75 protein-coding genes, 2 tRNA genes, 1 other RNA gene and 1 pseudogene (1 of these 79 running past the window's edge) are annotated in these 97,047 nt (G+C 40.1%); 31 read left to right on the top strand and 48 right to left on the bottom strand.

Annotated features, from left to right (window positions below; translation table 11 throughout):
• Positions 1-257: 257 nt before the first annotated feature.
• The 13 genes from ED557_11955 to ED557_11895 all read right to left on the bottom strand — a co-directional run bounded on the left by ED557_11955 (position 258) and on the right by ED557_11895 (position 14,843).
• Positions 258-644 (bottom strand): hypothetical protein, encoded by a 387-nt coding sequence (locus tag ED557_11955; protein RNC83398.1) that lies wholly within the window; start codon positions 642-644, stop codon positions 258-260.
• A 3-nt stretch (positions 645-647) separates the two neighbouring features.
• Complete coding sequence (locus tag ED557_11950; GenBank protein RNC83397.1) at positions 648-1,217, bottom strand: hypothetical protein; 570 nt, start codon at positions 1,215-1,217, stop codon at positions 648-650.
• Positions 1,204-1,425: a hypothetical protein gene (locus ED557_11945; GenBank protein RNC83396.1), complete on the bottom strand. Its 222-nt coding sequence runs from the start codon at positions 1,423-1,425 to the stop codon at positions 1,204-1,206. The genes ED557_11950 and ED557_11945 overlap by 14 nt, the downstream gene beginning before the upstream one ends.
• 161 nt (positions 1,426-1,586) lie before the next feature.
• On the bottom strand, positions 1,587-2,126 hold the full coding sequence (locus ED557_11940) for a hypothetical protein (GenBank protein RNC83395.1): 540 nt from the start codon (positions 2,124-2,126) through the stop codon (positions 1,587-1,589).
• 1 nt (position 2,127) lies between these two features.
• Positions 2,128-2,646: a hypothetical protein gene (locus tag ED557_11935; GenBank protein RNC83394.1), complete on the bottom strand. Its 519-nt coding sequence runs from the start codon at positions 2,644-2,646 to the stop codon at positions 2,128-2,130.
• 229 nt (positions 2,647-2,875) lie between these two features.
• On the bottom strand, positions 2,876-3,418 hold the full coding sequence (locus tag ED557_11930; protein RNC83393.1) for a hypothetical protein: 543 nt from the start codon (positions 3,416-3,418) through the stop codon (positions 2,876-2,878).
• Positions 3,408-4,094, bottom strand: a complete 687-nt coding sequence (locus ED557_11925) for a hypothetical protein (protein ID RNC83392.1) — start codon at positions 4,092-4,094, stop codon at positions 3,408-3,410. Before ED557_11925 ends, ED557_11930 begins: the two co-directional genes overlap by 11 nt.
• On the bottom strand, positions 4,095-4,634 hold the full coding sequence (locus ED557_11920; protein ID RNC83391.1) for a hypothetical protein: 540 nt from the start codon (positions 4,632-4,634) through the stop codon (positions 4,095-4,097).
• 310 nt (positions 4,635-4,944) lie between these two features.
• The gene (locus ED557_11915; protein ID RNC83390.1) at positions 4,945-5,157 is read right to left on the bottom strand and encodes a hypothetical protein; all 213 of its coding nucleotides are present in this window, start codon (positions 5,155-5,157) and stop codon (positions 4,945-4,947) included.
• Positions 5,158-5,266: 109 nt separating this feature from the next.
• Positions 5,267-5,608, bottom strand: a complete 342-nt coding sequence (locus ED557_11910) for a hypothetical protein (protein RNC83389.1) — start codon at positions 5,606-5,608, stop codon at positions 5,267-5,269.
• 6 nt (positions 5,609-5,614) lie between these two features.
• Positions 5,615-6,964, bottom strand: coding sequence for a hypothetical protein (locus ED557_11905; GenBank protein RNC83388.1), 1,350 nt, complete (start codon positions 6,962-6,964; stop codon positions 5,615-5,617).
• Complete coding sequence (locus ED557_11900) at positions 6,961-8,664, bottom strand: hypothetical protein (GenBank protein ID RNC83387.1); 1,704 nt, start codon at positions 8,662-8,664, stop codon at positions 6,961-6,963. Before ED557_11900 ends, ED557_11905 begins: the two co-directional genes overlap by 4 nt.
• A gap of 14 nt (positions 8,665-8,678) precedes the next feature.
• A complete protein-coding gene (locus ED557_11895; GenBank protein ID RNC83386.1) occupies positions 8,679-14,843 on the bottom strand; it encodes a hypothetical protein in 6,165 nt (2,054 codons plus the stop codon).
• A gap of 766 nt (positions 14,844-15,609) precedes the next feature.
• Here ED557_11895 and ED557_11890 point away from each other — a divergent pair.
• The 7 genes from ED557_11890 to ED557_11860 all read left to right on the top strand — a co-directional run bounded on the left by ED557_11890 (position 15,610) and on the right by ED557_11860 (position 23,362).
• Positions 15,610-17,316, top strand: a complete 1,707-nt coding sequence (locus ED557_11890) for a tetratricopeptide repeat protein (GenBank protein ID RNC83385.1) — start codon at positions 15,610-15,612, stop codon at positions 17,314-17,316.
• A complete protein-coding gene (locus ED557_11885; GenBank protein RNC83384.1) occupies positions 17,313-18,071 on the top strand; it encodes a DUF4292 domain-containing protein in 759 nt (252 codons plus the stop codon). Before ED557_11890 ends, ED557_11885 begins: the two co-directional genes overlap by 4 nt.
• Positions 18,068-19,384 (top strand): hypothetical protein, encoded by a 1,317-nt coding sequence (locus ED557_11880; GenBank protein RNC83383.1) that lies wholly within the window; start codon positions 18,068-18,070, stop codon positions 19,382-19,384. Before ED557_11885 ends, ED557_11880 begins: the two co-directional genes overlap by 4 nt.
• A gap of 75 nt (positions 19,385-19,459) precedes the next feature.
• Positions 19,460-19,930 (top strand): hypothetical protein, encoded by a 471-nt coding sequence (locus ED557_11875; protein RNC83431.1) that lies wholly within the window; start codon positions 19,460-19,462, stop codon positions 19,928-19,930.
• A 4-nt stretch (positions 19,931-19,934) separates the two neighbouring features.
• The gene (locus tag ED557_11870; GenBank protein ID RNC83382.1) at positions 19,935-21,323 is read left to right on the top strand and encodes a M28 family peptidase; all 1,389 of its coding nucleotides are present in this window, start codon (positions 19,935-19,937) and stop codon (positions 21,321-21,323) included.
• 43 nt (positions 21,324-21,366) lie between these two features.
• Entirely contained in the window at positions 21,367-22,362 is a 996-nt protein-coding gene (locus ED557_11865; protein RNC83381.1) for a glycosyltransferase, read from the top strand.
• 52 nt (positions 22,363-22,414) lie between these two features.
• Entirely contained in the window at positions 22,415-23,362 is a 948-nt protein-coding gene (locus ED557_11860; GenBank protein RNC83380.1) for an SDR family NAD(P)-dependent oxidoreductase, read from the top strand.
• An 86-nt stretch (positions 23,363-23,448) separates the two neighbouring features.
• Here the strand turns inward: ED557_11860 and ED557_11855 are convergent, their stop codons facing one another.
• Positions 23,449-25,023, bottom strand: a complete 1,575-nt coding sequence (locus ED557_11855; GenBank protein ID RNC83379.1) for a Ppx/GppA family phosphatase — start codon at positions 25,021-25,023, stop codon at positions 23,449-23,451.
• Positions 25,024-25,064: 41 nt separating this feature from the next.
• Between ED557_11855 and ED557_11850 the strand changes: the two genes are divergently transcribed.
• The 4 genes from ED557_11850 to ypdA all read left to right on the top strand — a co-directional run bounded on the left by ED557_11850 (position 25,065) and on the right by ypdA (position 31,746).
• On the top strand, positions 25,065-27,965 hold the full coding sequence (locus tag ED557_11850; GenBank protein RNC83378.1) for a T9SS C-terminal target domain-containing protein: 2,901 nt from the start codon (positions 25,065-25,067) through the stop codon (positions 27,963-27,965).
• 4 nt (positions 27,966-27,969) lie between these two features.
• A complete protein-coding gene (locus tag ED557_11845; protein ID RNC83377.1) occupies positions 27,970-28,902 on the top strand; it encodes an alpha/beta fold hydrolase in 933 nt (310 codons plus the stop codon).
• Between the two features lie 196 nt (positions 28,903-29,098).
• Entirely contained in the window at positions 29,099-30,673 is a 1,575-nt protein-coding gene (gene glsA, locus ED557_11840) for a glutaminase A (protein RNC83376.1), read from the top strand.
• Between the two features lie 116 nt (positions 30,674-30,789).
• Positions 30,790-31,746, top strand: coding sequence for a YpdA family putative bacillithiol disulfide reductase (ypdA, locus tag ED557_11835; protein ID RNC83375.1), 957 nt, complete (start codon positions 30,790-30,792; stop codon positions 31,744-31,746).
• A gap of 194 nt (positions 31,747-31,940) precedes the next feature.
• Here ypdA and ffs read toward each other — a convergent pair.
• The 6 genes from ffs to ED557_11805 form a co-directional block, all read right to left on the bottom strand.
• An RNA gene (ffs, locus tag ED557_11830) (signal recognition particle sRNA small type) lies at positions 31,941-32,041 on the bottom strand.
• A 71-nt stretch (positions 32,042-32,112) separates the two neighbouring features.
• On the bottom strand, positions 32,113-34,278 hold the full coding sequence (locus ED557_11825) for an adenylate/guanylate cyclase domain-containing protein (protein RNC83374.1): 2,166 nt from the start codon (positions 34,276-34,278) through the stop codon (positions 32,113-32,115).
• A 3-nt stretch (positions 34,279-34,281) separates the two neighbouring features.
• The gene (locus ED557_11820; protein ID RNC83430.1) at positions 34,282-36,960 is read right to left on the bottom strand and encodes a hypothetical protein; all 2,679 of its coding nucleotides are present in this window, start codon (positions 36,958-36,960) and stop codon (positions 34,282-34,284) included.
• A gap of 109 nt (positions 36,961-37,069) precedes the next feature.
• Complete coding sequence (locus ED557_11815; protein ID RNC83429.1) at positions 37,070-37,813, bottom strand: hypothetical protein; 744 nt, start codon at positions 37,811-37,813, stop codon at positions 37,070-37,072.
• A 12-nt stretch (positions 37,814-37,825) separates the two neighbouring features.
• Entirely contained in the window at positions 37,826-39,049 is a 1,224-nt protein-coding gene (locus ED557_11810; GenBank protein RNC83373.1) for a hypothetical protein, read from the bottom strand.
• A 103-nt stretch (positions 39,050-39,152) separates the two neighbouring features.
• Positions 39,153-39,229: transfer RNA gene (locus ED557_11805), tRNA-Ala, on the bottom strand.
• A 203-nt stretch (positions 39,230-39,432) separates the two neighbouring features.
• Here ED557_11805 and ED557_11800 point away from each other — a divergent pair.
• The 4 genes from ED557_11800 to ED557_11785 all read left to right on the top strand — a co-directional run bounded on the left by ED557_11800 (position 39,433) and on the right by ED557_11785 (position 44,592).
• Positions 39,433-40,347, top strand: coding sequence for an OmpA family protein (locus ED557_11800; protein RNC83428.1), 915 nt, complete (start codon positions 39,433-39,435; stop codon positions 40,345-40,347).
• 469 nt (positions 40,348-40,816) lie between these two features.
• On the top strand, positions 40,817-41,005 hold the full coding sequence (locus ED557_11795) for a hypothetical protein (GenBank protein ID RNC83372.1): 189 nt from the start codon (positions 40,817-40,819) through the stop codon (positions 41,003-41,005).
• 201 nt (positions 41,006-41,206) lie between these two features.
• Positions 41,207-44,332: a T9SS C-terminal target domain-containing protein gene (locus ED557_11790; GenBank protein ID RNC83371.1), complete on the top strand. Its 3,126-nt coding sequence runs from the start codon at positions 41,207-41,209 to the stop codon at positions 44,330-44,332.
• Between the two features lie 74 nt (positions 44,333-44,406).
• The gene (locus tag ED557_11785) at positions 44,407-44,592 is read left to right on the top strand and encodes a hypothetical protein (GenBank protein ID RNC83370.1); all 186 of its coding nucleotides are present in this window, start codon (positions 44,407-44,409) and stop codon (positions 44,590-44,592) included.
• Between the two features lie 253 nt (positions 44,593-44,845).
• Here ED557_11785 and ED557_11780 read toward each other — a convergent pair whose 3' ends face one another.
• From ED557_11780 to ED557_11740, 9 genes are all read right to left on the bottom strand, one after another.
• Entirely contained in the window at positions 44,846-47,317 is a 2,472-nt protein-coding gene (locus tag ED557_11780) for a carboxypeptidase-like regulatory domain-containing protein (GenBank protein RNC83369.1), read from the bottom strand.
• Positions 47,318-47,419: 102 nt separating this feature from the next.
• Positions 47,420-48,706: a TRAP transporter large permease subunit gene (locus ED557_11775; GenBank protein ID RNC83368.1), complete on the bottom strand. Its 1,287-nt coding sequence runs from the start codon at positions 48,704-48,706 to the stop codon at positions 47,420-47,422.
• A complete protein-coding gene (locus tag ED557_11770; protein RNC83427.1) occupies positions 48,706-49,119 on the bottom strand; it encodes a TRAP transporter small permease in 414 nt (137 codons plus the stop codon). The genes ED557_11775 and ED557_11770 overlap by 1 nt, the downstream gene beginning before the upstream one ends.
• Positions 49,120-49,168: 49 nt before the next feature.
• Positions 49,169-50,122, bottom strand: coding sequence for a TRAP transporter substrate-binding protein (locus ED557_11765; GenBank protein RNC83367.1), 954 nt, complete (start codon positions 50,120-50,122; stop codon positions 49,169-49,171).
• 44 nt (positions 50,123-50,166) lie between these two features.
• Positions 50,167-50,820, bottom strand: a complete 654-nt coding sequence (locus ED557_11760; GenBank protein ID RNC83366.1) for a bifunctional 4-hydroxy-2-oxoglutarate aldolase/2-dehydro-3-deoxy-phosphogluconate aldolase — start codon at positions 50,818-50,820, stop codon at positions 50,167-50,169.
• The gene (locus ED557_11755) at positions 50,817-51,854 is read right to left on the bottom strand and encodes a sugar kinase (protein RNC83365.1); all 1,038 of its coding nucleotides are present in this window, start codon (positions 51,852-51,854) and stop codon (positions 50,817-50,819) included. The genes ED557_11760 and ED557_11755 overlap by 4 nt, the downstream gene beginning before the upstream one ends.
• Before the next feature lie 2 nt (positions 51,855-51,856).
• Positions 51,857-53,260: a glucuronate isomerase gene (locus tag ED557_11750; GenBank protein ID RNC83364.1), complete on the bottom strand. Its 1,404-nt coding sequence runs from the start codon at positions 53,258-53,260 to the stop codon at positions 51,857-51,859.
• Complete coding sequence (gene uxuA / locus ED557_11745) at positions 53,257-54,465, bottom strand: mannonate dehydratase (protein ID RNC83363.1); 1,209 nt, start codon at positions 54,463-54,465, stop codon at positions 53,257-53,259. The genes ED557_11750 and uxuA overlap by 4 nt, the downstream gene beginning before the upstream one ends.
• Positions 54,466-54,468: 3 nt before the next feature.
• On the bottom strand, positions 54,469-55,281 hold the full coding sequence (locus ED557_11740) for an SDR family oxidoreductase (GenBank protein ID RNC83362.1): 813 nt from the start codon (positions 55,279-55,281) through the stop codon (positions 54,469-54,471).
• A gap of 116 nt (positions 55,282-55,397) precedes the next feature.
• On the opposite strand from ED557_11740, the gene ED557_11735 reads away from it, so the two are divergent.
• The 3 genes and pseudogenes from ED557_11735 (at position 55,398) to ED557_11725 (ending at position 57,163) form a co-directional block, all read left to right on the top strand.
• Positions 55,398-55,470: transfer RNA gene (locus tag ED557_11735), tRNA-Arg, on the top strand.
• Between the two features lie 234 nt (positions 55,471-55,704).
• Positions 55,705-55,989: a hypothetical protein gene (locus ED557_11730; GenBank protein ID RNC83361.1), complete on the top strand. Its 285-nt coding sequence runs from the start codon at positions 55,705-55,707 to the stop codon at positions 55,987-55,989.
• 28 nt (positions 55,990-56,017) lie between these two features.
• Positions 56,018-57,163: pseudogene (locus ED557_11725) on the top strand (hypothetical protein).
• A gap of 101 nt (positions 57,164-57,264) precedes the next feature.
• Here the strand turns inward: ED557_11725 and ED557_11720 are convergent.
• Together ED557_11720 and ED557_11715 are read right to left on the bottom strand one after the other, a co-directional pair.
• Positions 57,265-58,896: a sodium/glucose cotransporter gene (locus ED557_11720; GenBank protein ID RNC83360.1), complete on the bottom strand. Its 1,632-nt coding sequence runs from the start codon at positions 58,894-58,896 to the stop codon at positions 57,265-57,267.
• A 93-nt stretch (positions 58,897-58,989) separates the two neighbouring features.
• The gene (locus ED557_11715; protein RNC83359.1) at positions 58,990-59,277 is read right to left on the bottom strand and encodes a hypothetical protein; all 288 of its coding nucleotides are present in this window, start codon (positions 59,275-59,277) and stop codon (positions 58,990-58,992) included.
• Positions 59,278-59,447: 170 nt separating this feature from the next.
• Here ED557_11715 and ED557_11710 point away from each other — a divergent pair, with 170 nt between their 5' ends.
• Positions 59,448-59,933, top strand: a complete 486-nt coding sequence (locus ED557_11710; protein ID RNC83358.1) for an SPOR domain-containing protein — start codon at positions 59,448-59,450, stop codon at positions 59,931-59,933.
• Positions 59,934-60,101: 168 nt separating this feature from the next.
• Here ED557_11710 and ED557_11705 read toward each other — a convergent pair whose 3' ends face one another.
• Positions 60,102-62,129, bottom strand: a complete 2,028-nt coding sequence (locus tag ED557_11705) for a hypothetical protein (GenBank protein ID RNC83357.1) — start codon at positions 62,127-62,129, stop codon at positions 60,102-60,104.
• Positions 62,130-62,542: 413 nt separating this feature from the next.
• Between ED557_11705 and ED557_11700 the strand changes: the two genes are divergently transcribed.
• Genes ED557_11700 through ED557_11690 form a run of 3 tightly spaced genes read left to right on the top strand, consistent with a single transcriptional unit; the run spans position 62,543 to position 65,045 of the window.
• Positions 62,543-62,884, top strand: a complete 342-nt coding sequence (locus ED557_11700) for an anti-sigma factor antagonist (protein ID RNC83356.1) — start codon at positions 62,543-62,545, stop codon at positions 62,882-62,884.
• Between the two features lie 10 nt (positions 62,885-62,894).
• On the top strand, positions 62,895-63,317 hold the full coding sequence (locus tag ED557_11695; GenBank protein ID RNC83355.1) for an ATP-binding protein: 423 nt from the start codon (positions 62,895-62,897) through the stop codon (positions 63,315-63,317).
• 6 nt (positions 63,318-63,323) lie between these two features.
• On the top strand, positions 63,324-65,045 hold the full coding sequence (locus ED557_11690) for a hypothetical protein (protein RNC83354.1): 1,722 nt from the start codon (positions 63,324-63,326) through the stop codon (positions 65,043-65,045).
• Here ED557_11690 and ED557_11685 read toward each other — a convergent pair.
• Complete coding sequence (locus ED557_11685) at positions 65,042-66,553, bottom strand: lytic transglycosylase F (protein ID RNC83353.1); 1,512 nt, start codon at positions 66,551-66,553, stop codon at positions 65,042-65,044. The two genes, ED557_11690 and ED557_11685, sit on opposite strands and share 4 nt — an antisense overlap.
• 176 nt (positions 66,554-66,729) lie before the next feature.
• Here ED557_11685 and ED557_11680 point away from each other — a divergent pair, with 176 nt between their 5' ends.
• Entirely contained in the window at positions 66,730-69,174 is a 2,445-nt protein-coding gene (locus tag ED557_11680) for a TonB-dependent receptor (protein ID RNC83352.1), read from the top strand.
• Here the strand turns inward: ED557_11680 and ED557_11675 are convergent.
• From ED557_11675 to ED557_11650, 6 genes are all read right to left on the bottom strand, one after another.
• Positions 69,162-70,076, bottom strand: a complete 915-nt coding sequence (locus ED557_11675) for a DMT family transporter (GenBank protein RNC83351.1) — start codon at positions 70,074-70,076, stop codon at positions 69,162-69,164. The genes ED557_11680 and ED557_11675 overlap by 13 nt on opposite strands.
• Complete coding sequence (locus ED557_11670; GenBank protein RNC83350.1) at positions 70,076-70,483, bottom strand: DUF4293 family protein; 408 nt, start codon at positions 70,481-70,483, stop codon at positions 70,076-70,078. Before ED557_11670 ends, ED557_11675 begins: the two co-directional genes overlap by 1 nt.
• Positions 70,484-70,611: 128 nt before the next feature.
• The gene (locus ED557_11665; GenBank protein ID RNC83349.1) at positions 70,612-74,106 is read right to left on the bottom strand and encodes an efflux RND transporter permease subunit; all 3,495 of its coding nucleotides are present in this window, start codon (positions 74,104-74,106) and stop codon (positions 70,612-70,614) included.
• Positions 74,107-74,124: 18 nt separating this feature from the next.
• Positions 74,125-75,264: an efflux RND transporter periplasmic adaptor subunit gene (locus tag ED557_11660; protein RNC83348.1), complete on the bottom strand. Its 1,140-nt coding sequence runs from the start codon at positions 75,262-75,264 to the stop codon at positions 74,125-74,127.
• The gene (locus ED557_11655; protein RNC83347.1) at positions 75,245-76,705 is read right to left on the bottom strand and encodes a TolC family protein; all 1,461 of its coding nucleotides are present in this window, start codon (positions 76,703-76,705) and stop codon (positions 75,245-75,247) included. Before ED557_11655 ends, ED557_11660 begins: the two co-directional genes overlap by 20 nt.
• 48 nt (positions 76,706-76,753) lie before the next feature.
• Positions 76,754-77,461, bottom strand: coding sequence for a TetR/AcrR family transcriptional regulator (locus ED557_11650; GenBank protein ID RNC83346.1), 708 nt, complete (start codon positions 77,459-77,461; stop codon positions 76,754-76,756).
• Positions 77,462-77,611: 150 nt separating this feature from the next.
• On the opposite strand from ED557_11650, the gene ED557_11645 reads away from it, so the two are divergent.
• The 5 genes from ED557_11645 (at position 77,612) to ED557_11625 (ending at position 82,917) form a co-directional block, all read left to right on the top strand.
• Entirely contained in the window at positions 77,612-78,487 is an 876-nt protein-coding gene (locus tag ED557_11645; GenBank protein RNC83345.1) for a DMT family transporter, read from the top strand.
• Between the two features lie 48 nt (positions 78,488-78,535).
• Complete coding sequence (locus ED557_11640; GenBank protein ID RNC83344.1) at positions 78,536-80,245, top strand: hypothetical protein; 1,710 nt, start codon at positions 78,536-78,538, stop codon at positions 80,243-80,245.
• A 69-nt stretch (positions 80,246-80,314) separates the two neighbouring features.
• On the top strand, positions 80,315-81,565 hold the full coding sequence (locus tag ED557_11635; protein RNC83343.1) for a hypothetical protein: 1,251 nt from the start codon (positions 80,315-80,317) through the stop codon (positions 81,563-81,565).
• Between the two features lie 3 nt (positions 81,566-81,568).
• Positions 81,569-81,757, top strand: a complete 189-nt coding sequence (locus ED557_11630) for a hypothetical protein (protein ID RNC83342.1) — start codon at positions 81,569-81,571, stop codon at positions 81,755-81,757.
• A complete protein-coding gene (locus ED557_11625) occupies positions 81,754-82,917 on the top strand; it encodes a glycosyltransferase family 4 protein (protein ID RNC83341.1) in 1,164 nt (387 codons plus the stop codon). Before ED557_11630 ends, ED557_11625 begins: the two co-directional genes overlap by 4 nt.
• Here the strand turns inward: ED557_11625 and ED557_11620 are convergent.
• The 9 genes from ED557_11620 to ED557_11580 form a co-directional block, all read right to left on the bottom strand.
• Complete coding sequence (locus ED557_11620; GenBank protein ID RNC83340.1) at positions 82,907-84,175, bottom strand: hypothetical protein; 1,269 nt, start codon at positions 84,173-84,175, stop codon at positions 82,907-82,909. The genes ED557_11625 and ED557_11620 overlap by 11 nt on opposite strands.
• Entirely contained in the window at positions 84,175-85,368 is a 1,194-nt protein-coding gene (locus tag ED557_11615) for a hypothetical protein (GenBank protein ID RNC83339.1), read from the bottom strand. Before ED557_11615 ends, ED557_11620 begins: the two co-directional genes overlap by 1 nt.
• Before the next feature lie 217 nt (positions 85,369-85,585).
• The gene (locus tag ED557_11610; GenBank protein RNC83338.1) at positions 85,586-88,201 is read right to left on the bottom strand and encodes a T9SS C-terminal target domain-containing protein; all 2,616 of its coding nucleotides are present in this window, start codon (positions 88,199-88,201) and stop codon (positions 85,586-85,588) included.
• A gap of 145 nt (positions 88,202-88,346) precedes the next feature.
• The gene (locus tag ED557_11605; protein RNC83337.1) at positions 88,347-89,456 is read right to left on the bottom strand and encodes a glycosyltransferase; all 1,110 of its coding nucleotides are present in this window, start codon (positions 89,454-89,456) and stop codon (positions 88,347-88,349) included.
• Positions 89,456-90,520, bottom strand: a complete 1,065-nt coding sequence (locus ED557_11600) for a UDP-N-acetylglucosamine 2-epimerase (non-hydrolyzing) (protein ID RNC83336.1) — start codon at positions 90,518-90,520, stop codon at positions 89,456-89,458. The genes ED557_11605 and ED557_11600 overlap by 1 nt, the downstream gene beginning before the upstream one ends.
• A 24-nt stretch (positions 90,521-90,544) precedes the next feature.
• On the bottom strand, positions 90,545-91,612 hold the full coding sequence (locus tag ED557_11595; protein RNC83335.1) for a glycosyltransferase family 2 protein: 1,068 nt from the start codon (positions 91,610-91,612) through the stop codon (positions 90,545-90,547).
• Between the two features lie 62 nt (positions 91,613-91,674).
• Entirely contained in the window at positions 91,675-92,625 is a 951-nt protein-coding gene (locus tag ED557_11590) for an aspartate carbamoyltransferase catalytic subunit (GenBank protein ID RNC83334.1), read from the bottom strand.
• Positions 92,618-93,148: a bifunctional pyr operon transcriptional regulator/uracil phosphoribosyltransferase PyrR gene (pyrR, locus tag ED557_11585; GenBank protein RNC83333.1), complete on the bottom strand. Its 531-nt coding sequence runs from the start codon at positions 93,146-93,148 to the stop codon at positions 92,618-92,620. The genes ED557_11590 and pyrR overlap by 8 nt, the downstream gene beginning before the upstream one ends.
• Positions 93,149-93,226: 78 nt before the next feature.
• The gene (locus ED557_11580; GenBank protein RNC83332.1) at positions 93,227-94,357 is read right to left on the bottom strand and encodes a UDP-N-acetylglucosamine 2-epimerase (non-hydrolyzing); all 1,131 of its coding nucleotides are present in this window, start codon (positions 94,355-94,357) and stop codon (positions 93,227-93,229) included.
• A gap of 87 nt (positions 94,358-94,444) precedes the next feature.
• On the opposite strand from ED557_11580, the gene ED557_11575 reads away from it, so the two are divergent.
• The 3 genes from ED557_11575 to ED557_11565 all read left to right on the top strand — a co-directional run.
• The gene (locus ED557_11575; GenBank protein ID RNC83331.1) at positions 94,445-95,254 is read left to right on the top strand and encodes a hypothetical protein; all 810 of its coding nucleotides are present in this window, start codon (positions 94,445-94,447) and stop codon (positions 95,252-95,254) included.
• 99 nt (positions 95,255-95,353) lie between these two features.
• The gene (locus ED557_11570) at positions 95,354-96,559 is read left to right on the top strand and encodes an ADP-forming succinate--CoA ligase subunit beta (GenBank protein RNC83330.1); all 1,206 of its coding nucleotides are present in this window, start codon (positions 95,354-95,356) and stop codon (positions 96,557-96,559) included.
• A gap of 99 nt (positions 96,560-96,658) precedes the next feature.
• Positions 96,659-97,047, top strand: the 5' portion of a protein-coding gene (locus ED557_11565; GenBank protein RNC83329.1) for a hypothetical protein. The gene runs 373 nt beyond the window's last position; 389 of the gene's 762 nt are visible here — the first part of the coding sequence; the start codon lies at positions 96,659-96,661; its stop codon lies off the right edge, out of view.

Raw genomic sequence — 97,047 nt, 5'->3', positions numbered from 1 at the left:
TTCACTGATTCAAAAGGCGTACAGAGGACTCATGCGCAAGATAAGCCAGAATGCTTAGCTAGAGGGCTAGTTCACCTCTGTCCGCTTTGAATCTATAGAGTATTTTTATCTCTTTTAAACTAAAGGCCAGAATGCTTAGCTAGAGGGCTAGTTCACCTCTGTCCGCTTTGAATCTATAGAGTATTTTTATCTCTTTTAAACTAAAGGCTAGTTAGTGAGCTCCGTAACTAAGTTAAACTCAGAATAGTCAGCTTACGCTAGATAGTGCGTGATGCTTTTTTAATATCATATACACTCATCAAAAAGAATACTATTGGAAATATGATCACTGTAAAAACGGACATATAGTATGAGTCGAAAAACACAACATCTCTCACATAATGATTTATAATCACCATCAAAGAACAAAAAAGTATTGTAGCTATTAGCATAACTACAATACTTTTTTTATGTGTGAGAGCTTTTTTTTCACTAAATACTCTAACAGAATTGATGAAGAGAAATGAAAATAAAACATGTAAACATCTATATGAAGCCCATAGGAAATCATCTATTGTAACCTCAAACAATCTAAATTCAGCGACAGCTAATGTGCTTATAAATATAATCAAGGCTCCAAGGCTAATATTTTTGAGAAATCTCATACACTATTTATTTCTATGATATTTTACGATTGCATCATGTCTTTCAATTCTTTTCTGAAGTTCAATGTAGCTATCGACTTCTGCTCCAACGAATCCAGTTAACACAGCTACAGGAGTAATTTTTAAATTTTTAATATTTAACAATTTATCTAGAAAACCTCCAGTACCTCCAATTGTAGCACCTGCAAGGCCTGCATTTTGAACTAGCTTAAGTGTATATTTATTTATCACTCGTGTCTCGCGGCTAAGTGGAACACCACCTTTTGGATTATTATAATTTTCAATGTATTGCTTCTGATCCCATCGAGTTGGTAATTCTAACCAATTTCCATCATACATAACGTAATCACTTCCATTATAATTAATTACTTCACCATTCAAATAATTATTTACTGATGGCATTGAATTAGTTCCAGGGTTTATATGGCCATTAGTAGTTTCATTATTATTCAAAGGAAAAATCCCATCTTCGGTTCCTCCACAATCAGGACAAAATCCACTTGCAAGATAACCATTAGTACCACGTGGAAATAAATCGGTATCCTTCCAATAATCCCATTCATGTTCGAGCAAGTGCAGCTGGAGTCATATATACACGACCTTTATTGCCAGCTATTATAGTACCTGATGCCATAATTGCATTGAATCCAGCTTGATCTGTATAATGATAAAAGTAAAAACCTCCATCCCCAGAATTATGAAGTGAATTAGCCCCTACTCCTGAAGTAAATTTTACTGCTACAGGCAAGGAAACAATCATTGCAAGTGGAGCAACTAACATTCCAAAACCAGTACTAATTCCCGTACCAGCTCCAGTAAGACCCGCTCCAGCATTGACCCAGAATTTTGATTCCCACCCCCTTCTTCTCGATTTTGAGGTGTATCATTCTTAATCCCTTGCTGTGTAAGTAGCAAGTCCTGGGTTACCATTCAAAGTCTCAGCTAAATCTTATTTCTTTGTAACTTTTTTATGTATGAAAAAGCTATTAGAATAATATTTGATATGAATATTATAGATATTAAAGTTCTAATCGTTATCAAGTTACGTACTCTTCCTTCATTCCCATAAACTTCATACCAAAACAGTTTTTTTCCTTGAACCCATTCTTCATCAGTTTTTATTGCAACTTCCAACCCTGTTTTTGAATTCAAGTTTTCACTGAATTGGATGAAATAGATATTTCTGTCATAACCTTCTAATTGTGCATAAACTGTATCTTTATGTATAGCGTATTTTTGAAATTTAGCCACTTTAAAATCAGATTGGCGGTATCTTATTCCTGTTCCTATAATTGACATCCCCATGCTATCCCTAATTACAAATCCTCCTTCAAAAGAAGGCCTTGATTCTGGAATAAAGTTCAGAGGTAATGAATAAAAATCAAATTTGTTTTCACCATAAAAAAATAGATTCCTATCTATCAACAAAAAAAGAACGGATAATATCACAGTAAGTATGATTGATATTTGCAGAATTTTCATTTTAATATCCTGGATTGTTAAATGTAAAAATAATGAATTGGGTCTTATAGTAATACGGTGTTCCACCTGGCGCTTCCAATCTTGGACCTATTCCATCTGGTTGATATCTCTTAAGCCCACGTTTTTCACCTAATTTTCTTTCAGCTATAAAATTTGGATCCCAAAAACCATCATTAACAAATAACTCATAAAAAACGAAACAGTTTCCAGAAACACATCTTATAAAATAATTCACATTGGTACGTCCAACATGAAATATGTCATCAGTTAAATCAACTGAAAAATCACCATCTAAAAGTTCTGTCTCTCCAGATACTATTTTTGAGTGAACTTCATCAAACTTTTCACTATTGACTAATGCATCTACAGTTTCGGGACCTAAGTCTACTGACTCACCATTTCCGTTATAGTAATGGGCGACTGCTTCTGTAGTACTATCAACTTCTTTGCTTTTTTTGTTACAATCAGGACATTGCGAATTTCCACCTTCCTGATTAGCAGGAGTTTCATTTTGAATCAAATTTTCTTGATTGTTTTTGCCTACGTTTTTGTTTTTTTCTACTATTTCGTTAAGAAAATCAATTAACGCTTGATTATCTGCCTGTGTTTTGGCTTCGGGAGTAGCATAAATCTCGAATGGCCCCTTTTTTACTTTTACATTTCCCTCTTCATCAGACGCTTTATCTTCTGCATTCGCATAAATCTCCCCATCCTGTCCTCAATAAGTAACATATGAACCACACGAAAAATTAATTTGTATACCGTATCAAATACAATGGGGGATACTCTTGGAGAACTTCATGACCCTCAAAATTCATATTGCTTAAATCATTTTCCTCTCCCAAAATGATACTTCTTATTCTCCCTCTTAGATTGCTTTGATCAGGAGTATAATCAAAAGAAACAATATTTGTACCTCTAACTATATATGCACTATATATATTCTGGTTTCTAAGAAAGAGAATTGCTTTAACATACTTTTCTAAAGCTACATCATCATTTAATATTGAGTCCTGATAAACAGTATACACGAACTCATTTCCTTCAATATAACCTACCTGATTAGAGTTTATAAATAGCTTTTTTTCAGGTTTCCAGTAGAAATTAGTTACTTCAGTGGCGAAAGTACTTAGCATATATTCTTGAGTAACTTTCAATGAATCAACCATTTCAGACAATGGAACATCAAACCTGAATTTATTGTGCCTATTTATTCGATCTTTTAGCTGTATATATACAATGAAGGCTGCGATAACTATAAATAGCGTTATCAAAGTTTTTTTAAAATACATGATTATAACCTCTAATGATCATATGAGTGTCTCTTCTATTGTCAAAAAATCCCCTAGGATTTTTCCAATCTGGTGTTCCTCGGCCTGGCTTTAATTGATTGATACCTGCTCCCATCATCGCGTCGTGAAGAGTAATCCCAAAAGCAAGTGCCGCAACGCCATAATTATAATTTCCAAAATCGTCAAATCTAAATTTTTCTCCTTGATACAATGCATAATTTCCACCTAATTCAATTGGGCTGAATGCTCCTTCCTTTATGTCAAATGTTGCTCCATTATTGACATATTTTCTAAATAAAAGCAGTTTGACAGCATACTTTTTCCAATCAGGAATATCAAGTTCATCTACATAACTAGCCAATTCCTTGAAAAACTGTCTTGTTTCTTCTAATTGGGCGTCAAATTTTTCAGTTACATCGAGGAGGGCGTTATCTTCTAACACCCTGTTTCCAGCAGTTTCCTCCTTGTTCTGTGGAGTATCATTTTTAATCCCCTGCTGACGCTGGTTTGTGAAATACTTGGAAGTATACCCTGTTTCCTCTGCATGCTTCTCATCCGCTTTCTCTAATTCCTCAGCATTCATAGAGAATATAAAAACAGCTAATGATGGGTAGTATGGATAGGGAGTTCCTCCTTCTTTCTCAAGACTAGGTCCTGGGCCATCAGGTTGACTCAATTATTCAAGGTTACTAGTTGAGTCTTGAGGAAATATCTGGAATGCGACATCTACTACATGCATAGTCGAATCAAAGGTAATATCACACACAGCAGAAATGCCCTCAGGGACTTCATATAAAAAAACTATCCTAACTGTGGGAGATTCTATCTCTAATATCCTATATGGTCTTCCCATTATTTTTTCAACTTCCTGTTGATTCATTCCTAATTCAACTTCTTTTATGGTTTCTAGATTATTATTAACCAAAACGTCTTTAGATTTTGAATTAGAGAAATCTTCTCTTCTTAATGCATTAGTTATATCTACCACCTGTAAGGTCGAATCAACCGCAAGTTCAAAAAAACCAGAAAACCCTTCAGGTTTTCTATACTCATAGATGTATGAGGCTAATGGCGCATCTATTTCAATAATTCTTTGAGGTGTACCGATCAACTCATCAAGATCTTCCACACTCATCCCCGCTTCCACTTTTTCTAATTGCTCATAATATTCAATTTCAGCAGTATCTAAATCAATGTTGTACCAGATAATTAGCAATATGGAAACTGAAAAAAGTATTGATAATATTATTTTTACCGTTTTCTTCATTTTGATTAAAATTTACTGTGATTTAGAATTTACTGAATTACCTTTTAGTAATTGATAAAGCAGTCAAATAGTGTGCAAGATTTATCGTTTCTATTTTTCCATAGATTATCCAACTCCTGTCTATCATGGCATGCTGTGCATCTCCGGTACTAATTATGTCACCAAAGGCTAAAACTCAAACCAGTAAAAGAAGTATTATAAGCACACCTTCCAGTTGAAATATTGCCCCTATATAGTTGTACAGAATCATATCCTACACCTATTCCTCCAGCAAAAGTTCCGGCCGCGGAAAACCTCGACCGAGTCCAGTATAAGGGCGGGTATTTGCAGTCATTTTCATATCTTTAAATAAACTAAAGTTTCTTCCTGTAAGCTTATAGTTTCCATCTAATCCTCTTCGATAACCTTGCTTATACTTAATGGTACTAAGCTCATCATCTAAATATAAAAGAAATACTCCGGCAACCGTCAAAGCATTAGCAGTTAAACCTACACCATTAGATTTACTACTTTCATCTGGACAGAGTGGCTCAGAACCATCTGGGCAAATTGCTTCTTTTTAATAAGATCATGCTTATTAATTAGAATCTTTCTTCATTCATATCCTTTAGTGCTTCTCCTGCTAATTCTCTTACTTTTGACCAAGTTTCATGATTAATAAAAGATTCTAAATCAGATACGCTATCGTTCCTAGCTGCTAACTCCATCCAGTTAAAACATCTAATTATGGATGCAATAGCCTTCTTCGATAAAAAATCTTGTTCAATTAATTGCGGTAAGAGTAAGAAGGCATCACCGAAGGATGCAATTATTTCATCCTTTACCTCGGTAAAGTCAGGTAAAGAGTTTTTTTGGTTCTCATAAGAACTCGCCAAGAGGTTTAGGCTTTCGACTAATAGTTTATATTGAAGTTTTGAATCCATAATGATTTAATTAACGGGTATTCTGAAAGTACCGGAACCTGAAGAAACCTTCCAGTATGGTGCTCCGTTGAAGTGTCTAGATGTTCCTGGATGGTATTGAATCAATCTTCCTGTAAAATCAGTTCCTGCTTTATTCATCTCTCTTAAGACCCATCCACCTTCTGGGTTTGTAGTACTCTTCCTCATTACATCATTAACCCAACCGCTGGAGTTCCCCAATTTCTTTTTAACAGCCTCTAGGGATTGACCTTTAAGTAGTTGAGGGTTTGCAAATACGTCATCTACACTTTTTAGTGCTACTCCTTTAGACGAGCCAAATAGTCTTTTTAGCCAGCTCCAGCCTTTCAGTATACTCTTTGGATTTCTTATAAAACCACCAGGCAGCGGGGGAGTTCCTGTATGTACTTCATTAAGATCTATCTTTGTTTTACCTTCATTTTCCTCTTCGCATTCTTCGGGATTTTCTTCACAATTACCTCTATACATACCTAACTGTGATTGACTTGTTGAGCTAGATTTGCCCGTAGACTGTAAGTATTGATTTGTGAAATACTTGGAAACATACCCTGTTTCCTCTGCATGTTTCTCATCCGCTTTTTCTAATTCCTCAGCATTCATATATATTTCTCCATCTTGCCCACAATAAGCAACATATGCACCACACGAACTCATTCCGGTCGGATCGGTATAATTGAGTGGGTTATTCCCCACATAGGTGTATGGCGAGGAGAACTCCATGAGTGGATCCATTTGGTTGAATCGGCCTATAAGTGGGTCATAGCCCCGGGCATTCATGTGTACCATGGTCAGGCTGGCTTCATCGTCCTGCTCATGCCCGGTAAATTTATAATCATCGTTGGGGTTGGAGGAGTTATTAGATCGCCCATCCATTTGCAATCCAAAGGGGTAATAATCATCGTAGCCTAGTACATTTCCATCCACATCTACGCTCGTGCGCACATTGCCTATGTGGTCTTTCAGGTAATACACCCGCTGCGGGCGTGTGATGGTTACCGTAATGCTTGTGGTATTGTACAGGTTTATGTTGTTCTTTACCCGCAACTGTACCGTATAGCTTTGTTCGTGTACATTAGCGGGTAAGTGAAAGGTATGGGTTTCGGTAGAGCCATAAGTATATACCCCTTCTATGTACCAACGGTATTCGGTAATGCTTCCGCTACAATTATTCGGGGTACTGGTTGTCCCGGAAAACACAATCTGCGTGCCGTCTCTAAAGCTGAGCCCGGTAGGGGTATTGGTAATAGTTGCTGTAGGGGCAAAGTTGCATTCTTCGGTAGCAAATACCAGAGAAACTGCAAACAGTGTGAATAAGGAGGTGCTTAGTAATCGTTTCATTGATTGCCTCCTGTTGAGTCTGCAGACGTTGACCGACTATTCCGGTTTCTGTCTCCTCGCCTTCGTTTCTGCTCCCATTCGGCATCCAACTCTCTCAGTTTTATTCTTGCCCGGTCGGCATTGGCCCCGGTTTTTCCACCTCCTTCTACTTCTAACAAGGTTTCCATGGCCTGTTGCCGCAGACCCTGTTTAATTTGCCAGTCGGCTTTTAGTAACCGCACCCTGTCTCTTCGTTCGGGATCATTTACCGTCCATTCCAGCCATTCTAAATCGTCGGTAAAGGTGCTGTCCATGAGTTCTTCATCTTCCAGGCGCATTTCCACCCATCGGATACGGGTTCGTTGTTTCTGGCTGGAGGTACCCGTGTCTTTTAATCCATTCATGGCCCGGCGTAACACGTTTTTACTTCGCCCTTTTTCCCCGGCTTGTACCAGGTATTCCCAACCTACCCGACGCATTTGTTCATTAGGGTGCTCTTCAATCAATTGATTCAGGGCTTCCCTAGCTTTCAGTACTTCGCTGGGGTCTTCTTCTTTCAGGTAGCTGTAGCCTATGGATTGTAAAGCATGTCCGCGAATGGCTTCCTGGTCGTATTCCGGAGCCAGGGTGAGCACTTCCTGCATGGCCTGCCGGGATTCTGCCCGCCTTCCGCTATTCATTAACACACTTCCTTTCAGGTAGCGGTAGTGGGCTTTTCGGTAAGGATCGGGGGCTTTGTTGTACCAGTCTTCAACTATGCTTAATGCCAGCTCCGTTTGGCCGTTACTATTTAGCACACGGGAAAGGTATCCATGAAAATCATCGTTGAAGGTTTCCCGATAGTGACTTCGATACCGGGCATACATAGCTTGTGCGCCGAAGTAATCACCCTGGTCAATGAGTTCCATAGCCCGGTAATATTCGTAGTTACGGGTTCCGCCATAGGTCTCGGCGGCAGCGGTATAGTTGTTTACCTGCAGCCCGGTTCCCTGTACTACTTCTACCCTTCCGGTAGACGGGTTGTAGCTGAACTCAGCAGTATAGGTGCTCGCTTCCGGATCCAGTACCAATAAATGATCCACAAAACCGGGCAGGTATTCCCAACGCCACACCCCTTCGTATTCCCACACAAATTTGATGGGAAAATCAGCGGTGGTTCCTGCCGGGAAATTAACGGCAGCCTCCCATATCCCGTTACCCTGATCTTGCAGGTGGGTTACCCCATCGGGAACATTCCAGCTTAGGTCTCCATAGGAGCCCATGACCCCAACGGCATCGGGTGCCTCTCCGTTTAAGGAGAGTTGGTTTACATTCAACCGGATGGTGATGATGGTGTTTTTGGTTAGGAGCGGCCCTCCCATGAAGTGAAGTACATCGTTAAAGCGTTCTCTTTTTTGCTTTGGGTAATATTTGCGATTGGCCCAGCCTTCGGGTTCTTCCACACCTGTTGAGGAAATGATATAGTATTTGTACTCAAACGGGCGGTTGCCGGGGGTAAAACTTCCGGTCCAGCTTCCGTCTTGCTGGCGCTCAAGGGTAGCGGCTATGGTCGTAAATGAAGCTCCGTCATTACTTGTTCGTAATTCAATACGATCGTCAGAAGTCGCAACACCCTCAGGCACGGTAAGCGTGATTGGTACCTGGCCTTGCGCAGAAGCATTGTTAGCCAGCAGTACAAAAAGGAGTAGGGTAAGTAGGTAAGTTTGTCTTAGTGTTTTCATGATTCTGCCCCCTCTTAATTATTAATGATTCCGATTCCACCGGGCAATACCCAGTAGATGAGTTGGCTGCCATCATGAGCAGCTATGGTTTGCCCTGCTGCATCGCGTATGTAATAGACTTTGGTGCCATCTACTACTTCTTTTACCACCCGCATGCCTTCTCCGTCGTAGTTGTACAAGAGGGCTGATCCATTGGCTACGGCCCAGGTTGCCAGGTTCCGCCAGTCATAACTGATGTTTTCAATGCCCTGTAGTTCATTTTCTGTGATGTTCCCTCTTTTATCATAAGAGACGGTATACCCCGGGCCATTTCTGACAATGGTTTGTAACCGGTTACTGCTGCTTGCCAGTACCGGGTTTATATGATCTAAGGTACCGGTGTTGGAATACCTGTATATGTCGTCAATATTTCCGTTTTTGTCATATACATAGTCAACATCATAACTAGAGTTATCACAGTCTGCGTCTCCATAGCAGGCCTCCTCCAACCGGCTTGCTTCATCGTATTTGTAATTATAGGTAGAGGCTGTAGTCGAGATGGCCGATTGCCTCCAGGTTTGTGTTTTTACATTACCATCTTCGTGATGATCAAGCACCATGGAAAAGCGATCGTTATTATTGCCCGAAGCGGTACTTACTGTTCCATTATTGATCGTTTCCAGCCAGCCTTGAATGGTGTAGGCATAATCTACCGTTTGTGCCGGGGTACCTTCGGGCCCCAGTTTTAATTGCTTTACCTGGCCATCTGCCCAGTAGGTATATGCTGCTTCTTGTACCGCTGTACTTTCGCTGCTGTTTTCATTGGACCGGAGATATTGCAGCCTTCCCAGTTCGTCATAGTCGAACCAGAAATAGAAATCCTCTCCTGAGTTTGGAGAATCGTAATGAACCCGTTTTAACTGCCCAAGTTCGTCATAGGTATACCGGATAAAGTGGGTGCCACTTAGGCCAATAACTCTTTGAGCTACCCATTCAACCAGGCCAAGTTCATTGTAACTGTAAAAGGTTTTGCCTGGGGTGGCATCCAGGTCGTTTGGATCGTAATACCAAATTTCTGTAACCCGGCCTTCGGTGTTGTTGGCATTGGTATAGGTAATTCCCTCGTCGTATTTGTATTCAACCAGTGTTAGATTATCGCTTGTAGGAAAGGTTTGAGAGTTTGGATTGGCACTGCTAAATGCGGTACTTCCATAGTATTCTCCTATTTCGGTAGGGCGGTCGAGTTCATCGTATTTGGTGTATGAATACTTGAGTGGAGTAAAGGTAGCATTATGACTTGCAGATGATTGCTGGCTTCCGCTTTCAATAAGCTCTTCCTTGACCTGGAAACTCCCTTCTTGCACGAGCATTCTTCCGGAAGCAGTGGTCTCCCATGCATCCAGAGTTGCAGTAAACAACGGGGTACTCTCGGCAGAGAGTTCATAGGAATATACGGGCCCCTCATTTTGGATAGTTGCATTTACAGAGAAATCGAGGATACCAATTTTTGAAATAGAAAAGTTTACGGTTCCTGAACTGCCATTAGCGGGAGTACTGGAAGATCCTGACTGCTTATGGGACGGAGACTCTGTAAAGCGAAGCCTTCCTTTGTCGTCATAGGCATAGTTAACGTTTCCATCTAAGTCCGGGAGGCTTTTTTCGAGTAACTGCCCTGTTTCATCATAGGTGTACGTTGATTCATTACCATTTGGATCCTCCTGCCAGATCAGATCACCTCTCAAATTGTATTCATACATGGTTATGATATCACCGGATCCGGGTACCAGTTCATCGTCGGAAGCGGGATTCATATTAATCCCGCTTACAATAGTTTGTCCCCAGCCATCGGTATAGGTGATTACTTCATTTTCAGAAGGATCTTCAGTCACCGTTTTTATTAAGCTATCCGATCCCCACGTTTTATTATTTACTGTAAATGACTGACTGTTTAGCCCATACCTGGTTTTAACCGCCTGGCTGGAGGTGGTCTGGTAATCCTCTCCAGGCAAGGTACTTGTAACTACCCTTGACAATGGGCTTGATTCGTAGGTAGTGTAGGAGTAGGCGTATAGCTCATCATTACTGCTTGTGTAATAATCCTCGTAATAATCAGCTACCGGGCTGTCTTCATCAATATCCAATCCCGGAGTAAACGTAATTCCATCGGATAATAAGCCTTGAGCATAGAAACCGGGAAATGCTGTTGCGGTTGTATCGATAGGGCGGGAAGTAACATAGGGCAAGCCCCTGGAGTTGTACAAAGTTTCAGTAGCTATTACCCGGCTATTCCCTCTTACCTGGGTTTGAATTTCCCTTCCCATTCCATCGGCGTAAGTTACTGCACTTTGCCATCTTTCGGCAATGTGCAAATTGGCCGCATAGTAGTAATCATCGTTCCCGGTTAGGGTAAAGTTAGGAGTCCAAGATGAAGTAAAACCGCCCAAGGTATAACTATTATCCGGATCTCGTCCCTGCCCTTTTGGGTACACCCATGCTGTTAAATCCGAACCAACCTTCTGAAGTTCAATGGTGTACCAGGTATCTATTGGGGCATCTAACGGAAAAGTAAATGGATATGTCCAAGAGCCATAGCTTTTACGATATTGTATTCTGAAGCTGTCAGAAGAGTGTAGGTAATGTACTCCAAACCTATTCCCACTTGCGTCTAGCATGATATGAGGAGTACCTGCAGTAGTATTATCAGGATAAAAATCGATCCGGGTAATAAAATCTTCCCCAAGCGAAGTAACATTCATCCCTTCATAAGATCCTCCTGAACCCATTCGAACAGTAGTTTCGCCAGCCATTTGAACATTAAACACATTATGGGTTGTATTTACGCTGCTCCATCCTGATGAATTAGAGAAATCAGAATCAAATAAATGATCTATATAGGTGATAGAAGCTACCTGGTTTGGATCAGTTGCGACATAGCTACCGCTATTTCGGTCTGCAGAGAATACATACTCATTGGAGGTAATGAGTTTTCCATTGGGGTTGAAAGTTTGGTATAACCGTCCAAAGTCGTCATAGTTAAAACGACTGGTACTTCCTGCGGCGTCCTTCATGGCTAACGGGGTTATAAAAGTAGGATCTACCTCTTGTGTAGTAGCTTTGGCATCCTCCGGATAGAGGCGCACATTATCAATAAACCATTCGGAGGTAAGGTTGTTATGCCCATAACTACCAAAGGTGATTTTTTGTATCCCACTGGTCGAAAACCAGGTATCGACATTTGAAGCTTTCAATTCACCATTTATGTAATAATCTACTTTACTGGTTGACGTATGAATCACGATTTTGAAGGCATAAGTCTCTCCTATTTCTAAATCTTCAATATCCGTCCAACCTTCGCTATTGCGGTATCTCCAGGTCTCATTATTGATTGCCGTCCAAACCGACCGTTCAGTAGTAGCACCATTGGTACCTGTCCAAGAGCTCCCTCCAGCTGTCATTTTTAAGTCGTAGTTATCACTATCGGCTATTTTTACATCAAACTCCCAAACTACGGAGCCGGTTATTTCAGAGCCATGATCATAGGTTATCCGATCAAATTCACTATTAGAAGCAATGGCACCATAGTGCGTCATTTTCAGCTTTCCATCTTCTGCGGTAGCCTCAAAATCTCCATCACTGTTGATATCGACTACCACCCAATTAGTCAATCCATCCGAAGCGAAACTATGTGCATATACATTCCCTGGGGTTGCATTTTGAAAAATGCCCAATGGTACCATTTCTTCTTCATTCCATACATAAGCTGTACTCGTACCAATAGCATCTTTTACTTCCAGCATATTTCCATTAGCATCATAGCTTACCGGATCAACGACCGTTACATAACTACCATCTCGCAACACCTCAGACGTGTTGAGTAAATAATTCCCGGAGAAGGAAGTCCAGGTATTTTTTATTTCACTAAGGGTTGTGGTGCCTTCTTTCAGGGTAGTCACATATGGGTAACTAACATTTGAATAGGTGTAGGTGGTGGTTCGAGTAGGATAGCCTTCTACCGTCTCCTTTAAACTGGATAGCTGTAGATTGGAGTCGTAATCATATTCCTTGGTAATTTCGACATAACCAGTCGATGATCCATTGTAGATTTTTTCTGTAGTGATATCTAAATAATCATAGTGGACCCATCTTCCACCGGAGTTAGAGACCCAGGTCGTATCATGATCGGCCTCAATGCAACCGGATGAATGAGGACAACCATTAGGATAAACATTGATAGACCTTAGAGGAGTAGCATATTGAGCCCAGGTACTTTCTGTAGTATATACATAGTCATTTTCTTTGACGGATAAGGTGTCTCCGTTATTATCTAATATTTCTGTTTCATAGAGTTTTCCCTGGTCAAGATTGGGGTTCTTTTCAAAGTTATAAATCGTTTCGCCAAACCGGTCATCCGATGATTGCCACTCAGAGACTGTTTTATACCCAAATTGATCCCAGTTATAATCGGCAATCTGGTAGGCGGCAGTCATAGAGGATTTTATATAAGGGCAGGTATTATTATTGCTTCCATCATAGAACATTCCTGATCCTGATTCCATGAAGATTGGTTCTGCATACAAATTACCACTCGATCTTCCTGAGATATCAGGTCTCTCATAAACATATTTTTTTGTCCTAATGGTTGACCCGGAACCATCGGCATAAGAGATCTGGCTTACTCGTACCCCTCCTGCAACGCTATTTGATCCCTGGTCTACATCATTTACATAACTATATGTGTTTCCTTCATATTGAAAACTCGCAGAGCCCCCGGTGGGATAATCGATTTTGGTAAGTATTCCATGTTTTGCATAAGCACTGTTCGGCGTCTGATTTGCTCCTGTAAAAATTGTAGAGTTGTTATAGACCACTGTTGGGATGTAGTTGTAATTACCGGTCTGGCCATTATAATATCCCCAGTAATCCACCTCTTTAGAGCCATATTCCGGAATACTTCCGGTGTTATAAGTAAAACTGTAAGGAGGAAAAGTATTACTGCTCCCATCCTCTTCCGTAACCTCATCCAATCTTAAACGCTTATGGGTGCCATTGGTGTAATAGCCATGTGTGAGTGAAAATTTCTTTACCAGGTTGGAGTGATGGTAAACCTTGAGTTCACTTAATCTTTTTTCTGAAGTTAAATCATCCCGGGATGACCAAACGAATTCCACATAAGTATCGGTATCATTCTGGAGCTTTACCTTACTAGGTAATGGTACATCTACCTCGGTATATACCCTGCTATCAATATATTGATTAGAGACGGTATTACAGTAAGTAGCACCCCCTATTGCTGTTCCGTATATTATTATCGACTGGTTGTATATATCCTGATCGCTTGAACCTACTCCTGAATATTCAAGGATGATATCGTTGCTTGTTTGAGGATGTTCAATTTTAGTGAGATACCAGGCGGATGTATAGTCTACTTCTGTTACAGGCGGGTCATTTTCCCCATCAGGTATGGTTTCATTTGATACGGTAGTAGTAGTTACTGAAGTGGTCTCTTCCTGTTCAAAAGTATATTTAATACCACTTGCATCAGTAATCACCCAATAGTCAATTACATCTGAGTTAGTTTTGTAGTACTCCTGAATAGTGACTTTCTGCTTCGACCTGAATACAGGTTCTCCGTCCACGAAGAAAAATTCTCCTCCAACGGTTGGGGTAGAAAGAATGAATCGATCCGGTTGACTATCATACAACTCATCAACTATATCATTTAATAAATCTTTTTCGGCTTGGTTTAAGCTATTCCCCGGAGAGGTATCTGGAATATTGCCTTTTAGTAATGAGCCTGTATTAATAAATCCGTTACCAGTATCGCTATCATCCGGCATACCTCTCATTTCTCTTGTTATTACCCCTCCGATAGAAATATTCCAGCCCAAACCCACTCTACTGGCGCGTTCCTGTACACGAAGTCCTGTACTTGTATAGGAAAGATTAAATGGAAGCCCCATTTTGCCATTGTTTAGAGTATATAATGGAATGGTTACCGTGCTTGTACCATTATAGAGGTCAACAGGGATTTCTTCCATCTTTGCAAAAGAAGCGGCTGTTGGAGAAGGGAAAGCGGTAAATACATTATCCTGGTGAGTAAGCTCGCTTGAGCCAAGCCACTGGGCATGTAAAACTTGAGTAGTTAAAGAAAGTAAAATGATACATATACCTAGGCGTGTAGAATTGAATAGAGTTCTCATAAGCGATAGTCAACTTGACGTTAATGGTTCTTCTTAACCGACTTAGCGGATAGCCTAATCTATCCGTGAATACATACACAAAAGCCCAGCTAATTTTTACTTTTGCATATATCCTTTAGTTAGAACTGCGAATATAGATAGTGACTCCTTGTACACTATGTTCCCTAACTCTTGTCGTTTCATTAAGATGTTTAATACCGTGAGTAATTACAACCAAATGCATGTTACCAAATTGTTAACTGATTTTAGTGCTATGTGACTAAGTGGTTTGCAAGTCTTCTTTCTTCTTGGGATGCACATTTCCAGGTCATCCCGGGTCTAGGCCCGGGATGAGGAAAGAGAGAATGCGGGATGACGAGGAGATGTACCAACCTGGTGCAGAGACAGTCAGCATTAAACAAAGCGTTAGTAACCCCATAAGATCCTTCTCCCGAAAGCGTTTGGGATCAGGATGACGTTGGTAAGAAGAAACAAAAAAGGGATTTACATATCGATTTTAACTCGTTCCCAAGCTCCAGCTTGGGAATACATTCCAGAAGCTGGAACTTCAACTACCGCATTCCGAAGGTAGACCTTCGGAACGAGAGAAAGTTCAGCACAAGTTGCGGGATCTGTAAAGCGCGGCTCGTTGATCTGGGTAGTTCCAAAACAACGTATGTTCCCTTACAGATCCCGGGTCTTCGCCCGGGATGACTGGAAATAAAAAAAGGAACAAAACTTTTTTCAAAAGTTTTAACTAGGCATCTGCGGCACTTTATGGGTATCATTGGCGTTAGGTATTGTGATGAAAAAAGGGATTTATATATCGATTCTTACCATTTTTGCTGCACTCCCAGTACAAGGGATTGCCCAGGTTCAATCTGTTGAAGAACGGGAAGCAAAAACTGCATATATCCAGGGCCTGGAGGCATTTGAAAACGAGGAGTATGATATGGCAACCACCCTTTTGCTTCAGGCTTATGAACACCTCCGGAGACAATCAGGTGTTTCGTTCGCTTTAGCCGATGTGTATTTCCAACAGGATGACCTGGCCAATGCTGCTTTATATGGTAAAGAGGCTGTTGGTATGGAACCAGCAAACAAATGGTATCGGCTTAAGCTTGCTGAGATCTATAGAAGCGCCGGGCAAAACCAGGCTACACTTGATGAATTAAATACGCTGTTAGAATATCACCCAAATGATTACACCGCCCTGTTTATGTTGGCTGATACCCAAAAGGAATACGGACAATTTATTCAGTCCAATAGAACCCTGGATAAAGTATCAAATCTTACAGGCCCTAATCCTGTGGTCCTGCTTCGTAAATTTCAAAACTATGAAGCCCTAGGCAATACAGAATTAGCACTGGAACAACTTGAATTATTAAATGAAGCGGAACCGGAGAACCTGAATACACTGAATTTATTAGGCGAATATCTAATCAGGTCAGGAAGAGGTAGTGAAGCAAAGAAGTACCTTAATGATGCCCTGTACCGTAATAGCCGTGATCCGCAGACATTGATTAACCTGGCAGGTATTTACATTGATGAGCAACGATGGGACAGTGCGGGCACTATGCTTGGTAATTTTATTTCCGACCCCATTATAGAGGCTGAACAGAAATTGATGATCGCCCAGTTTATGTATGCCAGGCAGCAGAACAATCCTTCCAATATCCAGCTTAGCATTGAAACAGCCAGGATTCTGGATTTATATACTGAAAGCGCTCCTGAATACGGTCCCGCTTTTACCCTTGCCGGTCAGTTTTACTCTATAACCGGGGATAGTGATAAAGCACTCGAAAATCTTGCCCGCGCAAACGAACTATTACCAGAGGATGATATTGCCTGGAGGCAGCGCCTTCAATTATTACTGGGTGAAGGCAGATATGACGAAGCTATTTTAGTAGGCATTGAAGCCGATAAAAATGCACCCGAAGATGCTTTTATTCAGTTCTTCCTCGGAAGTGCCTATTTGTTAGATGGAAATTACCCCGAAGCAGTTACCTGGTTAGAGCGTGCTTCAAGGGCTCCTGCCCGTAGACCATTCAAGTCAGTTATTTTTTCGGCACTGGGAGATGCCCAATCATCCCTGGAAAATTATGAAGAGTCTGACCGGGTCTATGAACTTGCCATCCGTTATGATTCCAACAATCATAATGCCATGAATAATTATGCCTACAGCCTATCGGTACGGGAAGTTAATCTTGAGCGTGCAAAGGAGCTTGCTTTGAAAGCTATTGAAATGGATGCTGAGAACCCTGCTTATCTTGATACCGTTGGATGGGTCTATTTCAAACTAGGAGATTATGACCGCGCTCGTCGATTTATAAAAGCCTCCATCGATACAGGAGCTAACGATGCCGAAGTAATGGAGCACCTCGGGGATGTATATGAAAAACTGGATAATCTACAGGAAGCCAAAAAATGGTGGAAACAAGCCCTCGAAAACGATGATACAAGAGTTCATCTGCAGGAAAAAATTAACTCATGATCTTCCGCAATCCCAAGCTTATTTTTGTTTTCATACTAACCCTGTTTCTAATTTCTTGCAGGTCGTCACGCCCTGTGATTGATGCAAATTATAGCTCCTCAACAGTACCTGCCGATTCTATTGTTTCCCTGCTACCTAATTATCAGGATGACATTTTCTCTGCTAAAGGAAAGGGCAGAACCATTGTTAGCGAACCAGGAAACAGCGATCGCCTTACTATTGATTTTGAAGCAGATACCTCACTAAGCCTTTTTACTATCAAGAACCGGATTGGTATAGAAGGGGCAAGAATGCTGGTCGATAGAGACTCAATCACCTTTTATAACAAGATTGATAAAATCGCTCAAAAACTTTCTGTGAATGACGGAAAACTTACCAGTCTGAATGAACTGGCTTCAGTAAACCTGCTGAACGTATTGAATTTCAAGCTTACTCCTAATCAGGTTAAAGAAGTGTTTGCTTCTGAAACCCATTACCTGCTTGTACTCAGTAATGGGGGTACTGCCCAAATTGATATAAATGAACGAGTGATAACCAAAGTTACTCAGGATGCCAAAAGTCGATCCCCATACTCTTCTATTGAATATGAGAGCTATGGAAAGATTGATAGCTACACTTTGCCTAGAAAAATTACCATATTAAGCGCTGATGGTACTTCGAAAGTAGTTTTTCAGGTACGATCATTGGATATCAACCCACGGTCGGTTAATCTGGATATTGATATCCCTGACGGAATTATCATCGAACGGCTATGAAGAAATTATTTCCAACATCCCTCTTTGTTATAATAGGATTATCACTTGGATATTCTACCTTTGTCCAGGCTCAAACCTATGAAGAGAAACGACAAAAGATCCTTGATGAGCAGGTAAATACCCGAGCCAAAATTAATGTACTGGACGCCCGAATAAAGAGCTATGAACAACGCATTGGTCAATCGCAGAGTAAGTATGAAGAACTCTACAAAGAGTTCCAGAATATTAATCGGTTGATTTCTCTGCAGGATAATAAGCTTGAGAGCCTGGAAACAGAACAAGGACAAATTCAGGAAGAAATTAATATTACCGAGGACGAAATTGATTTAAGGCAGCGTGAACTGGATCAGCTCATCCAGAATTATAAAGACATTCTTCTATATACATACAAAAACGGACGAACCAGCAACCTTGAATTAATACTGAGTTCTGCTTCTATTAACCAGGTGTTACTAAGATCATTTTACCTTCAAAAGCTGGAAGAACAGAAGGTAAAACAAGCTGAGCAAATAACTATCCGCCGGGCAGACCTTGAGGGTATTAAGGAGCAGCTACAACAAAGTCATTTTAAAAATGAACTGATTCTGGATGAGATTATTTCAGAAAAATCAAAGCTTAGTGATCAGCAAGTAACACAACGTCAGAACGTGGAGAAAATCAAATCAGAAAGTGATGATTTGCTTGCAGAACTAAGAAAAACAAGAAAAGAAAGAGAGGATTTTGGTAATAGTTTATCCTCACTCATTGAAGAAGAAGACCGGATCAGACAAGCTGAAAACGACCGATTAGCCCGACTGGCTGAAGCCCGAAGAATTACCGATGCAGCGCGAAGAGCTGATGAAGTAGCTAAATATTCAACGCCCGTCACTTCTTCTTTTGTTTCTGACGAAACCTTACTCGCTTACGAACAGAATTTTGCAGCCTCAAAAGGCCAACTAAACTGGCCGGTTAACAGCAATACCGTATCCAGAAAATTTGGGATAACCAGAAATCCCCTATATGGAACCCGTACCGAACATCCTGGAATAAACATTGTCGCTGACGCAAGGTCGGAAGTACAAGCCGTAGCCGATGGTTATGTATTTGCTATCCAACCTCTTCCGGGATACGGAACTGTAATATTTGTCAAACATGGCTCTTATTACACAGTATATGGGAACCTTAGCGAGGTAACCGTTCAAAACAATACAAACCTGCGTATAGGTACAGTGATTGGCCGATCAGGTACTGATGCTTCTGAGATGGGAGAAACGCTTTTCTTTATGGTACGCAAAAATAATACGGACTTAAATCCTGAAGACTGGCTCAACTAGAGGTGATCCCTTTTGTCATTGGAATTTCTCCTCTAAAGCAGGAACTTCACCATCCAACTTTAACCCGTACTAATGCTGGATAACCTACCCCGTTTCTCATTCTATCTGTCAGGCGTATTTCTGCTTTCGGCTGCTTTCACAATTTTTACTTCTGAATTATTATTCCTTGTTACCGATCCATCCTTGAAAGGAACAGCTTTTCTTATCGGCTTTGGCTTGGTGTACATGAATATTGTATTTGTAACTTCCCGGCGATTCATGCGCCGGCTTGACGGACCTACCCCTGCACCTTATATCATTGCAGTAATGGTAGCCATCCTTCCGGTTATCTGGATATTTATTTACGATTCCCCACTTGATGTACAGCAGCGCGTTGTTTTTGCAGTGGTGATGGTATTAGCCTGTGGGTCGGGTGCATATTTTGGTCATAATGCAGGCTTAAAAGCACAGGTAGTATTCCAACAAAAACTCGAAGAATATTTACGAAATACAGGGCGACTTCCAGACGATTTGCAACGCCCCCACGATAATTTGAATAAAAACTAACCCGATGAAATCTATTCGCATTTCCCTTCTTTTTATACTTCCATTGGTTATTTCAGAAATATCTAATGCACAAATCACTTCTGAAGAACTACATACTATTGCCATCGCTGCCTCTGCTGAGCGGCTAGAAACAGATATTCAGGCTTTGGCTGATTTTGGAACCCGTCACACCCTTTCTGATACCGTTTCAAATACTCGAGGAATAGGAGCCGCTCGAAGATGGATAAAAGCTGAATTTGAGAAAATCTCGGAAGAGTGTGGTGGATGCCTCGAGGTATTTTATGTATCGGGTATTATAGAAGGTCAGCGTAGAATTCCGGAGCCTACTAATGTAGTAAACGTGGTTGCCATTCAGCGGGGAACCGTTGATCCTAATCGGTTTGTGATGATGAGTGGGGATATTGATTCCCGGGTTTCTGATGTATCAAACAGCACATCAGATTCTCCAGGTGCTAATGACAATGCCTCAGGTATGGCCGGAGCCATTGAAGCAGCCAGGATGCTTACTAAGTATGAATTCCCAAGCTCTATCATGTATGTTGGACTTTCTGGGGAAGAACAAGGATTATTTGGAGGTCAAATCGTCGCCCAATACGCCATTGAAAAGGGGTGGGAATTGAAAGCTGTGTTGAATAATGATATGATCGGGAATATCAAAGGGATTAACGGAGTAATTGATAACACAACCGCTCGCGTATTTTCGGAAGGAACCCGGTTTGTAGAAACAGAGCGCGAAGCCAGAATTCGCAGGTTTACTGGTGGTGAGGTTGACTCTCCCTCAAGGAACCTTGCCCGATATGTAGATAAAATGGCTGACATGTATGTTCCCAATCTGGATGTAATGATGATTTACCGCCTCGATCGTTTTGGGCGTGGTGGGCACCATCGTCCGTTTAATGAAGCCGGGTTTCCAGGAGTTCGGATCATGGAAACAAACGAGAATTATGTGATGCAGCACCAGGACTTGCGTACCGAAAATGGAATCAAATACGGAGATACCATGGAAGGTGTAGACTTTGACTATGCTGCAAAATTAACCGGATTAAATGCAGTAGTAATGGCAGGTATGGCATGGGCACCAGCACCTCCTTCAAATGTTCAAATATCTGGTGCCGTACAGCCTAGCACTACACTGAAATGGGATGCATTAGATGCATCAAAAAATCCACAGCTTGCTGGCTACAAAATATACTGGAGGCTTACCGACTCAAATCAATGGGAGAAAAGTGTATTTGTTCCGGCTGATGTTACTGAACATACTCTCGAAAATGTGGTTATCGATAACTACTACTTTGGAGTAGCCGCTGTATCAAAAGAAGGATTCGAAAGCCCTGTGGTATTCCCTGGTCCTGCCGGTAGTTTTGATGGGCCATCCCCTCAGGAGGGTGAATAAACTTATGTTTCTTCTTAGTTCTACTTGTTGGTAAATTACTGGCATGGAAAACTTAAGTGAATCTGGCTCGGCCTGGGCAGAAGCTGTTGAAGAGACCCTGCTCAAACCCTTTCTTTCGCTCGTTGTATGCGTGTATAACGAGGAAGGGAATATCAAGCCTCTTATCGATAAGGTGTACAAGGCTCTTAATGACATCGAGTTCGAGCTGATTTACGTGGACGATGGATCTTCCGATGGTACCGTTTCAGCAATAAAAGAACATGCAAAGCCAGGAATGAAGCTCATCGAATTAAGAAAAAATTACGGGCAAAGTAGCGCACTAGCCGCCGGGATAGAACATAGTCAGGGAAAATACATAGCCTTACTCGATGGAGATTTACAAAACGATCCAATTGACATTCCTGCAATGATTGACATGCTTACGACTGAAGAAGCAGATGTTGTAGCAGGTTATCGTATGAACCGAAAAGATGGAATGTTCTTGAGGAAAATTCCTAGTAAGCTGGCTAATTTTATTATCCGTAGATCAACAGGAATTCATATAAAAGATGCTGGTTGTACACTTAAGGTTTTCAGAGCTGAGATTGCAAAGAACTTGGGCTTATACGGGGAATTGCATCGGTTTATACCTGTTCTAGCTCACCTTGAGGGAGCCAGAATTGTTCAAATGGGTGTTAGCCATCACGAACGGAGCTGGGGCGATTCAAAATATGGGATAGGCCGTACATTTAAGGTTGTGAGTGATCTACTCCTTATGCTATTCTTTCAGAATTACCTCTCTAAACCTATGCACTTATTTGGTATGCCAGGGCTAATTACTTTTGTAGCCGGTGTAATCATCAACCTTTATTTATTGGGTTTAAAAATAATGGGTGGTGATATCTGGGGGAAGCCACTTCTTATCCTGGGTATGATCTTAGTACTTGGTGGCATACAGTTAATTACAACAGGCATTGTTATCGAGATTTTGATACGGATATATTATGATGGTCGAGATAGGACACCTTATCGGTTGCGCAATGTCCATGTATTTAACTAAGAGACTACATGATTAATAGCTTTTGCTCCTTAATTTTTACCTGTAAGTCAAAATGAACTATTTAGTAACCGGAGCAGCAGGTTTTATAGGCTCCCACTTAACTGAAGCACTTCTTAGTCGAGGCCATACTGTTACTGGTTTCGACAATTTTGATTCTTACTATCAAAAGTCGGTCAAAGAGAGAAACCTAGCTATTGCAATGAAATCTCCGAATTTCAAATTAGTGGAGGGAGATTTAAGAACAGAAAGCGATATTCATGCATTATTCGAGGCCAATAACTATGACTCCGTTATCCACCTGGCGGCAAAGGCCGGCGTTCGCCCATCTATAGAGTCTCCAAAAGATTACTTCGAAGTAAATGTAAATGGTACACTGAACCTGCTTGAAGCGATGCGGCTTACCGGACATAAAAAAATGATTTTTGCTTCCAGTAGTTCAGTTTATGGGAACAATAAAAAAACTCCCTTTTCTGAGCATGATCCTGTAGACGATCCAATAAGCCCATATGCAGCCACAAAAAAAGCGGGTGAGCTGCTGTGTAAGACTTACCATAATCTCTACGGCTTTGATATCTATGCTTTGCGCTTCTTTAGCGTGTATGGCCCACGTCAAAGACCAGATATGGGAATCCACAAATTTCTTAGTTCTTTTATGGAGGGAAAAGCAATTACGATGTTTGGCGATGGTTCCAGCAAAAGAGATTACACCTACATCGACGATATCATTAATGGCACCTTAAAGGCTGTTGAACGTTGTTCGGGCTTTGAAATCGTAAACTTAGGGGAGTCGAAAACGGTATCGTTAAAATCTTTGATAGATGAAGTGCGAACGGTTACCCAACGAGATGCAGAAATTAAATATCTACCTATGCAACCCGGAGATGTATTTGAAACCAATGCTGATATTGAAAAGGCAAAGCACTTACTGGATTATTCACCAAAAACAGATATCAAGAAAGGCTTAAAAGCTCACTTTGACTACCTGAATACTTTTCAATGATTCAATTATCAATTTTTCAATTTTTCAATTAAGAATTAGGGTGCAGATACCATCTTTCTAATTCTTAATTGGTTATTGAAAAATTGTTAATTGCCCCTTCGAATCACCACTTCTTTTCCTAGTACTTCTCCTAACAAATAAGCCTTCCTCGAAGCACCCCAAATTTCAAGGTGAGGCTCATCAAGAGTTTTAATGGTAAGCATTAACTCCTTCTCCTTTTTTTGAACCTTGAGATCAATCACATTTTGAAAGTGACTTCGATCCAGGCCATCCGCTACTCTCAAAATGCCCGACAGTTTTTTTATTCTCATTCTAACTTCCGGCTTTAATCCCCAATACTCAATATGCCTTTTCTTTGGAGTAGACCGTCTGTGATATCGAGCTACATGAGCCATAATTTCTATCTCATTTTGACGAAAACCCATAAGATCTGAGTTCCTGATAATATATAGAGCATGTTTATGATGGGCTTTATGAGAAATATGATAGCCAATATCATGCAGATACGCTGCGTATTCCAACAACTCCCGGTCTTCTTGTGTGAGGCTTAAGTCTTGATAGAGTTCGTCAAAGATAACGAGTGCGAGTTCTGCTACTTTACGAGAGTGTTTTTCGTGCCAGTTGCATTTTCTCAATAACTCAAAAACACTTCGTCTTCTTGGATCAGCAATTTCTTCAGCTACAGAAACCTCTTCCATATCCTTTTTTAAATGCCGAATGATGATACCCTCTCTAAGTGCTTGTGTTGAGACTTTTACTTTATCAATATGGAATTTTTTGAGCAACAGATTAACCAATACTACACCAGTATTGATAAAATCAATTCGCTTCGAATCCAACCCGGGAATTTTTCGCCGCTCATCTCTATCTAGTGTGATGAACCAGTCATAAAAATTAAAAAAATCCTCAGCTGTAAATTCTAATTCGTTAATTGTAATACTGGTAGGCTGGTTCTTTTGGTCTGCGATCACCATCCCGATATTTTGCATAGTGCCTGACGAACCAATAATTGTCCTGATAGGGTTTTTCTTTAGAGCTTCCCATACCTCCATAAGCTCCTCTTCATAATGAGCTTCTAACTCTGAAATATTATCGTTGGTTATAGGATCTGACGGTTTAAATATGTCCGTCATTCTGGAAACACCAATTTTCTTGCTCGAAAGAAAAAAGAATTCTTTAGCATTGCCTAAGATGAATTCAACACTTCCCCCTCCAATATCTACCATTAGAACAGGTTCGTCTGCTAACCGAACGCCATGCTGGACGGCATATCCAATGAGTTCTGCTTCCATGGTTCCGGGAATAGCTCGTATTTTTATTCCGAGTTCATCAATGCTTTTTTGGATGAATTCCCCACCATTTTCCGATTCCCTGATCGCACTTGTTGCATAAGCCAGAATTCGTTCTACTCCATAGCTATCACATAGCACTTTTATTTTCCGGAGAGCGTTAATTCCCCGTTGAAAGGCGGGCCTGGATAAGCTTTTTCCTAACCCTCCTTTTGCAAGCTGAACCATTTCTTTAAGGTCATCAACTTTGCGAAAACTGCCATCTGAGAAAATATCAACGATTACTGCATGGAAAGAATTGGTACCTAAATCAATGGCAGCAATACGCTTGATAGGTCTTGTTGTATTAATTTGAGTCGTTAATTGTACCAATGAATTAATACTAATACTTTTGCCCTAATATACTATTCAACTTGCTTATGAAAATGCATCGTATTGGAATTTTATTTGCTCTCGTATTAATAACATTTCCTTCACTCGCTCAGCAACCTGGCATTGATTATGCTGAGAATACTATCATCATCAAATTTGAAAGTGATCTAGCCGCTGAAGCCTACATTTCTAAATCAAAAGCGGAGGCGTCTTTTTTAACCACTTATAATGCCTCCCCCCTAAAGCAGATATGGAGAGATGAATATTCTCAACAGCTAAATTCCACACTAAGGGCGAAAGGTAAACTGGCTTCTATGCCAGACGTGAGTGACCTTTCCAGGATTTATGAATTCCAGTATAATGATGAAATTGACCCTCTGGTACTATCCCAGAAAATCTCTTCTTTACCTGATGTTGAATACGCTGAGCCTCGATTTATATACTATACCGATGATGTAGTTAATACGAATGATCCAATCCAAAATAGCTTTGTAAACTTTCATAGCTTTGATGACGCCTGGGAAATAAGCCAAAGCTCTACAGAGGTAATTATATCTGTTGTGGATAGTGGGGTAAACTACCTGCATGAAGATCTTGAAGAAAAGCACTGGGTAAATGAAGATGAGATCCCCGGTAATGGTATCGATGACGATAACAATGGATATGTTGATGATTATTTAGGGTGGGATTTTTGGGATTCCGGCTCCACAGCTAATGCTGTTCAGGATAGCGATCCTTTCGCTATTAATAATCCTCACGGGACTCATGTAGCAGGAATTTCAACCGCTGTTCCTGATAATAACCTTGGACTGGCAGGTGCAGGCTTTAATGCAAAATATATGGCGGTAAAAGCAGGGGGGATCGCTGACGACCCATCCACCGGAAATGATGAGTCACGATCTATTGGCTTCGGCTATGAAGCAATCATGTATTCAGTAATAAATGGAGCAGATATTGTAAACTGTAGCTGGGGAGGTTTTGGCTTTTCTTCATTTGGAGAAGATATTGTGAATATGGCCACTGAAGCAGGAGTACTGGTAATTGCTTCTGCTGGAAACTCATCGACTAACGAACTGCACTATCCTTCCAGTTTAGAAAATGTACTATCGGTTGGAGCATTGGGAACTACTGGAAATATCATAGCCAGCTATTCGAACTACGGTTCAACTGTAGATGTATTTGCACAGGGAACAATAAGTAGTAGCGTAGGGGTGGGGCCTTCTGATTACGCAACATTCCAGGGAACTTCTATGTCTTCGCCTGTTGTGTCAGGGTTAGCAGCACTCATCAAAACCGAATACCCAACATGGACCCCAGAACAAATCAAACAACAAATTCGCACCTCATCTTCTTCAATCGATCAGTTTAATTCTGGTGAATTTGCTCTTCAACTCGGTACAGGGAGTATTGACGCTTTTGTAGCTATTTCCTCACCTCAGCCAGGAATAGTGATTGAGCGGTCCGAATCTTTTAATGAATCGGGGGGGAAACTAGGAATAAATGAGAATGGGACATTTAAAGTATTTTTAAGGAACGTTGGTAATGCTACTACATCGCTAACTATTAATGTAGAAGCCCTAACCCCTGGGTTAAGTTTTTCAAGTAATACATTTCCGGTTGGCGCTATAAGCAACGATGGTATTGCAGAAGTAGAAATACCAATCACCCTTACTGAAGATATTTTAGAAACGCTCTCCGCTGATATGATGATCGAATTTATAGACAACAGCGTTGGGTATCGTGATTTCAGAGTAATCGTTTTTGATAATCTTCAATTTGACGTTTCTGATGCAAATAACCTGGCTCTTTCTTTTTCTCCGTCAGGAAATATTGGATTCTTTGATGCTCAGAATGGAATTGGAGGTGTCGGTTTTGTTCCCGATCATCAAACCGCCAACTTCTTAACCGATAATTTACTTTACGAAGGCGGTATTATTTTTGAAGCCAATGAGAGAGTAGCCAATAATGTCCGTTCTACTTCTGGGAATGTTGATCGGCAGTTCACTCCTGTAGAATTTTATGAAGTTACTGATCCCGGTATCGTTTCATTAGCCGATGGCTTCACGATGTTCCGACCTACTGAAAATACCGGTTTGGATAAAGTTGAAATTTCACTGAACACCTACGCTTTCGCTACTCCGGATTTGGAAAATAGTGTGATCCTTAACTATGTAATCCGAAATACTTCTTCTATCCTGGCCTTGTCAGAAGTTTATCTTGGCATTTTTAATGATTGGGATATCGGAGATTTCACCAATAACAATGTGAGTTATAATCAAGAAGATGACATTCTGTTTGCTCAAGGTGAACAAGACTCTGGTTTTCCTATGGTTGCAGTAGCAACCCTGGCTAATACTTCTAGTGTATTGGCAATCAACAATAATTTTGGGGGCTCAAATTCTGACTTTCAATTCGGTTTATCCGATGGGTACAACATTATCGAAAAACGAAATTCTTTGAGAGCCGGAACAGAAAATACCCTTGCCTTCAGAACTGATATCTCCTCTGTTGTAGCTACGGGGCCTTATTTTATACCACCAGGAGAATCGGTCTCTTTAGGTTTTGTTTATGCATTTGGGGATTCAGAAACTGAGCTAGCAAACCAGGTATTAGCCGGACGTAATCAAACTATTTTCCAAGTCAGTGATTTGAACTCTACAAGAGATAATGAATTCCCTAATTCTGTCGAGTTCTTTCAGAATTACCCGAATCCTTTTAACCCGAACACAACGTTCAGCTTTACACTTTCCGAGCGACAATCAGTCCGTTTGGACGTCTACAATATGTTAGGTCAAAAAGTAAAATCGGTAATCAACGAAAGTCTTGAGGGCGGAATTTATTCCTATGAGGTTTCTTTCGATGAACTAAGTAGCGGTGTGTATTTCGCCATTTTAGAAACGGAAGGAACAAAGGAAACCATCAAGCTCTCCCTCATTAAATAATCATTTGAGTGCCTATAATAATAGCTTTACCTCAAGTTGGTGGGCTCTGAATGGGCACATTCATACTATCGCTTTTTCGTTTAGTAAAGTCAGAGAAGTAGCAGTTACCCGCGAGGAAATTCCTACTCCGGATGATGACTTCCTTGAAATTGATCTTATTGATCTTAATAATCAGCGGCCAGTTGTGGCATTATTTCATGGTCTTGAGGGGTCTTCTAAACGCGTTTACATCCGAAATCTGATGCATGACTTACGGGATATTGGCATTTCATCAGTTGCACTAAATTTCAGGGGATGTGGTAGCAGGTTAAATCTCAAAAAAAGATTTTACCATTCAGGAGAAACCTCCGATTATGCTACTTTTTTTGAATGGATCAATTCGAGATTTATAAATAACCCTGTTTTTGCTGTAGGGTTTTCGCTGGGTGGAAACGCATTAATCAAATACCTTGCAGAAAATGCTAAATCAACAATCGTTAGTAAAGCAGTTGCAGTTTCACCCCCTTATGAACTCAAAGCTGGTTCCTTAAATCTGGATCATGGTTTTAATCGAATTTACTCCTATCGTTTCATCCGTACGTTGAAGGAGAAACTAACACTTAAACGGATAACTTATCCCGACCTTCCGGAGTTTTCAGGTTCGAGCTTATATCAATTTGACGACCAGGTTACTGCTCCGGTACACGGCTTTAGGGACGCAGAAGACTATTATGAGTCATGTTCTTCAGCTCGTTTCTTAAACCAGGTATCTACTCCTATTTTGCTCATACATAGCCATGAAGATCCTCTCTGTCCTTTGGATTATGCCCCCTTCGATATTATAGAAAAGAACAGGTATATCAGCAGCACATTTACCCGCAAGGGAGGGCATGTAGGATTTATCGGCAAACCTGAAAACTGGATGAACAAAACTATCATCAATTGGCTGATGCTCTAAAGAAATAACGGTGAATTCTGATTTCATCTATTTTCGCTCTTTTTTGTTGTTAAGTAGACCTTAAGACTACCCTTAAAAGCTCTCATTTTAATTTTAAATAAATAAAAGAGTGCTACCTTTTTCCTTGCCTAATCAAGCCTGCAAAACCAACACACAGGCACTTTTTAACCGAACAAAAATATCCAACTAAAATCATATGTTAACCACTGAAAATATAGAGAACAAAGAGGTAGCCTCACTTTTCAGGCTACTTGGAAAAAATAAGGACAAGCAAGTAAATGCTGAAAAGTTGTTGGACTTACTAGCTAAAAATGGAGTACTGAGTGATGACCCAAGACTTCAAGGTCTCATCGATAAACTTCAAACAAAAGTCGATGACCAAATCGGGAAAGTTATAATTGATGACCAGCAGTTCCATGATATCATAAAGAATCACGCACTCATTAAGAAATCACTAAAAAAGGAATTAGTTATTCCTGACTTTCAGCTCTTATGCAAGGAGATCAAGAATATTTTTGACGAAACGATTAAAAATAAAGACGGCAATATTGCTGATTATATCCCGCAACTGGCCCGGATAAACCCTGAGCATTATGCTGTTTCGATTTGCACTATTGATGGACAACGCTATTCGCTGGGAGATTTCGATAAAAATTTCTGCCTACAATCTTCCTGTAAACCCATCAACTATTGTATTGCACTTGAAGAGCTTGGGGAAGAAAAGGTCCATCAACATATTGGGAGAGAACCAAGTGGGCAGTCATTCAACGAACTTACTTTAAATAGTAAAGGACTTCCTCATAATCCTATGATTAATGCGGGAGCAATCATGAGCTGTGCTTTGATAGGACAAGACCTGGATATCGCTGATCGCTTCGACCGGGTAAATAAAACCTGGAGCCAACTGAATGGGAATAAACCTGTGTATTTCAATAATGCAGTATATTTATCGGAGCGCCAGACTGCTGATCGGAATTTTGCTTTAGCATATTTTATGCGAGAGAACAATGCTTTCCCTGAAACAACAAACCTAAATGATATCCTGGAATTTTATTTCCAATGTTGTTCTATAGAGTCATGCACAAAGGACTTATCGGTAGCGGCAGCAACTTTGGCTAATGCAGGTACTAATCCCCTTACTGGAGAAGCTATATTCAACCCATTAACCGTACAAAATTGTCTTTCATTAATGCTTAGTTGCGGTATGTATGATTCCTCCGGAGAATTTGCTTTTAAAATTGGTATCCCCGCTAAAAGTGGTGTTTCAGGTGCATTAATGGTTGTAATACCGAATGTAATGGGCATAAGTATCTGGTCTCCAAGACTTGATGCCAATGGTAACACGGTTCGTGGGGTAGAATTCTGCAATAAATTAGTAGAGAAGTTTAGCTTCCATCATTACGATTCCCTTACGGGACATTCGCACAAATTGAATCCTCGCAATAACCATAAAGGAAACCAAGTAGCAAAAATGGTTAGCTTAATCTGGGCAGCCAGTAGTGGAGATATGGATGAACTTTTACGGCTAGAAGCAGAAGGGGTAAATCTTAATATCGCGGATTACGATGGTAGAACCCCTCTTCATCTGGCCGTTTCCGAAAATCAGTTCGAGGTGGTAAAATACCTCATCGAAAATGGTGTAGATCTTTCGCCCGTTGACCGATGGGGAGGCATTCCACTTACCGACGCCAAGAAATCCGGAAATAAGAAGATTCAAAACCTGCTTGAAGTGGCGCTTAAGAAACTGGACAAGAAGGAAAACCAAAATTAGTGTTCATAAATAGCCCTGCCTTTTTGTGATAAGGCATGAAAAAGAAAATTTAGGCTGAGTAGGAACATGAAGATTGTTTGTATCTTTGGTTTCTGAAAGTCATTTAATCTCTTACCATGGTTATTATAATTGGGGCAGGGCCCATTGGTTTAGCAACAGGAATACAACTACAGCGCAAAAATATTCCTTTCTTAATTATTGAAAGAGGGTGTTTAGTTAGCTCTCTTTTCAATTATCCGACAAACATGACCTTTTTCTCCACCTCAGACAGGCTGGAGATCGGAGATATTCCTTTTATTTCTCATGGTTCTAAACCTACACGAAGTGAAGCGCTAGAGTATTATCGCCGAGCAGCCGAGCATTTCAAACTCCCCATTCATCTTTATGAAACAGTTTTTTCAGTGGAAGGCGAAGACGGAGCGTTTATAGTAAAAACGGATAAAGACAGTTATAAGGCAGCAAAAGTAGTAGTAGCAACTGGTTTTTATGGCTCTGCGAACTTAATGAACGTACCAGGCGAAGATTTACCAAAAGTAAAGCATTACTACGATGAGCCTCACCCTTATGCATGGCAGAATGTGTTAGTTGTAGGTGCTGGAAATTCCGCCGTTGATGCAGCACTGGAATGCTACCGGGCTAATGCCAAAGTAACAATGTCGGTTAAGTATGGAGAAATTAAACCCTCTGTTAAATACTGGGTTAAACCAGATATCGAAAATCGAATTAAGTTTGGAGAAGTACAGGCCTACTTTAATACAGAGGTAAAGGAAATCAGAGAAGGAGAAGTAGTTCTTGATACTCCTGATGGAGAAAAAACGATCCCAAATGATTTTGTATTAGCAATGACCGGATATCATCCTAACTACCCGCTTATGGATGCTCTTGGCATTGAGCTAACAGATGATGAAAAGTGTATGCCAGTGCATGAGGAAAAGTCTCTTGAAACGAATAGAAAGGGAATGTATGTGGCTGGAGTGGTTTGTGGAGGAATGGATACAAGTCGGTTGTTTATCGAGAACTCAAGAGTACATGCCGACCAAATTGCTGAGCATATTGCCAGTTCTTTGAACTAATATGGTAGAATCCACTGCTCGTTGTCTTTTGAGTCATCCTGAGGATACTTCCGAAGGATCTAATCAGGTATTCGGTCAGATTCTTCGGCGGTAGCCTCAGAATGACCTTTATATAAATAGTTAATACAACTAGAGTATCCTCAGGATGACTACTTTTTGTTGAAACAATAAATCCACCAACTCCCAGAAATAAAAATGGGCAAGCGACCTATATCACGTCGCTACGACCAATTTACCGCTGCTGCATTCCTGCCCTGACGGAGTTCAAAGGGAGCTGACTGTATAGGACTTGCCCGAGAACCTAAAAGATACGACCTATTGTTAACTAGTATCAAGTTTTTTCGGCTACTAGTTTGAGCTTTTTTATTACTTACTCGTCATTACAAAAACTCCATCCCAATCTAATGAAGGCGGATTTTGTTTCATAAACTCACATCGCTCAAGAAATATCTGAGAGGGGTTTTTGGGATGAGCTTCGAGAGGCAGAGATTGGCTGAAGTACTTTATGGCCTCATCCCATTCTTGTTTAAAATAGTTCTCCATCCCTAATTCGTACAATCCAACACTTTCAAGTAATTGCTGAGAAGCATCTGCTCTCAGTCCGGCTATTTCATATACCTTCACGGGCCGGCTTCGTCCCTTTACAACGATGTTATCCAGCATCCTGAATACACAATCATTTCCATACTTCTCAGCTTCTTGTTTGGTAGTTTCTGTAAGCATAGTGTACACATTGTATTGCTTGGCTCCACTTTCGCACCTGGCAGCTAGGTTTACATTATCTCCCATTATGGTATAGTTAAATCTTCGCTCTGAACCCATGTTTCCAGTAACCATCTCACCGGTATTCATGCCCATACGATGTTGCATGTTCCAAACAATATCAATCCAGTTATCTTTTTTCCACTTTTCTCTGAGCTCATTCAACCTTCTTTCCATAAGCTGAGAAGAGATACATGCTTTTAATGCGTGGTCGGGGATTTGTACAGGCGCTCCAAAGAAGGCCACGATGGCATCCCCAATAAATTTATCTAAGGTACCTCCCTGAGTGTTTATAATGTCGGTCATTGCTGTCAGGTATTCATTAATAAGAGATACTAACTGTTTCGGCTCCAGCTTTTCCGAGAATGTTGAGAAGGAAACAATATCACTAAAAAAGGCTGTGATATACGCTTCTTCCCCTCCCAATTTTGGCTCCTCACCTGAGTCGATCATTTGATCTACCAATTGGGGAGATACATAAGAAGAGAACATCCCTTTGATCCTTCGCTTTTCCTTTTGCTCATTAAAGTATTCATATCCTATGGTACCGCCCTGACCAATAAGCACGCTTAACCAAACTCCGGTTACACTTATCATCAAGCTGTATTGCAAAAACAGGAAAATGGAAGCTCCATAGATACCCCCAATTAAAAGTAGCATTAATCCTAAGGACCACCCCAGCCCTAAGCTCCGGTTGGCAAAAACAATCAAAAAAGAACACACCAGAATAATGAGAATTCTTGCTCCATTTTTTTGACGGCTTATGTAGGTACCATCAAGAATAGTTTGAATAGCATGTGCATGAATCTCGAAACCGGGTCTGGGTAGTTCAGCAGAAGCAAACGGAGTAGCATGAAAGTCCTGAAGTGTTGGCATGGTAGCGCCAACAATGACAATCTTATCTTTGAAGGTCCCTAACTGTAAATGACCATCTCCGAAATCAGGATTATCAAAAGAGTTGATATCTGGAATTTCTTGTTCCATTATTGTGGTGTACGAAGAATCGTCAATTACTTCTTCGTAGGAAACCGTCTGGAACATACCTTCAGAACCATAGAAATTCACAATAAAACTATTGAGGTTATCCCGTTGTATCTGGTATGGTCCGAGCTTAAAAAACTCATTCTTTGAATTCTGATCGAACTCATCTATTTCTTCATCCGGAATGTCATTGAAAAGCCGTAAGCCTTGTAAACCTAGCATCAAGTAATCAGTACCCTGGTACCGTCTACCAATGTTATATGTTCGTACATATCCATCCAGATAAGGAAAGGTACTTACAAAGCCCAGTTGATTTGGGTTGTCTTCTCTTAAAACAGGCAGGGGAAAAATGGATGAGGTAGGTCGATTTATTTCTATAATATCTTCTACGTCCCCTGCTAGAATTACATTACCATATTCAGCGATAGCTTCTGCAAACAAAGTATCATTTCGTGGATCGAATGAATCTTGCTGGGTAAACAGCACATCAAAAAGAATTGCCTTAGCGCCTGCCCGGTTTAAGTTATGAACTAACTTAGCATGAATACTTGTTGGCCAGGGCCATTTTTCAGGAATTTCAGAATCTGCGTTCTCACTAATGGCTACCATAACTATAGGCGAGTCCTCAACCGATAAGGGGCCACGAATTTCAAAAAGATAATCCCTGAGAGATAATTCGATTTTCTGAACTTGTTCAGTACTTGCTATCAATAACGACAAAAAGAATGCCGCTGAAGCAATGACGATGTAAAATGCTACTCCTTTTTTGCGTTTGGGAGAGGACTTCATGTATTAGAATCGATAGATGTAGCGAAGTTGTACAACACGATCGTTTATAGAACCTGCGCCGGATACGTTTGTGAAGTTTGAATCAAACAAAAAAGAATGGTTATTATCAAGGCGATATTCAGCACCAGCTATAAAAACATAGGTTCCAAAACGAGAAGACGTCCTGTCATCACTCAATACATAGTAATCGTTAAAAAAGTCGCTGTCATCAGAATTAGCCAGGCTAAGGAATCGTGTCTTGGACCTATTACTTGTAAATGCGAGCCTGCTGTTGAGTGTAAGCTTTCCTTCCAGCATGAAATAAGTCCCGCCAAAGTACATACCAAAGATATCGATATCTAACTGCCCATTGCCTGACTGTGTGTTGTTTATGGTTGTTCCAAACTGAGTACGCAAAGGTATGTCCTCAAATCTTGATCCAATATTTAACGAGAAAGCCGCATTTTGAGCATCTCCAAAAGCAAATACATCATCGCGGGTATTTAAGGATGAGAAGCTTACGGTTGCATCGTGCACCATATCCATAAACCTGAATTGTTGCGTAACAGACAAACTTAGATTGAATGTGTTGTTCTTTCTGGGCACTTCTGTTATTAACGTATCCCCATCAACAATACTTAAGTTTTGTACCGCGGCATTTTCGAGACCTAGAGGTACTTCCGGATTAAACCTGGTTACATCATTGTCTCTGGTTCTGTATCGAAAACCAACACTCACTTTAGGCAGCTTCTGATTTATGGGATACCAGCTCACATTAGTCCGGTAAGACTTCGTTTCTGTCGTCGCTCCTTTCGTATTAGAAACATTATCGTTTAAGGCTTCATAGCCAAGGGTTATATATAATTGATTTTGAAGCATCCTGAACCTATCAAGAATAGTAAACCCAGCTATATCCCTTCGAATGGTAGAGTTGGCCAAAGAAACAAAATCCGGCCCTACCCAACGATACTGAATACTTAATGTATTTTTTGGATATACAAAAGATAGTTCAGTATCCGAACCCAGAATAGATGTTGGAAAAAAAGTTTCTGCTTCGGTAGTATCAGTTCCAACTCCCCTAATACGTATAGGGATAACACTCATGTTTTCATTTATGATGATAAAACGGGCCAGGTCATTTAGAATATCAAGATCTGACTGGCTGATATCTTCAAACCCAATATCGGCTGCCCGAAGTGAATCTAAGGGCCCTCCATAAATATCATCATTTAAGGCACTGGCAACGGTTTCTGTTTCAAAACGAATGCGGTTTTTTGCCAGGGAAAACCTCATATCAGCTCCAGCTACAAAGTTGCCTTTTGGTCTTACACTTCCTCCCTCAATACTGAGTAGTTCCGGCTGCTCACCCAGCCTTACCTGGTCTTGTAATGAAAGCCCTGTGGATAATGTAGGTGATAAAAGAAGATCATTATAATCCACAATATTGAATATAGAAGAAGTATCATCTTCCACTTTCATGGCCTGTATCCCAAATTGAAATTTCCTGGGATTACCCAAACCTATCCTTCCCCCTATAATTTTTCGTGCAAAGGTTCCCCTTCCATTATCCTGATAGCTAAGTGTATACGTCGTATCCTGAGGAATACCTCCCGCAAACACTGTATCTACTTCTACAGTAGAATAGATATTAGTAACCTTCCTGCTTACTTCTCCATATAAAAATTGAACATTGACCGTATTCCAAAGAACATTCAACGAAGTATTAATCCCAAAAATCCTTCGCCCGGAAATAGTGAACTTGCTTAGCCTGGGATATACATGACCTGCCTCGAATTCCCACCACTTTCCAAAACTTAGATCAATTCCATACCTGTTTTGGGGCTGAAGTCGATCCGATTCTTGCGAAGTAAAAAACCCGTTTAGAGAATACTTGAAAAGACCATAAGAGCCATTTAGATATGACCTACCCGTATAGGCGTTATTTATATCTCCGGAAATAGTCTGGTTTCTAGCCGTTAGTTCTACCCGGCCTTGAGGAATTAAGCGGGGCTCAAAACCTTGATATGCAGCGCGGCGTGGATCAATAACTTTAAACTGGAATGAGACTACTTCCAGAGTTTCTTCATTAGTAACATAGTTAAGGTTCACTATATGATTTCCCTGTCCAAGGTTTTTTGGCAAATATGAAATGAAGTAATCAGAGGTATCGGCTAAACCAGTAACATCTTCCCCGTTTACGAGAAGCTGAAATTCTCCTTCCTCTATTTCAGCTTCATCGTAAAACAACGCAACTGCGATGTACAAGTCGTTTTTAGCAAGACCACTACCCGGTGCTGGTGATAATATGGAGTAGTCGATGCCTTCTGCTCTATTTAAGGCAGGAGTTCCCTGTCCATCCACAATCGGAACCTCAATGGCATTTTCAGCGGGCAGAGTTTCAGGAAAGAAAAAATCCTGTTCCTGGTTTCTTAATGTCAATTGAAAGTAATATTCAAGAGTACTTCCCCTAAGCTCCTGCGGTGTTAGCTGAACAGTAAAAGATCCGTTCTGAAAAAAAATTTCTTTTTGTGAAAACCCCAGCTCTCCCTCATTTTTGTAAAAGAGTTGAGCCTCTACCACATCATTTTCTGTTACCCCAGGTACAAAAAACTCCAGTCTGTTTGTTGTGGTTCGATCTAATACTGTAGGCTGTTGATGTTGTATTACAAACTGCGCATTACTGGCTCCAACACATACCAACACCCACAATACAGCGTAAACAACCCTTAATACCCCTTTTTTCATGCTTTGTTAGTGGTTGACACATAATAAACGGGATTAATATCCCAAAAATAAACCTAAATAGCGTGGTTTAATTTCCTTTTTCAAACATATTGATTGGGATTTCCCTGATCTGCCCGTTCGCATCTCTAAAGCGAAGAATGATTGTACGTTCGATTAAATCCTCATCCAGTTCATCATACCCTTCTTCCAAATCATCCAGTTCTTCGTCAGAAAGATTACCTGAATTGATATTATTCCCGGTATTGTCTACCTCAGCAAACATCTTTTCAAATAAGGATATGGTTTGCCCGGAATTGGTCGCTGTTACGTCAACCTGACCTTCTTCAACCCAAATATAGCCATATGATTTTGTCCCAAACTTGGTTCCTTTTACGGATGCGAGTGAACGAGAAGTAGCTACTTCAAATGTTCCTGAACCTAATGGTTCTACTTCCATAAATATCTCACCGTTTTCCAGGCTTATGCGGCGATTTGATAATTTTGAACTGGCCAAGCTTTCACCCTGAACAATTAACATGGACTCGGGCTTAACCTTGGCAATACTATTGTCCATAAAAATAACCAGTGCATATCCATCCTTATTTGTGGATAGCGTATCTCCATTAAACAACTGCTCGCCTATATTTTCTGTTAGATCAAGCACAAACCTCTTCTCAACTGAATTCAGCTGTACCTGAGGCTTGAATCGTCTAACAATAGCTAATGGGCGGTCTTGCTCAACCACTACCGGTTTATAGAGATCACTTCCGAGCATTGAAGCTAACACTACGGTTAGTACTAATGGTGTAACTGTTGAAAATAGTTTTTTCATTTTCATCCCTCCTTAATTCGAACCCAGAATTATATCACCGTCATCAATCTTCTGAATTATCTCAGCTAATAATTGTAAAGCTGTGGCTCCTGTTACTATCTGATCATTTATTTCAATCCCTTCGAATGAAAAGCCGCTTTCGGTTAAGCTGGCATATTCTTCCTCTCCAATGAGCGTAATCAGTGCATCAAAAGTATCCTGGTCGATCTGGACCAGAGTAACCTCTTCACCAGGAGCTATCAACCTAAACTGCCAAATCTCAGAATTTATGCTCTCACCTTCTCCACTGGCTCCTTGCACCTCTGTTAGTACTTGCCAATAATAAAGCTGCCCTGGTTCAAGCGGAAGTACTCCTGAAGATGGAAATTGAAGATTGTTTCCAAGAACAGTCAGGTCAAGGTTTTCAAATTCAAGTAACGAGCCTCTTTCAGCCGGAGCCAGTATTGAGCCACCTAAAGCTTCCGTAGGATTTGAACTTAATGCAGCCTGAATAAGAGTCTCCGGACTATCTAACCCATTCGCATTCACAACCACAACTCTGTAAGTATTCGCTGCATCTCCCTCCCAGCTAAATTGTGGAAAAGGATTGGAAATCGTCGCTTCAGAAGCAATTACATCTCCGGGAGTCTTAAGGAAAATAGATTGCTCATCTATAACCACTCCATCAGAGCTACCACCTACCTGCACCGTTTCGCTTACAAGAACTTCCTTACCTTCGGCGAGATTGAACTGAAAAATGGTCATTGTAACTGAATAAATATCTACTGGTAATTCAGTACCCTCTAGACTTTCTAAGAACTCTTCTCCCTCAACGGTAAGCCCTCCATCAAAACGCATTGTTTCTTCTACACCTGGTATATGCTCGTTTTGGATATCATTATTCGTTGCAAACACTACCTGACCAGGATCAAGGGTAAAAGGATACGCTGCCTGTTGAGTAACCTCAGCAAGTACTCCATTTTTCCCGGATACTATTGTGAATTCGAAAAATAAATTGGTAAGTGTTTCACTAGTATTATTTACCAATGAGCCTGAAATAAGAACCGGGCCTGCTCCCTTACTATCCACACCTAAACCTGCAAGGCTTAAGATTTGCGCATTCTCCAAAGCCGGGTTTAACGTGTAAGTTAGGGTGAGTTTATCGGTTTGCGAAAACGCGCTAGAGGCAGGAACAAAGTTTATAATTAAGACTATACATGAAAGAAAAATGGTCTTGGACCAAACTGATTTTTTCATACAAACCCCATTATTTGTTAATTCTTTACAATATGAGGCGATGTTTTATCACAAACAATTAGAATTGTACAAACAAAAAAAGCTTTCCCGGTTGGAAAAGCTTTTGTGGAGCTATGGGGATTCGAACCCCAGACCTTCGCGCTGCCAGCGCGACGCTCTAGCCAGCTGAGCTATAGCCCCGAAAAAGCAAAGATAAAAATTTGAAACTCCCAGCCCAAACATGTTCTCGTATTTTGCTTAAAGTTCATTATTTTATTCGCTAAAGATTTTTTTTAATTCAAGGGCAAACCGCTATTTTAGCCCCAATTAGTAAACTAACATTCAATACTAAAACACTAATGATGAAAAATTCCAAAATCTCCTTCTTTCTCCCGGGTATTCTCATGGTAGCATTGTTTATAAGCAATTGCTCGGGACCAGCGGAATTATTACCCCCTCCAGAAAGAACTCTAGAATATCTTCAATCGCTGGATGAGGAGACTCTCCGAACTCTCGATACCGATAGCGATGGAGTTAATGATTATGTAGAAATTTATGAAGCAGGAACAGATCCTCTTTCTCCTGATACTGATGGTGACGGACTTACTGATGGTGAAGAGTTAAATGAATATAACACTGACCCAACAAATGCAGATACTGATGGCGACGGCCTTTCTGATGGTGATGAAGTAAATTCTTACAACACCGATCCAAATAACACAGACTCTGATGGTGATGGCCTTTCTGACTATGATGAAGTAATCACTTACAAAACTGATCCAAATGACGCTAATGGTGATGCAGATGGTGACGGAGTTTCTGATGTTGATGAAATCGCAAACGGCACTGATCCTACTAACGCTGATAGTGATGGTGATGGATTTACTGATGGCCAGGAATTAGACATGGGAACTAACCCAAATGATAGCTCTGATCCTGTATATATAGATGATAATGCCTTTGGAACAGTTAATTTTGCCTTCGACCGTTCTAACCTTTCTGATGAAGCTGCCCAGCAGTTAGCTGACAATGTTGAGCTATTAAATAACGCTCCTGCTTTCAGGGTTCGTGTTGATGCTTACACTGATCATGTAGGTGGCGACCAGTACAACTTACGTTTGAGCTTAAGAAGAGCTGCTGCAGTTGTTGAGTTCTACACTAGCAATGGAATTTCTGAGGACAGAATTGAATCTCGAGGTCTAGGAAAAGCTCCAGTTGAGTGCTCTGTTTCTGAGAAAGAAGACAATGATGGATGTGAGAAAAACAGAAGAGCTGAATCTCACCCGATTAGTACATTAAAGTACAGCAAAGGCATGTAATCTAATTTACACCCTTATAGAAATTAAAAAGGCGAATCATCTCGATTCGCCTTTTTTGTTTAAAAAACTTTAGAGCCTATTCTTGTCGACTTATTAATCATCTAATCCTTTTATGCGCCACTCTTGTATATGTCCGGTAATTCAATGACAACGCCGAATACTGGGATTTCATGAATCTGTACAACATGTCCTATTTCAGGGTCATCCCGAACGTGTTTCGGGATCTTTGTGAGGATTGGAACTATAAAGTACCTCAAAAAATATAACAAGGAATATATCTCTGGTTAATCAACATTCTAAAAGCATAAGGCTCTATCTCTGAGCAATGAATTGATCAAGAGAATAGAAATAGAATGTATCGAAAAAGTATTCTTCTTGGTGTAAGGGGTAGCGATAAAAAGTAGATTTACAGCCATTCCATAAGATCCCGAAACAAGTTCGGGATGACCTCATTAAAAAGCGGTTAGAAATGAATCAGGACTCACTGAGTTTAACCAAAACGGTCATCGAATTACCTGTCCTCCGCAAGTATGCTACTGAAGGCGGGCCTGACTTCTACAGCAATGACAAAAGCAATATTCACCATCAGATATATGAAGCTGTCGGGGGAAGGCGGGCAACCTCGCTGAGATTGCTTCTCCTGGCATTGATTAAATAAATAAGAGAAAGGAGAAAGGTGAGGGCTCCCTCACTTATCACCTTTCTCCTATCAAAAAGCTACAAGGCACAGACGCTCAGGAAGCTCCACAAATGTCCGATTTGTTAGTGTTTTTGTCCGTTCCGTAGCAGCTTTTGTCCGGTTTGTTACTGCTGCTAACCCCAACTTATGGGTACTTAAATATTCTCGAGGAAAAGAATCATGAAAGAGACAGAGAACCGTCCATTAGTTGTTATTGAACCCCACCGAAAAGTACACTCCTTATATACATGGCTTTCAAAGGTAACCGGCCTGGAAGCATGCTGGATAGAAGGAGCAGACGACCAACACCGCCCGCTTTGGGGCTTCATCAAGCGAATCGCCACACATAAATTTGTAGTAGTTAGCCGAAGGCTAGCTCTTGCTTCGCTACTGCTCTCCCCGCTGCTAGTATCCTCTCAGGCTTCGGCGCAAACATCCGTAGATCTTTCTGATTTAGATGGAACTACCGGCACCACATTTAATGGGGTAGACTTTTACGATTATGCCGGTAGATCCATAGCAACCGGTGATATCAACGGAGATGGAATATCCGATCTTATTATCTGCGCAGCCTTTGCGGATCCGAATGACTACAGCAATGCAGGAGAAACTTATGTGGTCTTTGGTCAAACTTCCGCCTTTACTTCTTTGGTAGGGCTAAGCTCCTTAGATGGTAGTAATGGCTTTACCCTGAATGGCATTGATGCAAACGATCAAAGCGGTAAAGCGGTAGCTTCGGGTGATATCAACGGAGATGGCATTGACGACGTGATTATCGCCGCACCCTATGCGGATCCGAATGGTAACAGTTCCGGGGAAACTTATGTGGTATTTGGACAGAGTAGCTTTAGCGGATCTTCGTTGATCGAGCTAAGCACCTTAGATGGCAGTAATGGCTTTACCCTGAATGGGATAGATGAAGGCGATGAAAGCGGTAAAGCGGTAGCTATCGGCGATATCAATGGAGATGGCATTAAAGATATGATTATCGGCGCACACCAGGCAGACCCACCAAATGGGACTAGTTCCGGGGAAACCTACGTGGTCTTCGGGCAAACCTCCTTTGATTCTTCCATCGATTTATCCTCCCTGGATGGCAGTAATGGTTTTACCCTGAATGGGATAGATGCAGGCGATGACGCAGGTATTGGCGTTGCTTCCGCTGATATTAATGGCGATGGCATTGGCGATGTGATTATCGGCGCAGTCTTTGCGGATCCGAATGGTAACAGCAGGGCAGGGGAAACCTACGTAGTATTTGGCCAGTCCACGACCTTTAGCTCTTCTTTCGAACTAAGCTCCTTAGATGGCAGTACTGGCTTTACCCTGAATGGCATTGATGCAAACGATCAAAGCGGTAAAGCGGTAGCTTCGGGTGATATCAACGGAGATGGCATTGACGACGTGATTATTGGCGTAGATAGAGCAGACCCTAACGGGACTAGTTCCGGGGAAACCTATGTGGTCTTCGGGCAAACCTCCTTTGATGCCTCCATCGACTTATCCTCTCTGGATGGCAGTAACGGATTTACCCTGAATGGGGTAGGCGCAGGCGATCAAAGTGGGTTCGCTGTGGCCTCCGGTGATGTGAACGGAGATAGGATTAATGATGTAATTATTGGCGCACCAATTGCAAATAACACTGCCGGAGTTAATCTTTCAGGGATGACTTACGTGGTATTTGGGGACACGACTACCTTTGATGCCTCCATCGACTTATCCTCCTTAGATGGAGACACTGGCTTTGCCTTAGATGGAACATATACTTCCGGTTACGGCAGCCTTGCCGGGTACTCTCTAACTTCCGGAGATATCAATGGAGATGGCGTTGACGATATGATTATCGGAGCGACCGGTTTTGCTAATTATTCAAGTTACGGTAAGACCCATGTATTTTTCAATAGCATTTCCGAGGCCGTCACCGGGGACGAGGGCTTCCGGACCCTGGCCGCGCCTAGCAATGGCACCGTGTTTGATGAACTCCTGGGAGGCTTCTGGACCCAGGGCTTTACCGGCTCTGATGGCCCCTCAGGCGATGATAATGTATGGGTCTGGGACGAAAGCGCCCAGGACTGGACGGGCTTGAGCGACCAAACAACAGATAGTCTATCCGCGGGCAATGGGTTCCTGCTCTACCTGTTTAGTGACGATGATTTTGATGGCTCTGCGGAAGGTTTCCCGAAATACATTGCCGCCAATCAGTATGGCGGGGACGGGAGCGTCAACTCCGGCAGTGTGACCCCGGTTAGCGATCTCGCGGACTCCGACTTCTTTTTTGCGGGGAACCCTTACTTTTATCCCATTGACTGGGACCTGCTTACCAAGAGCGGGCTCTCCGAAACCGTGTATATCTACGATGATGCCAACTCCACCTGGCAGACCTGGAACGGCTCAACAGGAAATATTACCGATGGGGAAATAGGTGCCTTCCAGGGCTTCTTTATCCAGGGCTCCGGGGGCAGTGGCTCGCTGACCATCGAGGAAGCAGATACTGTGCTTACCACGGTGAGTGTACTGAAGAGCGTGGACACCGAGCCTAAGGCCTTAAAAATCCACGCGGAAGCAGGTAGCTTTTCTGCCGACGCCTGGCTTTCCTTCCAGGAAGGAGGGGAAGTAACCCGGGATGCCTTCGACGGGCTTGCCCTCACACCACTGGCTTCCAGTTATCTAAAATTGGCTACACTCTCCAGTAATAATGAGGAGCTGCAGATCAACGCCCTGCCGATAGACTATCAGCAAGAACTTCGTATACCGCTGGATTTGTCCGGGGTAGGTACTACTTCTTCAGCCGAAGTCACCTTCGAAGGACTCGAACTGTTCGAAGACTGGACGATCACCCTCGTAGACCTGGAGACAGAAGATGTCGTTGAGGTACCCCACGAGGAACCCCTCACCCTTGAAATCCGAAGCATTCAAGCGAAAGAAACAGGCACCATGCCTGCTACCCTGGCTGCCCCTAAAGCAAAGGCTGACGGGCACCGCTTTGAACTTGTCCTTACTCCGGTAGTTGGAGTAAACACACAACCCGACCCAAGCCTGCCGGAGCAAATTACCCTTGCGCAGAACTATCCGAACCCCTTCAACCCTGGTACGAGGATTCTGTTTGAGGTGCCCCGTGCAGGCCGGGTTTCCCTGGAGGTCTTTAACCTGGTGGGGCAAAAGGTAGCCGAACTGGTGAATGAACAAAAGCCCGCAGGGCGCTATGAAGTGAACTTCGATGCATCCTCACTTTCCAGCGGGATATATGTATACCGGCTAACTACCGGAGGACAACAATTAACCCGAAAGATGACGCTTATTAAATAATAAGGATAAGTGACAGGTGATAAGTGAGGCGCATCCCTCACCTCTCACCTGTCTCCTATCAAAAAAACATAGACATGAACTTCCGAGCAGTATTCACCCTTTTCGCAATCGCAGTATTCATCACCGAGCTGGCTACGGCCCAGCCAGGACTACCCGGGGCCCCTGACCAGGCGCCTATCGACGGCGGGCTTGGGCTGCTTGCAGCAGCAGGCGGAGTGTATGCGTGGAGAAGGCTTCGCAAAAAAGCTATCAATGAATAGCCCCTTCCTGCCCACCCTCGCTGAGATTGCTTCTCCTGGCTTTCGCCAGGATCGAAATTGTATATGTTAGATAATTCAATGACAACGCTGAATACTGGGATTTCATGAATCTATACAAAATGTTCTATTTCAGGGTCTTAAGAAATGGCTAATATTTATTTCCATCGAGCTAGTTAAAGATCCTGAAACAACTCCGCCTTCCAAAGTAATATTCGGCGGAAGGGCTCAGGATAACTTTTTAAATGGGAATTGTTTAAAACAATCGGGCAAAGGAAATACCAGGATATAATCCCGGCTTATCCACCCGGTACGCTAAATCTACCCTGAATAAGCTAAAGATATTACTTATAGAAAAACCTACCTCACCATGCCATTCATTAGTTGAAGTCGGTAAATAGCCCAGGTTTGCATTAAAGAATTGCTCCTGCTCATTTGGGATCCATGTTCTACCTATCCCTCCAAAAGCAATTAGGCTTATCCCTGATTTAGCTGACTTTCTCCATCCCAAAGCTTCAAAAGGAATGGATCTAAAGTTATGCTCTGCGTGAAGAGTTGCATAGCTAGCTCCTTCAAATGGGATATATCTTTTAGATTTAAATGCGCCAAATGGGGTAAAATAACCTAACGCAGCATCGACAGCTCCATTTCTTTGTACCGGTAAATCTCCTAGATAGGTTCCGGCATTAAGTCTTAGATCAAGTGAATTCGGTATGAACCTTCTTTTATAAAATGTGCTATATCTGCGATACACATCGATCTTAAAACGGGTAAAATCCCAGTCACTTCCCATCGCTTTTAGAGATTGCTCTACACTCAACATTACGTTGTCAGCACCAATTACCCCCAGAGCTTCTTTGCCTTCCCCTCTTTCCATTCTTAGTTCAATAGAACTTAAAGTTCCTTCATTAATCGGTGGGTTTAGTCGCTGAATCGTTGAACTACCAATGATGTCATAACTGGTTTTGAAATCAATCGATTGATGATCCTCAAGTCTATATTTGAAAAAATAGCGGGTTCCAAATGATCTCCTTGGTCTAAACCTGGCTCCTACATAAATCCCTTCTCTTCGGTAATAATCAAAGTAATCTTCATACCCAAATAACGACATCCCACTAGTGAAAACCATTCCATACAAATCTGATTGATACCTGGTGTCAGTAGTAAATTCATATCCAGCTTCAACCGCAAATCGCCTTGTTTTTTTAAGTGGCCACCAGGAGACATCTATTCCATGGTTAAGTTCCTCGTATCCAGTACTAAAGCCCAATTTGGTTGTGGTCTCTATTCTCCGATTTGCGAAGCGTTTCTCATGTTTAAGCCCCGCGTATACCGCATCTACCCGATTGAATCGGGCATCTACTGCAAGATCATTCATAAATTTTTTAACCGGACCGGGTTCTTTTCGAACACGCCTTGTTCTTGTTGACGAACTTGTTGCCAGTGTTGAATCAGCCGCGATCTCAGCTTCTGTACAATTTCCTCTCTGCCCTTCATCGTCCCCATCATCAAGATCCATGAACCTAACCAAAAAGCCTTTGGGACGAAATTCTTCTTCTAAGCTGGTATTACATTTAACTGTGGCATAAGCGTATTCTTCTTTTGCAGATAAAGGAACCACATCTACGGTATTCACGAATAAAGAATCGGATTTACCAATCGTAGAAGAATCTACTCTCATAAAATTGAACTGCTCAAAAATGGAATCCGGAAGTGCGCTATTTACTTTATAGTCGTTTAATTTTGAAATCTGCTTGAAGCCAATTGGGGGAAATTGAAGTCCTGGCACTCCGATTTTTATGGAGCCTTCCATTCTGAAATCTACCGGGAGCCAAAAATCTCCTCCAAAATCACTGAATTGTTGCTCATAATAGAGATCAAAGTTCCTGATGGGAGGAGGAAATACAATGACCGAGTTTGGTTTTAAGCGAACAGCTATAAGTGCATACTCGTGATCTAATACAAAGATGGTTCCTTCAAAAAGGGGTTGGAGTTTTCTTTTTGAAGTCACGTTGATTTCAAAAACTATATCATCATCTATTTTAGTGAAATCTACCAACTCAAAGTCATAGAACTTTAGGGCATCAGGATGAGTCACCCCTACTACATCGAATTCAACGATCTCTAGGTTATCGTCATAAAAATTGGGTAAATAACTTACCCCGGCAAAATTATCAGCACCTTCAATATTTGCAGTCTGCCGTTTTGATTTAAGAATTTCCCGGGTTCCTCTCTCTTTATCCCAAAATGCTTCGGAAATACTTTCTGTAATAGAAACGATGCTCGTGTCCTTCAAAATCTGTTGTCGGGTATAGGCATCTACCTGATAAGTGCTAAGATTGGCTCGCCAGATTTGTTTCCTTCGAATCACCTCTTTCATGATAGAAATTGCCGGATCTTCACCCGTTACTGTTATTTCATCAAGTTCCAGGAAGGCCTCTTTCATATAAAAATCGAGTGGGCTTTCATCGGCTGATGATATAATCTGCTCCTGGCTTTCATATCCTAAAAAACGTACCACAATAGTTGCAGGAAAGGTGTCTATTCTTAAACTGTACTCACCATCAGCATTGGCAATGGTTCCTTGATAGGTTCCTTTAATAATGACATGAGCCGCAGGGAGGGGCTCGTTAGTTTCGGCATCAACAACCTTCCCCGAGATCAGTTGTTGAGCATATAGTGATGTACCCTGCGTAACAAGGAGAATAACCCAAAGAAATTTTTTCATATTCCTTTTAAAACTATGAATTTAAAAACGATCGGTTTACTGAATAAATGAAGTATTGTTTCGGCTATATATGGGTACTAACCCAAAACTGAAAGTGTTTTCTCAATTAAGGAGATTTGGTAAAAATAAACTCAGTTGTGGAACAAATGTTATAATCAAAAGCACAACCAATAATACAATAAACAGCGGTACTAACGGCTTGATCACTTCTTCTATTTTAACTTTTGCTACTGAAATACCTACAAAAAGAATGGAGCCAACCGGGGGGGTACATAAACCGATACATAAGTTCATAACCATTATGATCCCAAAATGAATTGGGTCAACACCAAGGTCAGTCACTACAGGAAGAAATATTGGGGTGAAGATCAGTACAGCAGGAGTGATATCCATAAACACTCCAACAAAGAGTAGCATCAAATTGATGATGAGCAGGATGAGAATTTTGTTCTCACTGATTGTGAGTAGAAATGAACTCAAATCCTGAGGAATGTTCTCGAACGAGAGTACCCAGCTCATGGCAATAGATGTACTTACTAGAATCAGGACAATAGATGATATTCTAACCGTTTCAAGAATCACATTATGGAGATCGGCTATCTTAAGCTCTTTATAAAAAACCATCGACAACAACAGGGCATATACAACTGCAATAGCAGAAGCTTCAGTTGCTGTAAAAATCCCGCCAATAATTCCTCCCATCACCAACACTAATAAGAATAAACTCGGAATAGCATTAGTAAAGCTCTTTACGATGTCTATCAAAGAAGAAGTTTTTTCTCTAGGTAATCCTTTTTTTAATGCATACACATATCCGACACCGACCAAAGCTAATCCCATCAGTAAGCCTGGTATATATCCTGCCACAAAAAGGGCGGTTATGGAAACTCCTCCACTTGCCAGACTATAAATGATTAACACATTACTTGGAGGTATTACTAACCCGGTAGTACTGGAAGCAATATTTACCGCAGCACTAAAGGGTTTAGGATAACCTTCATTTTCCATTTTAGGAATCATAAAACTACCAATGGCGGAAGCAGCAGCAGCAGCACTTCCCGAAATTGCTCCAAACAACATGCAGGCCACTATGTTCACATAGATCAATCCTCCGGGAAGTACTCCAACAAGAGATCGTGCAAAATCAATGAGCCTCGTAGCTATACCTCCCCTATTCATCAATTGACCTGCCAGGATAAAAAATGGAATAGCCAATAATGAAAAACTATCTAAGCCCGTAGCCATTCGTTGTGCGATTGTAGCAAATGCTATCATAGGCTCCATACTCAGGAGCAACGTGAATATGCTGGCTAAACCGATGCTATAAGCGATGGGAATTCCAAGTGCCAGCAGGATTAAAAAGCTAAGAACGAGTATAAGCACCTCCATCAATCTCTCCCTTCTTTAAAGAATGAGATTAAATTCGCCACCGAATAGTAGCACATAATAAAACCGCTGAGAGGAATTACAAGGTATATATACCCCATTGGAATTTGTAAGGTAGCGGAGAGCTGCTCTAGCGCCAGCATTGTAGTAACCAGGTAAATCCCGCCAAATACCAACACACTAAGAGAAAAAAATAAAACCAGGCTATTTTTTAGAACAACATTAGCTGTAGCATTCATCTTCTTTGAAAGCAGGTCAATGGCTATGTGCTCATCCTTACCGGTTACATAGGCCGCCCCCAACAAGGACAACCAAATAAGTAAATATCTTGCCAATTCATCGGTGAATGAACTGGGATCCTGAAGTACATATCTTGAAAATACCTGCCAACAAACATCTATGACCAATACAGACATAAGCAGTACTAATACATGCTTAAGGCTTACGGTGATATAGTGTGTTAGCTTATTCAAGATCCTGGATTTGAAGGTATAATTCTCTTACTAATGGGTCTTCTGTTAGGCGTTCAATGAGTTCCTTACTCGCTTCTTTAAATGGTTCTTTGTCAGGATAAATTACTTCCACACCAGCTGCTTTTACAGCATCCAAAGATTCCTGTTCTGAAATCTCCCAAAGCTCGAACTGTAATTTTCTGGAAACATCAGCTGCTTCTTTCACCCAGGCTCTTTCCTGTTCATTAAGTTCTTTCCACGTTATCTCGCTAATTACAAGTATGTCGGGAATGGCGGTGTGTTCATTTAATATGTAATACCTGCACACCTCATAATGTCGGGTCAGATAAAAGCTTGGGGGATTGTTTTCGGCACCATCTACTACTCCTTGTTGTAAAGCACTATAAAGCTCCCCAAATGCTATTGGTGTGGCTGAAGCTTCGTAACTGTTAACCATCTGAATTGCTGTGTTGCTCTGCTGAACACGGATTTTTAATCCTTTTAGGTCCGATGGTTTTTCCACTAACCGATCTTTAGTGTAAAAGCTTCTTTTACCCGAGTCATAATAGCTCAGCCCCCTGAGATTATAATCTGTACTACTGTTCAGAATACGCTGTCCAATTTCTCCATTTAACACTTTTAGACGATGTTCATCGGTAGTAAACAGATAAGGAATGCCAAATACCTTGTATTCAGGTGAAAAACTCTCTACTACAGCGGCCGAGGATTTCGTCATATCGATTGAGCCAAGCTGCACTAACTCCAATAGCTCTCTTTCTGAGCCTAATTGCTGATTTGGATAAATTTGAATAGTGAGTTTTCCCTTGGAAAGCCTGTCCAGTTCTTCACCCATTTTAACCATAGCAATATGCACAGAGTGATTAACATCAAGACCATGTGCAAGGCGCAGCGTTTTAGATTGCTCCTTCTCTGAACAAGAACTGTTCAAAAATGCCAACAACAGCATGGCTAAAAAACATTTATTGATGATGATATGAGCTTTACTGCTGATCAATTGGAAAAGGAGTTAACCATCGTTTTAACTTGTGAAATCTTATCTACCAGTTTCTGAAAGTTCTCTGGTTTTATACTCTCACTATCAAACAAGCTTGAACCTATTCCCACAGAGAATACTCCTGCATTAAACCATCCACTTAGATTTTCTTGAGTTGGCTTAACCCCACCAGTTGGCATTAATTTTAAATGAGGACAAGGCCCTAAACAAGATTTAATGAACTGAGGACCTAGCACATTTCCGGGAAATACCTTTACTAATTCTGCTCCCAAACGTGTCGCGCTTATAACTTCCGTGAGTGTCCCACAACCTGGAACCCAGGGTTTGTTTTCAGTACCGCATAGCGACGCAACTTCAGGATCCATAATGGGCGAAACGATGAATTCAGCTCCTAATCCTAAAAAGACTTCAGCCTGATCTCTATTCATTATTGTCCCAGTGCCAAAAACCATCCCTGGAAATTTTTCCGACTCTTGAATGAGTTCTTTAAAGATAGCCTCGCTGTTTTCTCCCCGGTTTGTGAATTCGAAGACCCTCATTCCTCCTGTATAACATGCATTCACAACATTTACAGTTGTTTCTACATCATCATGATAAAACACAGGAATGACTGGAAATTCGGCAATCTTGGATAGCAGCTCTTCGCTCATCGGCTTACTCTCCCTGAACCATCGCCGTCCATCAATTTTTCTACTTCTTCTACGGTAACCAAATTTGCATCACCAACAATGGTATGTTTTAGACAGGATGCAGCTACAGCAAAATCCAGAGCTTTTTGATCATTCCCTTCAAATTGAAGAAGTCCATAGATCAATCCGGCCATGAAACTATCTCCTCCACCAACTCGATCTACAATATGGGTGATTTCATAGCTTTTGGAAGTATATACCTGTTCCCCATCATAAAGTATTCCCGCCCATGAATTATGTGATGCACTTTTTGAACCTCGTAAGGTTGTAATCACTTTTTTGGCTTTTGGAAATTTCTCCATCATTTGGATACAAACAGACTCAAAGGCTTTTGCAGTAACTGATGCTCCTTCGGTCACATCAACAGAAGTTGGGTGAATACCAAAGTGCTTTTCAGCATCCTCTTCATTTCCGAGAATGATATCGCAGTATTCTACAAGTGGAGTCATAATGGATGCTGGATCAACTCCATATTTCCAAAGCTTCTTTCGGTAGTTAAGATCGGTTGAAATAGTAACCCCCATACTATCGGCTACCTTTACTGCTTCCAGGCAAACATCAGCAGCGCTTTGGGAAATTGCAGGGGTAATACCCGTCCAATGAAACCAATTAGCCTCTTTGAAAACAGACTCCCAATCAATCATACCTGGTTTTATCATTGACATGGCAGAATTTGCCCGATCATAAATCACCTTACTCGCCCGGGCCACTGCTCCCGTTTCCAGGAAATATATCCCCAGTCTGTCTCCTCCCCTGATAATTTGATCTGTACCTACTCCGCGACTTCTAAGTACATTAATTGCTGAATCTCCTATCTCGTTTTTGGGAATCCTGGAAACGAAATCAACGGGTAACCCAAAATTTGAAAGTGATACTGCTACGTTAGATTCACCTCCTCCATATACAGCGTCAAAGGAGGTTGCCTGGGTAAATCTCTGGAATCCCGGAGGGGATAGCCTCAACATGATTTCTCCGAAAGTGATCACTTTTTTCATAGTTAAAACCCGAAATATTTTTTCGCATTGAAATAACAAACATTCCCGACTAATTCCGAAAGTAAGGACTCATCATTTGGTAAAAGCCCCTTCTCCACATCGTGTCCTATCAAACTGCATAATAAACGGCGGAAATATTCATGGCGAGGAAACGATAAAAAGCTTCTTGAATCGGTAAGCATCCCTATAAATGTACTCAACAAGCCTATATTGGATAAGGTATTAATCTGATTGGTCATCCCATCAAGTTGATCCAAAAACCACCATGCTGAACCCCACTGTATTTTCCCAGGAACACTCCCATCATTAAAATTACCCGCCATGGTAGCAAATACTTCATTATCAGCGGGATTAACATTATACAAAATGGACTTCGGTAAACTGTTGCTGCTATCCAGGAGATCCAGGAAGAATTGTAATGACTCGGCATGCTGAAAATCTCCAATTGAGTCTGTCCCAGCATCCCTTCCAATTTGGCTTAGCAACCTCGAATTCGTATTTCTTATTGGGCCTATATGAAGCTGCATTACCCAATTCTTATCATAATCCAGCATTGCAAATTGTTGAAGGAGAAAACCTTTAAACTGCTCTTTTTCTTGCTGGGAGCATTCCTTTCCTGCTAGCAGATCTTGAAAAATTGACTCGACCTTATTCTTAGTAAATGGCACAGCTGGGACTTTTGATAGCCCATGATCAGAAAGCATACAACCCACAGATTCGAAATAGTTATATCTTTGTTTAATAGCAGTTAAAAGATCATCCAGATTTGTAATCTCAATATTCGACTGTTCTTCAATCTCTTTTAAGTAGGCTAGAAAAAACGTCGAATCCTCTACTTCCATGAATTTGTCCGGTCGAAAAGTGGGTAGGAGCTTTAGTGATTGATTTCCTTCCTTGAATGCCCGATGCGATTCAAGACTGTCAACGGGATCATCAGTCGTACAAATCACCTCGACGTTCATTTTGTCTAAAAGTCCCTGAACGGCAAATTCTTCTGATTGCAGCTGATCCTTCGTCGAATCAAAAATGGATGCTGCGTTTTCAGGGGTCAGTAACTCATCAATTCCGAAGTATCTTTTCAATTCAAGATGTGTCCAATGGAAGAGAGGGTTTCTAAGCGTCTTGGGGACCGTTTCGGCCCATTTTAAAAATTTCTCTTTATCGGATGCCTCACCAGTGATGAAATGTTCATCTATACCAGCAGCCCTCATGGCTCTCCATTTGTAGTGGTCACCCTCTAGCCAAATCTGAGTCAGATTTTCGAATGCTCGGTTACTGGCAATATCCTTTGGAGAGAGATGATTGTGATAATCGATGATCGGCAGTGGTTTTGCTACTTCATGATATAACCTCCGCGCAACTTCTGTTTCGAGCAGAAAATCATCATGGATAAATGATTGCTTCATGATGCCGACCTCTCTATCCCTAATTCCAGGCCTCTCAATTCCGACAAACCCCGTAGTCTCCCAATGGCAGAGTATCCGTGAAAGGGTATTTCCTTGTTCAAATCGTCCAGCATTTGATGTCCATGATCCGGGCGATAAGGTATGGAAACATCCTTTCTGCCAACCGATTCTCTTCTTTTTGATTCTTCCACCAAAGCTTGCATAACCGCAAACATATCAACGCTTCCTTCAAGATGATTGGCTTCGAAGAATGTTTTTCCTTCTTCTCGTTGCACATTTCTTAAGTGAATAAAATGAATATGATCCCTAAGATTCCTGATGATTTGGGGTAAATCATTAGCTTCATTTGGGCCTAAAGAACCAGAACAGAATGTTATACCATTGCTGGGACTTGGAACTGATTCAACTAACCACTTTAAATCCTTTTCAGTAGATACAATCCTGGGAATCCCAAAAAGATTAAACGGAGGGTCGTCCGGATGACAACACATCTTAATCCCTAGTTTTTCGGCTTCGGGAATTACTCGCTCTAGAAAATAGACGAAGTTTTGCCTGAATTTTTCTTCATCAATCGCTGAATAGCTTTCGAGCAAATCTTTGAACTCTGCTAGTGAAAGAACAGTAGAAGTTCCGGGCACTCCTTGTAAAATAGTATCCGTCAGCTCTTCAATCTGGGCTGCATTGAGTTCTGAAAAATAGATTTCCGCCTGCTTTCTTTCTGATTCAGAATAGTCGTTCTCTGCTCCCGATCGTTGCAGGATAAATAAATCAAAGGCAACATAAGCTGTCCAATCGAAGCGAAGGGCTAGGGATTGATCTTCCATTTTAAATTTAAGGTCAGTACGGGTCCAGTCCAGCAATGGCATGAAGTTATAACACACGATAGTTATACCCGCACTACTCAGATTTTTTAAGGACCGAATGTACTTTTCTATATACTCGTCTCGATCATCTAAACCCTGCCGGATACTTTCATGAACATTCAGGCTTTCAACCACTCCCCACGCCAATTTCCGTTTCCTTCCTGTTTCTTGGTCTACTTCGATCAGCTCTTTTCTTCTTTGGATGTCTTCGATTTCCCAAAGCTCACCTACCGGAACTGAGTGTAGGGCATGTACCACACACGTTGCACCAGACTGTTCGATATCAGATAAGGATACCATATCGTTTGGACCATACCAACGCCACGCCTGGGTTAAACTCATCGTTTATACTCCACTGAATGCACTAAAGCCTCCATCTATGGCAAGTACTGTTCCTGTGATGAATCTCGCCGCCTCACTACACAGAAATAGAGATGCCCCCACTACTTCTTCCTTTTCTCCAAATCTTCCCATTGGAGTATTTTGAATGATCGTTTTTCCTCTATCCGTAAAACTTCCATCCCGGTTTGTAAGAAGCTCACGGTTTTGATCCGCAATAAAAAACCCTGGAGCGATAGCATTTACCCTGATTCCTTCTCCAAACTTATGAGCCATTTCAACAGCTAAGGTCTTTGTGAAATTTTCGACCGCTGCCTTTGAAGCTGAATAACCCATCACACGAGTTATTACTCTATCCGCAGCCATTGAAGAAACATTAAGAATTACCCCTTTTTTATTCTTTGCCATAACCTCTCCAAAAACCTGGCAGGGTAATACGGTCCCCATTAGGTTAAGGTCTGCGACTTTTTCAAAATCGTCTGTATCCAAATCAAAGAAGGTTTGATCTGGAGCGATGGTCGCTCCTTTTCGATTTCCTCCAGCTGCATTGACCAGAATATCAATGGAACCAAACCGGGAGATAATATCTTTTTTTACCTGTTCTAATTGCTCACGATCAAGCACATCGCAAGGCAAACAGTGTACTACTTTACTTTTCTGATCGTGAATTTCTCTTGCTTTGTCGCTAAGGGTATCAAGGTTACGACCTAAAATGACCACCTCTCCTTCCATCTCAGCGAACCCAGATGCGATTGCACCTCCAAGTACACCGCCTCCACCAGTAACAATTATAACCTTTTCTTTGAATGAAGAAGTCATCTAATAAAATGTTATCAAGTTAGTTTTTCCAAGATTTGAACCACCGCTGAGTCTACCATTTTTTTCGCTAAAACTCTTTTAAATACAAAGGCCTTATATTCTGTGCTATCTAATCAGACCCTGTAGTTCAACTGGATAGAATAGGAGCCTCCTAAGCTCTAGATCTGGGTTCGAGTCCCGGCGGGGTCACTTTTAGATTAGTATAAATAATAGAATATATTTCTTATATATGAATTAGTTATCACAAGGTTAAAGGTATAGCTGAAGATTTCCCTGACCTATCACATATATAAAGTATTCAGAACCTATATTTGTCTTTCTTAGTTCTGTAAGTATCTCATTTTCCTATGATTAAGTATAATAATAATGAAAAAGCCAACCCTTTTAATTATTATCTGCTCGAATATGAATAAGGTTGTTTGAATGCCACTACCACCAGAACAGATTGCTCGGAGAGATATAGATTTAGCTTTGCAGAAATCAGGATGGGTTGTTCAAAATTATAAAGCCATTGATTTTACTCTGGGTAAAGGTATAGCAATATGTGAATATCCCACTGATTCTGGGCCTGCTGATTACATACTTTTCGTTGACAAAATACCCATTGGTATCATTGAGACTAATGGTGGAATTGGAAAAATTTACCAACTATTTGGAAAGGAGATAGAACTGACTATCGAAGAGTTAAATAAGGAATTAGTAGCTTAATTAATTGTGAATCAATCGTAGGAAATAAATGACTAAGAGTAGGTCAAATCTAAGCTCACTTTCGAGTGAACTAATTTTTTTGAAAAAGAAATTAGATGAGCAAGTAGAGTCTTTTAAAATTGATAAATACCAAAAACCTTTAGATAGATTAAATGAGAGTTCTAATTTAGTTAGTAAGTCATGGTCTGGCTCTTGGATGGGCTATCATTCTCGTGTTTACTATAAAGAATTTCAACCACCACCCTCCGGAGCTCATTTTAGTAGTGAATGGGGACTATATGATAATATGGGTTACGGAACTCGAGGATATTGGAAGGAATACGATTTTGATGACGTACAGGAAGTAATTAAAAGAAATGCAAATTTCTCTGATTTCAAAGAGTACAAAGAAATATCAAAGTCTATAAAAAAAACTTTTGAAAATATCCAACCATAGGTAATTTCGATATTACAAACTGTACTTGAAGAAAAAGAAGATAGTTTTTTAAGTAAAATATTAGACAATGCTGAGCAAATAGAAATAGCCTCAACAAGTGATTTTATTCAGGCTATTAAACCTGCCGGAAAATTCTTTTCCAGAGACACTCTTGCTCTTTCTCAAGGTTTTAATGCACCACCCCATTTAGCAATCATTGCCGAAATCCTTGAAATTCAGCATCCAGCAGAGTGTAGTGAGAAACTAAGTAACCTTCTTCATCAAGCAGCTTCTCATATAGAGAGGTTGTCTACGAAGGGTAAAAAAGAAGAATTTATTGGTACAAATATTTTTATTGGTCACGGAGGTTCAAAAGAGTGGAAGAATCTCAAAGATTTTATTCAAGGCCGTTTGAATTTACCTTGGGATGAATTTAACAGGGTTCCAATTGCTGGAATTACAAATATTGCTCGATTATCAGAAATGCTAGATGCCGCCGCTTTCGCCTTTTTGGTAATGACCGCCGAAGATGAGCAAGCTGATGGAAGTTTACAAGCCAGAATGAACGTTATACATGAGGCAGGGCTATTTCAAGGAAAACTTGGCTTCAATCGTGCAATTGTTCTTTTAGAGGATGGGTGTAAAGAATTCACAAATATCCAAGGATTGGGACAGATTAGATTTCCAAAAGGGAATATTAAAGCTGTGTTTGAAGATGTAAGAGAAGTTTTAGAAAGGGAAGGAATAATAAGTGAATGAGACAAATTTTTAATTGGTTGTTCGAACTATACTTACACTAATGATAACAGACTATTAAGCACTATGACACTTAAAAAAAATAGTCCCGGCGGGGTCACTTCCTACCAGAACACTGCATATAAGAAGGCGGTGATTATTAATACCGCATAGGCTCCAATATTAAAGGTACTGCTAGTCTTAAAGGTCTCAGAAGTAGTAATGATGGCTTTAGGATCGTCATCATGAGGATTAGTAGTCAGGCTCACTCCCGCAATAATCACTATAGTTATGATCAGGGTGTAGAACATTTGATCCAGAAAGGGTAGTCCAACCTCTGGAATCTTAAGCAACAGAGCTACTACAATCGAGGAAAGCACCCCAACAATAGCCCCTTTGGTTGTGGTCTTCTTCCAGAATAACCCCATCATAAATACTGCTAAGATTCCGGGACTTACCAGGCCAGTGTATTCCTGGATGTACTGGAATACCTGTGGAACACTATTTAATTGTGGGGCAAGAAATACGGAAATAACAAGTGCTACCGCAGCTGTAATTCTACCCACATTTACGGTTTGCCTATCCGTAGCTTCTTTGTTGATATAGGGCTTATAAATATCCATGGTGAAGATGGTGGCAATGGAATTCAGCATAGAGGCTAATGAAGAAACAATAGCTGCTGCTAATGCTGCCACTACTAATCCTTTAAAGCCGGGGGTTACAAATACGCTAATTAACCATGGATAGGCTTTATCATTATCAATGCCGCCATCGGGTTTTGTAAATGCTTCTAGCACACCAGGAATGTTGGAAGTACCTTCAGGCTGGAAGTACAATACATAGGCTATGATTCCCGGAATCACAACAATCAAAGGAATGATCAGTTTTAGAATGGCTGCGAAAACAATCCCTTTTTGTGATTCTTCTAATGACTTAGCTGCCAATGTCCGCTGGATGATGTACTGGTTGAATCCCCAATAGTAAAGGTTGGCTACCCACATACCTCCCACTAGCACCGCTATGCCTGGAAGATTCTGGAATTCCGGATTCGAGCGATCCAGGATCATATGGAATTTGTCATCGGCTACATCATAAATATGAACCAGGCCATTTAAAATTCCTCCTTCCGGAGTTACATGATGAAGAGCAATTAATGTGGTTACCAGCCCTCCTAGCACTAGCAATGCTACCTGGATTACATCTGTCCATGCAACTGCCGAAAGTCCACCATATAATGAATACGCTGCTGCGATTAGCGCCAGTCCAATCAGGCAGATTACTAATAAGCTTCCATCTCCTGTTCCCCATATCGTATCAAGGGCTTTTGCTCCCAAAAAGATAACCGTGGTTAAATTCACGAAGATGAACAGAGCAATCCAGAATATGGCCAAAATGGTTTTCAGGGTAGTATTAAAACGGTGCTCAATGAATTCCGGAATGGTATAGAGCTTCTTCTCTATAAAAATTGGGAGCAGGTACTTACCGACAATGATTAATGTTACCGCAGCCATCCACTCATAAGAGGCGATAGCGAGACCTACGGCAAATCCAGATCCTGACATTCCAATAATTTGCTCGGCAGAAATATTGGCTGCGATTAATGAGGCTCCAATAGCCCACCATGGAAGTGATTTCCCCGCCAGAAAATAATCCTCGGCATTTTTCTGATGTCCGTCTTTGTCTCTTGAAACCCAAAGTCCAATACCTACAATCATTAGCACGTAGGCGACGAATACAATAATGTCAATAATTTCCATGAATAAGCCGATCGATTAGTTATGAAAGCCTCGGCTAATAAAAGGAATTATTTCTAATAAGTGAATTTTCTTAAGCTATTGAGCTATGATTACTTACTTGGAATCATTTTTCTTGAAAATGAGGCCTAAACCAGCGGTAAGAAGGGCTGCTCCTATAATGGACCATATGATTGGAAAAGGTTCTCCATCAATATGTACGGTCCATAATTGAGGAAATGCTAACTCTCTTGCAATCCAGCGCCCAATAATGGCACCAACAAAACCTACTGCCGCGGACATAATACATCCTCCGCTTCCTATTTTAAATCCACCTATGCTCTGCCCAATTCCACCACAGATTGAAGCAATCAGCAGCAATAACAGAAATCCCATAATTGACATGATATCGACGATTTAATTAGACCGTTAACGCACGCTTTCTACTATCTAAAGTTTCAAATTTTCTTCAATTTTTAAACTTTCGTTAAGTACAATAAGCATTTGGGAAACAGGAAGGTAAAATGTATGTTTAATGAATTAAAAACGGATTTAAATTTAATCATCTTACCCTCATGAAAAATATCAGCCTCTACACTTTGCTGCTAGCAGTTACTTTCATGACATTTACAGCTTGCGGAGAATCAGAAGCGGAACGTCAGGCTCGTGAACAAGCCCGGCTCGACTCCCTTCGACAAGTCGAACTCCAAAAGGTAGCTGAAATGATGGCAGCCCTTGAAGATAGTACTAATGCTGCGAATGAAGCAGAACTTGCTGAAGAAACTACCCCTGCTTATTCCGGATCAATCTCTGAAGAAGGTTCTTATGTAGTTCAGGTTGGGTCATGGAGATCCGAAGAAAAAGCTCAATCATTTGTAGACCAGTGGGCTGACCGAAACTACCCAAGTGCATATGTGATCAAAACCGGTAATGAAGAAACCGGGGATGTTTGGTTCAGGGTTCGGGTCGGTTATTTTGAAACGCAAGATTCTGCAAAAGAATTTGGTACTACACTAGCCACCGAACTCAATACTGGTTTCTGGGTAGCAAATAAAGATTAATGCCTCCCAAACTCTGAGTTTTTATAGTTGTTTATCTGCCAAGCATTTACGTAATTAGAGGCACGCTCAAGTAGCGTCTCTCTTGATGAATAGTCAGCCCATTACATCCGAAACATGTGATGGGCTATTTTTTTACCCATGACCTAACTATTCCTTAGAGAGAATTATTTATTTCCCGTTTCGAACCGGGAATCCCATCTGAGCCCAAACCAAAATACCTTCATCAATTATTGATATGTTTTCATAACCATTCCGCTTTAGGGTATTAAAAACGCGTAGTGAAGCGGCATGAGGACATGCGCAATAAATAACGATCTGGGTATCATCGTTCGGGATATCATTAACGAAGTTTTCTGGCTCTTCGTAGTAAGGTACCGGAATGGCTCCGGGAATATGCATTTGACGCCAGGCTACTTCGGATCGGGCATCGAGGATTACCATTTTCTTTTCCTCCTTAAGCGCTTCATTCACTTGCTCTGCTGAAACAAATATATCATCTCTTAGATTGAATACCGGGCTTTCGTTATCCGGATTGATAACATATTCTTCAGGAGAAGGGACAGTAACATTACTGGGTTCAGGCACATCCCAACCAGAGGCCCGACTCCTGAGAAAAGCAGTAACTGCATCAAGTTCATCATCACTTAAGCTGTCTTTAAAAGCAATCATAGGTGTTCCATCACGTCCCTCAGCTATTGCGTAACGAAGGAAATGGTCCGTAGCCGTAGCCAGCAACATTGGATTGCCCAGAGCAGGTGCAGTTACCCCTTCTCCTTTTTCTCCATGGCAGCTAGCACAGCTTTGGGAATAAATAGTTTCACCTTGTGCGATATCACCATATACAGGTTCTCTTGATACATCAATGGCTTCATCCACCTCGGCCTTCTCGTATAACCACTTCAAAAGTATTTCGATATCTATGTATTCTAAAGGACCTCCCTGAGTACTCAGATATCCAGCCATGGCTGTGTTTGACCGACCAAATTGAATGGTATAGCGCATAAAATTATTATTCTTGCTGGTAGCAAGAAGAGACTTCGAACGAAGAGAGGGAGCATTATCAGCAGCATAGCCTTGCCGGTTATCTCCATGACAAAGAGAGCAATACTTAGTGTATATATTAGCGGCATGATCCAGGGCTTTGGAATCTAGTTTTCCTCTTAAGCTCAACATCTCTGCCATTGCTTTCTGCTCTTCCGGTTCTTGTATAAATTCTAGTTGAACACCAAATGCTTGATCCTGAGAAATTGTGATCAGGCCATCGTTAATATTTGCCGCGCCTTCTGCAAGGGTGCTTTCAAGAAAACGGGATGTAGAATCTAAATCGCTTACTTCAAAACGTATCGCAAAAACTCCTTCTCCTCGTTCTTCTATAAATTCGTTGAGTACTTCATTATCTCCCGCAGCAACTAAATGAAGCTCTTGATCTCTAATAAGCTTATACCTCACCATGTTCTCATCTTGTTCAAGAACTTCGAAACCCATTTGCTGGAATTCTTCGTTTGCAGACTGAAGATCACCAACAGCAATTCGTAAGGCTGATATTCCTACCACACCATTCGGGTGATTTGCTGACATTCTTGTATAACTGTAATAGGTTCTCCATTGATCGCTTGCTGCTTGATAATCAAAGGTTGTTTTTTCGATAAAACGAGGCAGATGTGCGGGAGGAGTATCCGAATCAAAATCGAGGCTTTTTCGATTAGGCCCACCATTATCTCTGGACCATCCATCTGCTTCCACGGTAGTGCGGTAGGCTTTGATTGAATCCATATCAAAACCTTTTGAACTCAACCATCCCGAAGTAGAATCGACTGAGGAACTGGAAAGAGAAAAAAGACGAATACCTTCATTAGATGCTAAATAGTTATTGATAAAAGAAGGAACCGAACTTTGTTCTACAGTATCATTGACCGAGAGAAATTCAAAATTCGTCATATCTCCGAATGAAATAGATGAAGATACGGAGCCCTCAAACCCTCCTTTGGAAGGATTGCCCCGTACATTGAAACCAAGGGTATTCTTATAGTGGCTAATGGTCTCTTCTATATCATTTACCAACAAAGTAGGATTGTTTATCCCATAGCCTTTGCCTAGTAAAAAAGGTTCTTCTTTATTATTGAGCTCACATGTAACAAGTAACATGGTTAAAGAAAGAACGAAAAATGAGCTTAATTTTTTTCTGAGCGGATTCATGAATATGAGTTTTTTTGAATAATGAGCAGCTCTTTATTTCATAATGAAATTGAAACTTAATTGGTAAATCATATACTCTGTAGCGAGGTGAAGTATAAAATCTAATTTCTGCATTAAAGAAGAAAACCATTTTTACAAACCTTACTAGCTTCCGTATTTAAGTGCATAAATCCTTAGGATTCCTTCAATAGGATTGTAACAAAAAATGTAATTAAGAGACTGAAACACCATTATTGGATAGACCGTCTGTTACATCCGGAACGTGAGATGAGCAATTTCTTTTTTGAAAAAATTTTTTGAATCTTTTTTGAAACTCCTCGTACAAGGCTTGCCGGTGATTTATTTTTCTAATTCTCCGGTTTCCTTTATTATCACTAGTAGAAACACACCGAAAACATTTTAACTAAATAAAAATGAAAAATTTCAATATTGCTTTGCGGCAAGTTGAGTCCATAAGTGTGCTGGACATTAGTGGAGAATTGGATGCTCATACCGCTTCGCAGCTTGAAAACTCTCTCAAATCCCTTATTGACGAACAACGCTACAAGATTATCGTCAACTGTTCCCGATTAGAATATATAGCCAGCGCCGGACTTGGTGTTTTTATGGCTTACATTGAAGATGTACGAGGATTGGGAGGAGATATTAAGCTCACAAACATGAATGATCGTGTTTACAATGTATTTGACCTGCTTGGGTTCCCAACATTGTATGATATTCACGATGATGAACAAGAAGCAGTAGGCGGGTTTTAAGCAGTTAGAAGTGGCAGCAACAAATAACATATACACTTTATCCGTCGGTTCCTCGACAAAGCATCTTGCTGAGGTTCGGGATTTTGTTGCTGAACATGCTAAAGGCCTGGGCTTAAAAGAAAAAGAGATTTCTGAAATTAGACTGGCTGTTGATGAAGCTTATACTAATATCATTAAACACGCTTATAAAAATATACCTTCAAAACCTGTAACTATAGAGCTGGGCTCAAATACTTCTCAATTCTGGATTTCAATCCTGGATGAAGGTGAAAGCTTTAAGCCCGAAGAGTACCAGGCACCAGATATCCTAAAGAGAATTAAAAACAAGCAGAGAGGCGGAATGGGTGTGTTTCTAATCCAAAAGCTAATGGATCAGGTGCAGTACAACAGGAAAGGTCAGATGAATGAGATTCGAATGGTAAAAAACCTCTGAGGTGCCATGAGTTCTTCACCCTTAACCACCGAAGAGCGCCATAGTCGTTTCGAATTACGTACCCTTCTTGAAACGAGCCGCCTTCTCATTGAATCTCAGGATCCGGATTTTGTTCTAAACAACCTCCTTCTCATCACCATGGGAAAACTCCTTGTTCCCAAAGGAATGATTCTTATTCACAAACCCGGTGATGAAGCATATTTTGTATCAAAATCTAAAGGCCGAGGATGGCTTGGTGAAGAGGATGAACTTAAAGCGGAGTTCCCCTCTTCTGTTTTGGAGCAATCCGTTATTTATGGTGAGAAGTATGAAGAAGTGTTTACCACCATTGGTATAGAAAAAGAGAGTGTCCTTTTTAACCTGAAAACAAGCAACCATCATTTAGGTTTTCTTTGCCTTGGACCAAAAGGAAATAAACAACCTCTTACTGAGCATGAACTTGAATTCATTGAAAGTCTGAGTATCATTTCATCAGTAGCCATTGCTAATTCCAGAATGTTCCAGGAGCTACGATTTATAAACCGTAGACTGGATCGAAAAGTACACGATCTAAACACCCTACTGGAATTAAGTAAGGACTTTAACCTGATGGTCGATTTGAACGAGATAGCGAAATCCTTCAAATTTGCCATGCTTGGTCAAATGCTTATTCGAACGTTCTTTTTTGCATTAGATATTGACGGCCACAAAACCATTGTCTCAATAAGTGGCATTAAGGACGAACCTGCTCAAAAAGAGCTTGATCACTTATTTACACTTGATGACATTACTCATGTGAATGGCTCAGAAGGTTGTGGTTTTTTAGAAGAAAATAGTATTGAGCTATTGATAGGACTTCGTTTTCAGAATGAAAAAATAGGAATTGTTGGTGTTGGACCAAGAGCCACAAAGGAGGGCTATGGAGATGCTGAAGTCACCTTTTTGCAATCATTAGGGAATCTTGCATTACTAGCCATTCAAAAAACGCTCCTTCTTGAAGAGAGAATCGAGAAAAAACGCCTTGAAGAAGAGCTGAACCTCGCAAAAACTATTCAGGAAGGATTACTTCCTAATCCAATACCGGAAATTAACGGTTTTGACATCGCCGCAATTAATGTTTCTTCCAGGCAGGTTGGAGGCGATTATTTCGATTTATTGAAGCTTCAGGATGAAGGGCATTTATTAGCTATAGCTGATGTGACTGGAAAAGGGGTTCCTGCCTCCTTATTAATGGCAAACCTTCAATCAATGTTACATGCCCTTGCACCTTTAAGTGTGACACTCGAGGAAGCTTCTGGGCGTATTAATGATATCATCCACGAAAACACCCCCCCTGATAAGTTCATTACTTTCTTTTGGGGAAAAATCTCTAATGACGGAAAGAGATTTAAATATGTAAATGCCGGGCATAATCCTCCCATGTTATTCCGAGATGGACAAAAGGAGCCGAGTCTGTTAGAAGAAGGTGGTGTTATACTTGGAGCAATGCCTACCCTTATGCCTTATGAATGTTCAGAAATAGAATTTCAATCTGGTGACTTGCTCGTATTTTTTACGGATGGGGTAACAGAGGCTATGAATCCCGATCAAACAGAAGAGTATGAAGAGGAACGCCTGATAGAGTGTATCCAAAAAAACAAAGGGAAGTCTTCAGAAGAGATTATGCAGGCAATCATCGAAGACATCAACGTTTTCTCTGATAATATTCAGTACGATGATATTACTATGATCGTACTGAAAGTGAATTAATTCAGGGTTTTTATCCCAAATACTCCCTGAATATTTGCTGGGCGGGAATTGTTAAGAGCCAAAATAGCCTGGTATGTACCATAGCGATTCATAATTTCATTCACATACCTAACGGTCTCGATACCCCGACAAAAGCCATAACGAGCATGCTGATAATACCTTCTCTGCATGAGCTTAAGTAATGATTCTGAAACACTCTCCCATTCATTGGGATTTAAGTTTTGATCTATCGACAATCTGCGGGCATCTGCCAGGTGTCCCATACCAGCATTATAAGTTGCCAACGCCAATTGCCATTGATTTGTAGAATCCATGTAGGCATAATGCTCTAAGTGCGCTTTTATAATTCTTGCGCCTTCACGAATATTGTGTTCAGGAACGAATAATGAATCGAAAGGGACATCTGAAAATCTTGGCAGAACCTGCATAATACCAATCGCTCCTGCCCAGCTTTCCGATCTTGGATCAAATCTGGATTCTTGAGCAGCTATGGCAGTAAGCATTACCCAATCCAGATCAAATTCATTAGCTACAACCTGCATTAAGCTGTCATAAGGAGATATCAATCCATACTGATTACTCTGAAACTCAGGGCTAAAATAATCAGCAATCTGAGAACTACCCTCATAGTACTTCTTCCTAAGCACATTCAGAAATGCAGACCTTTTTGGCACTCCATTATCAGCATATTTAAAATGCTGATACAAGAACTGGTTCATCTTTGTAGTTAGATCCGAAGAGTTTTTTCTAACCGCCCATGCAATTTCATCGTTTTCTGCAATTATAGGTCCCCTTATCAAACCACTCATATATTTATTGCTGGCATAGAAAATATTATCATCAGCCACAGTAGCTTCATACACTCCATTCGCAACCTGGAATAGTAGGGTTTCGGTATCCATATCCTCTGAAACTACATTTATTTGGATATCAAACCCCTCATCCTGAAGCTTCTTTAATTCCTGAAAATATGAGCTATTCCTTCGAATCGTGATAGGGATCCCCGAAAGCTCAGAGATACTTTCTGGTTCTACACCCAGCCCTTCAGAAAGCACTATAATTTGATTAACCAGGTTATAGGGACGGGTAAAATTTACCAACTCTTCTCTTTCGTTAGTGATGGTATAATTTGCAGCAATCAAATCTCCTGCCCCACTGTTTAGAAGATCGTACGGATTTTCTCCTTCGGCAGGGATTATCACTTCGAGAGCCATGTCATTTTTTTGGGCAAACTCTTTTACCAGCTCGTACTCAAATCCTACCTGAATCCCTCTATACAAGAAATAAGATCCTGAGCTATAGCTAGTAATCATTCTGAGCACACCACTTTGTTTTATTTGCGCCAGATCACGATCAACTGGTTCATAAACTGTGGTGGTAAGAAGTTCTGGCTCTATCGTTTTATACTCTTTCTCCTTATCTAATGAGCAACTAACTAAGAAGAGAGCCAAAGAAAAAATGACTACTACTCTACTTTGTTTTAATGATATGTTATCTTTTACATCCATAAAACATCAAGAACCTCTAGAACAACAAAATTATGTTCCTAGAATTCCGTTAAAGCATCTCAATTTACGTGTATTTGATCATACTTCAGGTATTCGTTAAAAACAATTAATTTTTCCAGCTTAATACTACTCTCCCATAAACGAATAAAAACCAATTTGATATACATCTACGATTCATGATGAAAACAGCGCACTATTATGTTTTTGTGTGTTTGTTTTCTTTGCTTTTTTATTCCCTTTCAAATGCGCAAATAGGCGGTATTGTAAAAGATTCTAAGAATTTTTCTCCTATCTCTGATGTACACATTTCGATAGTAGGGACAGACCTTGGTACAAATACCGATCAGGATGGTAGATTTTCCCTCCCATATTCTACATTTCCGGTTACGCTTGAACTAAGTGTGCTCGGATATGAAAGCCGCTCCCTACAGGTTTACAGATCCGATTCCACATTGGCCTTCTTTATGAAGCCCACCGTACTTTCTCTCGATGAGATAGTAATCGCGCCTGACAGAACAATAAACCCTATTACCAATACATCTCCTATTGCACGTAGTTCCGTTACTATAGAACAGCTTTCTGATAAATCTACTGTGACTGCTGTGGAGCTTTTGCGTGCCGAGAGTGGGGTTTTCGTACAGCAAACAAGTGTTGGACAGGGAAGTATCTATATTAGGGGTAGAGCGGGAAGGGACGTACTATATCTTTTTAATGGTATGAGGATGAACCCTTCGTTTGTACGATCAGGTCAGAACCAATATTTCGGAGCTATTGATCCTCTTCTAATTAATAAACTCGATGTTTATCGAGGACCAATTTCTGTTTATTACGGAAGTGATGCATTATCTGGTGGAGTTAATATCTCCCCTATTATTTATGATTTCTCCGAAGATTCAAAACTATCCGGAGATTTAGTAAGCACCTTTAATTTTGAAGGTAATGGCGAAAAAACTGTACATGGAAAGTTTGCTTACCAAACCCCAAAAGCATCTTTTTTTCTTGGAGGAAGCCTTAGAGATTTCGACTATTATAAGATGAGTTCACGTACCGAAGAAGCTCTTTGGTTCCCTTACGATGCTACGCTTTCCAATGCTGATTATTCTTTTAAGTCAATGCAGTTTTCATCTAAAATCAAGACCTCCACTGAATCTGATTTGACCGTTGTGAGTTATTATGGAGAAATTCCGGATGCAGCGCGGCTAGATCGAATCACTTTGGGTTTTAGCATCGAAGCACAAGAATCTGAACTCACTCCACAATTTGGATACTACTCCAATACCTCGCCGCTCCTTTTCTGGGGAAATACGGTTGAATTTAGAACCTCCAAGGTTAGTAAAGCCTTCGAATCAATCGGAATTAAAGGAGGCTATTTCAGACTTAAAGATTTCAGAAAAGAACAGGATTTCGCGTTTAATAATGCCCCTGAATATTCAGTAAATATCGCTGAACGAGATTATCTCTTTGAGATTAGTGATACAACCAATTTCGATCAAAATACGAGTAATCAGTACCACTTCTCTGTTGATATTCGTTCTGCCTTATCGAAAAATATGTATCTGAAATGGGGGGGCGACGTATCTTTTGATCGGGTACAAAGTAGCAGGCATTCTAATACGGGTCAGGTCCAGCTTCCCCGCTACCCTGATGGCTCTGTGTATATACTATCCGGCTTATTTGCTCAAATTGATCAATTAGTTTCGGAAAAGTTGAGTATGGAATATGGTGTTCGTTACTCACAGACTTATGCAAGCATCCCTTTTGAAGGAATTTTGACTGATCGAAGATATGACCCCTATTCAGCCAGTTATAGCCAATTAACCGGTTCTGTTGGCCTAACCTACAAACTAAGTAAGGATATTATTTTCTTAAGTAATCTTTCTTCAGGTTTCAGAGCTCCGAATATCTCAGATTTATCTGAAGTTGGTATCCGACGTAGCGATCAGTTTCAAACCCCTAATACGGAGTTAAGACCTGAAAAAACAGGGAATTTTGATATTGGAATTCAATACCAGAGTGATCGTTTCTTTACAGAGATGTATGCGTTCTGGCTGCACTATTTTGACAAGATTACACGCATTGAAACCGGTAATATTGTAGATGAATATGGAAACCTGGTAGACCCAGCGACAAGCCCGGATCCCTTTGCGGTATATAATGAGGTAACTAATGAGAATGCCAATTCAATGGACTTGTTAGGAATTGAATTCCGTGGGAGTTATCAGGTGAACCCGACATTAAAAAGTGGTCTTACTTTTACCTATACATGGGGTAATCTAACAAACGAAAATGGCACTTCTGAACCAGCAGACCGGGTACCTCCTGCTAATGGAATTTTCTACCTTGATTACTCTCCGGTAAAAAAACTGTCTATTCGGCCACAAGCACGTTATGCTTTTGCTCATCGGAGAATTTCTCCCGATGAGATTGGTGATATCCGCATCTCGCAAAACGGAACGGACGGCTTTGTGAACCTACAGCTCTTTATCAACTATAAAGCTCTTGATCATTTTTCAATAAAGTTGATTGCGGATAATTTGACCGATGCTGCTTACCGTGAACATGCGAGTAGTCTGGACGGAATGGGAAGAAACTATACTGCTACAGTCAGCTATTCTTTCTGATCGGACTTTTTTGCCCAGGTTAAAGAAATCCCTACCAGGATAATACCCATTCCTACGAAAGAAAGAGGCAGGGGAATTTCTCCGAAAAAAATAAATGCCATTACGGAAGATGCTACTGGCTCGAATAAAATAAGTGTAGCTATTAGTGTAGGCGAAACATACTTGACCGCATAATTTAGCGACCCGTGCCCAGCTATTTGTGGCCCAACAGCGAGTGCAAAACCCAATAGAACTACTAAACCACTCACATGAGTTGGGACACCATCAATAATAAATAAAGCGACCGCACAGGTTAATGCTGCCCAGCCATACACTGGGAAAACATATTCCAACCAGTTTCGGTGTTGTCGAACTTTATTTCCGATGAGGAAATAGCCAGCAAAAATAAATGCCGCTAATGCAGCAAGGCTATTCCCCAGCAGAGGGTTTTGGTGAATAGAATCAGACTCAAAATCTGAATACCCTAATACCACAGAGCCGGCAAAAGCAGTGATAACGCCAACCCAAACCGTTATTGGAAAACGGAATTTGTAGACATACCGCTCAAAAACGATCAAAGCAATTGGGTGAATGGTAACAAGAACTGAAGCAGAAGCTACCGAGGTATAATAGATCGAAGCGATCCAACAGATAAGGTGGACTCCAAGTAAAATCCCTGATGCAGCCACCATTATTTTCTCTTTTCTAGGGACTTCTCTTTTATCTAGCTCAGGTCTCTTTGCTAGATAAAGAGGTAACAAAAGCAAAAAGGCAAAACCAGTTCGAATGGCTGCTACCATAAACGCTGACTCTCCGGTAGCAAATTTTACCAAAATCGGCGAAAAACCAATTGCAGTAATTCCAAAAATAAGTAAAGAATAGACTTTAGTTTTGGAGTAAGCTCCCGAAGTTGGAGTACTCATCAACGAATCCTATCCATAGATTTTACCAATTTTTCATCTTTACTGATGGAGCGCAAAGCTAGTAATAGAAAAATGATACCTAAAACAATCAATCCTGTGCCAATGGCCTCATCCCACAAGTAGGTTCCTATACCTCCTAATGAAAAGAATACACCAACCGCTAAACCCACTGCTATCACCTGAACAAATGCCGTTCGTTTAGTCCAGGCAATTTGATTTCTCCTATTCTTAAATAAGAAAATTGTGTACACAGCAAGTAGGGAAGAAATAAGTAATGAAATAGCTAACCCAAAACCGATCCACTGCTGGGGGTCGTTCATAGCATGGGTATAAATTGGAGTGAAATATACTCCCAGATTAGAAAACACTACCAGGGACAAAAAAACAGTTTGAATACGCTGAATCAATCTTTTTCAATTAGGTTCAAGTTGAGTGCAAAGATAAAGCTTTTGGCTTTATTTCTAGACACTTTGATTTTTGGAAATAAAAAAGCCCCGATATGATCGGGGCTTTTTTATTTGATCCTGGTTTCGAATCACTGAGCTAGCTCGGGTTGTAACTCAGGCTCTTCTGAGTTAAGTGAACTTTGGTCTTTAATAAGACCCGGCTCTTCTTTACCGAACATTACTCTATTAATACTTCTTCGGGTACGCTCAATAATACTGTATAGTACCGGCACCAGAATAAGAGTCAAAGCAGTCGCAAATAATAAGCCTACAATTACAGCAATTGCCATTGGACCCCACCAGGCTGCCTGTTCTCCACCCATGTAGATATATGAACTCAGGTTAGAAAAGAATTCAAGAGGGTTTGCTACAAGCACGATGAAGTCAAAGTTGAATCCAACCGCTAGTGGCACTAACCCTAAAGCCGTTGTAGTTGCCGTTAAAATTACAGGACGGAAACGTACCTTACCTCCTTGAATGAGGGCATCTCGAAGACTAAGACCATCTCGTTCTCTTAGGATATCCACGTAGTCAATCAATACGATTGCGTTATTCACTACAATTCCGGCCAAGGAAATGATACCAAGGAAAGCCATGAGTCCAAATGCCATTTGGAAACTTACCAATCCATAGAAAACCCCGGCCATTGACATAATTACCGAGCTTAGGATAATCAATGGTTTTGCAACTGAATTGAATTGAGATACAAGAATGAATGAGATTAAGAAAAGAGCGATCAAGAATGCTATTCCAAGAAACTCAAATGATTCATCTTGTTCCTGCTGTTGGCCAGTCCAGCCGTGAGTATAACCAGGAGGCAAATTATCAAGATAGGTTGCCAGTACTCCCTGTACCTCAGCTAATACGGCATTTGCCTGGTATCCTGAACGTACATCCGCACTAATGGTAATAACACGCTCGGCTTCTTTATGTTTAATCCCTCCGAGACCATCTTTTACTTCCCACGTGGCCACTTCTGAAAGCGGAATCTGATTCCCTTCATGGAAAATGGTCAAATCACCAAGGGTACTCATATCATCACGATACTCGTCATTCAATCTTACAATGATGTCATACTCCTCTTTTCCATCACGGAACTTAGATGCTTCTACACCATTAATGGCCTGCCTGATCGTCATCCCAATAGTATTGGTGTTAAGCTCGTAAAGAGCCGCTTTTTCGCGATCCACTTCCACTCTTACCTCTGGTCGGGGCTCAGGTAAATCAGATTCAAGTCCATCCATTTTTGCGAAAACAGAATCGGCCTCAAGAATTTTAAGAACATCGTCTGAGATCAAAGCAAGTTGCTCCATATCATTTCCAGAAATCTCAAGATTTACTGGCTTTCCTGTTGGAGGTCCATTAGGCGGCATTTCAACGGTAATGTTAGCTCCAACAATATTTTCACTCATATGATCACGAAGGAATTCCATGGCATCAAATACATCACCTTCTCGCTCCTGAAAGTCAACAAAGTTTAACGCAACAGTTCCCCTATTTGGAGTATTTCCTCCCCCACTGGAAGCAGGATCAGCTGTAATTAATGCGCCGGATGTGGCTAAAACACTGTTCACATCCACAATATTTGGGAGGTTTTGAACCCGGTCTCTTACCTCATCAATGATCTCTTTTGTATAGGTAACATCAGATCCGATTGGAGTTTCAATTTGAACATATACATCACGAGGAGGAATATCTTCCGGGAAGAATTCTGTACCAGGGTTGAATGCATCAAGTAGGATAAAACTGGATACAAGAATGATAACCGCTATTCCAATAGTAGTTATGCGATGGTTTAATGCCCAAGTAAGCGTTCTCTCATATCTGGCAATTAGCTTGTTTAATCCATCCCTTTGCCACCAACGTCCAACTGGTTCAAGCGCGTATTTATTAATCGACCATAATATTGCACCAAGCGCGATTAACATTACCCAGGTAATAAAACTTGAGGCCAACAACAGTAATGCAATTATTGAGAACCCAATAATCAGTATCCTTTTACCCCCTTTTGTTAGCTGCGCTTTCTTTTCCTGTCCATCTACTCTCATGAACAACGCACAAATCACAGGGTTGATGACCAAACCTACTACCAGAGAGCTCGCCAGTGTAATGATTAGAGTTTTTGGCAAATAGCTCATGAACTGACCTACAATACCCGGCCAGAATACCATCGGTGCAAAAGCTGCAATGGTGGTCATGGTTCCGGCAATAATCGGTATGGCTACCTCTCCGGTTCCTTTCTTGGCTGCTTCAAAATTATCATATCCTTCTTCCAGATAACGATAAATATTCTCCACCACCACGATGGCATTATCTACCAACATCCCAAGTGAAAGAATTAGTGAGAACAATACTACCATGTTCATGGTAATACCAACCGCTCCCAGAATTATGAATGAAAGAAACATGGAGAGTGGAATAGAAATACCCACAAACGATGAGTTTCTTACCCCTAGAAAAAATAACAGAACACCGACAACAAGGGTTAACCCTGAAATAATATTGTTCTCCAGATTACTCACCATACTTACTACATCAATACTTTGATCATTGGTAATGTTATAAGTAGTGGTAGGTGGTAAAACAGCTAGTTCTTCATCCAGAATTGCTTTGGTTCGCTGAGCCGTTTCGAGAATGTTTTCTCCTGTTCGCTTTTTAACACCAAGTGTAATTACCGGGGCCCCTTCTAATTCCGAATAGGTTTCCCTGTCTTTGAATCCGAATGTTACACTGGCAACGTCACGAATATAAATCGGGCTTTGGGATTCTCCTTTTACTACGATGTCTTCCAGTTGCTGAGTATCATCATATTGCCCGGGAACACGAAGCAGGAATTTTTTGGTACCAACAGAAATATCACCACCGGGAATAGTCACATTTTCCTGAGCAATAGCCCCAATGATGTCCCCGAAAGTGATTCCGTAGTATTTCATCTTGGCAAGATCCACATCAACCTGAACTTCTCGTTCCAATCCACCAGTAAGATCTACACCTAATACAGAAGGAATTGCTTCTATTTTATCCTGTAAATCTTCCGCAATTTCTTTAAGGATTACCTCATCATATTCACCTGAAAGGTTCACATTCATGATGGGGAATTCCGAGAAGTTGATCTCCTGAACAACAGGTTCTTCTGCATCTTCAGGTAGTTCTGGTTTAGCCAGATCAACCTTTTCTCTCACCTTTTGAAGAGCGTCTTCGATATCAACATTTGGGTCGAATTCCAGGTTGATATTTGAATAGCCTTCCGAAGAGGTAGAGGTCATCGTTTTTACTTCCGAGATATTCCCTAATTCATCTTCAAGCTTCCGTGTTACCAGACTTTCCATATCCTCGGGAGATACACCTGGATAAACTGTTACCACAAAAATGTTAGGAACATTGATACTCGGAAAACTTTCCTTTGGGATAGTCAGATACGAAACGATACCCATCACTGCCACCAATGCAACCAGTACTAATACACTTATCCGGTTGTTGATAGAAAAGGATGAAATCTTGAACTCTTTTCGAATCCCGGTTCCCTTTTTTGAAGCCTCAGCTCCGTTTGTATGATTTCCGTTTTGTTGAATTTCGGTACTCATAATGATTTCCGAATTAAATTAGTTTGAAGCTAATGATGAGAAGGGCTCGTCTTTGAGTGTCACCCTCATTCCATCATCCAAAAAGGCAGACCCCAGAGTAATCAATCGGTCACCTTCTCTTAGTCCGTTTTCTACAATTACATCTGTTTTGTAGGAAAGGCCTAATGTAACTCTTCGCTCTTCAGCTACTGTATTTCCACTTTCATCCTGCGCAAGTACATATACTACATAGTTGTTATCTTTTGAGTAGACAAACTCCTCACTTATTACCAGTACCTCTTCTTGCTGATTTGTTTTCAGACGAACATTTGCAATCATATCCACTTTGTATTGATCAGCACTTCCCGGAAGTTCAACTTCAATTCGGAATGTTCGGTTCTGAGGATTTATACTACTTGCGGTAAAGCCAATGGTACCAGACAATGTATCTCCGCTTTGAGTATCAAACCAGATGTCAACATCATCACCAGTTGAAATAGCATCTGCATATCTTGCGGGTACACCAGCCGTAACTTTAAAATCATTTGATCCGATTAAACGCACTACAGGCATTCCCAGGCTAACCATTTCTCCAACTTCTACTGACCTTGTTTCTACAACACCAGTGAAAGGCGCCTTTATTTCTGTATTTGCCAAATCTACGTTTATGGATTCCAATGCAGAATTACTTTGCTCATAAGCATACTTCGCATTCAGGTAATCAAGCTCTGAACCGATCCCATCTTCTTCATAGACTTTCTTAAGTCGATCATAGCTTTCTTTTGCCTGGGCAGTCATAGCTTCAAGACGTGCCTGTTCCTGCTTTAGCTTAGAATCATCAATCCGAAGGATATTTTGACCTTTTCGGACTGTTTCTCCCTCTTTAACACTATATGAAACTACACGACCGCTTACTTCTGCAGCTATCATGATATCATTCGAAGTCTCAACGGTACCTACTACTCGCACATAGCTCGCAAAAGTTGAAGGTTGAATCGTACGTGTCGTCACGTTCACTGATTTTACCAGTTCTTCTTCAGTTGTGGTTTGTGTTTCTTCACTTCCGGAACAAGCTGCAAATGCAATAAGGATAAGCAGTGAAGCAAACAGGTTTATCTTTTTCATGTTTATGGATGGTGTTTTCATTAATAATTTCATTCTAAAATTCGATATCAACATAGGGTACTCTACCAGTTGCTAAATCGTAGGTCGCTTTTGCGCTGAGATATTCAAAAACCATGAGGGCATAATTCAGTTCTGCCTGCCTGACCTGAACTTCAGCATCAGTAACCTCAAGCTGAGAACCCAGCCCGTTTTCTAATCTTTTTTGAGCGCGGTCATAACCTTCTGTAGCTTGCTCAAGTGCAATCTTACGGCCTTCGGCAGTTTCGAATGCCCGATTTAAATCTTCACTTGCTGAAATTATTTCGTTCTGAGCATTTAATATGGCTGCTCTTCTTTGTTCCTGTAGATCTTTTTGCTGAATCTTTACTCGTTGAACATCTGCTACTCTTTCGAAGCCCTGAAACAAAGGGAGACTTAGATTGAACCCCAAAGTTTGAAACCGCTCTGAATTTTCAAAAAAATTTGGGGCGTCAGGTTCAGCAGAACTCCACTGAAGATTATAGGTTGCAGATAGGGTAGGAAGGAACCTGCTCTTTACCGCTGTTAATTCCTTAGCTCTTAAATCCAGAGTTGCATCTAAAACCCTTAAGTCTCCCCTATTATAATCCAACCCCGCAGTATCTACTTGTTGATTTTCATAGGTGTAAGCATTCATTTGGTCTATTCTGAATATATGATCATTATCAGAACCCGCCGCTGATGTTGAAAGGATATCATATTCATTTAAATCCCCTTTCACTTCAAAATCAAGTTGAAGAGGTACGCCAAGAGTAATTTTTAAAACACGGTATGCTTCATTAACAGCATAGGCCGCCTCAATTTGTTGAGGGCGTTGATTACTTAGCTGAACACGTAAACTTAGGGTAGCATAAGAGTCTACCAGCCCTGCTTCTTCCCTTGCTTCATTCTCCCTAAGGTTTTGCTCCAAACGCTCAATTTGAATTTCCTGAAGTCGGAGTTGCTCCAATGCTGCCAATACCTGGTAATAAGCTACTCGGGTTTGAGTAACAACCTGTTGAGTTGTAGCACGAAGGTTTTCATCCTGAACGGTTTTAAAAACGGTAGCCGAACTTAAACCAACAATAGTTTCTCCTCGAAATAGTGTTTGGTTAACTGTAAAACCTCCCTGCCAGTTGTTATCCGTACCAAATTCTACTGGGATAAGTGTTCCTGGATCTCCGCCAAAAAATTCTCCTGGCACAAAAGTAACGGGAATTTCCATGTTTCGGGTATAGCTTATGCTTGAGGTTATTTCAGGAAAAATCTCACTATATGCGATTTTCACTAACTCATCCGCATCATCTACCGAGAGCAATGCCCGATTAACTTGTGGATTATTAGCTACCGCTATTTCAATAGCTTCGTCCAGAGTAAGCTCAAAATCCTGAACAAACTCTGTCTTTGCAGTTTGGGCATGAGAAAGTGATGCTTGCAAAGCAAATAATCCCACTAATAATATCACCCAACTTCGTTTCATTTTTCTTGTTTGGTTCATGTTTATGTTTATTGTTTCATACTCTAAAAAAATCGCCGCCGCCGTACGCTAACCTACCTCTTGGGTTTCAAAAAATGACTCGGAGTCATAGTCTTTTTTCCTCTCTTCGGTTGCGATGCCGCATCCGATCATTTTCATATATCCGTCAAACATCATCTTCAAAGTGATTCCCAGTTCTTCTATTAGGTTAAAGTGCTGTGTATTTTGATGTTGATAAGCCAGGCTAACCATTCCATGAGAAGTTCCCCAAAGTAAAATAGCCAGCTCCTTTGGGTCGTACATTGGATTTATGCTCCCATCCTGAATACCAATTTGGATAGCCCTTACCATATAGGTAAAGGAACTCTGCATATTATGCTGGCATGCACCCAGAAATGCACTTTCCTCTAAAGCATTTGTCTCCTTCAAGTTATCATGAAATCTCATCGCTCTAAAAAACTCGGGGTGATCGTTCACAAAACTCATAAAAGTAGCACCAATTTGATGTACCAAGTCTAGGCCAGGTAAATCTTTGGTGAGGACTTTCGCAATCTCCTGATTCAGCATGGTAGTAGCCTTATCGCATATACCCAATACCAAGTCATTTTTGTTGTTAAAATATTGGTAGAGAGAACCTTTGCTTACCTCAGCACGATCAGCTACTTCATCCATATTAAGCTGTTCAAGTCCTTTTTCAAGGATTAAGGCTTCAGCCGCCTGTAGCATCAATGCGCGTTTCTGCTCTTTTTCTCTTTCTTTCCGTTCTGAAATTCCCATTTTTGACTGTCAGTCATTTTTTGAATTAGGGTCAAAAAGGTACTGTTGCTTTTCTTTAATTCCTAATACTTCTTTGTAAACAATCGGTAAACAAATCCACTTTTATGAGGCTGGAATTCCTACCTTCAACCCGCTTACGGATTCAAACCTTTGAAAAAATTTTCCCTCACCGATATTAGCCTGATTGGAGTTGCCATAGTTTGGGCGCTTAATTTCAGCGTTATTAAAACTGCGCTTCAGGAAATTGATCCATACAGCTTCAATGCTCTTCGATACCTTTTAGCCGGGATCTTACTTGTTAGTACTGCCAAGTTGAGGGGCTTTACTATAATGGTCAAAAGGGAACACTTCTGGAAGTTACTGGGCATAGGTATTATCGGTAACCTCGTTTATCAGATGCTTTTCATTATTGGTCTCAACCTTACTTTTTCAGCAAATGCAGCAGTAATGTTAGGTACAATACCTATCTGGGTGGCCTTGCTATCCCAACTATTTACTGACGAAAAGCTAAATCGGAATCAGGTCATTGGAATAACCCTTGCCTTTGTTGGTGTAACAAAGATAATTACAGGGGGAAGCAACAATCTTTCTTTTGCTTCAGAAACATTTATAGGAGATTTAATCGCACTGATGGCGGCCATTTCATGGGCCATATATACTATTCTTTCTAAAAAATACCTTAAGTACTACAACTCCACTCAGTATTCAGCATTTATGTCGGTTATAGGCATTATTACACTTGGAGCCGTTGGTTTACCTTTTTTGGTTAAGGTTGATTTCACCCAGGTTTCAGCTATTGGATATGGAGGTTTATTATATAGCGGCCTCCTCTCTGTAGGCATTGCTTACTTGATTTGGAATCATGGAATTATCAAGATCGGGGCGGTTCGTACTGCCATGTATCAAAACCTGGTTCCAGTACTCGGAGTAATTTTCGGGGTGTTTATTTTGGATGAAGCATTAACAATATTGCAGTATATTGGCTCCGGTTTTGTTATACTTGGTCTTGTATTAACCAGAAAATAGACTTATTCGAGACACCGCTACCATTTATTTAATTAGTCAAACCGGTTAATGAAATTTCGTCACTTACCTTTTCTGATACTTTTATCAGTTTTTCTGGCTACACCAGCCCAAACTATTTTTGCACAAGATGAAACCCAGAATCAGTCAACAGAAGCAGATATGACTGTCGGTTTTTCGTCTACTTTCGGAGGTGTTTATTATAAAGATCCACTAGGCACACAACTTTCAGGAAGGCTTATCCCATTTGAAGGGAATATTGATTTAAACAGCTATAAACTAGGTGTAAACGATCTGATCTCTATAAATATTGAAGCCAACCAGCCTATTTTTTTAAGAGGTCTTTTGGTCAATCCACAGGGAGAAGTTGTTTTACCAATGATGGGCGCTGTAAAGCTTGAAGGACTTACCATTCCGCAAGCAGAAGAGCAAATATCAGAAATAGCTTCCAGACAGCTACGTGATCCAATCGTTGATATAACTATAGAATACCCCAGACCAAATATTATCCACATTTCAGGGGGCGTACCTCATCCGGGTAAATATGTTATTCCATCACAGTCAAGATTGGATCAGGCAATTTTCAATTCCCTTACCGATGGAAACCGAAACATGGGTAGGAGTACAGTAAATTCAAGTCAAATATTGACTGGAAATTATTCCCTCCGGAACATTACAATACTTCATACAGATAGTACTATCACCACAGCGGACTTGGTCAGTTATTTCCGAACTGGCGATCTATCATCTAACCCTGTTCTTAAAAATGGTGATACTATAAATATCACAACCCTTAAAAGAGAAGCTGCAAAAGTTAGTATCTCAGGTGCAGTTAAGTCTGCTTACGAAATCGAATATCGGGAAGGTGATACCCCTTCTCTCCTTCTTGAGATTGCAGGAGGCTTTGATGTAATCGCAGACAATTCAAGGTTACATGTTTATAGACAAACTGAGGATGGTACTTATACCGTAGAGGTATTATTCGGTGAATGGGACTCTTTTCAGTTACAGCCGAATGACCGGATAATTGCGCTACAAGGAGAATATTTTGATCCATCTGCATCAGCCTGGGTTAACGGCGAAGTTAAAATCCCTGGTAATTTCCCTATTAAAAGCGGGCAAACAACCGCATTTGAACTCCTGAAACTTGCAGGTGGAATGACCAATGATGCATTACCTAGCGCTGCCTATTTAATGAGGGGCGGAGAAAGGAACAGGATTCCAAATGAGTTCAATACAGAAATAATGAAAAGAACATCTGATCAGGTACTTCAAGGATTAGAGTACCTAGATTCGGAAACTCAATTAAGCAGAAACAGGGTCTACATTGACTTAACTGATGAAGAACAAATGCAAGAGTTAAAACTCTTGGATGGAGATCGTCTTTACATTCCTAAAGATTCTAAAACCATATTCGTATTTGGACAAGTAAATAATCCCGGTTACTTCCCTTTTACCAACAGTGAAAAATCTGTACGAGATTATATAGTGGATGCGGGAGGCTTTGCCCTTTCTGCGGATCTGGACAGGATTTTTATACTAAAAGCAGGGAATTCTACTTGGTACAGAGTGGGCGATACTACCTTGGAATCCGGAGACAGGATCTATGTAGACAGACAACCTGTAGAAGAATTAAATGCGTTAAGGGCTTATGAGATTCAAAAACAACAATTAAGGAATCAACGAACTCAATTGATCATGACAGGGATTACTACCATTACTGGGATAATAACAACCCTTGTTGCTATTGGGGCATTATAATTCTGAGTTCTTTTATGCGAATTGCATAACAAAGAAATCGCTCTTTATGCCTCGCATTCTTTTAACTAAATGAGTGAACGTCTACCTGCATTCTACAAAAATTTCTTAAAGATGGTCGGGGGAACCGGGGTTGCTCAACTTATCCCATTCCTTGTTTCGCCAATCTTAACCAGGATATTTACTCCTGATGAGTTTGGTGCTTATGCGTTCTTTTTAGCTTCAATCTCAGTGATGACAATTATAGCAACCGGCAAATATGAACTGGCTTTTCTCATACCTAAGGAAAAAAGAAGAGTGTTTTCGCTCGTTGCTTTTTCTACAGGCTTAGCAATAGTTGTAAGCTCTGTATTATTTATCATACTGTATTTTTTTGGTGCCCGCTTTTTTGAATCTGTTGACTTGGAGAACTATTCATCAGCATTTATTTATGGTCTTCCAATTGCCGTCTTAATAGTTTCACTGACTAATATCTTATCCGGCGTCATGATTAGGTTGAAGCAATTTTCCAAACTATCTACAACCAGAGTTTTCAAATCTTCGGGGATTAATGGAGGACAGTTAATACTCGGCTTCTCGAAAGCATATGGTTTTGGGTTAATGATTGGCAAGATCTTTGGAGAAGCCTTGAATTTAATATTTATTATATGGCTACTTCGAAAACATATATCTGGAAACACCCCTTTTAAAAGTTCCGGCATTTTAAAAGAAGCAAAGGAATACAAAAAATTCCCTTTTGTAACCTCACCTCACGCTTTGCTAAATACGTTATCGTCCAATTCACCAAATTTTCTCTTTGTAAGCTTTTTTAGTACTGCCGTTGCCGGGTTCTATAGTTTAAGCTACAGGGTTTGCTTCGCCCCAATTCAGTTAATTTCGCACTCAATGTATCAGGTATATAGTCAGGATATTTCAGAGCGATATAATAACGGTTTGGAACTTTACCAGCATTCACTTAGAATTCTCCGGAAAATTTCCGTTTATGGTTTTATTCCTTTTTTGCTTCTCTTCTTTTTTGCTCCCTCAATTATCAAAATTTTATTTGGCTCGGATTGGACAACGGCGGGAGAATACATTCAATTCCTAGTCCCTTATTTTTACCTTTCTTTTATTACCTCTCCTTTTTCTTTTGTACCACTTCTACTCGGAAAACAAGAGGCCGCCTTCTCAATTGAAATTATAAATCTCATTCTCAGAGTTTCTGCAATTTACATAGGCTATATTTACGGTAGCGTATTCCTTTCATTATTACTCTATTCTATAGTAGGAACTTTGATTCAGAGTTATCTAATCGTCTGGTTTTTTTCATTACTTAGAAGATGAATTATGGAAGTATTCAAAGATTTTATAAACCTTCAGCCCTCTTTTGAAGCTCTTCATTACAAACGATTCTTTCGCAATGAAGAGCAAGATGCCCGGATCATTGAGAACAAGGAATTAACTATCATCATACAAAAAAATAGGTGCAAAAATACCAGATTTGTATCCTTTGAACAGTTAAATAATCAAGTATGAAGCTAGCTTTAATAAGCCATACTTATCCTACTATCTACAATCCAAAATCCGGAAAATTTGTTCAGGATCAATTTGAGCTCTTAAGCGAACTCGATGAATTTGAAACCGATTTATTTGTACCCACTCCTTATTCTATAATCGGAACCGAGAGACATAAAAAAAACCAAAGTCCATTCCTTTCTCCGAGTACGACTAAGAACAGATTTACCTATCTATCTTTTCCTAGAAAGAAGTTCCCGGGCATTGTTTCTAATTCACTTTCAAGAAAGGCAGCTCATGTTTTATCTCAAACCGACTATGATATAGTTCATGTCCATTGGCTATACCCGGATGGAATGATGATTCCGGCTTTGAAAAAAATGGGATTTAAGATAGCTCTTACAATTCATGGTAGCGATTGGTACCAATCCTATTCAGTGAAGCAGATGAGGAGTTTAATTCAAGAAGTACTCCTTCATACGGACAAGATTTTGTTTTCTGGCCCTAAAATTAGTGATGATGTAATCAACGCGTTTCCCGAAGTCGAGGAAAAATCAACCATCATATATAATATGGTTGATCCCGAAGTATATCGCCCTGTTTCAGAAGTAGAAAAAGAGGAGAACAGGAGCATTTTAAATTGGGAATCACCTAAAAAACATGCACTAACAATAGCAAATTTAAGGCCTGAGAAAGGTATCGACCGTTTAATAAGCTCTATTTATGAAAATGAAGACCTGCGGGATGTAATCTTTCACATAATTGGGAATACTGAAAACTCTTCTCATTCAAAAGAGATTGAAAACTCAATCTCAAGTAACCCATTTGGCAATATAGAACTACATAAACCTGTGCCCCCCCATGAGCTACTAAACTATTATGGAGCTTCTGATTTTTACATTCTTCCAAGCCGTCGAGAAGGATTTAATGTATCTATTTTGGAAGCTACAGCCTGTGGGATCCCAATAGTTTGCTCAGATGTAAGTGGTGCAAAGCAAGTGATCGAACTTGGAACAGGACTACTTTCTAAAAACCAGGCGGAATTGACAGACGCTATAATCAAAATGTCCCAAACCTTCTCAAACTACTCTCCTGAAATGCTTCACCACTCGGTAACTTCAAAATTTGGGAAAATACCATTCCGAGATCGTATAACTCGGATATACAACGCTATGATGTAGCTGCCTGCCCTTCTTCAATATGAGCTATTTTTATACTCGCGAATAGCAATCCGATATTAATCATATATAAACTATGTAACTGCATCCCGCCCAAAAATTGAAAGAATACCAGATAGCATATAAATGAGGCAAATAGAGCTAGTTGTATTGAATAGTCTTTTCCTGAATTTTTAAGAAGCATTACTGAGTTCCACCCTCTCTTTAAAATTTTTAGTATCAGGTACACAAAAACCACAAAACCAATAGTGCCAAGTTCTGCCAAAACAGTATAAAACTCATTATGTGGTTCATATATCCAAGCTGTTTCCTGAGGGGGATGGTACTCTTTGAACACTGTTGAAAAGCCCTGATATCCTATCCCAAAGGTATATGTATCTAGCCACATCAGAATGGCAGTTTGAAAAAGAATGATTCTAAATTTTGAGGAATCATCGGAGGTTCCAGCAAAAACATCCCCCAACCTTTCCAAAATGCTGAAGAAAATGGTTCTAATACTATCACTAACTAAGAATAAGAGTAAAAAGATGACGGTGCTCAAAATGATAAATCTTCCATCTCTTTGAATTAATGATACTAATAGTACACCAACAAAAAGAGCCACCCAGGAACTTCTGGAATAGGTCAACAAGACCGAAAAAATCATTACCCCTACCATTGAAAAGAGCAATAATTGAGCCCTTTTCGTTTTAAACCTGCCGATAAAAACTATCACTAGCATTATTGGCATAAAGAAATTACTGGCAAGAATATTAGGGTCTGCCTCTGCACCTGATGAACGGATTAATCTTGCTCCCTGATTAACATAATTAAATGCAGCTACTTCCGGATTTATATAAAACTGATAAATATTACCAAGAGCGAGTAAAAAGGCTGCTCCGATAATTACCTTAATAGCAGCATTTAAGTTTTTTGCAGTTTCAATACAATTATAGATCAGGTATGTCATTCCGATAAGTACCATATACCTTATCACATAAAAAATACCTTGCTCTCTTTCCGGGCTATAAATGAGTGAAAAGAAAATGATACTCAAAAAAAGAATATACTCTTTTTCAAGACCATAGAATTGGATCTCTAAATTTTTTACAGCAAATATGTAAAAAACGAATACAGCAAAACCAGCTATTAATGCTAGCTGGAATATTGTGAGAGGAATAGCAGAACCTTCAGACAAGTAAACAAGACCTGACATATATGCCCCAATAATAATCGGGATGATTATGTAAATCTTATTTGGGCTTGCGATGTTGACCTGCATCACCAACGTGTAAGAGATTGGATCAACTTGTTGTATCGATCGTAGTCTTCCGGATTGCCTTCTTTAAGATTGGATCTCCATTCCAATAAAAGCACTAAAAAAACGGAAAAGAATAACCCAAAAAAGAAAAAGGCTATAATGATATATGCACGCTTTGGTTTGTCTTTATAAGTTGGGATTAACGCGGGGTCGATAACCAATAACCCAGAAGAAACTTCCTCATAATTAAGTTTCTGTTGTTCGTATTGTGGGTACAACACTTTATAGATTTCTTCCTGGACTACAACATTCCTATATCTTCTCAAATACTCAAGAAATAACTCTGGCATTTCAGAAATTGCCCTAAAAATTTCAAAGTCTCCTTCTTGTTGGCCAAATCCATTTAGTAGTTCATCATACTTGTTTTCGAACTGCTGTTTCTGAGTTTTTAAATCTGAAATTTTAGAATTTGACTCTCCTAATACCTGAGTAAGGTATCCAATCTCAACTTCCAGCTTTACTATTTCTGTCCTTAATTCAGCTATAGCACTTATCTGGGCCCTTGCTTGTTCTTCTACTTGCAAAATCCCATAGCGTGTTTGAAAGGCGACAAGGCTGTCTTCTGCTTCTCTCAACTCATCTTCATTTTGAGCTAACCGATTTTCTATTAATAAAAACCCTTCTTCAATATTTTTTTTATTAAGGCCTTCAACTTTACTTTCCAACTCAGAGTAGTAAGCATTGATTAATTCAAATGCCCGTTGAGGATCTTTATCACTGTAAGCCATAGTGATAGAAATGATGTTATTAAACCCTAGTCCTGCTTCCCTGGTCTCTACAACTTCAATTCTGGTATCAAGTTTCTTTCGAAGAGCTTCAGGAATTGAAGTACCAAAAACTTCCTCAAGGTCAAACTCTTCAATAATAGTATTTTGGATTTCCCTACTTCGAATCAAAACTAATGCCTGATCTGAAGTAACATTACTTCCACTTACCGATAAATTTGCAAGTCCACTTAATAATCCCCCACTCGAAAAATTAAGAGAATTTCCATCCGTAACGATAAATGAAAGCTCTGCCCTGTATGTTTTTGGCCATAACATAGCAACACCAATACCAATTAGTGTTGCAAATAAAACCATCAAAATAATTAGTCTTTTCCTCAATGACAGGCTTAACAAGAGCTCTATGAGATTAATGGATTTTTTGTGCATTAAATATTGCTATAGATAAGATTATTAACTCATTCTGACATAATAATCAATTCTCCCTTATAGTAGGTATAGCTTTGCAATAAAAGTTGTACTGCTCTTCATATTGTAACGCATAAAAATGAGCATTACAGATATAGACTCGAGTTTCTTACCAAAGAAGATCATTTTTATAAAAAAAGGCCGGGGTAACCCGGCCTCTTTTGTGAACTACAGTAGTTTACTTGATAAGAGTCATTTTTTCTTTAAGAACCGTTGTACCTGATCTCAATTCGTAGATATAAATACCTGAGGATAAGTTACTTGCATCAAAGTTCACTGAATAAGTACCCGGCTCTTTTACCCCATTAACCAGGCTGGCTACCTTTCTTCCCAGTAAGTTATATACATCAATACTCACCTCTGAGCGATCCTTAATGGTATAATTTATAGTGGTCACTGGATTAAATGGGTTTGGATAATTTTGAGAAAGGGTTACTTCTGTTGGTACTTCAACTGTTAAATCTGGATTACCCGGGTTTACTTTAGAACTCAACCCTGTTCCGGACTCACGGAAACTAGCTACAGTCATAGCTGTTGGATGCCAATAAGTACCATTGGCATATATATGTGTTGTTTCTGAATTGGAAGTTATTGTTGGATCACCTTCTCCGTAACCATCTGAATCAAACGAAGGTCTACTTTGGTATATATTGGATCTATTTGTTGATGAATTCCAAAAGCCAGTAATCAAGTAATCTCTTCTTTCGCCATAAAAATCACCTGCAGTTATTGCTGTTAACTGTTCGATAGAAGAATCCCAAACATGGTTATCACTATGTAGCGGATTACCAGTGCCCCCTCCGACTTTAGGCTTAGAAATACTAAGTACATTCCAGTTACTGGCTTTATGCCTTGCAACTGTAGCTAAATCATCTTTAAAATCCCCATCAAAATCACCCTTAGCTAGAGCATATACATAAGTAGAGGAGTTTGTATTTATTGTAAGTGCATTGGATGATAAAACAGGGCTTTCTCCTTTGGCTATATCCGATAAATAAATATATAAATCCGAAAAACCACTATTCCATGTTGCTGTAACCAATTTATCTCTTCCTGAACCATCAAAATCTCCCGCAACCAAAGCAGTTATTTTTGGGACATTGCCGGTATACAAATTACCAGCATAAGAATAGATAGGAGAACCTTGTTTAAAGTTCTGACCCTCATTACTTACATATATGGAAGAGGTATGATAAGGAGTAGAGCCTATGTAGTAGATTTTGTAAATAGCAGTTACAACTTCAAAATCTCCATCCCCATCAAAATCTCCGGTAGCTAGTGCTGTAATTTCTTCATTAGAATTTGCATTTTGATCTGAGTTCAAGTTTTGAAAAGAATTTAGTTGATTATCAAAATAGCTGTTTACATGATCGTCTTCCGATATCCAAAAGTCCCTATCTTCTGTAGCCCAAACCAGTTCATCATCACCATCAGCAATACTCTTTCTGTCCTGATTTGTATTAATTACGTATGTGTAGTCACTACTTTCTTCTCCCCATAAATCACCAGTTGATAGATGGGTTACAACTGTACCGCCTGTAGGTTTGTGATAACCAGAAGTAGGGCACTGTCCTGTAACATTATAGCATGGACCGCTAGCTGTATTCAAAAATGAACTCCCCCTATTACTTAAATAGGTTCTGTTATCACTTCCACTTGAATTGGAAAGGGCTGTAACCAACCAATCTCGATCATGAATTTCTGTTTCTACAGCCTCTGCGTAGTTTTCGTTAACTAACCAGTGTCCCTTTGCATCTTCTCTATATTCGGGACTTCCACTTGGATAAGGATAGGAAGAGATATAGTCATAAAAAAAGATTCCATCAAAACCTAACTCATACACTTTCTTAATTGCTGCGTGGGTTATTTCATGAGACGCCAAAAAATCTGCATTATAGGTATTGTACCTGTTTGACCCCGAAATTACCGATGATTGAACAGGAATTTCTTCACCCAGAACAAGATTAGCAAATACTTTTTTGTTACTTAGATTACCAGGAAAACCTTGCAGATCATCTCTAAGCTTTTGTGAGATATAGCTCCACGCTCTAAGAGACCCATGTGAAATTATATTTGAATTGAAAGGATTAGTCTCAGGATACCATACATTACTATATACTTCTATATCATCGTCTTCAAAGTTTGCTGAATAGTTATAATAATTTACTATTAATACATCCCAAGAATTTGAATATTCCCCATAATCGTTATTGGGTTTAATTGTTGCTTGATTAGCAAACGCTGCTCCCTGGGAAATAAATACGTCTTCATTTATGCCATTGGGAACTACTGCTTTTAATTCAGTATAGAGTTTATTTAATTCGCTTGCAGCTATACCTTTATTTTCTGGCTCATCTGATAAATACCACCCCCCAATTGCTTCTGTCTCAGTATGACCTAAAATCCATTGAACATCTTCTCTGAATTTAGTTAACTCAGTTCCATCTATAATCAGATTACTTCCTGCTATTACCTCAAACCTAACATCCACAAGCACCTTAAGTCCTTCTAGTTTTGCTTGACTAAGAATATTTTGCCAAAGGCTGTTTGCTGTAGAGTTATTATCATCTGCATAGCGATATGCCTGAATCAAGTTTACGCCTTCATAAGAATTACTTGTTCCATTCTTTAAATCAGACAAGGCGTCGTTAAATGATTGGGTACCTGGAATAAATCCCACTGCTTCATCTGTTACTTTAAAAATCCCAACTGGAAAATTGTGTGATGTTTGCCTTGAATAGGAATGTGTAGTAAAAAGGAAAAGGATGAATAGAAATAAAATAGTTTTTTTCATTGGTTGCTCTCTTTAAGTTAAATTTAGAAAAAATGATTCTATGAATTTTTCTTTATGAAATCAATGATTACAAAAGAATTAACCCTTATTAAAGAGTATATATAAAATCTACTTTATTGTTCCACAAGATTTCACGCGAATGATATTAATCAATGAGCAATTGATTATATAACTGAATTAATTTTTTCTCCTCATTTTCCCAGATATATTTTCTCAAAACTGCATTTTTCCCTCTCTTGCCCATTCTATCACCCTCAATAGGATCGTTATAAATTCGTTCAACTGCTTTTGCAATTTCATTAGGATCTAATGGATTCACTAATATGCCACAATCATTTTGCACCACTATTTCCTCCCAAAGCTTAAAGTTTGAACCAATTACTGGTAGCTCATATCCCATATATTCAAAAATCTTATTTGGCTGAGCTTCAATATGATTAGGAATTGGATGAAAGATTACCAATCCAGCCAAACAAGATTCGGCAATTCTTTTTAGTTCTTCCCGATCTATGTGTCCTAAGAATTTCACGTATTTCCAACCTTCCATAGATTTTACCTGCTTTTCTACTTCAGAGTTTATGAAGGTACCCGCAAGTACTAATTGAATACTTCTGTCTCTATTTAATAATTCTATTGCCTTAACTATCTCTCTTATGCCTCTAACAAAGCTAATGCTCCCTACATAAAATACATCTTCCCTCTGCCTCTTCTCGACTTCTAAGCTTTTATTTTCAGGTTTTACTATGGGATAATTTTGTATCAGTATCGTTTGATGAGAAAATCTATTTCTAATTGAATTGGTAACTACTATTGTAGCATCAAAAGCCCTATTTCCAATCTTCTCTATAAATCCTACTAGTAGCGAAATAGTTTTTCTGAGAAAAAAAGGGATCCATTCTTTCTCTAGAATAGTTTTGGGCACATCTTCATGAACATCATAAATTACTTTATACCCGAACATCTTCAGCAACAACCCTACTGGGATTAGCTCTGGGTCATGGAAATGAAAAATTGTACCCTTATCATATTGAAAAGACTTATAAATAATCCTAGGTATTATTTTGGTTAGTCGATCTAATTTGCGAGTAGCAATTGGTAAGGCTACAATATTAATGCCGTTTTTCTTTTCGCTTTTGTGATGCTGGATTATTAAATCAACTTCGAATCCGTGGTTAACGAGTGACTTACAAATCTTGTAGAAAATCCTTGTATCTTTTGAGTGATGAACTGAAGATAGTTGAACAAGTTTTCCCATTAAGCAATCATATCATGAATTATATCTTTCATCCTATTCGCTACATTCTCTCCATACACTTTTTCTTGTTCACCTAACGGTTGAAATCCTGTTATATCTTCACTAAACATTGAGCTTCCAGCATCAGTAATTAGTAAATTCCATCCTGATTCTACGGTTTCAAGCCATTCTGTCTCAGACCTCAAAGTAATACATGGTTTATTCAATATATACGCTTCTTTCTGAATCCCTCCAGAATCAGTTATAATTTTTAGACTATTTTTTTGAAGGTTTATAAAGTCCAAATAGCCCTGTGGATTTATTAATCTGATATTATTCGCAATACTGAGCTTATTCTTTTCAATGATTTTTCTTGTTCTTGGATGAACCGGAAAAATTACTTTATGGCCTAACTTTCCCAATTCTGATAGTATATTTTTTAGAGAATCTGGGTCATCAACATTATAAGGGCGGTGTAACGTGACTAAGTAATACTCATCAGGAGTTAATTCTAAATCATAAACCACCTTAGATTTCTCCTTTGCTAATTCCACATTATTAAGAACACTATCAACCATAATGTCTCCAGTTAAATACGCTTTTTCATATAACCCTTCTTTTTTTAGGTTTGCTACTGCAGTTTTAGAAGGAGCAAATAAATGATTACTTAGATGATCAGAAACAATACGATTCTGTTCTTCGGGCATCTCCATATTATAGCTTCTTAAACCTGCTTCAATGTGTACAGTATCAATATTCAGTTTTGATGATGCCAGAATACCCGCTAGCGTTGAGTTTGTATCCCCAAAAATAATTACCAAATCAGGTCTTTCTTTAATCAAAACCTCTTCTATCTCAATAAGCATCTGGGCGGTCTGCCAACCATGGTTTCCAGAACCAACCCCTAAATTATAATCTGGGAGGGGGATATCTAATTCTTCAAAAAAAACCTTCGACATATTCTCATCAAAGTGCTGCCCTGTGTGAATGATAATTTCATTAAAATCTTCTCTTAAGATTTTCGACAAGGGAGAGAGCTTAACAAATTGTGGCCTTGCTCCTACAATAGAGATTATTTTTTTCAAGCTTTGAGTATTAATCCTTTCAATTTACCACCCAGAGTGGTTGAAGATTTTGTTCTTTATGGATTGGTATAGAAATCCACTAAAATGTCCAAGCTGCATTAATAGCAAACTTATGAATACTGTAATGAAATTGGATATCATTCCTGGAGTCTTAGCTTCTCCACGCCAGATTTCACCCTTAAACAACTTCGATTTTTTGATAGTCAAAACTGAAGATTCTATAACTAGAATAATCAACAAAAGAATAGTTATTTCTAGCGAGTAAAGGTTTACATTTAGACCCAAATCCAATGCTAAATATATAGAAAACAATAGTATGAAAATGAAGGGGATTAAACCTCTAATTGGGCCGGTTTTGGGATGTAATAATCTGGTCAAAAACCTTCCCCTACCATACCTAAAGTATTGTTTAAAGAGTTTAAAAAAAGTATCTCTAGGATAGTACCAACTCTTAATTTTAGGACTGATAAAAACACTTTCGCCAAAATTCTCTACAAGTCTCAAGTTAAATTCTGAATCTTGATTTGTTATATTTTCAGTATTAAATCCACCAAGCTTTTTCAAATCCTCTGTCCAGAAGCACCCTAAAAATACGGTATCGGCGTACCCTTCATAATCCTCTAACATATACTTTGCCCCTCCGTTTCCAAGGAAACTTCTAGTAGCAAGTGAGACTCCTGCCTGTACCCTGTTCTTTGCCATATATCTTTGAGCACCGCCCACATTTCTTGCTCCTGTTTTTATCAATGTATCAATGCATTGTTCTAAGTAGTCAGAGCTATAAACACAGTGTCCATCAGCACGTAAAAAAACCTCACCCTCAGCCAGACTGATCATTCTATTCAGTGCAAATGATTGGTATTTATCAGGGTTTTCGATCAATTTAATTCTTGGATCATTACTTGCTAACTCTAATACTATCTCTCTGGTTTTATCTGTACTTCCCCCATCTGCTATTAAAATCTCTAGAAGGTTTGGATATTCAGAGGAGAGAAAACCAGATACAACTCTTTCGATATGAGCCTCTTCATTTAGTACAGGTATACCAATAGTTACACTTGGAAAAGAGGTTATTTCGTCTGAATGAGTGATGGAATTACTTTTCTATTCTAATCTGATTAGGCGAATTTACTAAAGGTGTGATAAAAACAGTATCAAATTCTGATTCCACCACTTAATAGATAAAGAACAGCCATTCGTACTGCTACTCCATTTGTAACCTGATCTAAAATTACAGCGCGTTCGCTGTCAGCCACTTCGCTTTGCATTTCCACTCCACGGTTAATAGGCCCCGGATGCATAATTCTAAAATCAGGGTATTTTTCGAGATGCTTCAGCTTTATACCAAAATGCTCATGATATTCTCTTAGAGATGGGAATAGTTCTGTTCCTTCGTCTTGCCTTTCAAGTTGAATTCGCAAGGCCATGGCAACATCACACCAAGCTAACGTCTCTTCCAGATTATAGGATACTTCCACTCCTAAATCTTTTACATGTACCGGCATTAGAGTTTTAGGGCCACAGAGTACTACTTTAGCACCTACCTTGGTTAACCCGATAATATTGGACCGTACTACCCGGCTGTGGGATATATCCCCGATAATCGCAACTTTCTTGCCAGAAAGATCCGGATGCAGCTGCTGCATTGTAAACATATCCAATAGCGCCTGGGTTGGGTGCTCATGCGCTCCGTCACCTGCATTTAAGATGGCAGCATCTACACATTGAGTTAAAAAATGGGGTACTCCAGGACTTTTATGCCGAACTACCACCATATCAATTTTCATCGAGCTAATGTTCTGAATAGTATCTTTTAAGGACTCCCCTTTCTTAGTGCTTGAGGTACTTGCCGAAAAATTCACTACATCAGCTCCCATTCTTTTTTGAGCTAATTCAAATGAAAGCCTTGTTCGTGTACTATTCTCATAAAAGAGATTTACTATAGTTTTGTCTCTGAGGGTAGGAACTTTGGGAACAGGCCGATCCAGTATTTCCCGGAATGATTTAGCCTGATCTAATACGTATAAAATATCTTCTTTTGAATAATCGGTTAACCCAAGCAAGTGTTTCTGATCAAACTGGTAGTTGCCGGAACTCTTACTCATTTTCTACCTCCGCATCAACCAGGTAAACCGCATCTTCTCCATCAAGTTCTTTTACTTTCACCCTTACTTCTTCTTTTGAATGAGTAGGCACATAAATGCCCGTAAAGTCTGGTGCGATGGGAAGCTCCCTGTGCCCTCTGTCTACCATACAACAAAATCTGATAATTCTTGGACGACCATAGCCCATTAATGCATCCATTGCTGAACGAACTGTTCGTCCTGTGAAAAGCACGTCATCTACGAGCACAACATCACGATCATACAAGTCAAAAGGAATCTCGGTCACTTTTACTTCTGGCATCTTCAATTTTGACCGGAAGTCGTCCCTATAAAAGGTCACATCGAGTACCCCAAAATCAATTTTTATACCAAGTTCGCTATTAATACTCTCGATTATTCTCCTTCCCATGTAAACTCCCCGGGTTTGCATCCCGATAATTGCGAGTCTGGAAGGGTCATCGTAGGATTCGAGGAATTGATGAGCAAATCGCAAGTAGGTGCGATTTAAATCCTCTTCAGTCATGATTAATGCTTTCTCCAAGCGGGTAATCTATATGCGTTGAATGGTGGACAAATATAAAATCTTTTATGAAAAATATTATCAGCTTTTAGTTTGAGCAATTCGCTGGTTTTCGACAATTAATTTTGCAGCATTTCCGTCTCCAAAAAGAGGCTCTTGGGGATAGAGTTCTTCTCCTGTTTTTTCTTCCTTCAACAGGCTATCAGCCTCACTAATAATCCTTTCCTTTTTTGCTCCAACAAGAATTACTCCTGCATTTAGTACTTCTGGACGTTCTGTGACTTCTCTCATCAACAATACGGGTTTTTTAAGGCTTGGAGCTTCTTCCTGTATACCTCCACTATCTGTAATAATCAGATCAGATTCGTTCATTAGCCAAACGAATGCTTCATATGGAAGTGGGTCGATAAGGTGAATATTATTGATCCCTCCGAGTAGCTTTAATACCTGTTCCCTGACATTAGGGTTCAAGTGCACCGGGTAAATAATCTGAACCTGATTGAATGATGCTACTTCCCTTAATGCTTCACAAATATTCTTAAAACCCTCACCGAAATTTTCCCTTCGATGCCCGGTTACCAGAACAAGTTTGCTATCGGTATCTATTAATTCATGTAGCTCTTTAATCTCGTCAGTAGTAGCGAGCTTTACTTTTTCAAGTGTGTAATGAAGAGCATCTACTACGGTATTTCCCGTTACAAAAATAGAATTGGGGTCAACACCTTCATCAAGTAAGTTCTGCTTAGCTTGTTGAGTGGGAGCAAAGTTCAAATCAGCAAGGCGACTGGTCAATTGCCTGTTTATCTCTTCCGGAAATGGAGCTGATTTATTAAACGTCCTTAAACCAGCCTCTACATGCCCTACCTTTATTTGCTTATAAAAAGCAGCTAATGATGCAGCTAATGTGGTAGTAGTATCTCCATGTACATATACATAATCCGGATCTACCTCATCAATAACACCAGTTACTCCTTCAAGTATCTTGGATGTCAATTGATCAAGACGCTGATTAGGAATCATCAGGTCTAAATCATAATCCGGGGTGATACTAAAAAAATCTAACACCTGATCCAGCATTTCCCGATGCTGTGCAGTTACACAAACGAATACTTCGAACTCTTTAGGGTACTTCTTAAACTCTTTAATTACCGGAGCCATTTTAATGGCCTCAGGCCGGGTACCAAATACGATAAGTAACTTTTCGGCGTTCATTTTCAATTATAAAATTGAACGAAGGTAAAGAATTAATCAATGGGCAAAAAAGTGTTATTTGTTCTTAAATAACCGTTAAATTGAATCATGAAATTGAATGTATACCTCTTTTTAATAGTTCTGTTTTTGATCTCTTGCAACTCATCCAGTTCAGGAACGGATGACGAGCTGAGAATTATTAACCAACAGTTTGCTCTGGGTATGACTCACAATTCCCATTTGGGAAGAAGTTTCTCGAATCCGGAAAGTGCGTTTAGTGCTACTATTACGTTTGAGTTTTTTCTTGCTGAAAACACTAATCAAGAAGATATTTACGCATTCCAGATAGTAGATGAAGAAGGTGAAGGATGGGAGTATAATACAGCAGAAGTAAGTGCGGCTTATGATGAAGAAAACCATAGTCTGGTTTTTTCAGATTTAGAACTTCGGATATTTGATTCTATAAATAACCGACTTTTAAAAGCCCAATTTCTTGATGAAAATGGAAATTTGGTAAGAGAAAAAGGATTTACACTGGATAATAATTTTCCTCTCCCGGCAACATCTACTGTCCAGAATGAGACAGGTTCTTCTTTCGATATTGTTTTAGACTTCTACAATACCCCTTATGATGGTGGATCTATCCCCTTCAACATTACCATCTACAACACAATGTTTACCAGCAACACCTTTGTGTTATCATGGTTGAACGAAAACGAAGAAACTATAGGTCAAAATTTCTTTGGTTTTGATACCTTTACAGAGGTTTCACCGGGAGATTGGTCGATAACCATTGCAAATGATGATATTCCTGCTGGTGCTACCGATTATTACTTCACTATTCTTCGGGGATGGTATACTAGGGGAGGCATTTTGTTTACCAATATTGGTGAGCTTTCTGAATCACTTCAACAATAGTAAAAAGCCAGAAGGCTTCTTTCATTTCGCAGCCATTCTCGGTATTTTTGCGCTCCCTATTTTTGGAGTAACCTAAATTTTTAAACCGACTTTTTTTCCATGAAAATCCACGAGTATCAAGCCAAAGAAATTTTAAAAAGCTATGGCGTAGCTGTTCCTGATGGTATTGCTGCATTAACAGTTGATGAAGCAGTAAAAGCCGCAGAAACTTTGAAAGATGACGGTGCTACTCTTTTTGTTGTAAAAGCTCAAATTCATGCTGGTGGACGGGGAAAAGGGCGTACTAAAAAGAACAATGCCAAAGGTGTTATCCTTTGCAGATCGGTTGAAGAAGTAAAAGAAGCAGCTGAGTCTCTTCTTGGAGATGTACTAGTTACTATCCAAACAGGCGAGGAAGGTCAACTTGTTCAGAGATTGTATGTAACTGATGGTGTTGATATTGAAAAAGAATTCTACTTAGGGATTCTGCTTGACCGTGGGGTATCAAAAAATGTGATTATGGTTTCTACCGAAGGTGGTGTTGAAATCGAAAAAGTTGCTGAAGAAACTCCTGAAAAAATCATTAAGGAATGGGTTGAACCGGGAATGCCTTTGCAAGTAAACCAGGCCCGGCATTTGGCCTTTGCTCTTGGCTTAGAGGGTGATGCACTTAAGAAGGCGATCAAATTCATTATGGCTATCTATAATGCCTATCTGGAAATCGATTCTGATATGTTCGAAATCAATCCACTTATCCTTACCCCCGATAATGATATCCTTGCTCTGGATGCTAAAGTCACCTTGGATGGAAATGCATTATTCCGTCACAAAGATTTAGCTGAGTTGAAAGATGAGTCGGAAGAAGATCCATTTGAATTAGAAGCTCAAAAGTACAACCTCAACTATATCAAACTGGATGGTAATGTTGGGTGTATGGTGAATGGAGCAGGATTAGCAATGGCTACTATGGATATCATCAAACTTTCGGGAGGAGAGCCTGCTAACTTCCTGGATGTAGGTGGGGGCGCTAATGTTGAAACCGTAAAAAATGGTTTCCGGATTATTCTGGACGATCCAAATGTGAAAGCAATTCTGATCAATATTTTTGGTGGAATTGTTCGCTGTGACCGGGTAGCAAACGGAGTTATCGAAGCAGTAAAAGATCCCGAAATTGCAGCTAAAGTGGAAAATGTACCTATCATCGTACGGCTTCAAGGAACTAATGCAGCCGAAGCAAAAGAGATTATTGATAACTCTGGCTTAAATGTAATTTCAGCTGTGCTACTGAAAGAGGCCGCGGAAGAAGTTTCTAAGGTTCTGGCTTAATTTTCTTACAAACCTATTAATCACTTTACAAATACATTTTTGCTATTAAGCACCTATTTCCTTTTTATATAGTTGAAAACAATTGCTAATAGTAGATTAATGGGTAATGAAGCGTATTTTGATAAGTGGAAAGTAGGAAGCAAAAACTTATCTGGCGATAAAATTATTAAGGTTTATCACAGAAAAGAAAAAAAATTTCTTATTTATGAAACTGAAAAATCAGATTTGGTTTCATTCAATACAATTCCCAATAGCCACTATTCCAAAAACTTAATATTAATAGAAAAAGAGTTAAGTTTAATTAAAGGGCTCCTTCGTCGTAAAAGCCAAAAAAAAATTTTCAATCCTCGAATAGCTGCTGCAATTAAGTGTGCATTTTATGACGAAGTTAAAACCTCAAAAATAATTATAGAAGATGTATTAGGTTCAATCGCTAAATATAAGGTGCGTAGAGGTAGGCTAGTTTATCTATTTGGATCCATATGCCT

The organism is Balneola sp., from assembly GCA_003712055.1.
In the GTDB taxonomy this organism is placed as follows: domain Bacteria; phylum Bacteroidota; class Rhodothermia; order Balneolales; family Balneolaceae; genus RHLJ01.
The sequence above is the reverse complement of the archived record's forward strand: the minus strand, read 5'-3'. Positions and strand labels throughout refer to the sequence as shown.

Coding starts and splice junctions, on each gene's coding strand:
- ED557_11955 (RNC83398.1), bottom strand. CDS start 644: ATGAGATTTCTCAAAAATATTAGCCTTGGAGCCTTGATTATATTTATA.
- ED557_11780 (RNC83369.1), bottom strand. CDS start 47,317: ATGAAAAAATTTCTTTGGGTTATTCTCCTTGTTACGCAGGGTACATCA.
- ED557_11730 (RNC83361.1), top strand. CDS start 55,705: ATGCCACTACCACCAGAACAGATTGCTCGGAGAGATATAGATTTAGCT.
- ED557_11795 (RNC83372.1), top strand. CDS start 40,817: ATGAATCAGGACTCACTGAGTTTAACCAAAACGGTCATCGAATTACCT.
- ED557_11870 (RNC83382.1), top strand. CDS start 19,935: ATGAAATCTATTCGCATTTCCCTTCTTTTTATACTTCCATTGGTTATT.
- ED557_11790 (RNC83371.1), top strand. CDS start 41,207: ATGAAAGAGACAGAGAACCGTCCATTAGTTGTTATTGAACCCCACCGA.
- ED557_11750 (RNC83364.1), bottom strand. CDS start 53,260: ATGAAGCAATCATTTATCCATGATGATTTTCTGCTCGAAACAGAAGTT.
- ED557_11785 (RNC83370.1), top strand. CDS start 44,407: ATGAACTTCCGAGCAGTATTCACCCTTTTCGCAATCGCAGTATTCATC.
- ED557_11800 (RNC83428.1), top strand. CDS start 39,433: ATGGTAGCATTGTTTATAAGCAATTGCTCGGGACCAGCGGAATTATTA.
- ED557_11755 (RNC83365.1), bottom strand. CDS start 51,854: ATGAAAAAAGTGATCACTTTCGGAGAAATCATGTTGAGGCTATCCCCT.
- ED557_11605 (RNC83337.1), bottom strand. CDS start 89,456: ATGGGAAAACTTGTTCAACTATCTTCAGTTCATCACTCAAAAGATACA.
- ED557_11610 (RNC83338.1), bottom strand. CDS start 88,201: ATGAAAAAAACTATTTTATTTCTATTCATCCTTTTCCTTTTTACTACA.
- ED557_11815 (RNC83429.1), bottom strand. CDS start 37,813: ATGAAAAAACTATTTTCAACAGTTACACCATTAGTACTAACCGTAGTG.
- pyrR (RNC83333.1), bottom strand. CDS start 93,148: ATGACTGAAGAGGATTTAAATCGCACCTACTTGCGATTTGCTCATCAA.
- ED557_11620 (RNC83340.1), bottom strand. CDS start 84,175: ATGCAGGTCAACATCGCAAGCCCAAATAAGATTTACATAATCATCCCG.
- ED557_11640 (RNC83344.1), top strand. CDS start 78,536: ATGAAATTTCGTCACTTACCTTTTCTGATACTTTTATCAGTTTTTCTG.
- ED557_11860 (RNC83380.1), top strand. CDS start 22,415: ATGAACTATTTAGTAACCGGAGCAGCAGGTTTTATAGGCTCCCACTTA.
- ED557_11680 (RNC83352.1), top strand. CDS start 66,730: ATGATGAAAACAGCGCACTATTATGTTTTTGTGTGTTTGTTTTCTTTG.
- ED557_11630 (RNC83342.1), top strand. CDS start 81,569: ATGGAAGTATTCAAAGATTTTATAAACCTTCAGCCCTCTTTTGAAGCT.
- ED557_11770 (RNC83427.1), bottom strand. CDS start 49,119: ATGTCTGTATTGGTCATAGATGTTTGTTGGCAGGTATTTTCAAGATAT.
- ED557_11895 (RNC83386.1), bottom strand. CDS start 14,843: ATGAGAACTCTATTCAATTCTACACGCCTAGGTATATGTATCATTTTA.
- ED557_11825 (RNC83374.1), bottom strand. CDS start 34,278: ATGAAGTCCTCTCCCAAACGCAAAAAAGGAGTAGCATTTTACATCGTC.
- ED557_11710 (RNC83358.1), top strand. CDS start 59,448: ATGAAAAATATCAGCCTCTACACTTTGCTGCTAGCAGTTACTTTCATG.
- ED557_11625 (RNC83341.1), top strand. CDS start 81,754: ATGAAGCTAGCTTTAATAAGCCATACTTATCCTACTATCTACAATCCA.
- ED557_11910 (RNC83389.1), bottom strand. CDS start 5,608: ATGGATTCAAAACTTCAATATAAACTATTAGTCGAAAGCCTAAACCTC.
- ED557_11635 (RNC83343.1), top strand. CDS start 80,315: ATGAGTGAACGTCTACCTGCATTCTACAAAAATTTCTTAAAGATGGTC.
- ED557_11580 (RNC83332.1), bottom strand. CDS start 94,357: ATGAACGCCGAAAAGTTACTTATCGTATTTGGTACCCGGCCTGAGGCC.
- ED557_11740 (RNC83362.1), bottom strand. CDS start 55,281: ATGACTTCTTCATTCAAAGAAAAGGTTATAATTGTTACTGGTGGAGGC.
- ED557_11575 (RNC83331.1), top strand. CDS start 94,445: ATGAAATTGAATGTATACCTCTTTTTAATAGTTCTGTTTTTGATCTCT.
- ypdA (RNC83375.1), top strand. CDS start 30,790: ATGGTTATTATAATTGGGGCAGGGCCCATTGGTTTAGCAACAGGAATA.
- ED557_11660 (RNC83348.1), bottom strand. CDS start 75,264: ATGTTGATATCGAATTTTAGAATGAAATTATTAATGAAAACACCATCC.
- uxuA (RNC83363.1), bottom strand. CDS start 54,465: ATGAGTTTAACCCAGGCGTGGCGTTGGTATGGTCCAAACGATATGGTA.
- ED557_11810 (RNC83373.1), bottom strand. CDS start 39,049: ATGAAAAAATCAGTTTGGTCCAAGACCATTTTTCTTTCATGTATAGTC.
- ED557_11655 (RNC83347.1), bottom strand. CDS start 76,705: ATGAACCAAACAAGAAAAATGAAACGAAGTTGGGTGATATTATTAGTG.
- ED557_11905 (RNC83388.1), bottom strand. CDS start 6,964: ATGAAACGATTACTAAGCACCTCCTTATTCACACTGTTTGCAGTTTCT.
- ED557_11885 (RNC83384.1), top strand. CDS start 17,313: ATGATCTTCCGCAATCCCAAGCTTATTTTTGTTTTCATACTAACCCTG.
- ED557_11940 (RNC83395.1), bottom strand. CDS start 2,126: ATGAAAATTCTGCAAATATCAATCATACTTACTGTGATATTATCCGTT.
- glsA (RNC83376.1), top strand. CDS start 29,099: ATGTTAACCACTGAAAATATAGAGAACAAAGAGGTAGCCTCACTTTTC.
- ED557_11615 (RNC83339.1), bottom strand. CDS start 85,368: ATGCACAAAAAATCCATTAATCTCATAGAGCTCTTGTTAAGCCTGTCA.
- ED557_11765 (RNC83367.1), bottom strand. CDS start 50,122: ATGCTGTTGTTGGCATTTTTGAACAGTTCTTGTTCAGAGAAGGAGCAA.
- ED557_11665 (RNC83349.1), bottom strand. CDS start 74,106: ATGAGTACCGAAATTCAACAAAACGGAAATCATACAAACGGAGCTGAG.
- ED557_11570 (RNC83330.1), top strand. CDS start 95,354: ATGAAAATCCACGAGTATCAAGCCAAAGAAATTTTAAAAAGCTATGGC.
- ED557_11715 (RNC83359.1), bottom strand. CDS start 59,277: ATGTCAATTATGGGATTTCTGTTATTGCTGCTGATTGCTTCAATCTGT.
- ED557_11760 (RNC83366.1), bottom strand. CDS start 50,820: ATGAGCGAAGAGCTGCTATCCAAGATTGCCGAATTTCCAGTCATTCCT.
- ED557_11685 (RNC83353.1), bottom strand. CDS start 66,553: ATGGATGTAAAAGATAACATATCATTAAAACAAAGTAGAGTAGTAGTC.
- ED557_11900 (RNC83387.1), bottom strand. CDS start 8,664: ATGAAAACACTAAGACAAACTTACCTACTTACCCTACTCCTTTTTGTA.
- ED557_11590 (RNC83334.1), bottom strand. CDS start 92,625: ATGAGTAAGAGTTCCGGCAACTACCAGTTTGATCAGAAACACTTGCTT.
- ED557_11720 (RNC83360.1), bottom strand. CDS start 58,896: ATGGAAATTATTGACATTATTGTATTCGTCGCCTACGTGCTAATGATT.
- ED557_11700 (RNC83356.1), top strand. CDS start 62,543: ATGAAAAATTTCAATATTGCTTTGCGGCAAGTTGAGTCCATAAGTGTG.
- ED557_11690 (RNC83354.1), top strand. CDS start 63,324: ATGAGTTCTTCACCCTTAACCACCGAAGAGCGCCATAGTCGTTTCGAA.
- ED557_11880 (RNC83383.1), top strand. CDS start 18,068: ATGAAGAAATTATTTCCAACATCCCTCTTTGTTATAATAGGATTATCA.
- ED557_11930 (RNC83393.1), bottom strand. CDS start 3,418: ATGTATTTTAAAAAAACTTTGATAACGCTATTTATAGTTATCGCAGCC.
- ED557_11705 (RNC83357.1), bottom strand. CDS start 62,129: ATGAATCCGCTCAGAAAAAAATTAAGCTCATTTTTCGTTCTTTCTTTA.
- ED557_11945 (RNC83396.1), bottom strand. CDS start 1,425: ATGTTAGTTGCTCCACTTGCAATGATTGTTTCCTTGCCTGTAGCAGTA.
- ED557_11675 (RNC83351.1), bottom strand. CDS start 70,076: ATGAGTACTCCAACTTCGGGAGCTTACTCCAAAACTAAAGTCTATTCT.
- ED557_11650 (RNC83346.1), bottom strand. CDS start 77,461: ATGGGAATTTCAGAACGGAAAGAAAGAGAAAAAGAGCAGAAACGCGCA.
- ED557_11865 (RNC83381.1), top strand. CDS start 21,367: ATGGAAAACTTAAGTGAATCTGGCTCGGCCTGGGCAGAAGCTGTTGAA.
- ED557_11775 (RNC83368.1), bottom strand. CDS start 48,706: ATGGAGGTGCTTATACTCGTTCTTAGCTTTTTAATCCTGCTGGCACTT.